General features: G+C 73.9%; 81 protein-coding genes, 1 tRNA gene and 1 rRNA gene. 24 read left to right on the top strand and 59 right to left on the bottom strand.

Annotation, left to right across the window (positions count from 1 at the left end; genetic code table 11):
• Positions 1-321: 321 nt before the first annotated feature.
• Positions 322-2565, bottom strand: coding sequence for an ABC transporter permease (locus O2V61_RS22265; RefSeq protein WP_269185467.1), 2244 nt, complete (start codon positions 2563-2565; stop codon positions 322-324).
• A 262-nt stretch (positions 2566-2827) separates the two neighbouring features.
• Here O2V61_RS22265 and O2V61_RS22260 point away from each other — a divergent pair, with 262 nt between their 5' ends.
• The 5 genes from O2V61_RS22260 (at position 2828) to O2V61_RS22240 (ending at position 7260) form a co-directional block, all read left to right on the top strand.
• The gene (locus O2V61_RS22260; RefSeq protein ID WP_269185466.1) at positions 2828-3634 is read left to right on the top strand and encodes a GTP pyrophosphokinase; all 807 of its coding nucleotides are present in this window, start codon (positions 2828-2830) and stop codon (positions 3632-3634) included.
• Between the two features lie 128 nt (positions 3635-3762).
• Positions 3763-4422: a TetR/AcrR family transcriptional regulator gene (locus tag O2V61_RS22255; protein WP_269185465.1), complete on the top strand. Its 660-nt coding sequence runs from the start codon at positions 3763-3765 to the stop codon at positions 4420-4422.
• A 62-nt stretch (positions 4423-4484) separates the two neighbouring features.
• Positions 4485-5702 carry a YihY/virulence factor BrkB family protein gene (locus O2V61_RS22250; RefSeq protein WP_269185464.1) on the top strand — a complete coding sequence of 406 codons (1218 nt, stop codon included), beginning with the start codon at positions 4485-4487 and terminating at the stop codon, positions 5700-5702.
• Between the two features lie 161 nt (positions 5703-5863).
• A complete protein-coding gene (locus tag O2V61_RS22245; protein ID WP_269185463.1) occupies positions 5864-6604 on the top strand; it encodes an SDR family NAD(P)-dependent oxidoreductase in 741 nt (246 codons plus the stop codon).
• Between the two features lie 68 nt (positions 6605-6672).
• The gene (locus O2V61_RS22240) at positions 6673-7260 is read left to right on the top strand and encodes a TetR/AcrR family transcriptional regulator (protein ID WP_269185468.1); all 588 of its coding nucleotides are present in this window, start codon (positions 6673-6675) and stop codon (positions 7258-7260) included.
• A gap of 151 nt (positions 7261-7411) precedes the next feature.
• On the opposite strand, the gene gndA is transcribed toward O2V61_RS22240, so the two are convergent.
• On the bottom strand, positions 7412-8893 hold the full coding sequence (gene gndA / locus O2V61_RS22235) for an NADP-dependent phosphogluconate dehydrogenase (RefSeq protein ID WP_269185462.1): 1482 nt from the start codon (positions 8891-8893) through the stop codon (positions 7412-7414).
• A 223-nt stretch (positions 8894-9116) separates the two neighbouring features.
• Between gndA and O2V61_RS22230 the strand changes: the two genes are divergently transcribed.
• On the top strand, positions 9117-10187 hold the full coding sequence (locus tag O2V61_RS22230) for a LacI family DNA-binding transcriptional regulator (RefSeq protein WP_269185461.1): 1071 nt from the start codon (positions 9117-9119) through the stop codon (positions 10185-10187).
• 82 nt (positions 10188-10269) lie between these two features.
• Here the strand turns inward: O2V61_RS22230 and O2V61_RS22225 are convergent, their stop codons facing one another.
• On the bottom strand, positions 10270-11562 hold the full coding sequence (locus O2V61_RS22225; protein ID WP_269185460.1) for a lactate racemase domain-containing protein: 1293 nt from the start codon (positions 11560-11562) through the stop codon (positions 10270-10272).
• A 130-nt stretch (positions 11563-11692) separates the two neighbouring features.
• Between O2V61_RS22225 and uxaC the strand changes: the two genes are divergently transcribed.
• The 3 genes from uxaC to O2V61_RS22210 are packed head-to-tail and all read left to right on the top strand — an operon-like array spanning position 11693 to position 16016.
• Complete coding sequence (gene uxaC, locus O2V61_RS22220) at positions 11693-13108, top strand: glucuronate isomerase (protein WP_269185459.1); 1416 nt, start codon at positions 11693-11695, stop codon at positions 13106-13108.
• Positions 13105-14472, top strand: a complete 1368-nt coding sequence (locus O2V61_RS22215) for a mannitol dehydrogenase family protein (RefSeq protein ID WP_269185458.1) — start codon at positions 13105-13107, stop codon at positions 14470-14472. Before uxaC ends, O2V61_RS22215 begins: the two co-directional genes overlap by 4 nt.
• Positions 14469-16016 (top strand): gluconokinase, encoded by a 1548-nt coding sequence (locus tag O2V61_RS22210; RefSeq protein WP_269185457.1) that lies wholly within the window; start codon positions 14469-14471, stop codon positions 16014-16016. The genes O2V61_RS22215 and O2V61_RS22210 overlap by 4 nt, the downstream gene beginning before the upstream one ends.
• Positions 16017-16029: 13 nt before the next feature.
• Here the strand turns inward: O2V61_RS22210 and O2V61_RS22205 are convergent, their stop codons facing one another.
• From O2V61_RS22205 to O2V61_RS22195, 3 genes are read right to left on the bottom strand one after another with little or no spacing between them, the layout of a single operon-like run.
• Entirely contained in the window at positions 16030-17364 is a 1335-nt protein-coding gene (locus O2V61_RS22205; protein WP_269185456.1) for an MFS transporter, read from the bottom strand.
• Complete coding sequence (gene uidA / locus O2V61_RS22200) at positions 17361-19154, bottom strand: beta-glucuronidase (protein WP_269185455.1); 1794 nt, start codon at positions 19152-19154, stop codon at positions 17361-17363. Before uidA ends, O2V61_RS22205 begins: the two co-directional genes overlap by 4 nt.
• A 47-nt stretch (positions 19155-19201) precedes the next feature.
• A complete protein-coding gene (locus O2V61_RS22195) occupies positions 19202-22234 on the bottom strand; it encodes a glycoside hydrolase family 2 TIM barrel-domain containing protein (RefSeq protein ID WP_269185454.1) in 3033 nt (1010 codons plus the stop codon).
• A 203-nt stretch (positions 22235-22437) separates the two neighbouring features.
• Between O2V61_RS22195 and O2V61_RS22190 the strand changes: the two genes are divergently transcribed.
• Complete coding sequence (locus tag O2V61_RS22190) at positions 22438-23058, top strand: TetR/AcrR family transcriptional regulator (RefSeq protein ID WP_269185453.1); 621 nt, start codon at positions 22438-22440, stop codon at positions 23056-23058.
• 85 nt (positions 23059-23143) lie between these two features.
• On the opposite strand, the gene O2V61_RS22185 is transcribed toward O2V61_RS22190, so the two are convergent.
• Positions 23144-24706, bottom strand: coding sequence for an ABC transporter substrate-binding protein (locus tag O2V61_RS22185; protein WP_269185452.1), 1563 nt, complete (start codon positions 24704-24706; stop codon positions 23144-23146).
• Positions 24707-25121: 415 nt separating this feature from the next.
• Between O2V61_RS22185 and O2V61_RS22180 the strand changes: the two genes are divergently transcribed.
• Positions 25122-27755, top strand: coding sequence for a hypothetical protein (locus O2V61_RS22180; protein ID WP_269185451.1), 2634 nt, complete (start codon positions 25122-25124; stop codon positions 27753-27755).
• A gap of 73 nt (positions 27756-27828) precedes the next feature.
• Here O2V61_RS22180 and O2V61_RS22175 read toward each other — a convergent pair whose 3' ends face one another.
• The 7 genes from O2V61_RS22175 to O2V61_RS22145 all read right to left on the bottom strand — a co-directional run bounded on the left by O2V61_RS22175 (position 27829) and on the right by O2V61_RS22145 (position 37800).
• On the bottom strand, positions 27829-28926 hold the full coding sequence (locus tag O2V61_RS22175; RefSeq protein ID WP_269185450.1) for a glycerate kinase: 1098 nt from the start codon (positions 28924-28926) through the stop codon (positions 27829-27831).
• A 35-nt stretch (positions 28927-28961) separates the two neighbouring features.
• Positions 28962-31040 (bottom strand): alpha-amylase family protein, encoded by a 2079-nt coding sequence (locus tag O2V61_RS22170; RefSeq protein WP_269185449.1) that lies wholly within the window; start codon positions 31038-31040, stop codon positions 28962-28964.
• Positions 31041-31160: 120 nt separating this feature from the next.
• The gene (locus O2V61_RS22165; RefSeq protein ID WP_269185448.1) at positions 31161-32111 is read right to left on the bottom strand and encodes an ATP-binding cassette domain-containing protein; all 951 of its coding nucleotides are present in this window, start codon (positions 32109-32111) and stop codon (positions 31161-31163) included.
• Positions 32108-33901, bottom strand: coding sequence for a dipeptide/oligopeptide/nickel ABC transporter permease/ATP-binding protein (locus O2V61_RS22160; protein WP_269185447.1), 1794 nt, complete (start codon positions 33899-33901; stop codon positions 32108-32110). The genes O2V61_RS22165 and O2V61_RS22160 overlap by 4 nt, the downstream gene beginning before the upstream one ends.
• Positions 33898-34839, bottom strand: coding sequence for an ABC transporter permease (locus tag O2V61_RS22155; RefSeq protein WP_269185446.1), 942 nt, complete (start codon positions 34837-34839; stop codon positions 33898-33900). Before O2V61_RS22155 ends, O2V61_RS22160 begins: the two co-directional genes overlap by 4 nt.
• Before the next feature lie 347 nt (positions 34840-35186).
• Positions 35187-36725, bottom strand: a complete 1539-nt coding sequence (locus O2V61_RS22150; protein ID WP_269185445.1) for an ABC transporter substrate-binding protein — start codon at positions 36723-36725, stop codon at positions 35187-35189.
• A gap of 67 nt (positions 36726-36792) precedes the next feature.
• Complete coding sequence (locus tag O2V61_RS22145; RefSeq protein WP_269185444.1) at positions 36793-37800, bottom strand: D-2-hydroxyacid dehydrogenase; 1008 nt, start codon at positions 37798-37800, stop codon at positions 36793-36795.
• Positions 37801-38087: 287 nt separating this feature from the next.
• On the opposite strand from O2V61_RS22145, the gene O2V61_RS22140 reads away from it, so the two are divergent.
• Positions 38088-39116 (top strand): LacI family DNA-binding transcriptional regulator, encoded by a 1029-nt coding sequence (locus O2V61_RS22140; RefSeq protein ID WP_269185443.1) that lies wholly within the window; start codon positions 38088-38090, stop codon positions 39114-39116.
• 12 nt (positions 39117-39128) lie between these two features.
• Here the strand turns inward: O2V61_RS22140 and O2V61_RS22135 are convergent, their stop codons facing one another.
• On the bottom strand, positions 39129-39911 hold the full coding sequence (locus O2V61_RS22135; RefSeq protein WP_269185442.1) for an alpha/beta fold hydrolase: 783 nt from the start codon (positions 39909-39911) through the stop codon (positions 39129-39131).
• 237 nt (positions 39912-40148) lie between these two features.
• Between O2V61_RS22135 and O2V61_RS22130 the strand changes: the two genes are divergently transcribed.
• Complete coding sequence (locus O2V61_RS22130) at positions 40149-41033, top strand: NAD(P)-dependent oxidoreductase (RefSeq protein ID WP_269185441.1); 885 nt, start codon at positions 40149-40151, stop codon at positions 41031-41033.
• 101 nt (positions 41034-41134) lie between these two features.
• Here O2V61_RS22130 and O2V61_RS22125 read toward each other — a convergent pair whose 3' ends face one another.
• From O2V61_RS22125 to O2V61_RS22110, 4 genes are all read right to left on the bottom strand, one after another.
• Positions 41135-43360: a malate synthase G gene (locus O2V61_RS22125; protein ID WP_269185440.1), complete on the bottom strand. Its 2226-nt coding sequence runs from the start codon at positions 43358-43360 to the stop codon at positions 41135-41137.
• A 103-nt stretch (positions 43361-43463) separates the two neighbouring features.
• Positions 43464-44888 carry a (Fe-S)-binding protein gene (locus O2V61_RS22120; RefSeq protein WP_269185439.1) on the bottom strand — a complete coding sequence of 475 codons (1425 nt, stop codon included), beginning with the start codon at positions 44886-44888 and terminating at the stop codon, positions 43464-43466.
• On the bottom strand, positions 44885-46096 hold the full coding sequence (locus O2V61_RS22115) for an FAD-binding oxidoreductase (RefSeq protein WP_269185438.1): 1212 nt from the start codon (positions 46094-46096) through the stop codon (positions 44885-44887). Before O2V61_RS22115 ends, O2V61_RS22120 begins: the two co-directional genes overlap by 4 nt.
• Positions 46097-46098: 2 nt before the next feature.
• Complete coding sequence (locus O2V61_RS22110; RefSeq protein ID WP_269185437.1) at positions 46099-47607, bottom strand: FAD-linked oxidase C-terminal domain-containing protein; 1509 nt, start codon at positions 47605-47607, stop codon at positions 46099-46101.
• A gap of 241 nt (positions 47608-47848) precedes the next feature.
• Between O2V61_RS22110 and O2V61_RS22105 the strand changes: the two genes are divergently transcribed.
• Positions 47849-48403: a TetR/AcrR family transcriptional regulator gene (locus tag O2V61_RS22105; protein ID WP_269185436.1), complete on the top strand. Its 555-nt coding sequence runs from the start codon at positions 47849-47851 to the stop codon at positions 48401-48403.
• A 7-nt stretch (positions 48404-48410) separates the two neighbouring features.
• On the opposite strand, the gene O2V61_RS22100 is transcribed toward O2V61_RS22105, so the two are convergent.
• From O2V61_RS22100 to xylA, 9 genes are all read right to left on the bottom strand, one after another.
• Positions 48411-49424: an SDR family NAD(P)-dependent oxidoreductase gene (locus O2V61_RS22100; protein ID WP_269185435.1), complete on the bottom strand. Its 1014-nt coding sequence runs from the start codon at positions 49422-49424 to the stop codon at positions 48411-48413.
• Positions 49425-49804: 380 nt separating this feature from the next.
• Positions 49805-49878 (bottom strand) — tRNA-Pro (locus O2V61_RS22095).
• Between the two features lie 75 nt (positions 49879-49953).
• The gene (gene der / locus O2V61_RS22090) at positions 49954-51336 is read right to left on the bottom strand and encodes a ribosome biogenesis GTPase Der (protein WP_269185434.1); all 1383 of its coding nucleotides are present in this window, start codon (positions 51334-51336) and stop codon (positions 49954-49956) included.
• Positions 51333-52016, bottom strand: a complete 684-nt coding sequence (gene cmk / locus O2V61_RS22085; protein ID WP_269185433.1) for a (d)CMP kinase — start codon at positions 52014-52016, stop codon at positions 51333-51335. Before cmk ends, der begins: the two co-directional genes overlap by 4 nt.
• Entirely contained in the window at positions 52013-52375 is a 363-nt protein-coding gene (gene aroH, locus O2V61_RS22080) for a chorismate mutase (RefSeq protein WP_269185432.1), read from the bottom strand. Before aroH ends, cmk begins: the two co-directional genes overlap by 4 nt.
• Positions 52376-52484: 109 nt before the next feature.
• The gene (locus tag O2V61_RS22075; RefSeq protein ID WP_269185431.1) at positions 52485-53402 is read right to left on the bottom strand and encodes an aldose 1-epimerase family protein; all 918 of its coding nucleotides are present in this window, start codon (positions 53400-53402) and stop codon (positions 52485-52487) included.
• Positions 53399-54466 (bottom strand): ABC transporter ATP-binding protein, encoded by a 1068-nt coding sequence (locus O2V61_RS22070; RefSeq protein ID WP_269185430.1) that lies wholly within the window; start codon positions 54464-54466, stop codon positions 53399-53401. The genes O2V61_RS22075 and O2V61_RS22070 overlap by 4 nt, the downstream gene beginning before the upstream one ends.
• Positions 54467-54570: 104 nt before the next feature.
• On the bottom strand, positions 54571-55992 hold the full coding sequence (gene xylB / locus O2V61_RS22065; protein WP_269185429.1) for a xylulokinase: 1422 nt from the start codon (positions 55990-55992) through the stop codon (positions 54571-54573).
• A gap of 37 nt (positions 55993-56029) precedes the next feature.
• Positions 56030-57220 carry a xylose isomerase gene (gene xylA, locus O2V61_RS22060; RefSeq protein WP_269185428.1) on the bottom strand — a complete coding sequence of 397 codons (1191 nt, stop codon included), beginning with the start codon at positions 57218-57220 and terminating at the stop codon, positions 56030-56032.
• 462 nt (positions 57221-57682) lie between these two features.
• Here xylA and O2V61_RS22055 point away from each other — a divergent pair, with 462 nt between their 5' ends.
• Complete coding sequence (locus O2V61_RS22055) at positions 57683-58669, top strand: LacI family DNA-binding transcriptional regulator (protein ID WP_269185427.1); 987 nt, start codon at positions 57683-57685, stop codon at positions 58667-58669.
• Between the two features lie 57 nt (positions 58670-58726).
• Here O2V61_RS22055 and arfA read toward each other — a convergent pair whose 3' ends face one another.
• From arfA to O2V61_RS22035, 4 genes are all read right to left on the bottom strand, one after another.
• Complete coding sequence (arfA, locus tag O2V61_RS22050) at positions 58727-60235, bottom strand: arabinosylfuranosidase ArfA (protein ID WP_269185426.1); 1509 nt, start codon at positions 60233-60235, stop codon at positions 58727-58729.
• Entirely contained in the window at positions 60235-61260 is a 1026-nt protein-coding gene (locus O2V61_RS22045) for an acetylxylan esterase (RefSeq protein ID WP_269185425.1), read from the bottom strand. The genes arfA and O2V61_RS22045 overlap by 1 nt, the downstream gene beginning before the upstream one ends.
• On the bottom strand, positions 61260-63602 hold the full coding sequence (locus O2V61_RS22040) for a glycoside hydrolase family 3 N-terminal domain-containing protein (protein ID WP_269185424.1): 2343 nt from the start codon (positions 63600-63602) through the stop codon (positions 61260-61262). Before O2V61_RS22040 ends, O2V61_RS22045 begins: the two co-directional genes overlap by 1 nt.
• A gap of 116 nt (positions 63603-63718) precedes the next feature.
• Positions 63719-64990, bottom strand: coding sequence for an endo-1,4-beta-xylanase (locus O2V61_RS22035; protein ID WP_269185423.1), 1272 nt, complete (start codon positions 64988-64990; stop codon positions 63719-63721).
• A gap of 105 nt (positions 64991-65095) precedes the next feature.
• Here O2V61_RS22035 and O2V61_RS22030 point away from each other — a divergent pair, with 105 nt between their 5' ends.
• The 4 genes from O2V61_RS22030 to O2V61_RS22015 are packed head-to-tail and all read left to right on the top strand — an operon-like array spanning position 65096 to position 69400.
• Positions 65096-66391 (top strand): ABC transporter substrate-binding protein, encoded by a 1296-nt coding sequence (locus tag O2V61_RS22030; protein WP_269185422.1) that lies wholly within the window; start codon positions 65096-65098, stop codon positions 66389-66391.
• A gap of 7 nt (positions 66392-66398) precedes the next feature.
• Positions 66399-67382: a carbohydrate ABC transporter permease gene (locus O2V61_RS22025; RefSeq protein WP_269185421.1), complete on the top strand. Its 984-nt coding sequence runs from the start codon at positions 66399-66401 to the stop codon at positions 67380-67382.
• A 37-nt stretch (positions 67383-67419) separates the two neighbouring features.
• The gene (locus O2V61_RS22020) at positions 67420-68256 is read left to right on the top strand and encodes a carbohydrate ABC transporter permease (protein WP_269185420.1); all 837 of its coding nucleotides are present in this window, start codon (positions 67420-67422) and stop codon (positions 68254-68256) included.
• A gap of 43 nt (positions 68257-68299) precedes the next feature.
• Complete coding sequence (locus tag O2V61_RS22015; RefSeq protein ID WP_269185419.1) at positions 68300-69400, top strand: LacI family DNA-binding transcriptional regulator; 1101 nt, start codon at positions 68300-68302, stop codon at positions 69398-69400.
• A 144-nt stretch (positions 69401-69544) separates the two neighbouring features.
• Here O2V61_RS22015 and O2V61_RS22010 read toward each other — a convergent pair whose 3' ends face one another.
• Complete coding sequence (locus tag O2V61_RS22010) at positions 69545-70387, bottom strand: pseudouridine synthase (protein WP_269185418.1); 843 nt, start codon at positions 70385-70387, stop codon at positions 69545-69547.
• A 176-nt stretch (positions 70388-70563) separates the two neighbouring features.
• On the opposite strand from O2V61_RS22010, the gene O2V61_RS22005 reads away from it, so the two are divergent.
• Entirely contained in the window at positions 70564-71742 is a 1179-nt protein-coding gene (locus O2V61_RS22005) for an LLM class flavin-dependent oxidoreductase (protein ID WP_269185417.1), read from the top strand.
• Positions 71743-71746: 4 nt separating this feature from the next.
• Here the strand turns inward: O2V61_RS22005 and scpB are convergent, their stop codons facing one another.
• From scpB to O2V61_RS21965, 8 genes are all read right to left on the bottom strand, one after another.
• Entirely contained in the window at positions 71747-72703 is a 957-nt protein-coding gene (gene scpB / locus O2V61_RS22000) for an SMC-Scp complex subunit ScpB (RefSeq protein ID WP_269185416.1), read from the bottom strand.
• A complete protein-coding gene (locus O2V61_RS21995) occupies positions 72700-73536 on the bottom strand; it encodes a segregation and condensation protein A (protein WP_269185415.1) in 837 nt (278 codons plus the stop codon). The genes scpB and O2V61_RS21995 overlap by 4 nt, the downstream gene beginning before the upstream one ends.
• Before the next feature lie 104 nt (positions 73537-73640).
• Entirely contained in the window at positions 73641-74168 is a 528-nt protein-coding gene (locus tag O2V61_RS21990) for a hypothetical protein (protein ID WP_269185414.1), read from the bottom strand.
• Positions 74165-75088: a ParA family protein gene (locus O2V61_RS21985; protein ID WP_269185413.1), complete on the bottom strand. Its 924-nt coding sequence runs from the start codon at positions 75086-75088 to the stop codon at positions 74165-74167. The genes O2V61_RS21990 and O2V61_RS21985 overlap by 4 nt, the downstream gene beginning before the upstream one ends.
• 245 nt (positions 75089-75333) lie before the next feature.
• Positions 75334-76317, bottom strand: a complete 984-nt coding sequence (gene xerD, locus O2V61_RS21980; RefSeq protein ID WP_269185412.1) for a site-specific tyrosine recombinase XerD — start codon at positions 76315-76317, stop codon at positions 75334-75336.
• Positions 76296-77411: an alanine dehydrogenase gene (ald, locus tag O2V61_RS21975; protein ID WP_269185411.1), complete on the bottom strand. Its 1116-nt coding sequence runs from the start codon at positions 77409-77411 to the stop codon at positions 76296-76298. The genes xerD and ald overlap by 22 nt, the downstream gene beginning before the upstream one ends.
• 191 nt (positions 77412-77602) lie before the next feature.
• Positions 77603-78187, bottom strand: a complete 585-nt coding sequence (locus O2V61_RS21970) for a dihydrofolate reductase family protein (protein ID WP_269185410.1) — start codon at positions 78185-78187, stop codon at positions 77603-77605.
• Positions 78184-79116 (bottom strand): helix-turn-helix domain-containing protein, encoded by a 933-nt coding sequence (locus O2V61_RS21965; protein WP_269185409.1) that lies wholly within the window; start codon positions 79114-79116, stop codon positions 78184-78186. Before O2V61_RS21965 ends, O2V61_RS21970 begins: the two co-directional genes overlap by 4 nt.
• A gap of 117 nt (positions 79117-79233) precedes the next feature.
• Between O2V61_RS21965 and O2V61_RS21960 the strand changes: the two genes are divergently transcribed.
• Positions 79234-79902 (top strand): hypothetical protein, encoded by a 669-nt coding sequence (locus O2V61_RS21960; protein WP_269185408.1) that lies wholly within the window; start codon positions 79234-79236, stop codon positions 79900-79902.
• On the opposite strand, the gene O2V61_RS21955 is transcribed toward O2V61_RS21960, so the two are convergent.
• Genes O2V61_RS21955 through steA form a run of 9 tightly spaced genes read right to left on the bottom strand, consistent with a single transcriptional unit; the run spans position 79887 to position 90850 of the window.
• Complete coding sequence (locus tag O2V61_RS21955) at positions 79887-80300, bottom strand: GlcG/HbpS family heme-binding protein (protein ID WP_269185407.1); 414 nt, start codon at positions 80298-80300, stop codon at positions 79887-79889. The two genes, O2V61_RS21960 and O2V61_RS21955, sit on opposite strands and share 16 nt — an antisense overlap.
• Before the next feature lie 50 nt (positions 80301-80350).
• Positions 80351-80935 carry an NUDIX domain-containing protein gene (locus O2V61_RS21950; protein WP_269185406.1) on the bottom strand — a complete coding sequence of 195 codons (585 nt, stop codon included), beginning with the start codon at positions 80933-80935 and terminating at the stop codon, positions 80351-80353.
• Entirely contained in the window at positions 80935-82656 is a 1722-nt protein-coding gene (locus O2V61_RS21945; RefSeq protein ID WP_269185405.1) for a CTP synthase, read from the bottom strand. The genes O2V61_RS21950 and O2V61_RS21945 overlap by 1 nt, the downstream gene beginning before the upstream one ends.
• Positions 82631-85051 (bottom strand): hypothetical protein, encoded by a 2421-nt coding sequence (locus O2V61_RS21940; RefSeq protein ID WP_269185404.1) that lies wholly within the window; start codon positions 85049-85051, stop codon positions 82631-82633. Before O2V61_RS21940 ends, O2V61_RS21945 begins: the two co-directional genes overlap by 26 nt.
• The gene (locus tag O2V61_RS21935) at positions 85051-86199 is read right to left on the bottom strand and encodes a glycosyltransferase family 4 protein (protein ID WP_269185403.1); all 1149 of its coding nucleotides are present in this window, start codon (positions 86197-86199) and stop codon (positions 85051-85053) included. The genes O2V61_RS21940 and O2V61_RS21935 overlap by 1 nt, the downstream gene beginning before the upstream one ends.
• Positions 86196-87830, bottom strand: coding sequence for a murein biosynthesis integral membrane protein MurJ (murJ, locus tag O2V61_RS21930; protein ID WP_269185402.1), 1635 nt, complete (start codon positions 87828-87830; stop codon positions 86196-86198). The genes O2V61_RS21935 and murJ overlap by 4 nt, the downstream gene beginning before the upstream one ends.
• 46 nt (positions 87831-87876) lie before the next feature.
• Positions 87877-88719 (bottom strand): hypothetical protein, encoded by an 843-nt coding sequence (locus O2V61_RS21925; protein ID WP_269185401.1) that lies wholly within the window; start codon positions 88717-88719, stop codon positions 87877-87879.
• Positions 88716-89669: a copper transporter gene (locus O2V61_RS21920; RefSeq protein ID WP_269185400.1), complete on the bottom strand. Its 954-nt coding sequence runs from the start codon at positions 89667-89669 to the stop codon at positions 88716-88718. Before O2V61_RS21920 ends, O2V61_RS21925 begins: the two co-directional genes overlap by 4 nt.
• The gene (gene steA, locus O2V61_RS21915) at positions 89666-90850 is read right to left on the bottom strand and encodes a putative cytokinetic ring protein SteA (RefSeq protein WP_269185399.1); all 1185 of its coding nucleotides are present in this window, start codon (positions 90848-90850) and stop codon (positions 89666-89668) included. Before steA ends, O2V61_RS21920 begins: the two co-directional genes overlap by 4 nt.
• Positions 90851-91015: 165 nt before the next feature.
• Between steA and O2V61_RS21910 the strand changes: the two genes are divergently transcribed.
• Positions 91016-92059 carry a TetR family transcriptional regulator gene (locus O2V61_RS21910; protein WP_269185398.1) on the top strand — a complete coding sequence of 348 codons (1044 nt, stop codon included), beginning with the start codon at positions 91016-91018 and terminating at the stop codon, positions 92057-92059.
• A gap of 64 nt (positions 92060-92123) precedes the next feature.
• On the opposite strand, the gene recN is transcribed toward O2V61_RS21910, so the two are convergent.
• Genes recN through O2V61_RS21890 form a run of 4 tightly spaced genes read right to left on the bottom strand, consistent with a single transcriptional unit; the run spans position 92124 to position 96037 of the window.
• Positions 92124-93920: a DNA repair protein RecN gene (recN, locus tag O2V61_RS21905; protein WP_269185397.1), complete on the bottom strand. Its 1797-nt coding sequence runs from the start codon at positions 93918-93920 to the stop codon at positions 92124-92126.
• Positions 93895-94965: an NAD kinase gene (locus O2V61_RS21900; protein WP_269185396.1), complete on the bottom strand. Its 1071-nt coding sequence runs from the start codon at positions 94963-94965 to the stop codon at positions 93895-93897. The genes recN and O2V61_RS21900 overlap by 26 nt, the downstream gene beginning before the upstream one ends.
• Positions 94962-95759, bottom strand: coding sequence for a TlyA family RNA methyltransferase (locus tag O2V61_RS21895; RefSeq protein WP_269185395.1), 798 nt, complete (start codon positions 95757-95759; stop codon positions 94962-94964). Before O2V61_RS21895 ends, O2V61_RS21900 begins: the two co-directional genes overlap by 4 nt.
• Positions 95759-96037, bottom strand: a complete 279-nt coding sequence (locus O2V61_RS21890; protein WP_269185394.1) for a hypothetical protein — start codon at positions 96035-96037, stop codon at positions 95759-95761. Before O2V61_RS21890 ends, O2V61_RS21895 begins: the two co-directional genes overlap by 1 nt.
• A gap of 263 nt (positions 96038-96300) precedes the next feature.
• Here O2V61_RS21890 and O2V61_RS21885 point away from each other — a divergent pair, with 263 nt between their 5' ends.
• The gene (locus O2V61_RS21885; RefSeq protein WP_269158619.1) at positions 96301-96639 is read left to right on the top strand and encodes an alkyl sulfatase C-terminal domain-containing protein; all 339 of its coding nucleotides are present in this window, start codon (positions 96301-96303) and stop codon (positions 96637-96639) included.
• Positions 96640-96662: 23 nt separating this feature from the next.
• On the opposite strand, the gene O2V61_RS21880 is transcribed toward O2V61_RS21885, so the two are convergent.
• Positions 96663-97772: an HAD-IIA family hydrolase gene (locus O2V61_RS21880; protein ID WP_269185393.1), complete on the bottom strand. Its 1110-nt coding sequence runs from the start codon at positions 97770-97772 to the stop codon at positions 96663-96665.
• A gap of 36 nt (positions 97773-97808) precedes the next feature.
• On the bottom strand, positions 97809-98210 hold the full coding sequence (locus tag O2V61_RS21875; protein ID WP_269185392.1) for a tetratricopeptide repeat protein: 402 nt from the start codon (positions 98208-98210) through the stop codon (positions 97809-97811).
• Between the two features lie 150 nt (positions 98211-98360).
• Here O2V61_RS21875 and O2V61_RS21870 point away from each other — a divergent pair, with 150 nt between their 5' ends.
• Positions 98361-99629: a DUF1015 domain-containing protein gene (locus O2V61_RS21870; RefSeq protein WP_269185391.1), complete on the top strand. Its 1269-nt coding sequence runs from the start codon at positions 98361-98363 to the stop codon at positions 99627-99629.
• Positions 99630-99664: 35 nt separating this feature from the next.
• Here the strand turns inward: O2V61_RS21870 and O2V61_RS21865 are convergent, their stop codons facing one another.
• The 3 genes from O2V61_RS21865 to rrf form a co-directional block, all read right to left on the bottom strand.
• Positions 99665-100024: a single-stranded DNA-binding protein gene (locus O2V61_RS21865; protein WP_269185390.1), complete on the bottom strand. Its 360-nt coding sequence runs from the start codon at positions 100022-100024 to the stop codon at positions 99665-99667.
• Positions 100025-100109: 85 nt separating this feature from the next.
• Positions 100110-101048 carry a tetratricopeptide repeat protein gene (locus O2V61_RS21860; protein WP_269185389.1) on the bottom strand — a complete coding sequence of 313 codons (939 nt, stop codon included), beginning with the start codon at positions 101046-101048 and terminating at the stop codon, positions 100110-100112.
• A 1363-nt stretch (positions 101049-102411) separates the two neighbouring features.
• Positions 102412-102482: ribosomal RNA gene (gene rrf / locus O2V61_RS22460) — 5S ribosomal RNA — on the bottom strand; the annotation flags it as partial.

The raw sequence follows: 102482 nt of genomic DNA, 5'->3' as shown, positions 1-102482 counted from the left end.
ACCCCACCGGAGAAGGCGACCAGCACCCCCGGCACCGCGGCCAGCTCGGCGTCCAGCAGGGCCAGCCGGTGCTCCAGCGCACGCTCGTCCCGGCGTGATCGGCCGGGCCCGAGGGAGTCGGTGTCGACGTCCGGCAGGTCAGCCACGATCACTCCTCACCCGGCGACGAGGCCGGGCCGGGCGGCTCGGACCGACGCGCCGACCATGGTGCACGGTCGCGGCCGGGCGAGCGCAGCGGATGCCAGGAGTTGCCTCCACCCGCCCGGCCCCGACCCGGACGTGGTCCGGGCTGGACGGCGCGTGGCCGTCCAGCCCGCCTCGTCAGCGAGCCCCGGCGCCTTCCAGCTGTCGGCGTCGTCCCGGTCGGAGTCGTGCCGATCGGTGCCGTCCCGGTCGATGCCGTCCCTGATCCGTGTCCTCGGCCGCCGTCCCGGAGGGCGAGGGTGGGCCGTCCGGCCCGGGGATGCCGACCCCGTCCTCCCGGCGCCGCAGCCACCGGTCCACGACGAGGTTGAGCAGGACGCCGACGACGCCCCAGATCGCGATGACCAGGAGGTCCCGGCCGACCCCGGCGTCGTCGAAGTAGACCAGCGACCTCGCCGCGTCCACCGCCGCGGGCAGGGGCAGCACGCCGGACAGGCCCCGGAAGACCTCGGGGACCATGTACAACGATAGGCCACCCCCCGAGGCCGGCACCCCGGCCAGCATCAGCACGACCATCACCGGGACGATCGCGGCCAGCCCCAGGGTCCGGGTGAAGACGCCGGTCACCGCGGCCATGGCGAAGATGGTCGCCGCCCCGAAGCCGATCATCTGCCAGGCGTTCCCGTTGACCGCACCGATGATCACGTCGAAGAGGAACCACAGCCAGAGGGCCATCCCGAGCGACCAGCCTGCGAGGTGCGGCAGGAACTGGCGCGACCTGGTCAGCTCGGGAGCACCCCCGCGGAACACGGCCATGATCAGGAAGCCGGCCATGATCCAGGCCATGCCGACGTACATGCTGTTGCTGCCCATGGTGTCGGAGTCGCGCAGCGGCGCCAGGTCGGTCTCCGTGAGCGGCACCTGCTGCCCGGCAGCGACCTGGCCGAACACCGCGCGCACCACGTTCTGCTGGCTGACGCCGGCGCCCGCAGAGGTGTAGAGGGTGGCGTCCTCGCCGGGGCCGTTCGGGAGCACGTAGGCGGCGACGACCTCCCCGTCGAGGACGGCGTCGGTGGCCTCGTCCACCGAGCCGGCCACCTGGACGTCGACCATCGACCCCAGGCTCGACTGGAGGCCGTCGGCGACCTGCGACGCCTGCTGCTCCGTCGACGCGACCACCGCGACCGGGAGTTCACGCACCGTCGGTTCGTGCATGGAGAAGCTCATCAGGCCGACCACCATGACCAGGATGGACAGCGGGAACGCCGCTGCGGTCACGTAGCGGAAGCGCAAGGACCGCAGCGGGCCGCCGGCCAGCGCGGGGAGCGGCGCGTCCGGGTCGGTGACCGGCGGGGCACCGGGGACCGCCAGGCCGCTCGCGCGCTCCTTGAGCAGCGACAGCCCCAGCGCGACCACCACCCAGAGGGTCAGCGTGAGCAGGTGCCTGCCGATCCCGTCGCCGTCGAAGTACACCAGCGCGCGCAGCGCCTCCCCCGCTGCCGGGAGCGGCAGCACGCCGTGCAGGAAGGAGAAGAAGCCCGGCATGACGTCGACCGACAGCGCCAGACCCGAGGCCGGCATGCCCAGCACGACGTAGAGCAGCATGCCGATGAGGACGGCGAGGGGGCCCATCAGCTTGGTGAACAGCAGCTGGGCCGCCCCCACGGCGCCGACGGCCAGCATGCCGACGCCGAAGAAGCCGAGGAAGTGCCCGTCCACGGCCCCGACGATCGGCCCCAGGATGAGCCAGATCAGCGCGCTGGTCCCGGCAGCCCAGCCGAGGAGGACCGGCACGAACCGCCGGACCGCCAGCAGGTGGGGCACGCCCAGCAGGACCACGCTGAGCGGCACGTACCCGGCCAGCATCATGCCCATCGCGGCGAAGAGCACCGCCGTGCCCGACGAGTCACCCGCAGGCAGCGGGGCGACGTCCTGCGGCTCGATGGTCCAGCCCTGCTGCACCGCGACCGGTGCGAGCAGCTGCTGGACCGTCTGGGCCTGCGAGGGGCCGGCCGCGCTCGCGGTGTAGACGGTCGCTGCATCGGTCCCCGGCCGCGGGACCTCCAGTGCGCCGACGACCTCCCGGCTCTCCAGCAGCGCGACCGCCTCGTCGGCCGACCGGACCAGACGCGGGTCCACGGCGTCGTCCGGGACGGCCGCGAGCGAGTCGACGACCCTCTCGGCCTCGGCTCCGACCCCGACCACGGCGACCGGCATGTCCCGCGGCTGCGGCGAGTGCATGGTCCCGACGTACGTCGCGTACATCATCGTGACCATGAGGAAGGGGATGAGGAACAGGAAGACGTAGCGCGCGATGCGGGTCTTCCGGTCCTCCGCCGGCGGGACGACCGCGGCGGGGCCACCGGTGGCGGGACCGGCTGCGGCGGGACCCGCTGCGGTCGAGGCGGCGAACGGCTCCATGCGAGTGCTCCAGGTGAGGGTCAGGCGGCGGTGCGGGGCGCGTACGCGGGATCCCGGGGCGAGGTGACTCACCACGTACGGGACGGGGCTACAGTAAGTCACATGACTTATGGACACCAAGAAGAGCGGCGGATGAGGCCCGTCACATCCGCCGCCCCGGACAGAGAGCTCGGTCGATGACCCGGTGCCACGCCGCACCCCGCACGCCCCACGAGCCTGGCGGGCAACGAACCACGACCGTGGCCCCGCGCGGAGACACCCGGTGAGTGCGCTCGCGCACGACGGTCACTGGGTCCCCAACGTCGGCTACTGGCCCCTCGCCGTGGTGACCGTGCCGGCCACCGGATCACCGGACCAGGAGCCGGCACCGAGGACCGCCACCGGCGTCCGCTCCGACGACCCCGCCCCGGACCTGAGCATCCTCGAACGCCTCGGGCCCGCCCGGGCGGAGGTGAACCGGTTCCTGCTGGAGTACCGGTCCGGCATCGAGGCGGTCCGGACGAAGATCACGATCCTGCAGCAGGAGTTCCTCACCCTGCACGACCACAACCCCATCGAGCACGTGGGCTCCCGGCTCAAGACCCCCGAGTCGATCATCGCCAAGGCAGCGCGCAAGGACCTGCCCCTGTCACTGCCGGCCATCCGTGCCGGCATCACCGACATCGCGGGCGTGCGGGTCACGTGCAGCTTCGTCTCCGACGTGCACGGCCTGGCCGAGACGCTGACGCAACAGCCCGATCTCACCGTGGTGCGGGTCAAGGACCACATCGCCGCCCCCAAGGCCAACGGCTACCGGAGCCTGCACCTCCAGGTCACGGTCCCGGTCTTCCTGTCCACCTCGGTGGTCCACGTGCCGGTGGAGATCCAGTTGCGGACCACGGCCATGGACTTCTGGGCCAGCCTCGAGCACAAGATCCACTACAAGTACGACGCCGCCGTGCCCGCAGACGTGCGGCAGCACCTGCGCGAGGCCGCCGAGACCGCCCACCACCTGGACTCCCTGATGGAGCACCTGCACCGACGGGTCCACACACCGCCGGACGACGTCTCCCCCACGGGATCCGCCTGACCCCCGACGGAGCACGCGTGCACCCGAGAACGAGGCGACCTGGACGTGAGTCACCCGACTCATGCACTCAGCGACCGGCTAGCTTGACCCGGGTCCTGCCGGATGCGGTCGACGGAGGAGGTACTCGGATGGCACGGTCCGATGCTGCGCGCACGGCTCTGCTGGACGCGGCCGAGCGCCTGTTCGCCGAGTCCGGCATCGCCCAGGTCTCCGACCGCAAGGTCGCCGAGGGCGCGGGCAACACCAACCACTCCGCCGTGCGGTACTACTTCGACGGCCGGGTGGGGCTGCTCCACGCGCTGATCACCCGCCACCTCACCCCCCTCGAGGGGCCGCGGCAGGCGATGTTCGCCCGTTCCGACTCCGTGCTGGGCGACGTCCGCAGCCTGGTGGTCCCGTTCACCGACGCGCTGGCCGCACTGCCGCAGCCCAGCAGCCGGGCCCGGTTCCTGGTCCAGGCGCTGCACGACCCGACGGCCGCGGGTCTGCTGCGCGAATCGGCCGAACTGGCTCCGTCCGCCTCGGCGATCACCCACTCCGTGGTCGCGCGTCTGCACCACCTGGACCGGGACGTCGCCATGGGGAGAGCCCGGCTGATGACCCGGATCGTCTCGACGACGTGCGCCGACGTCGAGGCCCTGTCCGAGCGGGACGGCGCGGCGCCCTCCTGGCAGGCGGTGGGCGACTTCCTCGCCGACGCGATCGCCGGGATGCTGTCGGCCCCGGTCACCCACCGGTCCGGCGTCCCGCTGGGGGTGACCGATCACCCGGCCGCCCTGCTGCTGTGACAGCCTGCGTGACCGCGTGCCCCTGGCGTGCACCGCCGGCCCGCGGGCCCGGGGCGGCGCCGGTGCCTGACGTCCTCGGGCGCGCCAAGGCGGCGTTCACGGAGCAGCGCTCCCGGCGTCGCTGGCTGGACCACCTGGTGGGCATGGTGGAGCACTACAACGGGATGCTGGGGAAGGACCTGGCCGGAGCGGTCTCCTACTTCGGTTTCCTCTCCCTCTTCCCGCTCATCGCCCTCTCCTACGCCGCCCTCGACTTCTTCCCCGCGGTGCGCCAGCTCTTCACGTCCTGGCTGGCGGGGAACCTGCCCGGGCTGACCGGCCCCGGCGGCCTGGACCTGGCGGCGGTCGCGGCCGGCGGGTCGGACCGCCTGGCGGCGAGCCTGGCCGGGGCCGCGGGCCTGGTCTACTCCGGGCTCGGTGTGCTGAGCGCGTTGCGCACCTCGTTGCGGCGGATGTGGGCGGTGGCCCCCCGGGACGCCAACATCGTCGTCAAGAAGACCTCCGACCTGCTCGGGCTCCTCCTGCTGGGCAGCACCCTGCTGCTGGCCACGGCCACCTCCAGCCTGACCACCGCCTTCACCGACCAGGTCCTGGAACTCCTCGGCGTGGCCACCAGCACCGCGGCCGCCGTCGGCGTGCAGCTCCTGGCGATCAGCCTGGCCGTGCTGGTCGACACCGCGGTGCTCCTGGTGGTCTTCGCCCGCCTGCCCGGGCACCGGATGCCCTGGCGCAACACCTGGACCGGCGCCCTCCTGGGCGCCGTCGGCATCGAGGTCCTCAAGCAGCTGGCCACCGTGTTCCTGTCCGGCACCAGCAACAACCCGGTCTACGGCGCCTTCACGGCGGTGGTCACCGTGCTGGTGTGGATCAACCTGGTCTGCCGCGTGGTCATGTACGCCGCCGCCTGGGTCGTCACCGGCCCGGTCCCCACCGTCGAAGCAGAGCTCGCCATGCAGGGAGAACGACTCGACGCGACGGCGGCCGACGCCATCACCCAGGCCCGCAAGGACGATGCCGGCCTGGTCGACGAGCCGGTGACCACGCAGCACCACACGACGGCCGGGTCCGTTGCGGTGAGCACCGCGGGCGTCGAGGACGATCCGGCCCCGCCGCACCCCTCCGTCAGCGCCACCGACAGACCAGCGGACGGCGCGGCGGGAGCCCGCAGGCGCAGCCGCCGCCGTCGTGTCGGTTCCGTGCTGGCCGGCGCGGTGGTCCTCCTGGCCGCCCGCGCCCGGGCCGCCGCGCGGACGCCGCGGAGGACGCGCCACTCGTCCTGACCCGGATCGCGGTCAGGGCGCCGGCGGCATCCGGGCGGGACCCCGTTCGGGTCGCTCCGAGCCGGGGCGACCCGCCTTGACAGCGTTTGTAAACGGCGTTTACTCAAGGTCGTGAAACGGGCGGGTCCTGACCTGCCCGACCGTCGAGCAGAGGAGCAGCCATGTCGTCGAACGGGAGAGTCGCAGTCGTCACCGGCGGGAGCCGGGGAATCGGTCGCGCGATCGCCACGGTCCTCGCGGCCCAGGGAGCTGCGGTCGCCGTGTGGGACCTCGACGCCGAGGGTGCCGAGGAGACGGTCGCGGCCATCCGGGCCGCCGGCGGGACGGCGATCGCCTGCGCGGGGGACGCATCCGATCGGGCGACGGTCGCCGCGTCCGCGGCCCGGACGCGAGCAGAGCTCGGTCAGGTCGCGATCCTGGTGAACAACGCGGGCATCAGCGGGTTCGTGCCGTTCCTCGACATCACCGAGGACTCTTGGGACCGCATGATGAGGATCAACCTCAAGGGCCCCTTCCTCTGCACCCAGGAGCTCGTGCCCGACATGCTGGCCGAGAAGTGGGGGCGCATCGTCAACATCTCGTCCTCGTCGGCGCAGACCGGTGCACCCGCGATGGGCCACTACGCCGCGTCCAAGGGCGGCGTCATCGGGTTCACCAAGGCGCTGGCGATGGAGTACGCCCCGGCGGGCATCACCGTCAACAACGTGCCCCCGGGGTTCGTGGACACCCCGATGCTGCGCGAGTCGCCGGTCGACGTCGACGACCACGCGGCGACCACTCCCATGCGCCGAGCGGGCAAGCCGGAGGACATCGCCTTCGCGGTCGCCTACCTGGCGTCGGACGAGGCCGGCTACGTCACCGGGCAGACGATCAGCGTGAACGGCGGCCGTTACCTGGTCTGAGCTGCTCCGGTGGACGGGCGCGTGCACCCCGGTACCGTGGCGCGCCACCGACGATCGGAGTCGTGCAGATGACTGCGCCGCCGACGGTCCCGCCGGAGCCGGGCCGGCCGGACCGTTCCGCCGCCGTGAAGGCCCGGATCCGCGGGTCGGCCCGGGAGCGGTTCAACCGGGACGGCTTCGAGGCGACCGGCATCCGCGACATCGCCGCGGATGCCGGCGTCAACCCCGCCCTGGTGATCCGTCACTTCCGGAGCAAGGAGCACCTCTTCATCGAGACGGTGGGCGCCGACGCGAGCTGGGGCGACGTGCTGGACGGCCCGCTCGACCAGATCGGCGCCCGCGCCGTGCGGGCCATCCTCGACGGGCACCGGCACGGCCATCGCGCCTTCGGTGCGATCGTGCGCGCCTCGGGTCGGCCCGACATACACACCACGCTCAAGAACTCGATCGCCAGGCAGCTGTCCGAGCCGCTGGAGGAAGCCCTGCCCGGACCCGACGCCGCGCTGCGCGCCCACCTCTTCTGCGCGCAGTTCATCGGACTGATGGTGGCGCTCTCGGTCTACGACGACGAGTACCTCCAGACGGCCCCGGCCGAGGACGTCATCGCGCGGTACGGCGATGCCCTGCAGCGCACTCTGGCACCCCAGGACCCCTAGACCCTCGTCCGCACGGTGCGCTCCTCGCGGGTCGCGCACGGCGCAGCGTGCCGCGGCGCCATCGGCAACGGGGACCGAGAACGAGATCTGCCGTGCCGACGTCCGGCGGGCCACCCCGCCAGGGAGCCGGGACGGCAGATCCCGTCCGGTGTCAGTGGCTGGACGGCTCCGTGGCGATCTCGCTGCGGTCGGCGGACCACAGCGTGTGGAAGACGCCCTCGGCGTCGATCCGCCGGTAGGTGTGCGCCCCGAAGAAGTCCCGCTGACCCTGGATGAGCGCGGCCGGCAGACGCTCGGAGCAGAGCGCGTCGTAGTAGGCCAGCGCGGACGAGAAGCCGGGCGCCGGCACACCGGACAGCGCCGCGATCGAGACGATGCGGCGCCACGCGTCCTCGCCGCGAGCGACGGCCTCGGCGAAGTAGTCGTCCGCGAGCAGGGTCTCCAGCTCGGGGTTGCGGGCGTAGGCCTCGACGATGCGGTTGAGGAAGCGGGCCCGGATGATGCACCCACCCCGCCAGATCGTGGCGACCGCGCCCAGGTCGATGTCCCAGCCGTACTGCCGTGCGCCGGCGACGATGGCGTCGAAGCCCTGCGCGTAGGCGACCACCTTGGAGGCGTGGAGAGCGGCGCGCACGTCGTCCTCGAAGCTCTCGGGTGCCTCCTGCACCGCAGGGCGGCTGTGCACGACCCGACGGACCGCCGCCCGCTGCTCGGACTTGCTCGACACCGCGCGGGCGAAGACGGCCTCGCCGATGCCCGAGACCGGGACGCCGAGCCCGACCGCGTTCTGCACCGTCCACACGCCGGTGCCCTTGGACCCGGCCTCGTCCACGATGACGTCCACGAGGGGACGGCCGGTGCGGTCGTCGGTCTGACGGAGCACCTCGGCGGTGATCTCGATGAGGTAGGACTCGAGGTCCCCCCGGTTCCAGGCGGCGAAGACGTCGGCGATGGCCTTCACGTCGTGCCCGCCCACCCGGCGCAGCAGGTCGAAGGACTCGGCGATGAGCTGCATGTCGGCGTACTCGATGCCGTTGTGGATCATCTTGACGAAGTGGCCGGCGCCGTCGGTGCCCACATGGGTGACGCAGGGCTCCCCCTCGGCGACCGCCGCGATCGAGGCCAGGATGGGCCCGAGCGTGCGGTAGGCCTCGGCCGACCCGCCCGGCATGATGGACGGCCCCCGCAGCGCCCCCTCCTCGCCGCCGGAGATCCCGGCACCGACGAAGTCCAGCCCGCGCTCCCGCAGCTCGCGCTCGCGGCGGATGGTGTCGACGAAGTTGGCGTTGCCGCCGTCGACGATGATGTCGCCCGGCTCGAACCGTGCGGCGAGCTGCGCGATGACCGCATCGGTCCCGGCCCCGGCCTGCACCATGATGATCGCGGTCCGTGGCCGCGCCAGGGACGCGACGAAGTCGTCGATCGACTCCGCCGCGACGAACCCCGCCTCCGGGTGCTCGGCCACCAGGAGCCGCGTCCGCTCCGGCGAGCGGTTCCACACCGCCACCGTGTTGCCCGCCCGGCTGGCGAGGTTGCGGGCCAGGTTCGAGCCCATGACGGCCAGGCCCACCACTCCGATGTTGGCCCGGCCGCCGGTCTCTCGTCCGCCGTCCGGCGCTGCTGCGTCGCTCATCGTCGTCCTGCCTGTCGCGGGTGGGACCGGCCGGGATGGGACCGGTGTGGGGAAGCTCCGGCCCGGGTCGGCACAACGCCGGTCCGACAGGTGTCGGGGAGCTCGGGGAGAGCCTCGGTCAGCCCGCGCGCGAGCGCGGTCCGCCGGGGCCGGGGGCTTAGCATAGCGGCGTGGCCATCGGTTGCCAGACCTTCGCACGACCGCACTCCCCCGGGGTCCGGCCATGACGGGCACTGTCGACGACGGCCGCCAGCCCGTCACCATCTACGACGTCGCACGGGCAGCGGGGGTGGCACCGTCGACCGTCTCCCGGGCCTTCTCCCGCCCCGGCCGGGTCAACTCCGAGACCGCGGCACGCATCCGCCGGGTCGCCGACGAGCTGGGCTACCGGACCGTGCCCCCGACTCGTGCGCGGGCGATCTCCCGGACACGGCTGCTGGCGCTGGTGGTGTCGGACGTGGCGAACCCCTTCTACGCGGAGATCATCCACGGCGCCCAGGCAGCGGCCACCGCCGACGGCTACGCCCTGCTGCTCATCGACGCGCACGAGTCGGAGCGGCTCGAGCGGTCGACGCTGGAACGCACGCTGCCGCTGGTCGACGGCGTCCTGCTCGCCGGTACGCGGTTGTCCGACTCGGCGATCCGCATGCTCTCCAAGCAGAAGCCGGTGATCGTGCTCAACCGGACCATCGTCGACGTGCCCTCGGTCGTCCCGGACAACGCCCGCGGCATCCGGCTCGCCGTGCAGCACCTCGCCGACCTGGGGCACCAGTCGATCACCTACCTCTCGGGCCCGGAGGCGTCCTGGGCCGACGGCTCCCGATGGCGCGCCGTGCTCGAGTCGACCGCTGCGTTGTCGTTGCGGGCCCGCCGAGTGGGACCGTTCGCCCCGGACCTGGCCGGCGGCACGCGGGCGGCGGAGGAGCTGTCCGCGCGGCTGCCCTCCGCGGTCATCGCGTTCAACGACCAACTCGCGATCGGCCTCGTCCGTGGCCTCACGGCGCACGGCGTCCGGGTCCCGCGGGACGTCAGCGTGGTCGGCTTCGACAACATCTCCGTCGCCGGCCTGGTCACGCCCGGCCTGACCACGGTCGCGGCGCCGCTGCACACGGAGGGCGCGACGGCGACCCGCCACCTGATGACGCTGGTGGCCAGCGGGCAGCGGGGCACGATCCTGTCCGCTGTGCTGCCCGTCCGCCTCATCGTGCGCGGCTCCACCGGGCGCCGCAGACGTCGCCGCAGCATCCCCGTGCACCCCGCTCCCCCGACCACCGACACCGACGTCCCGAGCTGACCGCTCAGGAGTCCTGCCCCGTTGTCCGGCCGGCAGAGAACGCGCAGGGACACCTGCCGCTTCCTGCCGTCGTGGCGTGGGGTCAGCGCAGCCGGAACAGCACCTCCCCGGCCTCGGGCACCAGCAGGGTCTCCGGGTCGTCCGCGGCGGCGCCGAGGTCGACCTCTGCTGGGTCCAGGTGGTCCAGGTCGGCCTTCCGGACGACGTCCTCGGGGATCCCGGTGGCGAGCGTGACCCGCACGCGTGGGCGCTCGACCCCGGTCGCGGCGTCGTAGGTGCCCGTCCCGCGCAGGTGGGTGGAGTGCGCCAGCACCCCCCAGTGCAGGTGGGCGAAGCGCTCCCACTGCTGCACGAAGTAGTCCCGGCAGTGGTAGCCGATCTCCTCGATCTCCGGGTGCATGGCGGAGATCGTGGTGATGTGCGGAGCGAGGATCACGACCTCGCCGCCGTCGGCGACGATCGGCTCGACCTTGTAGAAGCCCTTCGCCGCCGTCCACATGTCGTCGTACTTCTCCGGGATGACCGACACCACCCGGCGCACCGGGGCGTCGAGGTAGCGGACGTGCACCTGGGCGGAGACGTCCGCGGCAGCTGCCCAGGCGGCCTGCGGGTCACCGAAGGCCACCGAGTGCAGCGCGCCCGTACCGGACTGGGCCACCACGCAGACGGCCAGCCGCTGCGCGGGGACGAGAGCGGCGGCCTCGTCGATGAGGGCGCGCACCGGCGTGGTGCCGCGGGTGCCGATGATCTCCGCGCTGCTGATCAGCGCGCCGAGCCAGTGGGAGAGGTCGATGATCTCCTGGCCGGCGACCCCCGGGAAGAAGTACTTGTTGCCACCGGAGAACCCCACCACCTCGTGCGGGAACACCGGCCCGAGCACCAGCGCCACGTCGTGCTCGACGACGGCGCGGTTGAGCCGCACGTCCACGCTCTCGTGCAGCCGCCCCTCCGACAGCTCGGCGATCCGTTCGGCCGGGATGGTGCCCAGCGAGACGAACGTGTCCGGGTCGGACCACTCGTGGTTCAGCACGGTCATGCCCGGATAGCGGGCGGCCAGGTCACCGGCAGGGTGGCCGAGGTGCCGGGCCAGCTGGGCCTCGGTCATGGCCGCGTGGGTGCCGAGCGCGATGAGCACGGTCAGCCGGCTCACCCGCCCGACCAGCGCCCCGTGCACCGCCGACAGCAGCATCGGCAGCGGGCAGCTGCGGGTGGCGTCCGGGACGATCACGCACACACTGCGCCCGTCCAGGTCCTCGGCCGCCAGGCAGTCGGCGAGGAAGCCGGCCACCTCGTCGGACTCGAGCACCTGGTCCGCACCGCCCACGGTGGCGACGCGGCCGGCTGCCGGGGACTCGGGGTCGGACACCTGCGTCATGACGGCACCATGCGCCGGCTGCGGCGGCGGTGGCAAGCGGCCCGCGCGACCCACCGCAGCTGGGCGGGTCGCGGACGGCAACACGTGGCAACCGGTTCCCAGCGAGTGATCCGTTGCACACCATGAGCACATGTCCGCCCCCGCCCTCGACCGGCACCCGGACCGGCTCTTCCCCGCAGACCCCGGCACCCGGGCGATCGCCCGGACGTTGTACGAGGCGGTCCGTGACCTGCCGATCCTCTCGCCGCACGGCCACGTGGACCCCCGCGCACTGGCCGACGACGTCCCCTTCACGGACCCGGCCGCGCTCTTCGTCACCCCGGACCACTACGTCACCCGCCTGCTGCACGCCAGCGGCGTCCCGCTGTCCGCGCTCGGGATCGGCCACGGGACGCTCCCGGAGGCGGAGGCCAGGCAGGTGTGGCGAGAGCTCTGCGCGCACTGGCCGGTCCTGGCGGGCACCTCGACCCGCTACTGGCTGGAGTCGGAGCTCGCCGAGGTGTTCGACGTGACCGTCCACCCTTCCGTGGCGACGGCGGACTCGATCTACGACCAGGTGGCCGAGCGGCTGACCAAGGACGCCTACCGTCCGCGGGCGCTGTTCGAGCGCTTCGGCATCGAGGTGCTGGCGACGACCGACGACCCCTGCGACGACCTGTCCGCCCACGCCCAGCTGGCGGCCGACCCGGCCTTCGCCGGCCGGGTCGTCCCGACCTTCCGCCCCGACCGGTACCTGGAGGCGGCGGCCCCCGGCTGGGCCGACGCAGTGGCCCGGCTGGGCGCGGTCAGTGGCGTCGACACCGGGAACTACGCCGGCTGGGTCGAGGCCATGGAGCAGCGCCGGGCGCACTTCCGCGCACACGGCGCGACGTCGGCCGACCACAGCCACGAGGACGTCGGCACCGAGCCGCTGCCCGCAGCCGAGGCGGAGCGGGTCTACCGGGCGGCCCTGGCCGGGACGGCGTCACCCGGCGAAGGCGTCGCGCTGCGCCGGCACATGTTGTTCGAGATGGCCCGGATGTCCTGCGACGACGGCCTGGTGATGACCATCCACCCGGGCGTGCGCCGCAACCACCACGGCCCCACCCTCTCCGCCTTCGGCCCGGACACCGGCCACGACATCCCGCTGCGCATCGACTTCACCGACCCGCTGCGGCCGCTCCTGGAGCGCTTCGGCGTCCACCCGGGCTTCCACCTCGTCCTCTTCACGCTCGACGAGACGGCGTTCTCCCGCGAGCTGGGTCCGCTGGCCGGCTTCTACCCGTCGGTCTACGTCGGCGCTCCCTGGTGGTTCCTCGACGCGCCGGACGCCGTCCGCCGGTTCCGGGGCGCGGTGACCGAGTCCGCCGGCTTCCGGCGGACGTCGGGCTTCATCGACGACACCCGCGCCTTCTGCTCGATCCCGGCCCGGCACGACATGTCCCGGCGGCTGGACTGCGGCTACCTGGCCCGGCTCGTCGCCGAACACCGGCTGCCGGAGGACGAGGCGCGGGAGATCGCCGTCGACCTCGTCGACCGTCGCCCACGAGAGGTCTTCAAGCTGTGACGGCCTCCCCGCTGCGTCGCGGACCCGGCGCGCCGCCCCCGGTGCGCGCCGTCCACCTCGGACTGGGCAGCTTCTTCCGCGCCCATCAGGCCTGGTACACCGATCGCGCCGGCGAGCCGTGGGGCATCGCGGCCTTCACCGGTCGGCGGCCCGACCTGGCCACGGCGCTCACCACGCAGGACGGGCTCTACACGCTCGTCACCCGCGGCCCGGACGGCGACCGGTTCGAGGTCGTGCGGTCGGTGGTCCGCGCCCACGCCGCCGCGGACTCGGACGCGTGGCTGGCCCTGCTCGCCGACCCGGCGGTCCGGGTGCTCACCACCACGGTCACCGAGGCCGGCTACCACCGGCGGCCGGCCGGCGGCCTGGACACCGACCACCCGCAGGTCGCCGCCGACCTCGCCGCGCTGCGCCGGGACCCACGTGCCCCGGTGGGCTCGGTGCCCGCCCGGATCGTCGCCGGCCTGCTGGCCCGGCGGGCCGCCGACGCGGGGCCGCTGGCGCTCGTGCCCTGTGACAACCTCCCCGACAACGGGGCCGCCCTCACCGAGGTCGTGCTCGCCCTCGCCGCGGGCGTGGACCCGACCCTGCCCGACTGGGTCGCTGCCCAGGTGACGACGGCGACCACCATGGTCGACCGGATCACGCCCGAGCCCACCGCCGCCGACCGGGACACCGTCCGCGCGGCCACCGGCACCGAGGACCTCGCGCCGGTGGTCACCGAGCCCTTCAGCGAGTGGGTCGTCTCCGGCCGGTTCCCCGGCGGGCGGCCGGCCTGGGAGGACGCGGGGGCCGTGCTGACCGACGACGTCGCCCCCTTCGAGCAGCGCAAGCTGTGGCTGCTCAACGGCGGTCACTCGCTGCTCGCGTACGTCGGCTCCGTGCGCGGGCACGCCACGGTCGCCGAGGCAGCGGCCGACGAGTGGTGCCTCGCGCTGCTGCACGGCTGGTGGGACGTGTGCACGCCGCACCTGAGCGTGTCCCCCGAGGAGGTCGCGGCCTACTGCGCCGCGCTCGTCCAGCGTTTCGCCAACCCGCGGATCCGGCACTCGCTCGCGCAGATAGCCACCGACGGCTCGCAGAAGCTGCCGGTCCGGTTGCTGCCGGTCCTCCGGTGGGAGCGGACCGCCGGGCGCCTCCCGGAGTCTGCCGTGACGGTGCTGGCCGCGTGGCTGCTGCACCTGCGGGGCGCCGGGGCGCCGGTCAAGGACGTCCGCGCCGACGAGTTCCGCGCCCTGGCAGCCGGGGAGCTGGCGGAGGCCGCGCCTCGCGTGCTCTCCGCGCTGGACCCCGCACTGGCCGATGACCGGGAACTGCTCGGGGCCGTGCGGGACCGGGCAGCCGACCTGTCGGGCCGGCGGTGACGCCAGGCGTCCCCGGCGGCGCCAGCGGCCCTCCGGGTGACGTCGTCATCGGCCTGGACGTCGGGACGACGGCGGTCAAGGCCGTCGCCTTCTCCCCTGGCAGCGGATGGCAGGCCACGGCGCTGCGCGAGTACCCGCTCACCGAGCCGCGGGCCGGCTGGCAGGTGCAGGACCCCGACGCCGTCGTGGCCGGCGTGCTCGCGGCGCTGCGGGAGTGCATCGCCGCCACGGCGGGGGCTCCGGTGACCGCCGTGTCGGTCGGCACCGCGATGCACGGGCTGATCGCCCTGGACCGCCATCATCGCCCGCTCACGCCGCTGGTGACCTGGGCGGACGCGCGGGCGACCGCGCAGGCGCACGCGCTCCGGGCGTCCGGCCGCGCGACGGAGCTGCAGCGGGTCACCGGCACCCCGGTGCACCCGATGTCCCCGCTGACCAAGCTCATGTGGTTCGCCGAGCACGACCCGGGCACCTGCGCGGCCGCCCGCTGGTGGGTGGGGCTCAAGGAGTACGTGCTGCTGGCGCTGACCGACTGCCTGGTGACCGAGCTGTCCTCGGCCTCGGGCACGGGGCTGCTCGACCTGACCACCGGTGACTGGCACCCCGATGCCCTGGCGCTGGCGTCGGTGGGCGCGGAACAGCTGGCCGAGGTGCTGCCCACCACCGCCATCCTCAGTTCCTCCTCCGCTGCCGCCGACCGCACCGGCCTGCGCCCCGGGACCCCGGTCGTCGTCGGGGCCGCGGACGGGCCGCTGGGCAACCTCGGCACCGGCGCGATGCGGCCCGGCACCGCGGGTCTGAACCTCGGCACCAGCGGTGCCGTGCGCACCGTCGTCGACCGGCCGACGACCGACCCGGCGGGCCGGCTGTTCTGCTACGCCCTGACCGCCGACCACTGGGTGACCGGCGGCGCCCTCAGCAACGGCGCGCACGTGGTCCGGTGGGCGGGCTCGGCGCTGGCGCCGGACCTCACCGGCCCGGACGGGGACGACGAGGCCCTGCTCGAGCTCGCCGCGCAGGCACCGGCCGGCAGCGACGGGCTGGTCATGCTCCCCTACCTGGTGGCCGAGCGGGCGCCGCTGTGGGACCCGGACATCCCCGGCGCCTTCCTGGGGCTGCGCCGCGGGCACACCCGCGCCCACCTGGTCCGCGCCGCCGTGGAGGGCGTGGCCACCCAGCTGGCGGTGGTGCTGGACGTCCTGGACGCGGTCGCCCCGATCACCACGGTCCGGGTGACCGGCGGCGCCTTCCGGGCGCCGCTGTGGCGCAGCACGGTCGCCGCCGCCCTGGGGCGTCCGGTCCACGTCGGGTCCGATGCCGGCGGCGGTGCGCTCGGCGCGGCCGCGCTGGCGCTGTACGCCCTGGGCCAGAGTGCCCACCTCGAGGACGCGCCCGCCCTCCTCGCGCCCCCGGAGGACGAGCCGCCGCCGGTGGAGGCCACGGCCGACCACGTCGCCGTCCTCGCCGACCTGCGCGCACGCCTCCCCGCCCTGGTCGAGGGCCTCGGCCGGGTGACCGCGGCCTCGTCCGCTCTCCCGCGCTGAGAGACACCCGGGCTCAGCGGACGCCGCGCACCCGGAGCCCGATGACCAGGCCACCGATGAGAGCCAGCGCGCCGGCCAGCAGGTAGAGCAGGGTGTAGTTGGCCCCGCCGGCCGTGGCACCGATGGTGATGACCACCGGCGAGAGGAACGGCGCCAGGCTGCTCGGCACCCGCTGGCTGAAGGTGAAGATCGCCATGTACCGCCCGGCGGCGGTGTCCCGCTCGGGGAGCACGTCGAGCACGATCGCCTGGTTCACCGCGGCGAACACGGCGATGCCCGTGGAGGTGAGGGCGGTGCCGGTGAGCAGGGTGGCGAAGGAGGAGGCGAAGGCCAGCACGGTCGCCCCGGAGGCCAGGATCACGGTGGCGACGACGACGAAGGGCCGGCGGCGGCCCAGCCGATCGGACAGCCAGCCCGCGCCGAGGGACCCCACGAAGCTGCCCACGATGCCCACCGACGCGGTCACCGCGACGAACCCGGCCACCTCCGCGAGGCCCACGTCCAGCCGTGCGGCGTAGAAGTAGGTGCTGAACGTCGTGGTCAGCGAGACTCCCAGGAACACCGAGAAGCGGCCGAGCCAGTTCCAGGCGAAGTCCGGGTGCGCCCGGGGGCTGAACGTGAAGGAACGCAGCAGCCCGCCGAGGGTCAGGCGGCCGGGCAGTGGGAACCCCCGGGAGTCCTCCTCCCTCCGCAGCACCAGGAACGGCAGCACGAACACCGCGCCGGTCAGCCCGGGCAGCAGGAACAGCAGCGGGCCGTCGATCGCCACCGTGCCGGCGAGCAGGATGCCGACCACCGCGGCGAGCTGGGAGGTGAACCCGGTGTACCCGGCGAGCTTGCCGCGCTGGCGGGGCAGGAGGTGGTCGGCCTGCATGTTGGTCAGGGCGCCGTTCGCCGTGCTCCAGCCGAGGCTGGTCAGCACCCAGCCCGCGGTCAGCACGGCCAGGCCGTCCGCCGCGGCCATGGTCACCAAGCCGGCCAGTCCGACCGTGGTGCCGATCAGCAGCCAGGGCCGGCGCCGGCCCAACCGGCTGCGCGTGCGGTCGCTGAACGTCCCGATCAGCGGGGCAGCGAGCAGCGAGACGACCGAGCCACCGCCGAGGACGAACCCGAGCACCTCGGGCTGGCCGGGGGCCAGCTGCTGCACCCGGACGGCCAGGGAGTAGGCCATCGGCCCGAGCAGCGCCATCGAGGAGCCGAAGCCGGCCAGCACCAGCAGCACCAGGCGTGCTCGACCCAGGCCGGTCGGCTGCCGGGGCCCCGCCGGCGGGGTGGCCGGGACGGCGGTGAGCTGCGGGGAGCCCCCGACCACCGGCACGACCGGGTCCCCGCCGGCGGGGACGCTCACCGCTGCGTGCCCGGCTTGCGGTTCTGCAGCCCGAGCCACCGGCGCCGCAGCTCGTGCGCGGCGGTCTTGGGGCGCCGGTCGCGGGTGAACACGCCCTTCTTGTTGCCGTCGACCCGGTGGATCGCCCGGGTGGTCTGGAAGTCGGCGAAGTTCCAGATCTGCTCGCCGACGAACGCCTCCACCCGGTCGAACACCCGGTGGTGCATCTCGAGGAAGTCCCGCTGGTACTCCTCGGTCCACGGGATGTCCCACAGGGAGTGCAGCCCCTGCATCGTGTCCGCGCCGTACTCGGTCATCAGGATGGGCTTGTCGTACTTCGCCGCCCAGCCCCGCAGGTCCCGCTCCAGGTAGTCCTCGGCCGTGGCGAGGTCGCCGTTGGCGACGTACCAGCCGTAGTAGCGGTTCAGCGAGATCACGTCGAACAGGTCGGCGATGCGGTCGTTGCCGGGGTTGGCGAACATGACCACGGCGTAGGTGACCGGGCGGGTCGGGTCCAGCTCGCGGGTGAGCTGCACGAGGGGCTCGAAGTACTCCCGGGCGCCCTCCTCGTTGGACGAGGGCTCGTTGGTGATGCACCACATCACCACGCTGGGGTGGTTCTTGTCCCGCGCGATCAGCTCGCGGAGGTGCTGGGCGTGCGCCGCCTGCGTCTGGTCGTTGAAGGTCTCCGGGGAGAAGGTCGGCGTGGTGACCGCGCCGGCGAGCCCGCCGGTGACGGCGAGGTTGAGGCCGACGGCCGAGGTCTCGTCGATGACGACGATGCCGTGCCGGTCGGCGAACTCCAGCACCTCCTCCGCGTAGGGGTAGTGCGAGGTGCGGAAGGAGTTGGCGCCGATCCAGTCCATCAGCTGGAAGTCGTGCACCAGGTAGGCGTCGTCGTGGCCCTTGCCGCGGATGGGCGTGTCCTCGTGCTTGCCGAAACCGGTGAAGTAGAACGGCTCGCCGTTGATCAGGAACTGCGTGCCGCGGACCTCGACGGTGCGGACGCCGAAGGGCTCGGTGTAGCTGTCGACGACCGTCTCGCCGTCGACGACCTCGACCACGAGGTCGTAGAGGTGGGCCGCGCCGGGCTGCCACAGCGTGACGTCCTCGATCCGCAGGCTGCCCTCCGCGCCGGTGCCGGCGGCGACCTCGGCGCCCGTGGCGTCCAGTGCGCGCACCCGGACGTCGGCCGGCGCACTGGTGCGGACGGCGTAGTCGACGGTGCCCGCCGCGCCGTCCACACCGGTGACGACCGTGACGTCCTCGACGTGCGTGGCGGGGCGGCTGTAGAGCCACACCGACCGCGCGAGCCCCGCGTAGTTGAAGAAGTCGTGCAGGTAGGTCTGCTTGCGCCGGCCGGACTGCTCCACGGTGAGGGTGCCCGGCGGGAGCGTCACGTTGGTCAGCTCGTTGTTGACCCCCACGGTGAGCCGGAACTCCTCCCCCGCCCGGACGACGTCGGTGATGTCGGCCTCGAACGGGGTGTACCCGCCCACGTGCTCGGCGACGAGGTGCCCGTCGACGTACACCCGGCCCTCGTGGGTGGCCGAGTCCAACCGCAGCAGCACCCGCTCGCCGGCCCACCCCCGGGGCACCCGCACCGAGCGCTGGTACCAGGCCCACCCGACGTGGTCCCGGATCGCCCGGTCGGCGAACAGGTCGTTGTAGCTGGCCGGCACCGCCGCCTCCAGCGTGGTCTCCAGGCGGCCGGTCCACGGCTCGTCCTGCACGCGGTCGGCGATGCCGAAGCGCCACAGGCCGTCGAGGTTCACCAGTTCACGGGTCGGGGTGGCGCGGGGCTTGAGCATCGATCTCCTCCTGGTTCGGCGGCGCCGGGAACCCGGCGCCGGGTGCTTCAGCGGGGGCCGGAGAGCGTGAGCCGCCACTCCCAGGCGTGCTCACGAGCCGACAGCCGGTACGGCTTGCGGGTGTCCGGGCCGAGCAGCGCGGTGCCCACGCCGCGGTGGGCGACGTCGAGGTGGACCACCGTGGTCGCGCTCGCGGGCAGCTCCCACCAGTGCGCGGCGTCCTCGAGCTGGTCGACGGTGTACCGGCTGACGTTCATGTGCAGCGGGGTCGTCGAGGTGGCCCGGACCTCACCGGCCGGGCCGGACAGCCGCAGCTCGGTGACCCCGCCCCGGGTGCCGTTCTCCTGCGGGAGGACGTAGGGCACCGCGAGGTCGTCGATCGGGCTCGACCACGCGCCGAGCAGCGCGGAGGAGGCGCGGTCCGGGTAGTTCTCCCACGGCCCGAGGCCGACCCACTCGGCGTGGGAGAAGCCATCGCCGAGCTCGAACTCCATCCCGACCCGGAGACCGTCGGTGGTCCCCTCGGGCAGCGTCACCTGCTCGGAGAGGAGGACGTCGCCCTCCCCCAGCCCGCGGATCGTGCGGCGGTGGACGACCTCGTCCCCCCAGGCGGCGGCGTACCTGGTCAGCACCACCAGGCCGGCTGCGGCCTCCTCGGTGGTGACCTCCTGCGCGGTCAGCCGGAAGAAGCCGCTGCGGACGAAGCGCTGGTCCAGGCTGAACGACCCGTCGTTGTCGGTCAGTGCCCGCCACAGGGACAGCTGCGGGGCCCGGCGCAGCAGCGGGTGCCGCAGCGTCCCGGAGCCGTCGACCGGCAGCGCGGTGGTCCCGGTCGCCGGCCACGGCTCCGGGTGGCGGGGCAGGACCACCTGGTGCTCGGCCAGGACCGTCCCCGCCGGCGCCCAGCCGGCGTCCTCCCGCGTCGCGACGCTCAGCGTGAGGGCGAGCGGGGTCGCCGAGGTGAGCAGCTCCCGGATCGAGGTGGGCAGCGGCACGTCGACCTCGGCGCCGGCCGGGACCTCCAGGGAAGGCAGGGCGACCTCGCCCACGGGCCCGGTCCGGGTCTCGATCCGCAGCGTGAGGTCGTAGCCGCCCAGGTCGGCGAAGGTCTGCCGGTTGCGCAGCCGCAGCCGGCCGGCCACGACCTCCGCGGGGCCGGAGACGATCCGCACGGGGGCGAAGATCCCGCGCAGCTCGAGCAGGGCCGGCTTCGGCGTGAGGTCGGCGAACGCGATGCCGTACAGCAGGGTGGGCCCGTTGTTCGGCTCGTCGCCGAAGTCGCCGCCGTAGCGGTACCGGCCGTCGCCGTCCGGGTCCAGCGCCTGGTCCTTGAAGCCCCACAGGAAGCCGCCCTGGAGCCCCGGCAGGGTCTCGAACAGCTGCCAGTACTCCGCCAGGCCACCGGTCGAGTTGCCCTGCGAGTAGGCGTACTCGCAGGTGATCAGCGGCCGGTCGGCCCGGGAGTCGGCGGAGTACGCCGCCAGCGCGTCGAACGAGGGGTACATCGGGGCGACGACGTCGGTGGCGGCGTGGCCGCCGTACCAGTCGGTGGCCACCGCGGCCTCGTAGTGCACGACGCGGGTCGGGTCGAAGCGCCGGATCCACGCGGCGGCGGCGTCGTGCGCGGCCCCGTACCCGGTCTCGTTGCCCAGCGACCAGGCGATCACGCAGGCGTGGTTCCGGTCGCGGAGCACCATCCGCGTGATGCGCTCCACGATCGGGGTCAGGTACCGCGGGTCGTCGGGGATCGTCGAGGCGAACGCGTGCCCCTCCACGTCGGCCTCGTCGACCACGTAGAAGCCGATCTCGTCGCAGAGGTCGAGGAACACCGGGTCGTTCGGGTAGTGCGCGGTGCGGATCGCGTTCACGTTGCACCGCTTGAGCAGCGACAGCTCGGCCAGCATGTCCTCCCGGGTGATCACCCGGCCGGTGCGCGGGTGCACGTCGTGCCGGTTGACGCCCTGGACGAGGATGCGGCGGCCGTTGACGAGCAGGTCACGCTCGACGATCCCCACCCGCCGGAACCCGACCCGCAGCTGCGTCTCGTCGACGACCCGGCCGTCGGCGGCCAGCAGTCGGACGGCGACGTCGGTGAGCTGCGGCCGCTCGGCCGACCACGGCTCCACCTCGAGCTCGGCGAGGGAGAACACCGCCCGGCCAGCCGGCGCCGCGGTGAGCTTCATGCCCTGCCCCAGCATGCCGGGGATGGCCCGCAGCTCCGGCGGGATCGGCGCCTGCGCCGCGGTCAGGCTGACCATGTCCATGAAGTCGGCCGGCAGCCGGGGCGCGGGGCGGCTGGTGCGCTCCCGGCCGGCCTTGGGCAGGGTGGGCGCCGTCATCCGCGGGGAGACCGGCAGCGTCTCGGTGCGGCCGAACACGGTCAGCTCCACCGAGAAGTCGTTGTCGCGGAGGTGGGCCAGCCCGTCGGTCTCCACGGTGAGCTGCAGCGAGCCGCGACCGGTCGCCGCGTCGTAGTCGGCGACCGCGACGACGTCGGCCAGCCGGACCTCGGGGACGGTGTAGAGGAACACCGAGCGGGCCAGCCCGGACTGCCACCAGTGGTCCTGGTCCTCCAGGTAGCTGACCGCCGACCACTTCACCACGACCAGGTCGATCGTGTTGGTCCCGGCGACCACGGCGTCGGTGACGTCGAACTCCGCCGCCAGGTGCGAGTCGCTGCTGGACCCGATCGGCCGGCCGTTGACCGCCACGCGCAGCAGCCCCTCGGCGGCGCCGACGTGCAGCACCACCCGACGCCCCTCGAGCGGGGTGAGCTCCACGGTCCGCCGGTACACCCCCGTGGGGTTGGCCGCCGGGATCTGCGGCGGCACCTCGTCGAAGGGCATGGGGACGTTCGTGTAGTGCGGCCGGTCGGCGTCCTCGGACATGGTCCACAGGCTGGGTACGCGCACGGTCGTCCACTCGCTGCCGAGCGCGGCGGTGGGGGCGGGCAGCAGCTGGAACTGCCAGTCGCCGTCCAGCGGGACCTCCGCGGTCCGGCGCAGGGCGGTCATCGGCAACCGCCCCGGGGCGGAGAAGCCGGTCGGGTCCCACGGCAGGGTGGTCAGGTCGCTGGTCACGTCATTCCTCCGTCAGCTCGCCGCGGCACGTGCCGCCGGCCGGCCCCGCCAGGCCCGGCTCCGGCACGCCCGCAGGCCCGGAGCACCGGCGGTCGTGGGAGCGTCCTCGGGGTGCGGGGCGCTGCGCCTCGGGAACACCCGGCGTGGTGCCCGCACGCTACCATCAATGTTGGATTCCGATACGACTTTGGGGACGACATCTCGTGACGACGCCATCCACCCGCGGGCCCTACGCCAAGTCCGCCGACATCCGCCACCGGATCGTCGAGGCGTGCGTCGACGCCCTCGCGGAGACGGGCTTCCACGGCGTGACGATGAAGGACGTCGCCCGCCGGGCCGACCTGGGGTACACGACCCTGCTGCACCACTACAGCCGGAAGGAGGACCTGCTGGCCGCGGTCCTCCGGCTGCGCGCGGACGAGAGCACCGCGTACCTGCACTCCGCCCAGGCGCTCGACCCCGCCACCCACCCGATCGAGGCCCTGCGGGGCATGCTCGCGGTGCTCGTCGACAACGAGCAGCGTCCGGGGATCATCGAGCTCCACGTGGTGCTGTCGGCCGAGGCGACGTCACCCCGCCACCCCGCGCACCCCTACTACGCGGAGCGCTCGCGCGCGCTGCGCGACTTCTACCGCCAGGCCTTCGCCACCCTGGCCACGCAGGGGCGACTGCGCTCCCCCATCGACCCGGAGACCCTCGCCACCATGACCGTGTCCCTGGTCAGCGGCACGCAGACCCAGTGGCTGCTCGACCGCGAGACGGTCAGCATGCCCACCGTCATCCGGGCCTTCCTCAGCTCCCTCGTGCCCGAGCTGGAGGACTGAGCCCCGGGCTCGGCGCCGACACGGGCACGGGCCCCGAGCGGCGGACGCCACTCGGGACCCGTGTGCGAGCGGGGTACGGCTGGACCTACTCGGCGACGTCGAACGCCCGGATGGTGCTGAGCGGCCGGGCACCGGTGCCGACGAACTCGATCCCGTCCGTGGTGGCCCAGCGCGTCCCGATGACACCGATCGGCGCGTCGAGCGCCTGCTCCACCACGACCGTGCCGGCCTCCTCGTACAGCCCGGCGCGCGCGTCCACGTCGGCCGTGGTCGCGATCTCCTCGTACAGCGCCTGGATCTCCGGGGTGACGGTGTCGAACGGGTTGATCGAACCCGTCTCGCTGTAGTGGTCCTGCAGCACCCGCGACGGCACGTCGAGGCTCTCGATCCAGAACGCCGCCGGGTACGCCCCGGACTGGATGGCCGAACCGGTGTCCGTCGGGGGCAACGGTTCCCACGTGACGTCGATCCCGATCTCGCCCAGGGCCTGGGAGACCGTCGGCTGGAAGTTCGTCGAGACCACCGTGGCGGGCAGGGTCAGCTCGAACCCGTCGGGGTACCCGGCCTCGGCGAGCAGCGCGCGGGCGGCCTCGGGGTCGTAGTCGTACACGGACGGCTCGACGTACCCGGGCGTGCCCGGGGCGAAGAGGGTCTCGGTGGTCTGACCGTTGCCCTGCAGGATCCCCTCGACGATCCCCTCGCGGTCGAAGGCCATGTTGATCGCCTGGCGCACCCGGACGTCGGCGAGCGCCGGCACCTCGGTGCCCTCCCGGTCCAGGATCTTGAGGCTCGCGGTGGCGTTCGGCGACAGCTCGGAGATGGTGAAGTCAGCACCCTGGAGCTGCTGGGCCTGGGCCGGCTGCACCGAACCGGCGTTGATCTCCCCGGACTGCAGGGCGTTGAACGCCGCCGTCTGGTCCTGGATCACCCGCACCCGGAAGGTCTCGAAGGGGTAGTCCTCGACGTTCCAGTAGTCGTCCCGGCGGTTGAGCACGTAGGTGGCACCGGTCACCGTGGCCTCGGTGTCGAGCTCGTACGGCCCCGAGCCGACCGGGTCGAGCGCCGTGGACTCGTCGTCGAGCGTCTCCGCGTCCCCGATGACGCCGGCGGCCAGTGCGAGGTTGGACAGCAGGGTGGGGTCCGGCGCCGAGAGGTCGAGGACGACGGTGCGCTCGTCGGGCGCCTCGACCGACTCCACGCTGGCGAGCTTGGGCTGCTGCGGCCCGGGCGTGGTGCGCGTGCGTTCGAGGGTGGCCGCCACGTCCTCGGCGGTCACCGGGTCGCCGTTGCTGAACGTCATGCCCTCGCGCAGCGTGAGCGTGAGCGTCTGCAGGTCCTCGGAGTACTCGTAGCTCTCGGCTGCGTACGGCTGCGGTTCGCCGTTCTCGTCCAGGACGAACAACGAGTCGAAGAGCGCAGTCCAGACGAACGCCTGCTGGCCCTCCTGCAGCTGTGCCGGGTCCAGCGAGTTGGGCTGCGCCTGGATCGGCAGCGCGAGGGTCGCGTCACCGGCACCGGACGAGCCCCCTCCCTCGCCGGACGACTCCGACCCGCCCGAGCAGGCGGCCGTCGAGAGGAGGGCCGTGGCCCCGAGGGCCGCAACGAGACGCCGCGGCACGGGCCGCGGACGGGTGAACTGGGCGAGCATGGTCACTCCCTTGTGATGCGCACCTACCGGCGCGGACGTGCCGGACGCGGGAGGACCCGCGGTGCCACGGATCTGCATCCGCACACCGGAGCCCTCTGGCTGACCTCAACCAAGCAGTGGCGCAGCTCACGGAGAACCGATTGCCACTTGTTGTCACCACCTGTAGTCCAGATCACAGCGCGGTCACGTCCAGTGGCAGGGCGCAAAGGGCAGCCAGCGCGGTGCGCGGGCCCCGATCGACACACCCGAACCTTTGGCAACCGGATGCCAGAGAGGTTGACCTGCCTCGCGCACCGTGCATAGGTTCGCTGTCCACAGTGCCGGTGACCGGTGCCGATGCGACGAGCTCCACGCGCCGACGGCGTCGCCCCGTGCGGACCAGCTGTGACCCCCGAGCACGGAGAGGTGTCCCCCCATGCCCCACCCGACGTCCATCCTGGTGTCCGCCCCACCGGGGCTCGCCGAGCGACCGGCCATCGACTGGGCGCTGAGCAAGCTCCGCGAGGCCGCCGATGCCCGGTCGATCAGCCTGCAGGTCGGCACGGCGAACCCCGCGGACGAGGACGCCGCGAGCGATCTCGCGGTCACGCTGGGGAACCCGGACGACCTCCGGCGCACCGGCGGCCCGGCCTGCCCCGACGAGGCCGAGTCCTACGCGATGTCGGTGGAGGCGTCCGCCGGCGACGGTCGCCGGCTGTCCATCGCCGCGACCGACGACCGCGGGTTCGCCTACGCCCTCACCGAGGTCGCCGAGCGGCTGGCCGCGGGCGGCGTGGCCTCGTTCGAGGTCGGGGAGTCGGAGGTCCAGCGTCCGCACGTCCCGGTCCGCGGCATCGTGCGGGCGTTCTCCAGCGTGCACGAGGACTCCCCGTGGTTCCACGACCGGGCCTTCTGGACCGACTACCTGGACCACCTGGCGCAGCAGCGGTTCAACCGGTTCCACCTGGCCTTCGGGATGCAGTACAACTACGGCACCGGCTTCGAGAGCCGCACCGCCACCGACAACTACCTCTGCTTCCCCTACCCCTTCCTGCTCGACGTCCCGGGCCACACCGTGCGCGCGCAGGGGGTGACCGACGCGGAGCGGGACCGCAACTTCGACGCACTGGCGTACATCGCCCAGGAGACGAAGCGCCGCGGCATGACCTTCCAGCTCGGGCTGTGGAACCACGCCTACGACTACGGCTACGACTCCCCGCAGTGGTACCCGATCCTGGGGGTCGGGCCGGAGACGCACGCCCAGTACTCCGCGGCCGCGCTCGGCCTGCTGCTCGAGCGGATCCCGGAGATCGACGGGGTGACCTTCCGGGTCCACCACGAGGGCGGCATCCACGAGGAGGGACACGAGCTGTTCTGGGACGTCGTGTTCCAGGCCGTCTCCGACGTGGGTCGGCCGATCGAGGTGGACATGCACTCCAAGGGGGTCGACCAGGCGCTGCGGGACAGCATCGTCAAGCCGAACATCAAGCCGGTCATCTCCGCCAAGTACTGGGCCGAGCACCTGGGGCTGCCGTACCACCAGACGTCCATCCGGCCTCAGGAGCTCACGCCGTTCGCCTGGCCCGGCATGAACCGGAAGATGACCGGCGTCACCGACGTCGAGCGGCGCTTCACCCGCTACGGGTACGCCGACTTCCTCGCCGAGGACCGCCCCATCGACTTCATGTTCCGCATGTGGCCGGGCACGCAGAAGCTGCTGCTGTGGGGCGACCCCGCGATGGCGGCCGGCTTCGGGCGGCTGGCGACGATCGGCGGCTCGCGCGGCGTCGACTTCTGCGAGCCGCTCACCTTCAAGGGCAGACGAGGGACCGGCGAACCCGGCCGACGCGACCCCTACGTCCGCGACGACCTCCGGCTGGGCGTCCACGACTGGCGCAAGTACCGGTACAACTACCTGCTCTGGGGACGGCTGATGTACGACCCCAGCACCGACCCCGAGGTGTGGCGCCGCTTCCTCAGGGACGACTACGGCGCCGCGGCGGCCGACCTCGAGGAGGCCCTCGCCCAGCTCAGCCGGGCGCTGCCCCTGGTGACCGTCGTCCACGGCGTCAGCGTCGCGAACAACCACTACTGGCCGGAGATGTACACCGACCTCGCGGTGTCCTTCTGGCGGCAGATGACGCACTACGTGTACGACACCCCGGAGCCGCGGACCTGGGAAGGGGTCAGCCCGTTCGACCCCACGCTCTTCTACTCCGTCGCCCAGTACTGCGACGACGCGCTGCGTGGGTCGCTCGACGCGCGGTACACGCCGCTGGAGGTCGCGGCGTGGCTGGAGACGATGGCCGCGGAGGGGAGCGCCGCGACCGACCGCGCTGTCGAGGTCGCCGATCCCGCGGACCCGCAGACCCAGCGGACGCTGATCGACCTGCGGGTGCTCGTCCAGCTCGCACGCTTCTTCGCCAGCAAGTTCCGTGCCGCCGTGGCGTACGCCCTGTTCGCCCGGACGAGGGACGTGGCGCACCTGGAGGAGTCCGCGCGCCTGCTCGAGCAGTCGCACAAGGCCTACGGCGAGATCCCGGCCCTCGTGGCCGGGGTGTACCAGGACGACCTGGCCTTCGGGTCGGGCGCGATGGAGCGCGGCACGTGGAAGGACCGGCTCATGGCGATGCGGGAGGACGCCTACCTGCTCCGCATCGAGCTCCAGCGGGCCCGCGCGGTGGAGCCCGCCTCCGCCTCCCCCGCCCTCGTCCAGCGGGAGAGCCGCACGGTCGTCCCCGGCCGGTTCGAGACCGCGGAGCGGTACACCCACGGCGACGCGTTCGCCGTCCGGCTCGTCGTCGACGCGCCGGTGTCCGGCGCCGTCCTGCGCTACCGGCACCTGAACCAGGCCGAGGAGGTGCAGTCGGTCGAGATGAGCCGCGTCGGCGAGCACTTCGAGGCCGCCGTCCCCGCCGACTACACGACGGCGCCGTTCCCCCTGCTCTTCTTCGCCGAGGTGCAGACCGACGGTGAGCACCCGGTGCTGGTCCCGGGGCTCGGTGCGTCGCTGTCCGATCAGCCCTACGTCGTGGTGCACAGCACCGCGGCCGCCGCGACCGGCGACTGAGGTCCACCCCGGCTCCGCCCACGGCTCCCGGCCGAGGGCGGGGCCGGGGCCGGCCGCGGGCGACGAAGGCCGGTCAGCCGCGCGGAGCGGCCTGGCCTCCGGTGATCAGCGCGCCGGCCAGCTCGCGGGCCGCGGCGCGCACGTGGTGGGCGGGCCGACGCATGGCCTCCTCGTCCGAGCCGGCGATCGTGGCCAGCGCGACGGCCGGGACGCCGGGGTCGGCGTCCACCCGTCCGGCGATCACCCGGGCCGGCACGCCGGCGTCGGCAGCGGCCGCCAGGACCGCCGAGACGAGCTTGCCGAGGCCGGACTGGGAGTCGAAGCGCCCCTCCCCCGTGATCACCAGGTCGGCCTCCGCCAGCGCCGACGCCACGCCCGCCAGGTCCAGCATCGACGCGGCACCCGGTTGCACGGTGGCACCGAACCCCTGGGCCAGGCCGTAGCCGGTGCCGCCGGCGGCGCCGCACCCCGGCAGCGTCGGGTCTCCGCCGAGCAGCCCCGCGAGGTGCTGCAGCCCCTGGTCGAGCAGCGCGCACTGTTCCGGCGTGGCGCCCTTCTGCGGGCCGAAGACCCAGGCAGCGCCCTGGGGGCCGCAGAGCGGGCTCAGCACGTCGACGAGCAGGCGGACCGGTGGGAAGGCCCGGAGCGGACCGGTGTCGATGCCCCGGACCGAGCGGAGCGATCCCCCGCCCTCGTCCACACCACCGTCGCGGTGGACGATCGCGCCGGCGCCGGCGAGCGCCCCGAGGCCACCGTCCGTCGACGCCGAGCCCCCGAGGCCGACGACGATCTCCCGGGCTCCTGCTCGCGCCGCCTCCCGCATCACCTGCCCGAGGCCACGCGTCGTCGCGCCCAGGGGGTCGGGCGCGTCGAGCAGCGTGAGACCGCTGGTCGATGCCAGCTCCACGACCGCCGCGCCATCAGGCAGGCGCAGCCAGCGCCCCTCGACAGGACGGCCGTCGGGCCCGGCCACCAGCCCGGCGCTGCGGAGCACCGACCCGGGCGTGGCCGCGTGCACGGCGTCCAGGGTCCCCTCGCCGCCGTCGGCCAGCGGGAGGAGGACGAGGTCGTCGTCGGGTCGGACGTCGCCCCACCCCGCGGAGATCGCCTCGCACACCTCCGTGCTGGACAACGTCCCCTTGAAGGAGTCCGGACAGATGACGATCCGCATGGGACCTCCTGGCGCGGGTGGGGACGACGGCCGGGTCAGCTCGCCGCCGTGATCCGGACGACCTCGAAGAGATCGACGGTCGGCAGGTCCACGACCCGGTCCGCACCGTCGGCGCGGGTCTGCAGGGGGACGCCGGCCACGAGCGCGTCGACCCGGAGGTCGTCCGCGCCCCGCCCACGGAGGCGCAGCGAGCCACCCCCGACCGGGACGTGCGCGCCGTAGGACCGGCGACGCGCGCCGCTGTGGTTGAGCAGGTGGACGACCGTGCTGCCACCGCTCTCCCCCACGACCACCTCGACGCGGTCGTGCAGCTCCGCGGTGACCGCCGGGGCGACCAGGGACCGGACCACGCTCCCGAGGTGGTCCCGCACGTCGGTCTTGCCGTACTCCCGGTAGGTCCGCCCCACGGTCCAGGGCACCAGCACGACCTCCCCGCTGCCGAACCGGCGCAGCACTCGGTCCGGGTCGTCGCTCGCGGTGTGCCCGTAGGCGAGCTCCGGGGGCCCGTGCGGCGCGCGGGGCAGCACGAAGCCCACCGTGCTGACGTCCGGTCGCCACTCGAAGCGCTGGTAGCGGCCCATGACCGGGAGGATCGGCGCGTCGTAGTGGTACTCCGCCATCCGCGGCTGCTCTCGGTCGGTGACGTACGTCGACCAGAGGTCCGCGCCGGCCAGCGCGGGTGCCACCGGGCGCAGCGCCGGGCTGCACTCCAGCTCCACGGAGCCGTCGCGGCTCACCCCGGCCGCGCCGGTGATCAGCAGCTTCCCGCCCCGGGAGACGTAGTCGTCGACCCCGGCGGCACCGCGGCCGAGGGTCCCGACGTCGGGCAGCACCACGAGGGAGTACCGGTCCAGCGCGCCCACCGCCGCGACCGCCGCCAGGTCACCGACCGGCACGACGTCGAAGGGCACGTGCTGCTCGAGCAGCGCCTCGTAGACGCCGCGGAACTCGTCGATGACCTCCCAGTAGGTGCCGGTGGTCACCGAGCCGTGGTCAGGGCGGACCAGGGCGACCGGTGCCGCCGGCTCGAGCTGCCGGTAGAGGTCGGTGTGGTCCCGCCGGAACCGCATCACCTCGCGCCCGAGCGACAGCGCCCGCTGCATCGGCAGCCGCCCGGGGGCACCGAAGAAGAAGGCCGAGGGGTTGCCGCCGCGGGCGACCGTCTGCACGAGGTACTGGGCGAAGTGCTCCGGCTGCTCGGCGCCCATGCGGTAGGCGTGGTCGATGAAGGCGACGCAGTTGACCATGACGGCCGAGCCCGGCTGCGAGGACACGTGCGCGCTCACCGCTTCCGCGGTGGCGTGCGGCCAGAACTCCTTGCCGGGCATCGCGCGGTAGGCGTTGTTGCCCTCCAGGTACACGATGGGCGCCCCGCGTCGGAGCAGGACGCCGATGTCCCGGTCGCGCGCCGCGACGTGGTCGACGATCGTCGCCGTGAGGCGGGCGAGCGTCGCGCTGGTGTACTGCCGCCACAGGCCGAAGTCCTCACCGCCCAGCGTGGTCGGCAGTTCCTTGCCGCCGCTGAACTCCGCGAACCCCGCCCGGCACGCGGCGCAGTGGCACGGCGGATGGTTCACCTCGTCGTAGTCGCGCTCGTTGAAGTTGAACCAGTTGAAGAACAGGCCGTCGACGTCGTACCGGTCGAGGACCTCGTCGACGACATCGAGGGTGCGCTGCTGGTAGTACTCCGCCGAGGGGCAGGTGCTGTACAGCGTGTTGTAGAGCTGCGGTTCGCCCTCCGGGGAGCGGTACAGCCAGTCGGGGTGCTCCTCGGCGATGCCGGCCGAGACCTTGGACATGTCGAGCCTGGCGATGACCCGGACGCCCCGGCGCTTCGCGGCGGCGACCGCGTCACCGAACAGGTCCCCGGACGCGCGGCCGGCCAGGAGCGGGTTCCGGGTCTGGAAGGGCAGGTCGGTCGGGTAGAACGACGAGATCCCGCCGGCGTTCAGCAGCCAGGTGTCCGCGCCGTGGTCCTCGACCGCGTCGAGCGCGACCTCGACGTCGACGTCCGCGTCGACCTGCTGCAGGTTGGTCTGGAGGACGGTGAACGGCTCGCGCCAGCGACTCCCCGCGGGGAGGTCACGCTGGGTGGGGTCGGTGTGGTCGGGCATGTGCACCTCTCGAGACGGGCGGGGACGTCGTTCGTCCCGAACTGGGCGGGGCGAACGACGCTCCGGGGCGGACGGGACCGGCCTCCCGGGCCGGGGACCCGGCGGGCACGGTCGGGCGGCTCAGGCCTCCGGCCGGATGGCGGGGCCGGGCCACCCGGCGACCGCGCCCGACACCTGGTTCGGGTCGTCGTGCTCACCGGCCGGGTCGCCCTGCTGGCCGGCGGGTGTTCCTCCATCGGCCAGCAGGGCCATGCGGTGCCGCTCCTCCCGGCGCCGGCGCTGCTCGACCGGGTCGGCGACAGGCGAGGCGAGCAGCAGCCGCCGGGTGTACGGGTGGTCGGGTGTGGACGTCACCGTCGCGGCGCGCCCGGTCTCGACGATGTCGCCCTGGTAGATCACCGCCACCCGGTGGCTGACGTGGCGCACCACGCCGAGGTCGTGGGAGATGAACAGGTACGACACACCGGTCTCGCGCTGGATGTCCATCAGCAGCTCCAGCACGAGGGCCTGGGTGGAGAGGTCCAGCGCCGACACGGGCTCGTCGCAGATGATGAGCTTCGGTCCCGGCGCCAACGCGCGGGCGATGGCGACGCGCTGGCGTTGGCCGCCGCTGAACTCACGGGGCAGCCGCTGCCCCGCGTCCTTGGGCAGCTCCACCTTGTCCAGCAGGCCCAGCACCCGGGCCCGGGCATCACGTGCGGTGACGCCCTGGACGATCAGCGGTTCGCTGAGGATGTCCTCGATGGTCAGCGCCGGGTTCAGCGAGGAGTACGGGTCCTGGAAGACCACCTGGATGTCCCGCGCGAGCGCGCGACGCTGCGCCGTCCCGGCATGGGTGATGTCCTCGCCCTGGAACCGGATGGTGCCGCCGCTCGCTGCGACGAGACCGAGCGTCGCGCGCCCGATGGTGGTCTTGCCCGAGCCGGACTCCCCGACGAGCCCCAGGACCTCCCCCTCGCCGAGGGTGAGCGAGACGCCGTGCAGCACCTCGATCGGCCGGGCCCGGAAGCCGCGGCCGGGGAAGGCGACGCGGAGGTCGTCGATCTCCAGGAGCGGTGCGGTCGCGGTCATCGGGGTCCCTCCGCCCCCGGTGCGACCAGCACCGGGGAGTCCGTGCGGACGTGGCTCTCGTCGAGGATCGAGTCGAGCAGCATCCGGGTGTAGGGGTGCTGGGGGTCGCGGAACACGGCCTCGACCTCGCCGGTCTCCACGATCCGCCCCTGCTGCATCACGGCGATCCGGTCGCAGATGTCCGCGACGACACCGAAGTTGTGCGTGACCATCAGGATCGCCATGCCCATCTCCGCCTGCAGGTCGCGCAGGAGGTCGAGGATCTCGGCCTGGATCGTCACGTCGAGCGCCGTCGTGGGCTCGTCGGCGATCAGCAGGCGGGGGCGGCTGGCCACCGCCCCCGCGATCAGGACGCGCTGCGCCATGCCGCCGGAGATCTGGTGCGGGTAGGAGGAGAAGACCCGCTTCGGGTCCGGGATGCCGACGTGGTCGAGCAGCTCCAGCGCCCGCTTCCCGGCGGCGGCCCGGGGCAGCCCCGAGGTCGCCCGGATGCCTTCCACCAGCTGGGCACCGATCGTGAACGAGGGGTCGAGGTTGGACATCGGCTCCTGCGGCACGTAGGCGATCGCCCGGCCACGCACCTGGATCAGCTCCCGCTCGCGCAACCCGAGGAGCTCACGCCCCTCGAGCCGGATGGACCCGCTGGTGATGACGGCGTCGGGCGGCAGGAGACCCAGGACGGAGAACGCCGTCTGGCTCTTCCCCGAGCCGGACTCGCCGACGAGGCCCAGGGTCTCCCCGGGGCGGATCGCCAGCGAGACACCCGAGAGCACCTCCTTCACCCCACCCGACGGCGTCGGGTAGGAGAGGCTGAGGCCCTCGATCTGCACGAGCGCCTCGCCCGCCTCCCCCCTGGACGCCGGGGAGCCGGCCTGGACGCTGGGCGCCGCGATCTTCTGGGCCTTCGGCCGTGCCCCCGCCAGGGCGTCGCGCAGCGAGTTGCCGAAGAGGACCAGGGCCGAGGTCAGCACGCCCAGGAAGGCGGCCGGCCAGACGAACTGCAGCGGGTCGACGTAGTAGTTGCGGAAACCGTCGGCGATCATCGCGCCGAAGCTCGGGACCTCGGTCGACCCCAGACCGAGGAAGGCCAGCCCGGACTGGACCCCGATCGCCGAGCCGGTGAGGAACGCTGCGGAGATGATCACGGGCCCCCGCACGGTCGGCATCACCTGCCGACGCAGGATGCGCGGGCTCGACAGGCCCGACACCCGCGCTGCGTCGACGTAGAGCTCGTTCCGCGCGCCGACGGTCAGGTTGCGGACGATGCGGTAGACGCCCGGCGCCAGCAGCACGCCGAAGATGAGCATCGTCGCCCGGAAGTCGCCGCCGGTCACCGGCAGCAGCACGATCAGGAGCAGCAGACCGGGGAACGTCATGATCAGGTTGAACAGCCACTCGGTGGCGAACCGGGTCCGTCCTCCGAAGTAGCCACCGATCAGCCCGAAGGTCAGCCCGACGGCGACGGCGACGCTCGTGCCGATGAGCCCGGAGAGGACGCTCGTGTTGATCGAGTACAGCAGCCGGGCGAAGATGTCCCGCCCGCTCTGGTCGCCGCCGAGCAGGTAGCCCGGGGTCCCGGGGTCGGCGTTCACCGCGCTGAGCGCCGACTCGTTCGGGTCGTGCTGGGCGAGGAGCGGCGCCAGGAGACCGAGCAGGACGATGACGACGAGGATCGTCGCCGTGATGACCGCCTGCGGGTCCCGGATCAGCCGGCCGAACGCCGATCGACGCTGCGTGGTGTCCGCGGCCTCCGTCTCGGTCTCCGTCTCAGGGGCCTGTGCCTCGCTCAAAAGAGCCTCGCCTTCGGGTTGAGCCAGCCGTTGATGAGGTCGGTCAGCAGGTTGATGGAGACGACGAGCAGCACGCTGAAGAGCGTGATGCCCAAGATCACCGGGACGTCGCCCCGCAGCGCGGAGTTGAAGGCGAACGACCCGAAGCCCGGCAGCGCGAAGACGTTCTCGATGATCAGCGCGCCACCGAACATCGACAGGAACTCCAGCGACATGACCACCAGCGCCGGCGAGGCCGCGTTCCGCAGCGCGTGCCGGTAGACGATCGACCGGGTCGCCACCCCCCGCGACCGCAGCGTCCGGACGTAGTCCTTCTGCAGCTCACCGATCATGGTCCCGCGCACCTGGGCGGCCATGTTCGCGATGCCGTTGATGACGAGCACGATGACCGGGAGCGTGATCGCCAGCGCCCAGCGGCCCGGGTTCTCGGCCAGCGGCGTGTACCCGGTCGCCGGGAACCAGCCCAGGTTCACCGCGAAGACGACGACGAGCACGATCGCGATGAGCAGGTTCGGGAACAGGTGCCCGGTCAGCGAGACCGCCTGGGAGAGCCGGTCGACCGCTCCGGCGCGCGAGGCCGCCAGGACGCCCAGCGCGACGCTGATGACCACGCTGATCGCCAGCGCGACGAGCACCAGGGAGAGCGTGACGCCCAGCCGTGATCCCACGGCCTGCGCCACCGGCTCGCTGGTGAAGTAGGAGTTCCCGAAGTCGCCGGTGAGCACGCCACCGAGCCAGTCGAAGTACTGCACGACCACCGACCGGTCGAGTCCGAGCTGTACCTGGAGGGCTTCGATCGCCTCCGAGGTCGCGGCCGGCCCGAGGATGTTGGCTGCCACCCCGTCGAAGGACGAGCTCAGCAGCCAGAACGTGAAGAACGTGACCAGCAGCGCGAGGACCAGCGCGGTGGCGAGTCTGCGGAGGATGTACTGGAGCATGCGGGCCCTTGTCGGTGTCGAGGGGCGGTCAGGACGGCGGCTGGCCGGGGGCCCTCCCGCGCACGGTCGGGTCGGTGACGATCAGAGGCGGGCCGTACGAGCCGGCGCCGTCTCCCGCCTGGGCAGCTGTGGGTACCGAGCGCCCGTTGTTGTGAAGTGAAGCACCGGTGTGATCGAGGCGACAACCAGTTGCCAGCCAGTTGCCTCGAAGTGCACGGCCTCGTTCTCTGCCTGGGCCTGCCGTGCCGCGGACGGCCATGGCAACCCGTTGCGACGGGTGCTGGAGAGCCCCTCCCCGGGGCGCGGACCTGGCACGTCGGTCCGCGCCCCGGGGCGGCTCGCCGCTGCTACTCGGTGCCGAAGGAGCGGATGTCCTGCGGGGAGTTGGCCGTGCCCTCGAAGGTCATCCCGTCGGCGAGTGCCCAGCCCTGGCTCAGCGCGAAGATCGGTGCGAAGAGCGCGTTGTCGACCCCGAACTCGTTGATCTCCTGGTAGACCTCGGCCGCCTCCTCCGGGTCCACCGCGCTCGCTGCTTCCTGCAGCAGCGCGTCGAGCTCGGGGTCCTGGTAGCCGAACGGGTTCTGCGAGCCACCGGGCGCGTAGTAGAGCGCCGCGGTCCGGGCCGGCGGAGCCACGCTGCCGATGTTGAAGTACCCGGCCCAGTCCGTCGTCTGCACGTTGGTCTGCATGGTCACGGGCTGCCACTCGACCGTGATGCCGACGTCCTCGAGGGCCTGGCTGATGGAGGGCTGGAAGTTCTGCACGAGGAGGTTGGCCGGGAGATCCAACGTGAAACCGTCGGCGTGGCCCGCCTCGGCGAGGAGTTCCCGCGCCCGCTCCGGGTCGTGGGGGTACTCCTCGTCGAGCGCCTCCACGAACGCCTGCGACGCCGGGTTGAAGATCTGCGTGGTGGGCGTGCCGAGCCCCTGGAGGATCGCGTCCACGAATCCCTTCCGGTCGAGGGCCAGGTTGATCGCCTGCCGGACGCGCACGTCCGCGAGCTCGGGCGCCACCTGCCCACCCCGGTCCGCGAGGACGAGCGCGCCGACGCCCTGACCCTCGACCACCGTGACCCCCAGGCCGGCCGCCTCGGCCTGCTCGGCCTGGGCCGCATCGACGCCGCCGGCGTCGACCTCGCCCGCCAGGAGGGCGTTGACGGCCGCCGTGCGGTCGGCGATCACCCGGACGGTCACCGTCTCGAAGGGGTAGGCGTCGGCGTTCCAGTGGTCGTCCCGCCGCTGGAGCACGTAGCTCGAACCGGCGACCGTGGCGTCCTGGTCCAGCACGTAGGCGCCGGAACCGACGGGATCGAGCGCCGTCTCGGGCGAGTCGATCGTGTCGGGGTCGCCGATCACACCAGCGCCCTGGGCCAGCGAGCCGAGGAGGTTCGGGTCGGGGCTGCTGAGGTTCAGCACGACCGTGTCCTCGTCCGGGGTGTCGATCGACTCGACGGCGGCGAGGTTCCCCTGTTGCGGGCCGACGGTGGTGCGGGTCCGCTCCAGGGTGGCCTGCACCGCCTCGGCCGTGACCGGGTCGCCGTCACTGAAGGTCATGCCGTCGCGCAGGTCGAGGGTCAGCGTCCGGGCGTCCTCGGAGTACGCCCAGCTCTCGGCCGCGTTCGGCTGCAGGGTCCCCTCCTCGTCCGGGTAGAGCAGCGTGTCGTAGACGCTGCCCCAGATGTAGCGCTGCTGACCGTCGTTCAGCTGGGCGGGGTCCAGCGAGTTCGGCGCGGCCTGGACGGCGAGCCGGATGCCACCGGAACCCCCGGAGCCGGATCCCGAGGACTCCCCGGACGACGAGTCCCCGCCACTGCAGGCCGAGAGCGCGAGCAGCGCTGCCACGGCGGGGACCCCGAGCGAGAGCTTGCGGGGAGGGAGCACGGACATGAGGTCTCCTTTGACGCACACGAGCGGGTGTCGGGGCACGGCCGCGCCGCCGTTGCGGCGCGGCCGGCTAGCGGGGGGTGTAGACGTCGCGCGGGGTGAGCGCGTTCAGCAGCGGCTCGCCGCTGCGGTACCGCCGGATGTTCTCCACGATCACCTCGATCGACCGGGCGGTGCGGTCGGGCAGTCGGGGGGTCATGTGCGGGGTGAGCAGGACGTTGGGCGCGTCCCACAGCGAGGACTCCGGCGGCAGCGGCTCGGGGTCGGCGACGTCGAGGCCGGCGCCGGCGATGGCGCCGCTGTGCAGCGCCGCCACCAGCGCGTCCTGGTCGACGATGCCGCCGCGGGCCAGGTTGATGAGGTAGGCGCTGGACTTCATCCGCTCGAACTGCTCGGTGGAGAAGAGGTGGTGCGTCTCGTCGCTCAGGTGGGCGGCGAGCATGATCACGTCGGACTCCTCGAGCAGCGGGTCCAGGGTGTCCCCGGCATCCGTGGCGAGCAGCCGGTCCACGCCGGGAGCGTCCTCGTCGGCCCGGCGGCGGTAGGCGATCACCCGCATGCCGAAGGCCTTGCCCAGCAGCGCCATCGCCCGGCCGGTCTTGCCGAACCCGACGATCCCCAGGGTCTTGCCGTACAGCGCCAGCCGGTTCTCGTAGCCGACAGGACCCCGCCACTGACGGGTGGACTGCATCTCCAGGAGCCCGCGCGCGTCGAAGCTGAGCGCCAGGGCGAAGTAGAAGGCGTGCTGGGCCAGCGCCGGGGCGGAGCGACCGGCGGACCCGGTGACGACGAGGCCCTTCTCGAAGACCTCCGGCCGGGCCGACCGGGTGAGGCCGGCGTGGTCGCAGTGGACCCAGCGGAGCTCCGGCGCCGCCAGGTGACGTTCGTCGAGGTCACCCCAGAGCACCGCCACGTCGGCCTTCTCCAGCGCACGGGCGATGCCCTCGGTGTCGCCTGGGCTGAGGTGGAGGAACTCCGCCGGCGCGAAGGCGCGACGCAGTTGTTCCACCTCGTCGGGCTGGAAGAAGACCGTCGCGAGGACGGTCCGGATGTCGCGCGGGCCTGGACCAGCATCCACCGGGGACGACTCCTCTGACTCGGGTTCCCCACCGGCACGGAACGCCGGAACGGGATGTCCGAAGCCGAGTGTGGCAACTGTCACACGAGCCTGTCAACCGGTTGCCAATCTGTGACTGAACAGCCCGCGGCACCTGCCGTGCCGGGTGGAGTCCGCCATCTGGACATCCGCAACCGGATGCCAGATCGGTATGCTCGCCCCCGGCCCGACGATCGGGCCGACCTCCGAGTGCGCATGCCGCCGGGCGTCCCGTGTCGTGCGGGCCCGAGCGGCCGGGACGGACGGGTGTGACGGAGAGACAGAACGGCACCGGGACGTCGGCCGGCCGCGCGCGCGGACCCGTCACGATCTACGACGTCGCCCGCCTGAGCGGGGTCAGTCCCTCGACCGTCTCCCGCGCGTTGAACAACCCCGGGCGACTGAGCGCCGACACCGAGAAGCGGATCCGCGAGGTCGCCGACGCGGTCGGTTACCGCCTCAACCCGATGGCGCGAGCGCTGCCGACCGGCCGGACGCACACGGTCGGCCTGATCCTGTCCGACATCACCAACCCGGTGTACTTCGACCTGGTGCGCGGGGTCGAACGGGTGGCAGCCGGTCGCGGCTACATCCTCATCCTCGCCGAGTCCCAGGAGTCGGCCGACCTCGAGAACGAGACGGCACAGCGCCTCCTGGCCTCCGTCGACGGCCTCGTCCTCGTCGCCACCCGGCTGGACAACGCCGACATCCGAGCCCTGGCCGAGCGCAAGCCGCTGTTCGTGGTGAACCGCAAGGTCCGTGGCATCCCGGGCGTGGTCCCGGACGTCGTCCCGGGCATCCGCGCCGCGCTCGACCACCTCGCCGAGCAGGGACACCGGTCGATCGCCTACCTGGCCGGCCCCTCGGGTTCGTGGATGAGCCGACTGCGCGGCCGCACGCTCGCCGCGGCTGCCGGTGAGCGAGGCATGACGATCGTGGAGATCGGGCCGGGCGAGCCCACGCTGCAGGGCGGACAAGCCGCACTGCAGAGCATCCGCGACTCCGGCGCGACGGCCGTGCTCGCCTACAACGACCTCATGGCCACCGGGCTGCTCAAGGCCTGCCGGGACGGCGGCGTCCGGGTGCCCGAGGAGCTCAGCGTGATCGGCTTCGACGACATCTTCGGCTCCGACTTCACCTCTCCCCCGCTCACCACGATCCGCACCCCGCTCGGCCTGGTCGGCGACGAGGCCGCCCGCCGGCTCATCGCGGCCGTGGAGAAGGGCGAGGAGGGACGCCGCACACCGCTGGCGACCGAGTTCGTGCTCCGCGGCTCCACCGCGCCCCCGCGCGGCTGACCCCCGCCCCCGTCAGGCGGGGTGCGCGGTCGCGTGACCGGCGATCAGCCGCGCGACCTCGGCGGGCTCGGCCACCGGCGCCAGGTGCGCCGCCCCCCGGACGACCGCCAGCCGCGCCCCGGGCACGGCACGGGCGATCAGCTCCTGGTCGGTGACCGGGTTGGCGGTGTCCGCCTCGCCGCCGACCACCAGGGTGGGCACCGTGATGCGGGGCAGGTCGTCCCGCACGTCGGCATCGGCCAGGACGTCGCCGGCGTGGGCGTACCCCGCGGCGTCCGTGGTCGCGAGCATCTCCCGGTAGCGGGCGAGCACGTCCGGCCGCCGCTCCTGGAAGTCCTGGGTGAACCAGCGGTCCATGACCATCGGCACGATCGGGGCGATGCCCTCGTCCCGCACGAGCCGGCACCGGTCGACCCAGACCTCCCGGGAGAACCGGGCGGCGCAGCACATCGCGGTGACGGACAGCAGCCGCTCGGGTCGCCGGGCGGCGGTGCGCAGGGCGACGAGCCCACCGAGGGAGATGCCGGCGAGGTGCACCCGCTCCGTCCCGACCTCGTCGAGCACGCCGACGACGTCGTCCACGAGGTCGTCGAGGGAGAACGGCTCCCGGGCCGCCGGACCACCCCGGTCCCGCTGGTCGAACCGGACGACGTCGAAACGCTCGGCGAGCGCCGGGACGACGTCGTCCCACATCGCCGTGGTCGTGGCCAGCGAGTTGACCAGGACCACGGTGCCGGCCGCGCCGGAGGGGTCGCTCGTCCGGGTCACCAGGACCCCGGTGTAGCCGATGCTCATCGCACTGCCTCCTCCGGCGCCCGCCACGAGGCACCTGCCGTCGCTGCTCTCCCGGGGTGCTCCGGATCCGGCCGCCGACGCCACGAGACGTTCGCCGCCCGCGACCCTGGCGGGTTCCGGTGCTCCCGGCTAGCGTAGCTGACAACCGGTTGCCAACCACGGGTCGCCCTCCTGGCAGCCCGTCCCACCACCACCCCGCGCCCCGCAGGGCAACCAGCGCGGGAGAGGAGCCTGACGTTGAGCTCGATCACCTTCATCGGCCTGGGCATCATGGGTCTCCCCATGGCCCGCAACCTGGCCCGGGCCGGGCACGACGTGACCGGGGTGGTGCGCTCCGACCGTGGTCGGGCCCGCGCCGCGGAGGCAGGTCTGGCGGCCACCGATGACGCCGTCGAGGCGGCGAAGGCCGCCGACGTCGTCATCACGATGCTGCCGGACTCACCCGACGTCCGTTCGGTCGTCAGCACGATCGGTCCGCACCTCCGCGAAGGGGCGCTGCTCGTCGACATGAGCACGATCGACCCCGTCGCCACCCGCGACATCCGCGCCGAGGCGCTGCCCGGCACCGTGGCGATGCTCGATGCCCCGGTGAGCGGTGGCGAGGCGGGCGCGATCGACGGCGTCCTGTCGATCATGGTCGGCGGGGACGCGGCCGACGTCGAGCGGGCCCGCCCCCTGTTCGAGGTGATGGGGACGACCGTCGTGCACGTGGGCCCGCTGGGCTCCGGGCAGGTGGTGAAGGCGGCGAACCAGCTGATCGTCGCGGGCAACATCCAGATGGTCGCGGAGGCCGTCGTCTTCCTGCGCGCCCAGGGGGCCGACCTGACGTCCGCGTTGCAGGTGATCGGCGGTGGCCTGGCCGGGAGCACCGTCCTGGAGCGCAAGCGCCAGGCGTTCCTCGACGGCTCGTTCACGCCGGGCTTCCGCCTCGCCCTGCACGCCAAGGACCTGGGGATCGTGCAGAACAGCGCGGCCGCCGAGGGGCTCGCACTCCCGCTGACCGCGGCCGTCACCCAGCTCGTGCGTGCGCTCGTCGCGCGGGGCGACGGCGAGCTGGACCACTCGGCGCTGCTCAAGCTCGCGCAGGAGCTGAACGGGCAGGACGGCAGCACCACCAGCTGACGGACGGGGCCGGGCACGGACTGGTGTCCGTGCCCGGCCCCGTCGTCGGTCCGGCTGGGTGCGGAGCCCGCCGGTCCCCGTGGGGACCGGCGGGCCGCAGGTCAGGGCGCCGGGCTCGGCGCCTCGTCGTCGAGCACCGCGCTGCGGGTCGTCGACTCCTGGCCGGGGTCGGCCTGCTTGGCCCGCTGCCGCCAGACCGTCAGCGCGCGCTCGGTGTAGCCGTTGGGCTCCCGGCGCCCGGAGAAGACGAGGTCCAGGGCCGCCTGGAACGACGGGCTGGCGTCCAGGTCGGCGCTCATCGGCTGGTAGCCCGGCTCACCGGCGTTCTGCTCGTCCACCAGGCCGGCCATCCGGGCGAAGGTCGCCCGGACCTGCGCCTCGTCGACGATCCCGTGGTGCAGCCAGTTGGCGATCTGCTGGCTGGAGATCCGCAGGGTGGCGCGGTCCTCCATCAGACCGGCGCCCTCCAGGTCGGGCACGGTGGAGCAACCGATCCCCAGGCCGACCCAACGGACCACGTAGCCGAGGATGGACTGCGCGTTGGTCTCCAGCTCGTGGTCCCGCTGGTCCGCCGAGAGGTCGGCGCGGTCGGCCAGCACCGGCGGCACCAGCAGGTCGCGACGGTCGGCGAGCGGGCGCCCGCTCAGCTCCTGCTGCACCGCGCGGACGTCGGTCTCCAGGTAGTGCAGCGCGTGCAGGGTCGCCGCGGTCGGCGAGGGCACCCAGGCGGTGTTCGCACCGGCCCGCGGGTGCCCGCCCTTGGTGTCGAGCATCTCCCGCATGGCGGCGGGCTTGGCCCACATCCCCTTGCCGATCTGCGCCTGCCCGGCGAACCCGGCCCGCAGCGCCACGTCGACGTTGCGGTCCTCGTACGTGGTCAGCCAGGTGGAGGTCTTCTGGTCGCCCTTGGGCACCACCGGCCCGGCCTCGAAGTCGGTGTGGATCTCATCGCCGGTGCGGTCCAGGAAGCCGGTGTTGACGAAGATGACCCGGTCGGCGGCGCGGGCGATGCAGGCCTCGAGGTTGACCGAGGTCCGCTTCTCCTCGTCCATGATCCCGATCTTGAGGGTCCGCGGCTCCATGCCCAGCGCCTCCTCCACCGCGGCGAACAGCTCCACCGAGAGCGAGACCTCGTCGGGGCCGTGCATCTTCGGCTTGACGATGTAGACGCTGCCGGCCCGCGTGTGGGTGTAGCGCGCCAGGCCGCGCAGGTCGTGCAGCGCGGCGACGGCGGAGACCAGGACGTCCAGGACCTCCTCCAGCACCGGCTCGCCGTCGGGGGTCCGGACGGCGTCCAGGCGCATGTGGTGTCCGACGTTGCGGACCAGGAGCAGCGACCGGCCGGGGAGGACCAGCTCCTCGCCGTCCGCGCCGACGTAGCTGCGGTCGCCGTGGAGGCTGCGCGTCACCTCGCGCCCCTCCTTGCCGAAGGTCGCCGTCAGCTCGCCGGTGCGCAGCCCGAGCCAGGTCCGGTAGGCGCCGACCTTGTCCGGGCCGTCGACCGTGGCGACCGAGTCCTCCAGGTCCACGATGGTGCTGACCGCGGACTCCAGCACGGCATCGGAGACGCCGGCGTGGTGCTGACCGCCGACCTTCGTCGACGGGTCGACGGTGAGCTCGAGGTGCAGCCCGTTGCGGCGCAGCAGGACCGCCGCGGCCCGGTCGCCCTCCCCCGGCCGGTGGCCGGCGAACTGGGCGGGGTCGGCCAGCCCGGTCGTGCCTGCGTCGGTGTCGACGACGAGCTCCCCCGGCGCGGTCACCCGGTAGGCGACGGCGGCGGCGTGACTGCCCTCGGCGAGCGGGAAGTGGCGGTCGAGCAGCCGGTCGGCCTCGGCGATGACCTGCGCACCTCGCCGTTCGTCGTAGCCGCGGGCGAGCTCGTGGTCCAGCGGCAGCGCGTCGGTCCCGTAGAGGGCGTCGAACAGCGACCCCCAGCGCGCGTTCGCGGCGTTGAGGGCGTACCGCGGCACGGTCGCCGGCACGACGAGCTGCGGCCCGGCGACCTCGGCGATCTCCCGGTCGACGCGCTCGACCCGGACGGTCGGCTCCTCCTGCGGCAGCAGGTACCCGATCTCGGTGAGGAAGGCCTCCAGCGCCGCCACGTCACCGGCACCGTGCTCGCGGTGCCAGGCGTCGATCTGCTCCTGGAGGTCGTCCCGGCGGCTCAGCAGCTCCGCGACCCGCCCGCCGAACCGCTGCTGGAGGTCCGCGACCGTCCCCCAGAACCACGCCGGCTCCAGGTCCAGGCCGACGAGCAGCTCCTCGGCCACGAAGTCCCGCAACACCGGGTCGACCTGCAGGCCACCGGTTCCCTGTGCATCGCTCACGCTTCCCACTTCCATCTCTCCGTCATCCCGGGACCGTGGTCCCGCTGGTCGATCTGCTGGTGCAGGGCGCGCTGTCGAGCGGGGCCCTGCGGACGAGCATGGCTCAGAAGGTGCCTGGCTCGCTGGTCCGGGCGTCGAGGGCGGGCCGGCCCCGGCTCCCGGCGGCCGCGACCGGGTCGACCCCCCGGATGGAGGCGTCCAGCAGCTCGACCGGGTGGAACATGGGCAGTTCCCCCGGCCAGTAGCGGCGGATCTGCAGCAGGCAGCCGGGGTTGGCCGTGGCCAGCGCGTCCGGCTGGACCGACAGCACGTGCTCGACCTTGCGCCGGCCGAGCTCCTCCGCGGGCTCCGGGTTGACCAGGTTGTAGATGCCGGCCGAGCCGCAGCAGATCTCCGCCTCGGGGATGTCGGTGACCTGCAGGCCCGGGATGCTCCGCAGCACCTCCCGCGGCTGGCTGCGCACCCCCTGGGCGTGACCCAGGTGGCAGGCGTCGTGGTAGGCGACCCGGGCCTCGATCGGGTGCCGTGGTGCGACCGGCTCCAGCTCGGCCAGCAGCTCGGAGACGTCGCGCACCTTGGCGGAGAAGGCGGCGGCCCGCTCGGCGTACTCCGGGTCGTCCCGCAGCAGCCGGCCGTACTCCTTGAGGCTGGAGCCGCACCCGGCCACGTTCGAGACGATCGTGTCGACCTCGGCGTCGGCGAACGCGTCGATCAGCTCGCGTGCCCGCTGCAGCGCCTCGGGCTCCCGGCCGGCGTGCTCGCTCAGGGCGCCACAGCACCGCTGGGACGCCGGCGCGACCACCTCGCACCCCTCCGCGGTGAGCACGCGGACGGTGGCCTGGTTGACGTCGGCGAAGAAGACCCGCTGCACGCAGCCGGTGAGGAAGCCGACCCGGCGCCGCGTCGTCCCCACCGCCGGCGTGACCGCCGGGGTGCGGGTCGCGAGGTGCCGCAGCTGTGCAGGCGGCATCAGCGCCTCGACCGCCTGCAGCCGCGCGGGCAGCAGCCTGATCGCTCCCGTGCGGTGCACCAGGCTGCGCACGCCCAGCCGCCGGTACAGCTCCCCGAGGACGGCGGCCACCCGCAGGCGGCTCGGGTACGGGAAGAGGATGAAGATCATCCCGCGGAAGAGCCGGTCCGGCAGCGAGCGCCGGTGGTTGCGCTCGAGCTGCGGCCGGACCGCCTCGATGAGCTTGTCGTACTGCACCCCGGAGGGGCAGGCGGTGACGCAGGCCATGCAGCCCAGGCAGGCGTCGAAGTGCTGCGCGTAGGTGTCGTCGAGCTCGACCGCGCCCTCCTTGCCCATCTTCATCAGGTGGATGCGGCCGCGCGGGGAGTCCATCTCCTCGCCCCAGAGGGCGTAGGTCGGGCAGGTGGGCAGGCAGAAGCCGCAGTGCACGCAGTCGGAGATGAGCTCGTCGGCGGGCGGGTGGTGCTCGTCGAAGATGCCGGAGCCCTGTCCGGCGGCGGCGAGCGCGTCGACCTCCGGGTGCAGATCGGCCTGGGAGGTGGGATCGGGGGAGGTCATGTCGCGGAGTCCTCTCCGGCAGTCGGGGACGGCAGCCACGAGCCGAGGCGGCCCGGGGCGCACCGCCCCTGGGGGTCGAGCCGTCGGTGCAGGTCGCGCAGCAGGCTGACCGAGGACGGGGGTGGGCCGAGCGCATCGAGTCCGCCGTCGACGGCCGCCGGGCGATCGCGCAGCAGCACCGTCCCGCCCTGCGCCTGCACCCGCTCCCGCCAGTCGGTCACCGCGGAGCCGACCGCCGCGGGGGCCCCGTCGAAGCGGGCGGTGTGCAGCCCCAGGGCCGGCTGCGAGGCGAAGCGGGTGCGCACGCCGGACGCCTCGCCCGCCTGCACGAGCGCCCGGGCGACGTCCGCGGTGGCGCTGGGGCGTGAGCCGGCGCCGACGACCGTCGTGCCGTCCTCCGCACGGCGTTCCCCCACCAGCCGCAGCCAGACGTCGTCCTCGGCCGACCCGGTGTGCCAGCCGGCACCCGCACCGAGCAGGTCCAGCACCGCCGGGCGCCGGGCGGCCACGCCGTCCTCGGTGCCCTCGAACCGGACGGCGAGCAGACCGCCGTCGACGTCCGCCCAGTCCACGGCGGCCGGCTCCAGCGCCGAGGCGCGCAGCCGCAGGGCCAGGTCGACGGCGGGTCCGATCGGCACGGGCGCGGTCACCGTCGCACTGGCGCTGGGCAACGGGTGGAGCCGGAGCACGACCTCGGCGACCAGGCCCAGCGTCCCCAGGGAGCCGTACAGGAGCTTGGGCAGGTCGTAGCCGGCGACGTTCTTGATCACCGTCCCGCCACCCCGGGCCACGAGGCCGTCCGACAGCACGAGGGTCACCCCGATGACGAGGTCGCGCAGGGCTCCGTAGCGCAGCCGGCGCGGCCCCGAGTCACCCGTGGCGAGCAGACCGCCCACGGTCGCCCCGGCGGCCTCGGTGTCGGGATCGAGGGCGAGCCACTGTCCCGCCCCACCGAGGAGCGTCTGCAGGTCGCGCAACGGCAGGCCGGCGCCGACGGCGACCGTCATGTCGGAGGGGTTGTGGGCGAGCACCTGCGCCAGGCCACCGGTCTCGACGACCAGGGCCGCCTGGTCGGGGCGTCCCGCCCAGGCCTGCTTGGTCCCGGCACCCCGGAACACCACGGGGCCGGTGGAACCGCGGAGGAGCTCCGCGGCCTCGGCCACCGATCCCGGCCGTTCGACGACGCCGGTGCCGTGGGTCTGCGTCACGCTCACATCCGCTCGATCAGGCCCGCTGCCTCCAGCGGGTGGGGTCGGTAGGGCCCGGGGCGCTCCCCGCAGAGCCGCGGCGTCGGCAGCACCTTGCCGGGGTTGCAGATGCCCTGCGGGTCGAACGCGGCACGGACCCGGGCCATGACCGTGAGGTCCTCGGGCCCGAACATCGCCGTCATCGAGCAGGCCTTGTCGCTGCCGACGCCGTGCTCGCCGGTGATCGACCCGCCCTGCTCCACGCACAGCTCGACGATGGCGGTGGCCAGGTGCTCGGCTCGCTCGGCCTCGCCGGCCACCGCGCCGTTGTAGAGGACCAGGGGGTGCAGGTTCCCGTCGCCGGCGTGGAACACGTTGGCCACGCGCAGGCCGGCCGCGTCCGACATCTCCCGGATCCGGGTCAGGGTGCTCCCGAGCTTGGTCCGCGGGATCACGCCGTCCTGCACGAAGTAGTCCGGGCTGATCCGGCCCATCGCCGCGAAGGCGGCCTTGCGGCCCTTCCAGATGCGGGCGCGCTCCCCCGCGTCGTCGGCGATCCGGATGTTGGTGCTGGCGTTGGCGCGGCAGATCTCCTGGACCCGCTGGAACTCCTCGTCCACCTCGGCGCCCACGCCGTCCAGCTCCACCACCAGCGCAGCCGGGCAGCCGAGCGTGTAGCCGGCCTGGACGGCCTTCTCGCAGGCCTCGATGGCGAGCTCGTCGAGCATCTCCACGGCCGCGGGGATGATCCCGGCGGCGATGATGTCGCTCACCGCGTCGCCTGCGGACCCGGGGTCGGGGAAGTCGGCCACCAGGGTCCGCACGGCCTCGGGACGGCGGAGCAGCCGCACGGTGACCTCCGTGACGATGCCGAGGGTGCCCTCGGAGCCGAGGACGACGGCGCGCAGGTCCGGTCCGACCTGGTCCGGGGCGTCGCCGCCCAGGGTCACCACCTCCCCGTCCGGGCTGACGAAGGTCAGCGCCAGCACGTGGTTGGTGGTGAAGCCGTACTTCAGGCAGTGCGCGCCGCCGGAGTTCTCGGCCACGTTGCCGCCGATGGTGCAGACCACCTGGCTGGAGGGGTCCGGCGCGAAGTAGAGGTCGTGCTGGGCCACCGCGGCCGAGATCTCGGCGTTGGTCACCCCGGGCAGCACGACGGCGCGCTGGTCGGCGACGTCCACCGACCTGATCGCGCGCATCCGGGCCAGCCCGATCACGATGCCGTCGGCCACGGGCAGGGCCCCGCCGGACAGACCCGTGCCCGCACCGCGGGCCACGAACGGGACTCGGTGACGTGCGCACGCCCGGACGACGGCGGCCACCTCCTCCGTGGTCACCGGCAGCACGACCAGGGCGGGGACGACGCGGTACCCGGTCAGCCCGTCGCACTCGTACGTGCGCAGCTGGGCCGGCTCCGAGATGAGCCCTCCGGGGCCGACGGCCGCGGCGACCTCCCGGCGGAAGGCCTCGGTCACCTGACCACCGCCGGTCTGCGCCACCAGGGCCCGGTACTCCTCGGTGTACGTGGTCATCGCACCGTGCCCGTCGGTCGCGGGTCCGGGTCACCCCGGAGGAACGACGGCCCAGCCGACACGGCGGGATCGAGGGGCTGCATGACGAGCATGGTGGCAACCACCCCGGGGCGAGGACACCGATTGCCACCAGTTGCCACACAGGGCGTGACGCCCCTGCGGCACCGTCCCCGGCAGGGCCCTGGTCGCAGCGGAGCGGCCTTCGGACGATGCCGCTCGCAGCTGGCCCTAGGATCACCGGGTGGCAGCAAGGCGCTCGGGGACGCTGGTCCGCACGGCCATCCGCACCGCCGCCGGGGAGCTGTTCCGGGAGCGCGGCTACGCGAGGACGTCGGTGCGGGACATCGCCGCCCAGGCCCACGTCGACCCGGCGGTGGTGATCCGCCAGTTCGGCACGAAGGAGCTGCTGTTCCTGGAGACCGTGCACCTGTCGATCGACGACGAGCCGCTGCTCGACGTGCCGGTCGAGCAGCTCGGCCAACGCTTCATCGACCTCCTCCTGGAGGCCGACCGACCCACCCGTGGGGTCTTCCTGGCGCTGGTGCGCGGCAGCACCGAACCGGAGATCGCCGCCCGGCTGGCCGCCTCGCACGAGGCCGCCTTCGTCGCACCGCTGCGCGCCCGACTGTCCGGACCGGACGCCGACCTGCGGGCACGGCTGGCCGCGTCCCTGGTCGGCGGGCTGCTCTACGCCCTGTGGGTGGTCGGCGACGACCGGCTGGCCGCCGCCGACCGGCAGGACGTGGTGCACCGCTACGGCGCGCTGCTCCAGGAGCTGCTCACGCCGCAGCGGTGACCCGCGACTACTGGACCGACCAGCCGCCGTCGGAGGGCAGGATCGCGCCGTTGAGGTTGACCCCGTCGTCGCTGAGCAGGAACGTGATCGACGCCGCCAGCTGCTCCGCGGTCGCCACCGGCGGGATCAGCGCCATCAGCGGCGCGATGCGCCCCTGACCGAACTCCGACGCGGAGGTCGGCCGCATCCCCGTGGCCACACCACCGGGGGCGACGGCGTTCACGCGGATGCCCTGCGGCCCGTACATGAACGCAGCGCTCCGGGTCAGGCCGACCACGGCGTGCTTCGACGCGGTGTAGGCCGCCCCCGCCGCCGAGCCCCGCAGCGCCGCCTCCGAGGCGACGTTGACGATCGAGCCGCGGCCGGCGGCCAGCATCGCCGGCAGCACCGCACGCATCAGCCGGAACGAGCCGTCGACGTTGACCCGGAAGCACCGCTCCCAGACCGCGTCGGACACCTCGTGGACCGGCGTGAAGTCGTCGGCCACGCCGGCGACGTTGGCCAGCCCGTGCACCTGTCCGTTCGCGGCAGCGACGATCCGCTCGACGTCCTCGACCCGGGTGATGTCGCCGACCACCGGCGTCACACGCTCCCCCAGCTCGTCGGCGAGCGCCTGCAGTGGTTCGGCCGCCAGGTCGACCGCCACCACGGTCCCGCCCTCCCGGGCGATGCGCGAGGCGGTGGCGCGGCCGATGCCCGATGCGGCACCGGTGACGACCACCGTGCGGCCGTCGAAGCGGCCCGGCACGATCCGCTCGCGCCAGCCGGCGACCTCACCGGTGTCCTCGGGGGCGACCCCGCCGTTCGCGCGCAGCACCAGGTCGTCGACGACGTCCTGGGTGACGGCACCCTGGCTCAGCTCCACCAGCTGCTGCAGCGCGAAGCCCCGGACCGGGGTCAGCCGATCGGCGTCCATCCCGCTCTGCGCGAGCAGCCCGCGCAGCAGCTGCCCACCCTCGGGGTGGTCCAGCCAGTCGCCGACCGTGCTGTTCGCCGTGAGTGCTGCCGCTGTGCCTGCCATGGGACTCCATCCGTCGGTGCGCCCGACGGATGCGCGGGCGCGCTTCCCGGGTCAACTTAGTTGACCAAAAGTCGAGCCACCAGCCTGGGTGAGAGCCCGACCAGCTCGAGGACCGGGCCCCCGGGCCTGGCCAGGAGCCGCCGGACGCAGGCGATCGAGGACCTGCTCGCCCCCGTCGGCGCTGACCGTCGCAGTCCGCCACGGACTGCCCCGCCTGGTGCCGCTGCTGCAGTCGAGCGGCCGGGCGAGCCTCGACATGCGCCACGTGACCGTCGCTCCGGCGCTCGGCCGATGACGGGTGCAGTCCGCAAGCCCGGTTCCGTGAGCACGCAAGAGGCGGGCCGACCTGTTGGTCGACCCGCCTCTGACCTGCTCCACTGTCGGGCTGACAGGATTTGAACCTGCGACCCCTTGACCCCCAGTCAAGTGCGCTACCAAGCTGCGCTACAGCCCGAGCACCAGGTGCCTCGCGGCCCCGGATGCTGCCCGAGAAGGTTACCGCACCCGGTCCGCCGCCCCGTGGGCCGGGTCAGCCCTTGCGGTCGCGCGCCTTGCTCTCGCGGACCTTGATCGAGACGTCGATCGGCGTCCCGTGGAAGCCGAACTGCTCGCGCAGCTTCCGCTCCAGGAACCGCCGGTACCCGGCCTCCAGGAAGCCGGTGGAGAACACCACGAACCGCGGCGGCCGGATGTCCGCCTGCGTCACGTACTTGATCTTCGGGGCACGGCCACCGCGGGCCGGCGGCGGGGTCTCCTGCACCAGCGCGCGGATGAAGGTGTTGAGCTCCGCGGTGGGCACCCGGGTCTCCCAGCCGGCCAGCGCCGTCTTCAGGTGACCGGCCAGCTTGTTCACCCCGCGACCGGTGGTCGCCGAGATGTTGACCCGGGTGGCCCACTTGATCCGGGCCAGGTCGCGGTCGATCTCCTTCTCCAGCTGGGCGTGCCGGTCCTCGTCGACGTTGTCCCACTTGTTGAAGGCGATGACCAGCGCCCGCCCGGCCTCGATCACCTGGGTGATCACCCGCTGGTCCTGCTCGCTGATCACCTCGTCGGCGGCCAGCAGCACCACGGCGACCTCGGCGGCCTCGATGGCGGCCTCGGTGCGCAGGCTGGCGTAGTACTCGGTGCCGCTGGCGGTGTTGACCTTGCGGCGCAGCCCGGCGGTGTCGACGAACCGCCACTGCTCAGCGCCCAGGGTGACCAGGGAGTCGACCGGGTCGACCGTGGTGCCGGCCACCGAGTCCACGACCGAGCGCTCCTCCTTGGACAGCCGGTTGATCAGGCTGGACTTGCCGACGTTCGGACGGCCGACGAGGGCCACCCGGCGGGGGCCGCCCAGGCCCTCCTGCTCGCGGGGCGCGTCCGGCATCGCGTCCAGCACGAGGTCGAGCAGGTCACCGCTCCCCCGGCCGTGCAGTGCGCTGACCGAGAAAGGCTCACCCAGGCCCAGCGACCAGAGCTCAGCGGCGTTCGCCTCGCCCCGCTCGTCGTCCACCTTGTTGGCGACGAGGATCACCGGCGTGGTGCTGCGGCGCAGCACCCTCGCGGCGGCCAGGTCGGTCTCGGTCACGCCGACCGCGGCGTCCACGACCAGCACGATGACGTCGGCGGTCTTCATCGCGTACTCGGCCTGCCGGGCGATGGCGGCGGCCATGCCGGTCGCCTTCGGCTCCCAGCCGCCGGTGTCGACGACCGTGAAGTTCTTGCCGTTCCACAGCGCCTGGTACGGGATGCGGTCCCGGGTGACGCCCGGGATGTCCTGGACGACGGCGGCGCGACGGCCCAGGAACCGGTTGACCAGCGTCGACTTGCCGACGTTCGGGCGCCCCACGACGGCCACCACCGGGAGCGGGCCGGTGGGCTCGCCGTCGTCAGGCGTCAGGCCGCCGGGGATGTCGGTGTCCATGCTCATGCTGCTCCTACTGCAGTGCGCGCCAGGTCGAGCACACGCTCGACCACGGCATCACGGTCCAGCCCGGTGCTGTCGACGACCACGGCGTCGACAGCTGGGCGCAGCGGGCTGTCTGCCCGGCTGCTGTCGTACTCGTCGCGGCGCCGCAGGTCGGCGGCGATCTCGGCGATCTTGGTGGGGTCGGTGACCCCGAGCTGACCGGCCCGCCGCTGGGCGCGGGCCTCGGGCGCGGCGGTCAGGTAGACCTTCACGGTGGCGTCCGGCAGGACGACGGTGCCGATGTCCCGGCCCTCGACGACGACCGCATCGGCCTCGGCGACCAGCGCGCGCTGCCGGTCCACCAGCATCCGGCGCACCGCGGGGACGGCGGAGACCGGCGACACCGTACGGGTCACCTCGGCACCCCGGATCCGCGTGGCGACGTCGACGCCGTCGACCAGCACCAGCTCCGCACCGGACGCCGTCCCCACCTGGATGTCGGCGGAGGCGACGGCGCGGGTCACGGCGTCCGGATCGGTCAGGTCGACCCCGGCGTCGAGCACTGCTACGGTCGCCGCCCGGTACATGGCGCCGGTGTCCAGGTAGGCCGCACCCAGCCGGGAGGCGACGTCCCGGGCGACGCTGGACTTCCCCGTGCCCGACGGCCCGTCCAGGGTCACCTGGCCGCGGAACCCGCTCACTGTGCGATGTCCCGGCGCAGGGCGACCGCTCCGCGCAGGTACACGTGCTGCACCTCGGCGCGGCTCCGTTCCGTCTCCACGTGCGCCATCAGCCGCAGCACCCGCGGCAGCGCGTGCGGCACGGCGATCTCGGTGGCGCACATCAGCGGGACGTCGCCGAGCCCCAGCTCCCGCGCAGCCAGCGCCGGGAACTCCGACACCAGGTCGGGAGTGGCGGTGAACAGGATGCTGATCAGGTCGGCGGGGTCCAGCTCGTTGCGCGCCAGGACGGTGCTCACCAGCTCCCGGGTGGCGTCCAGGACCTCGTCCCGGTCGTCGGCTCCCACCTGGGTCGCACCGCGGATGGCTCGGACGGCCACAACACTCTCCTCGATCGATGCGGTGCACGGGTCGCCGCACACCTCGATCGAGTCTACGGAGCCCGTGCCACCTCTCCCGCTCCGGCGGCGGGAGAGGTGGTCGATCGGCTCAGCCCAGGGGCGTGAGGCCCCAGGTGGCCGTGGTGGACTCCCCCGGCTCCAGGCGGATCACCGACTCCCCGGTGGCGAAGGCGTTCGGCGGGCAGGTCATCGGCTCGACCGCCAGACCCTGCCGGCGGCGCGGCTCGGGCACCACGTCGCCGGTGAACAGCTGCAGGTGGCTGTAGGCCGCGTCCAGCCAGAGCGCAGCGCCACGCCCGTCCGGGCCGGTGAACCGCACCCAGGCCAGCCCGTCGGCGTCCCGCTCGAGGTCGGTGAAGGCGTGGTCGATGACCAGGTCCCCGACCGCCCGGCCGCCGCGCAGGTCATAGGGGGTACCGGCCACCGGCACCGAACCGGTGGGGATCCCCCGCCGGTCGGTCTCCAGCCGGGTCCGCCCCGGCGCGTCCAGCACGCAGTCGTCCACGAGCAGCCCTGGCCCGGCGGCCAGGTAGGGGTGGTGCCCCTCGCCGTAGGGCAGTGCGACCGCCCCCTCGTTGACGGCGGTCGTGGTGACCCGCAGCCCCTCGGTCGACAGCTCGTAGGCCACCTGGAGGCGCAGCGCGAACGGGTAGCCGGGCTGGGGGTGCAGCAGGTGCTCCAGCGTGATGGCGTCGCTGCTCCGGTCGACCACCTGCCAGGCCGAGAAGCGCACCAGGCCGTGGATCGCGTTGGCCTGCTCCGGCTCGGTCAGCGGCGTCCGGTGCTCCTGGCCGTCCCAGGTGTAGCAGCCGTCGGCCAGCCGGTTCGGCCAGGGCACGAGCACGTGCCCCCGGACGACGTCGGCCATCTCGTGCTCCGCGTAGCCGTCCACGAGGGCCCGGCCGGCGGCCTGGTAGGAGCGCAGCCCGCCGCCGACCTCGACCACGGTCGCCTCAGCGCCGGCGCAGCGGAGGGTGAACTGCTCTCCGGTGGGGAGGACCGTCATCCCAGACGCGCCCCGGAGTCGAGGGAGAACACGTGCACGTGGTCCGGGCGGGCCGTCAGGTGGACGACGTCACCTGCGCGCGGGGGACGACGGCCGTCGACCCGGGCGATGATCGGCTGTTCCACGTCCTCGAACAGGGCCCGGCCGTACAGGTACGCGTCTGCGCCGAGCTCCTCGACCACGTCGATCTCCACCGGCAGACCCTCGGCGGAGAGGTCGAGGTCCTCGGGACGCACCCCGAGCGTGACCCTGGGCTCGGCACCCAGCACGTCGCGCGCCACCGGCTGCACCGCCGAGCCGAACCGGACACCGCCGTCGACGACCGGCACCTCGAGCAGGTTCATCGCCGGGGAGCCGATGAAGCCGGCCACGAAGGCGTTCGCCGGTCGGTCGTAGAGCTCGCGGGGCGCACCGACCTGCATTAGCAGGCCGTCCTTCAGCACCGCGACCCGGTCGCCCATCGTCATCGCCTCGACCTGGTCGTGGGTGACGTAGACGGTGGTGATGCCCAGCCGGCGCTGCAACGACGCGATCTGGGTGCGCGTCTGCACCCGCAGCTTCGCGTCCAGGTTCGACAGCGGCTCGTCCATCAGGAACACCTGCGGCTTGCGCACGATCGCCCGACCCATCGCCACCCGCTGCCGCTGACCACCGGACAGCGCCTTCGGCTTGCGGTCCAGGTAGGGCTCCAGGTCCAGCAGCTTCGCCGCCTCGACGACCCGCTCCCGGCGCTCCTCCTTGCCCATCCCGGCGATCTTCAGCGCGAAGCCCATGTTGTCCGCGACGCTCATGTGCGGGTACAGCGCGTAGTTCTGGAAGACCATCGCGATGTCCCGGTCCTTCGGCGCCACGTCGGTCACGTCCTGGTCCCCGATGAGGATGCGACCCCCGTCGACCTCCTCCAGGCCGGCGAGCATCCGCAGCGAGGTCGACTTCCCGCAGCCCGACGGACCGACCAGCACGAGGAACTCACCGTCCTCGACCTTCAGGTCCAGCGAGTCGACCGCAGGTCGCTCGCCCCCCTGGTAGATCCGCGTCGCAGAGTCGAAGGTGACGGTGGCCATGGTGTCCTCCTACCGGCAGGAACGTGCCGGACGATCCGAGTGGGTGGTGCCGTGGACGTGGTGGTGCCGTGCATGTTCCACCGCCTCGCGGCGGCGTCGGGAGCTCACCCGCGGTCGGCGGTCATCTCCCGGACCTCGGCGTACCGCTCGCGCACGAACGGGACCGGGTCCGCCTGGTAGGTCTGCGTGCTGGTGGCGGGCCAGGTCGGCGGGGCGTCCCCACCGGCGAGCACCCACGCCGCCTGGCGGGCGGCACCGTCGGCGACGTACTCCCCCGGCGGCGGCACCAGCACCGGCACGCCGAGCACCGCAGGGGCCAGCCGGCGCACTGCCTCGGAGCGCGCGCCGCCACCGACCAGGAGCACCCGGCGCACCGGGTTGCCCTGGGCGGCGATCGCCTCGAGCCCGTCGGCCAGGCCGCACAGCAGCCCCTCCACCGCGGCGCGCGCCAGGTGCGCGGGATCGGCCGTCGACAGGGTCAGCCCGTGCAGCGCACCGGTGGCGTGCGGCTTGTCCGGCGTCCGCTCCCCCTCCAGGAAGGGGACCAGGACCAGGCCGCCGGAGCCGGCGGGCGCGGTCAGCGCCAGCCGGGACAGCTCGTCGTGGTCCACCCCGAGGAGGCGGGCCGTCGCGTCCAGCACCCGGGCGGCGTTGAGCGTGACGACCAGGGGCAGGAAGTTGCCGGTGGCGTCGGCGAACCCGGCGACGGTGCCGCTCGGGTCGGCCGACGGGGTGGTGGAGACGGTGGAGACGACACCGGAGGTGCCGATGGAGAGGACGACGTCGCCGGGCTCGGCGTTGATGCCGAGCGCCGCGGCGGCGTTGTCGCCGGTCCCCGGACCGAGGACGGCGCCGCCGTCGGCGGCGAGCGCACCCGCCGCCACGACGCCGGCCCGGTCGGCCGGGCCGAGGACACGGGGCAGCACCGGGGTGCGGCCGCCGAACGCCCGCTCCAGCAGGTCGGTCCGGTACTCCCCGGTGAACGGGGACCAGTAGCCGGTGCCGCTGGCGTCGCCCCGGTCGGTGACCAGGGCGTCCAGTCCGGACGAGCCGGCCAGCCGCCAGGTGAGCCAGTCGTGCGGGAGGCAGACCGCCGCCGTCCGGGCCGCGTTCTCCGGCTCGTGCTCGGCCAGCCAGCGCAGCTTGGTGACGGTGAACGACGCCACCGGCACCAGGCCGACGGCGTCGGCCCACGCCTGCCCGCCGCCGAGCTCGGCGGTGAGGTCGGTGGCGGCCTGGGCGGAGCGGGTGTCGTTCCACAGCAGCGCCGGACGGACGACCTCGCCGTCGGAGTCCAGGCACACCATCCCGTGCTGCTGCCCGCCGACGGCGACCGCGGCGACGTCGGCGAGGCCACCGGCCTCGTCGATCGCCGTCCGCAGCGCCGCCTCCCAGGCGGCGGGGTCGACCTCGGTGCCCTCCGGGTGGCTCGCCCTGCCCTCCCGGACCAGACGACCCGTCTCGGCGTCCCGGACGACGACCTTGCACGACTGGGTCGACGAGTCGACCCCCGCCACCAGTGTCATGACCTGCTCCTGCTGCTCTCTGCGGTCGCCGGTCAGCTCAGCGGGCGCCGAGCAGGTGCTCGATCATCAGCTGGTCGACCCGGACGACGCCCGCACCGCGCTTGGCCACGGCCTCGGCGTCGAAGTCCTCGAACGCGGAGCGGTCGGCCAGCAGGTCCTCGAAGGTCTCGCCGGCGGCGAGGGTGGGCTGGCGCAGCTCGGGCACCCGCGCAGCGGCCAGCGCCTCCTGCACCTCCGGGTCGGCCCGGAACGCCGCGGCGCGCTCCTTGAGCAGCAGGTAGGTGCGGATGTTGGCCGCGGCCGAGCGCCACACGCCGTCCATGTCCTCGGTGCGCAGCGGCTTGTAGTCGAAGTGCCGCGGGCCGTCGTAGGCCGGGGCGCCGTCGACGCCGCCGTTCTCCAGCAGGTCGACGGTGGAGAAGGCCTGCAGCAGGTCGCCGTGACCGAAGACCAGGTCCTGGTCGAACTTCGGGCCGTGCTGGCCGTTGAGGTCGATGTGGAACAGCTTGCCGGCCCACAGCGCCTCGGCGATGCCGTGGGTGAAGTTCAGGTTCGCCATCTGCTCGTGCCCGGTCTCCGGGTTCAGGCCCACCAGGTGCGAGTGCTCGAGCTTGGCGATGAAGCCCAGGGCGTGCCCGATCGTGGGCAGGAAGATGTCGCCGCGGGGCTCGTTCGGCTTGGGCTCCAGGGCGAACTTCAGGCCGTAGCCGCGGGCCTCCGAGTAGGCGGCCAGGGTGTCGATGGACTCGGCGTAGCGGTCCAGCGCGGCGATCAGGTCCTTGGCCATGTCGACCTCGGCGCCCTCACGGCCGCCCCACAGCACGTAGGTCTGCGCGCCCAGCTCGGCCGCCAGGTCCATGTTCCGCATGACCTTGCGCATCGCATAGCGACGCACTTCGCGGTCGTTGGCGGTCAGGCCACCCTCCTTGAACACCGGGTGGGTGAACAGGTTGGTGGTCACCATCGGGACGACCAGGCCGGTCTCGTCGATCGCGGCGCGGAAGCGCTTGATGTGCGCGTCCCGGGCAGCGGTGTCGCTGCCGAAGGGGATCACGTCGTCGTCGTGGAAGGTGACGCCGTAGGCACCGATCTCGGCGAGGCGGTGCACCGACTCGACGACGTCCACCGGCTCACGGGTGGCGGTGCCGAACGGGTCCGCGGCCGGCCAGCCGACGGTCCACAGGCCGAAGGTGAACTTGTCCTCGCGGGTGGGCGTGAGATCGGGCATCGGGCGGTTCCTCTCAAGGACTCTGGAGCAGGAGACGACGTCCCCGCCGGACGGCGTGGGACCGAGCCGGCGGGTGCTGCGACGGGCGATCAGTTCCTCGCCGGCGAGGACGACACCGACAGTGTCACCCCGCCGGCCGGCCGGGAGTCAGCGACCCCGATCGACCTACCGTTCCAGCAGTGCGGCCCGAAAGTTGCGGGCGGTTTTCGACAACGTAAGACGCGGTGAGTTCCGTGTCAACGGCGCCACTCGAACCCGTCAATGCGCGGACGCCACCGAGGCAGACCCCCACTCCGCCCGCCGTTCGATCGCCTCCGTCGCGGCCGAGAGGCACGCCGAGGACCCCTGCGGGTGCACAGGCTCCGAAACTCTTTCGAGAAAAGCGGGTCGAAGTTACGATCACCCGGGCCGGCACCCGGCGTCCAGCCGGGCCAGGCATCGCGGCACGACCCAGGAGGCCCCGTGACACAGCAGCCGAACCGACCCACCCTGGCGGTGATCGCCGCCGCAGCGGGGGTGTCCTTGCCGACGGTGTCCAAGGTGCTCAACGGCAAGCAGGACGTCGCGGCCGCCACCCGGGCACACGTCCAGCAGGTCCTCGAGCAGTACGAGTACGTCCCCCTGTCGCCCAGGCCGCCGGCCCGCCCACTCGTCGACGTGGTCTTCACCGCGCTGGACAGCCCGTGGGCGATGGAGATCCTGCGGGGCGTGACCGAGGCCGACCTCGAGGTCGTGGTCACGACCCGGTCCTCCGCCGGGGACTGGGTCCAGGAGCTGATCACCGGGGGTCGCCAGGGCGCCATCGTGGTCACCTCCCGCCTGACCGCGGCCGACCAGCGGCGGCTGGGCGGCGGCAAGCTGCCGGTCGTCGTCATCGACCCGGTCGACACGCCCGGTCAGGAGGTGCCCAGCGTCGGTGCCACCAACTGGTCCGGCGGCCTCGCCGCGACCGACCACCTGATCGAGCTCGGGCACCGCCGGATCGCCGTGATCGGCGGGCCGGAGGACTACCTCTGCAGCCGGGCACGCATCGACGGCTACCGGGCGGCCCTCGATCGGGCCGGCATCCCCTTCGACCCGGCGCTGGTCCGGCACGGCAACTTCCACCACGCGGGCGGGTACGAGCAGGCGCAGGTGGTGCTGGGGCTGACCGATCGCCCCACCGCCGTCTTCGCCGGCAGCGACGAGCAGGCCTTCGGCGTGCTGGAGGCCGCACGCAAGGCCGGCCTGTCCGTACCGGGCGACGTGAGCGTGATCGGCTTCGACGACCTGCCGATGGCCCGGTGGTCCTCACCGCCGCTGACCACCGTGCGGCAACCCCTGGCCGACATGGGGCGCATGGCCGGCCGCATGCTCCACGACCTCATCACCGGCGCCCGGCTGGAGACCCAGCGGGTCGAGCTGGCCACGCACCTGGTGCTCCGGGCGTCCACCGCCCGCCCCAGCTGAGCCCCCGGGAGGCCGGGCGCCGGGACTGCCCGCCCTCGCAGGTCCCGGCGGCCGTGCTCAGCGCAGGGACACCGCCGTCCACGAGACGGGCGGCAGCGTGATGCGCAGGGTGCCGTCCGCCACCGTCACCCGCAGGTTCGGCCGCAACCCGACCCGCGCCGGCTGCGCGCTGGTGTTGGCGGCGTGCGGGTCCGGGTCGGACAGCGTCAGCGCCTCCTCGACGGTGCCCACGCCGAGCGCCGACACGTCCACGGAGACCTCTGCGTCCTCGGTCTGCGACCGGTTCACCAGGAACAGCGCCGCCACGCCCGCGTCGACGTCGGCGGTGGCCGCAGCGTCGACCAGGGGCACCTCACCGTGCTCGGCGGTGACGTGGCCCGGGCCGTCGACCTCCACCTGGAGGGCGGTGCCACGCGCCAGCCGGGCGGTGGTGGCGAAGGGGAAGAACGTCGACTTGCGCCACGCCGGCCCCTGCGGCTCGGCGGCGATCGGCGCGATCACGTTGACCAGCTGGGCCATCGAGGCGCTGGTCACGCGGTCCGCGTGGCGGATCAGCGACATCAGGACGTTCCCGACGACGACTCCGTCCGCCACGGTGTAGGGCTCCTCGCTGATGGCCGGCGCGACCGGCCAGTCGTCGATCCGCTTCGGCAGGCCCGCCTGGACCCTCGAGGCGTACCAGACGTTCCACTCGTCGAAGGAGATCTCCATCCGCTTCGAGCTCCTGCGCACCGACCCCACGTGGTCGGCCGTGGCGACGACCGTCTCGATGAAGTGGTCGGTGGCGGTCGCGGAGGCCAGGAACGAGTCCAGGTCGCCGTCCTTCTCCTCGTAGTAGGCGTGGCAGGAGATGAAGTCCACGTCGTCGTAGGCGTGGGTGAGCACGACCCGCTCCCACTCCCCGAAGGTGGGCATGCCCGCGCCCGAGGAGCCGCAGGCGACGAGCTCCAGGTCGGGGTCGACCTGGCGCATGGCCTTGGCGGTCTGGGCGGCGAGCTTGCCGTAGTCCTCGGCGGACCGCTGGCCGAGCTGCCAGGGACCGTCCATCTCGTTGCCCAGGCACCACATCCGCACGTCGAACGGCTGCGCGCGCCCGTTGCGGATCCGCTGCTCCGCGAGCGCCGTGCCGGCGGGCACGTTGGTGTACTCCAGCAGGTCGAGCGCCTCGAGGGTGCCTCGGGTGCCGAGGTTAACCGCGAGCATCAGCTCGGCGTCGACCTTCTCCAGCCACGAGGCGAACTCGTGCAGGCCGACCTCGTTGGTCTCCGTGCTGTGCCAGGCCAGGTTGAGCCGCACGGGGCGCTGGCTGCGCGGCCCGACGCTGTCCTCCCACCGGAAACCGGAGACGAAGTTGCCCCCGGGGTACCGGACCGTCGTCACCCCCAGCTCCCTGACCAGCTCGATCACGTCCCGGCGGAACCCGTCCTCGTCCGCCGTCGGGTGCTCCGGCGAGTGGATGCCGCCGTACACCCCACGGCCCATGTGCTCGACGAAGGCGCCGAAGAGCCGCCGGGACACCGGGCCCACCGAGCGCGCCGGGTCCAGCGTGAGACGTGCGCGGAGCATCAGTTCCCCTTCGAGTGTGTGGTGGCCGGCTCGGCCACCACCGGGCCGGGCACCCGGAGCAGGTCGCGCAGCCAGGTGAGCTGCTCCCGCTGCTGGTGGACCTCGCCGCCCTCGTGGTCGTTGTACGGGTAGACCCGGATCTCCTTGGGGCCGCCGTACGCGTGGTAGGCCGCGAACACCGTGGACGGCGGGCAGATCTGGTCCATGAGCGCCACGGAGAACAGGGCCGGAGCCGAGGCCCGGCGGGCGAGCACCGCAGCGTCGAAGTAGCTCAACGTCGCGAAGACGCGGTCCCCGTGGTCGCGGTGGGCCTTGAGGTACCGGACGATCTCCCCGTACGGATCGCCCGGGGCGATGCGCGTGGCACGTGGGAAGTCGCAGAGGAACGGCACGTCGGGCATGACCGCCCGCACCCCCGGCGCGAACGCCGAGACGGCCAGCGCGATCCCACCGCCCTGGCTGGTGCCGGTCACCGCGACCCGGTCGCCGTCGACCTCCGGATGGCCGCGCAGCACGTCCAGGGCCCGGACGGCGTCGGTGTACACCCGCCGGTAGTAGTACTCGTGCGGCGACAGCACCCCCCGGGTCAGGAACCCCGGCTGCGCGGCGGCCGAGCCCACCGGGTCACCGGTGTCCCCCACCGTCCAGCCGCTGCCCTGACCACGGGTGTCGACCACCAGGTGGGCGAACCCCGCCGAGGCCCAGAAGACGTGCTCGTGCGGCAGCCCGCGGCCGCCGTTGTAGCCCTGGAACTGGACCACCCCGGGCAACCGCCCGTCCCCGCGCAGCGCACGGGCCGGCAGGTGCAGCCAGGCGCGCACCGGCGAGCCACCCGCACCGGCGAACGACACGTCGAAGGTCTCGACGGTCACCAGCCCGGAGTCGACCGGTGTCCAGGACGCGTCCAGTGGCCACTGTCCGGCCTCCGTCAGGGTGGCGTCCCAGAAGTCCTGGAGGTCCTCCGGCGCGGGCAGGTGCGGGGTGTAGCGCCGGAGTTCCTCCAGGGGGAGGTCGGTGTGCGGCATCAGCCGCCGTGCCGCTGCTCGACCACCGTCTCGGGGTGCAGCTGCCGCTCGAACCCGACGGTGCGGCGGCTGCCGGTGAGGGTGCACCGGAGGACCTGCCGCACGTCGGTGCTCGACGCGCCCACCCGGAGCTCCACCTCGCCCGGCTCGACGATGCGTGCGCCGTCGCGGCCCGTGAAGGAGGTGAGGTCGGCGTGCAGCCGGAAGCGCACGGTCGCCGCACCGCCCGCCGCGAGGTCGACCCGCTGGGCGGCCACCAGTGCCTGCACGGGCCGGACCACGTCGGCGGCCACGTCGTGCAGGTACACCTGCACCACCTCGGTGACCTCCCGGTCGGTGTCGTTGCGCAGCTCGACCGTCACCTCGCTGGTCCCGGCGGTGTCCCACTCCGCGCCGGTGCCCAGCCGGACGTCGCCCCAGGTCGCTGCGCCGTACCCCAGACCGTGCCCGAACGGGAACAGCGGCGTCGGGTCGACACTGCTCACGTCGGTGAGCCGGCCGAGGGCCGCGGCGAGGTAGGTCCCGGGCTGGCTGCTGCCGGTGCGGGGGAAGCTGACCGGCAGCCGACCCGACGGGGAGACCCGTCCGCTGAGGACGTCGGCGAGGGCGGGGCCCCCCTCCTCGCCGGGGAAGAAGCCGCACACGACCGCGGCGAGCCGGTCGATCTGACGGGACAGCTCGTAGGGACGGCCGACCAGCAGGACGAGGACCACCGGGGTGCCGGTCGCCAGCAGCGCCTCCAGCAGCTCCTCCTGGCGGCCCGGGAGCCGGAGGTCGACGGCGTCGCAGCCCTCACCGGAGGTGCCGTTGCCGAACAGGCCCGCCTGGTCGCCGAGGACGGCGACGCACACGTCGGCCTCGGCCGCAGCGCGCGCAGCGGCCGCGATCGAGTCGTCGTCCCCGCCCACCACCGGGCAGCCCTGCGCCACGACGACGTCGTAGGCCTCCGGCGCGGCCTTCAGCGCCTCGGCGAGCGTCGGGATGTCGACGCCCACCGCCACGTCCGGGTGGTGCACGCCCACGTGCATCGGGAAGGAGTAGCAGCCGAGCATCGCCTGGGCGGTGTCGGCGCGGGGACCCACCACCGCCAGCTTCGCCGCGGGTCGCAGGGGCAGCGTCCCGTCGTTGGCCAACAGCACGGTCGAGCGGCGGGCGAGCTCGCCGGCCACTGCCCGCGACTCGGCGGAGTCGAGCGCGACGGCCCCGTCCAGGACCGCCGGCGCGTCCGGCGACCAGTCGGCGTCGAGCAGGCCGAGCTCGCACTTCTGCAGCAGCACGCGGCGCAGCGCCCGGTCGACCAGTGCCTCGTCCACCGCACCGCTGCGGACCGCGTCGACCAGGGGCTGGCCGAAGCAGCTCACCGTGGGCAGCTCCACGTCGATCCCGGCCTCGAGGGCGAGCCCGGCGGCCTCCCCCGGCGAGCCGGCGACACCGTGCAGGGCCTGGAGGAAGGCGATCGAGAAGTAGTCGGCGACGACGGTCCCGGTGAACCCGTAGGCCTCGCGGAGCAGCGACGTCAGCAGTGCCGGGTCCCCTGCCGAGGGCACCCCGTCGATGTCGGTGTAGGAGTTCATGACCGACCGCGCCCCGGCCTTGAGGGCCATCTCGAACGGCGGGAGGAACACGTCGGCGATCTCCCGCGGCCCGGCGGAGACCGGCGCGAGGTTGCGGCCGGCCCGTGAGGCGGAGTAGCCGACGAAGTGCTTGAGCGTCGCGACGATGCCGCTGGACTCCAGGCCGCGGACGTAGGCGCTGCCGATCGTGCCCACCAGGTGCGGGTCCTCGCCCATGGTCTCCTCGACCCGGCCCCAGCGCAGGTCGCGGGCGACGTCGAGCACCGGGGCCAGCCCCTGGTGGACGCCGAGCCGGCGCATGTTGTCCCCGATGAGGGCGCCCATGCGCTGCACGAGCTCCGGGTCGAAGCTGGCCGCCCAGCACAGCGGAGAGGGGAAGACGGTCGCCGTCCACGCGGCCAGCCCGGTGAGGCACTCCTCGTGCACCAGCGCGGGGATGCCGAAGCGGCCGGCGGCCATGATCTGCCGCTGGCTCTCCGCCAGCCCCTTGGCCCCCACCAGCGGGTCCACCGGTGCCGTGCCGAACGGCCTGGTCAGCTGGCCGAGTCCGCTGCGGATCAGCTCGTCCCAGTCCACCGGCGCCGCGGCCATCTCGTGCTGGTGCGGGGCGACCTCACCCCCGGTCGCGTCGATGCCCACCCACACGCCGTAGAGCTGGGCGATCTTCTCCTCCAGCGTCATCCGGCGGAGGAGGTCCGCCACCCTGTCCTCGGCCCGGATGTCCGGGTCGCGCCAGAGCGCAGGGCCGTTGTCGGCGTTCGTGACCATGCTTGCGAGAGTCCGTCCTGTGTCGTGTGTGCTGGTGCGGCGATCCGAGGAGCCGCCTGTGCCGGGGACGGCTGCGGCAGGTGCTCCATCCTGCCCCGGCCCCGAGGTCTGTGCGGTCAGGGGAGGGTGACCACGGGCGTCGGCGCGTCAGGCCGCAGCTGCCAGGAGGCCGTGCCGCCCGCCGCCGAGACCGAGTACTCGCCGGCCCAGCCGCGCACGGCCACCCGGCCCTCGCCGTCGGTCCGCAGCCGGGTCGGGGCGAGCCACCAGTCCTGCTTGACCAGACTGCGGAGGGCGTCGTAGGCCGGCTTCGGTGTGCCGTCGGCGCGCACCAGGCCCGCCGGCGCGCCCAGCCAGGCGCCCCGATCGGTGATCCCCCAGTAGGTCACGGCCTGCACCGCCGGGTGCGCCAGCAGCGTCCGGTAGTGGCGGACGACGTCGTCGGCCTGCCGCTCCTCGCCGGCCGGCGTGGAGGGCCATGCGTCGACCTGGTGGTCGTTGAGGTCGACGATCTCGGGCGGCATGAGGTCGCCGGAGACCAGGGTGGTCTCGGTCCAGTGCAGCGGCAGCCCGTAACGGGCGAACCGGTCGCAGACCTCCTGCGTCCGCTCCTCGCCCCAGTAGCCCTGGTGCATGTGGCTCTGCAGGCCGATCGCGTCCACCCGCACCCCGGCTTCCAGGACCCCCTCGACCAGGCACTCGTAGGCCGTGCCCAGGTTGAAGTCGTTGAGGACCAGCGTCGTGGCGGGGTCCGCCCCGTGCGCCTCCTCGAACGCGAGCCGGATGGTGGGGATCCGTCCGATCCGGCGGCACAGCCGCGTGATCGCGTTCTGCTGCTCCTCGTTGGCGAACACCGGCATGATCACGACCTCGTTGATCGCGTCCCAGGTGTCGACCAGGCCGGCGAAGGAGCTGACCTCCCGCCGTACCCGTGCGCGCACGATCTCCTCGACCTCGGCGTCGGTGTGCTCCCGCAGCCAGTCCGGGGCCAGCGTGTGCCAGACCAGCGGGTGGCCCTTGACCGCCACGCCCCGGTCGCGGAACCACCGGGCCGCAGCCTGCAGCCGCGCGGTGTCCGGCCGGCCCTCCGCGGGTTCGAAGCCGGCCCAGTAGAAGGGCAGCGTCGCGGTGTTGAAGACGTCGAGGAACAGCTCCTCGAGCCGTCCGGCGGCGGCTGGATCGGCGCCGCCGAACACGTTCTCCCGGCCCACCCCCTGCTCCTGGTTGGCCAGGCCGACGAAGTCGAACCCGATGTTGCCGAACGCGAACTCGTGCCGGACCTGCTCGACCAGCACCTCGGTGTCGGCACAGGGCGAACCGTCCGCCCGCCGGACCGTGAGGGTGGCGTCCATCGAGCGGACCGCGGTGACGGCAGTGTCGGAGGTCATGTGCGAAATCGTTATCGACATCGATTGACAACGCAAGTGTTCGCTGCGACCTTCGGAAACGTGTTGCACGCCACGACGGCGTGCGAAGTGACGAAGGAGTCAGACATGCGGCGTTCGGGGCGAACAGCTCTCTCGGTCCTGTGCGGCAGCGCGGTGCTGCTGACGGCCACTGCCTGTGGTGGCGGCGAGGAATCCAGTGCAGCCGGGGGTGACGACAACACGATCACCTGGTGGCACAACTCCAACAACGAGCCCGGCCGGGGCTTCTACGAGCAGGTGGCCGCGGACTTCGAGGCGGCCAACCCGGGGGTCGAGGTCGAGGTCGAGGCCATGGCCCACGAGGACATGGTCGACCGACTGGCGGCCGCCTTCCAGAGCGGTGATCTGCCGGACGTGTACATGGAGCGCGGCGGCGGCGAGCTCGCCGACCACGTGGAGGCCGGACTGGTCACCGACCTCTCCGACGAGGTCCCCGACACCATCGAGAAGCTCGGCGGCAACGTGTCCGGGTGGCAGGCCGACGGCCAGACCTACGCGCTGCCGTTCTCCGTCGGCGTCGTCGGCTTCTGGTACAACACCGAGCTCTTCGAGCAGGCCGGCATCACCGAGGCCCCGGAGACGATGGAGGACCTCTACGCCGCCATCGAGCAGCTGAAGGCCGCGGGCATCACGCCCCTCTCGGTCGGCGCGGGCGACAAGTGGCCCGCCGCCCACTACTGGTACTACACGGCGCTGCGCGCCTGTGGCCAGGAGGTCCTCGAGGACGCGGTCACCAGCCTCGACTTCACCGACGAGTGCTTCGTGGAGGCCGGCGAGGTGCTGCAGGAGCTGCTGGCCACCGAGCCGTTCAACCCCGGCTTCCTCACGACCCCGGCGCAGGAGGGGGCCACCTCGGCCTCCGGTCTGCTCGCCACCGACCAGGTCGCGATGGAGCTGGCCGGCCACTGGGAGCCCGGCGTGATGCAGGGCCTGACCGAGGACGGCGAGGGCCTCGGCGAGAACACCGGGTGGTTCGCCTTCCCGGCCATCGAGGGCGGCGCGGGCGACCCCACGGCACAGCTCGGCGGTGGTGACGCATGGGCCGTCTCGACCGGCGCTGCTGAGGGGTCGGTCGACCTCGTCGAGTACCTCCTCTCCGACGAGGTCCAGATCGGGTTCGCGGAGAACGACATGGGTCTCCCGACCAACCCGGCGGCCACGGACGCCGTCTCCGACCCGGCGCTCGCCCAGCTGCTCGAGGTCCGCGACGCGTCCCCGTACATCCAGCTCTACTTCGACACCGCCTTCGGGGCGTCGATCGGTGGCGCGATGAACGACTCGATCGCCCTCATGTTCGCCGACCAGGCGACGCCGGAGGACATCGTGGACGCGACCATGCAGGCCGCCGAACTGGAGAAGTGATCCACCGATGACCGAAGTGACCGCTGCGCCGCCGGCGACGTCCCCCGGCGCAGCGGTCACCCGGGGCGGCGCAGACGCCCCCCGGGTGACCGGCCGTCGCCGGAGCGGGCTCCGTCGGCAGCGCCTCGAGATCCTCCTGTTCGTGACGCCGGCCCTGGCGTTGATGGCCGTCTTCGTCCTCTACCCGGTCTTCTCCGCGGCCCGGATGTCGCTCTACAGCTGGCAGGGCTTCGGCCCGATGGACGACTTCGTCGGCCTGGCGAACTACCTGCGCGTGCTGCGCGACGACGTGTTCACCGACGCGGTCATGCACAACTTCATCATCGTCTTCGCGTCGATCGCGGTGCAGCTGCCGCTGGGCCTGGCGCTCGCGCTGCTGCTCAACCGCCGCATCAAGGGGCGAGGGCTGCTGCGGACGATCGTCTTCGTCCCCTACGTGTTGGCCGAGGTCATCGCCGGCGTCGTGTGGTTCCAGCTGCTGCAGCCCCGCTCCGGGATCCTCGAGCAGGCGCTGTCGTCGGTCGGCATCCCGGTCCCCGAGCAGGGGTTCCTGGGCACCCCCGACCTCGCGCTGGCCACCGTCTTCGTCGTCCTGACGTGGAAGTACCTCGGCCTGGCCGTGCTGCTCTTCCTCGCCGGTCTGCAGGGCGTCCCCGACGAACTGCACGAGGCCGCGCAACTGGACGGTGCCTCGTGGTGGCAGGTCCAGCGCCGGATCGCCGTCCCGCTCCTCGCGCCGACCATCCGCACCTGGGTCTTCCTGTCGATGATCGGCTCGCTGCAGCTGTTCGACATGGTCTGGATCCTCACCGGCGGTGGCCCGGCGAACGCCACGACCACGATGGTCACCTACCTGATCAGCATGGGCACCCAGCGCAGCAACTACGGGATCGCGGGTGCGGCATCCGTCGTGCTCTTCCTGATCGGCTTCGTCATGGCGCTGGCCTACCAGTTCCTGGTGCTGCGCCGCGACACGAAGGCCGACGCGTGACCCGGGTGCAGCAGGGACCAAGAGGAGGACAGCACTGATGGCACGGCGAGCGACCGCGTACGGGCGAGGCGGCCCGTTGGTCTACCTGGTGGCACTGCTGGTCGTGGCGGTCACGCTGGGGCCGGTGGTCTACGGCGCCCTCGGCGGCTTCCGCTCCAACGCCCAGCTGGCAAGCGACCCCGCCGGACTCCCCGACCCGTGGGTGTTCAGCAACTACACCAACGTCCTGAGCAACCCGGCCTTCTGGCAGTACACGCTCAACTCGACCGCGATCGCCCTCATCACCACGGTGGTGGCGGTGCTCGCCGGCGTGATGGCCGCCTATCCCCTGGCGCGCTACCAGTTCAAGCTCCGGGAGCCGCTGTTCCTGGTCTTCGTGCTGGGCCTGCTCTTCCCGGCCGCGGTGGCGATCATCCCGCTGTTCATCCTCGTGACGCAGGACCTCGGGCTCGGCAACACCTGGTGGGGCGTCGCGCTGCCGCAGGCGGCGTTCGCGCTGCCGGTCACGGTCGTGATCCTGCGGCCGTTCCTGGCAGCGCTCCCCAAGGAGCTCGAGGAGGCGGCCATGCTCGACGGCGCCACCCGCGTGGGCGTCTTCTGGCGGATCGCGGTCCCGCTGTCGATGCCGGCACTGGTGACGGTCGGGGTGCTGGCCTTCGTCACGTCCTGGAACGCCTACCTCCTCCCGCTGCTCCTGCTGCGGGGCGAGACGCGCACCCTTCCGCTGGGCGTGGCCGACTTCTCGACCCAGTACTCTGCCGACACCGCAGGGGTGCTGGCGTTCACCACCATCGCCATGATCCCGGCGCTCATCCTGTTCCTCGCGATGCAGGGGCGCATCGTGAGCGGGCTCCAGGGCGCGGTCAAGGGATGAGCCGGGCACCCGGTGTCGACCCCGGACCAGGAGAGGGTGGTCGGTGAAGCTCGACTCGACACCGGACGAGGTCGTCCCGGGCCTGCTCGTGGGCGGGCACACGAGCTCGAGCACGCGCCTCCCCACGCCTCCGTTGCGCGGCAGGGTGACGATGCAGCAGGTCGCCGCGGAGGCCGGCGTCTCGATCTCCACGGTGTCCAAGGTGATCAACGGGCGGTACGGCGTCTCGGCGGAGACCGTCGACCACGTCACCCGGGTGATCGACCGGCTCGGCTACGAGGCGAGCCTCGTCGCGCGCAGCCTGCGCAACCGTCGCACCAACGTCATCGGCGTGCTCGTCATGGACTTCGAGCCCTTCAGCACCGAGGTGCTCAAGGGCGTGGCCGACGCCATCCACGGCACCGGTTACGAGTTGATCGCCTACTCCGCCGGTGGTCACGTGGAAGCCCGTGAGGGCTGGGAGAGGCGGTCGCTCACCCGGTTGATGGCGACCCTGGTCGACGGTGCCGTGCTGGTCACGCCCACGGTCACCGACGTGCAGGCCGACGGTCCGGTGGTGGCGGTCGACCCGCAGGCCGGGCCGTCGGCGCTGCCCGCCGTGGCCGCGCACAACCTCCAGGGCGCGCGGCTCGGGGTCGAGCACCTGATCGAGCTCGGGCACACCCGGATCGGCATGATCACCGGTCGCTCGGACCTGATGTCCGCGCAGCAGCGCGAGCAGGGGTACCGCGAGGCGATGGCCGCCGCGGGGCTCCGCGTCGACCAGGCGCTCATGCGGTCCGGCGGGTTCGAGCCGGACCTCTCGCGCGTGGCGGCTCGCGAGCTGCTGTCCGGCACTGATCGACCGACCGCGGTGTTCGCCGCCAACGACCTCTCTGCGCTGGCGATGCTGGAGGTCGCGCAGGAACTCGGCATCGACGTGCCTGGTCAGCTGTCGGTCGTCGGCTTCGACAACATCCCGGAGTCCGTGCTCGCCGAACCCTCGTTGACCACGGTGCAGCAGCCGATCCGCCGGATGGGCCAGGAGGCCACCGAGATGCTCCTCGCCCTGATCGCCGGCGAGGACGTCCACGACCTCGACCGGACACTGGACACCTCGCTGGTGCTGCGCTCGTCCACCGCACCGCCCGGACAGGCTCCCTGAGCCTGCCCGCATCCACCCCGGTGGAGGTCACCGTTGCCCGGATGTCCGGCCGGTGACGACTGCGGCCGCCGACCCGAGTGGGTCGGCGGCCGCAGTCGCGTGTGGTCGGCCCTCCTGCAGGGATCTGTGGGCAGGGGCCCTTCCTCAGAGGCCGACGAGCTCGTGCAGGGCGCCGACCTCGGTGCGGGTGAGCTTGCGGATCGTGCCGCTGCGCATCCGGGCCAGCTCGATCGGCCCGATGGCGGTGCGGGTGAGCCGGTTGACCGGCAGCCCGACCTCGTCGAGCAGCCGGCGCACGACGTGCTTGCGCCCCTCGTGCAGCACGACCTCGACCACCGACTGGCCGGCGTGGGTGTCCACGACCTGGAAGGAGTCGACGACGACGGGGCCGTCCTCCAGCTCCACCCCCTTGCGCAGCCGGCGGGTCACGTCCCGCGACACCGAGCCGCTGACCTGCGCCAGGTAGGTCTTCTTCACCTCGTAGGAGGGGTGCGCCAGCCGGTGGGCCAGCTCGCCGTCGGTGGTGAGCAGCAGCAGGCCCTCGGTGTCCTGGTCCAGCCGGCCGACGTGCACCAGCCCGGTGGCCAGGTCGCCCATCATGTCGCCGACGGTGGGCCGCCCGCGGTCGTCGCTCATCGACGTGATGACGCCGAAGGGCTTGTTCATCGCGTAGGTGACCTTGTCGTTGCGGATGTCGATCCGCCGGCCGTCGACGGCGATGACGACGGTGTCCGGGTCGACCCGCTTGCCCTGGACCCGGACGACCTGGCCGTCCACCGAGATCCGGCCCTGGTCGATCATGTCCTCGCACACCCGGCGGGAGCCGACCCCGGCCCGGGCGAGGACCTTCTGCAGTCGTTCGCCGGGGGCGTCGTCGTCGGGCTCGGTGGCCTCGGCGTCCCGCGGGTGCGCCGGGGCGAGCTCCATGTCCTCGGACCAGCCCTCGCCGCCGGAGGTGGTGGGCGTGTCGTCTGCAGTCGTGTCCATCCCCACCAGTCTCCCATCTCCGGGCGGCCCCGATCGCCAGGTGTGGTCGGGCGAGACGCCGGGGGGTCCGAGCCGGCCGGCTGTGACCACCCGGGCCCTCGACACCGTCCCCGGCGGGCAGCAGACTGCCGGTCAATGTGAGCCAGCTCACGCCAGCGCCCGTCGAGGAGGATCCCATGGACCGCATGCGGTTCGGCACGTTCCTGGCCCCGTTCCACCCGGCTGGGGAGAACCCGACGCTGGCCCTCCAGCGCGACCTGGAGCTGATCGAGCACCTGGACCGGTGCGGCTACGACGAGGCGTGGATCGGGGAGCACCACTCCGCGGGCACCGAGATCATCGCCTCGCCGGAGATCTTCATCGCCGCGGCGGCCGAGCGCACCCGGCGCATCAAGCTCGGCACCGGCGTGACCTCGATCGCTTATCACAACCCGCTGTGGGTGGCCGAGCGGATGGTGCTGCTCGACCACCTCACCCGGGGCCGCGCGATGCTCGGCTGCGGGCCGGGCTCGCTGCCCACCGACTCGATGATGCTGGGGCTGAACCCCACCGACACCCGTGAGCTGATGGAGGTCGACCTCGACATCATCATGCGGCTGCTGCGCGGGGAGACCGTCACGGCGACGACCCGGACCCACGAGCTGGTCGACGCCCGGCTGCACCTGCGCCCCTACACCCAGCCGTGCTTCGACATCGCCGTCGCCGCGGTCGCCTCCCCCACCGGGCCGCGGATGGCCGGCCGGCACGGCATCGGGCTGCTCTCCATCGGCGCCACCCTGTCCAAGGACGGGTTCGACGCCCTCGCCCACCACTGGAGCGTCGTGGAGGAGCGGGCCGCGGCGCACGGGCAGACGGCGTCCCGGCAGGACTGGCGGCTCGTCGGGCTGATGCACATCGCCGAGACCCGTGAGCAGGCCTACCGCGACGTCCAGTTCGGCATCGAGACGTGGTTCCGCTACTTCCAGAAGACCGCCGCCTTCCCGCAGATGGCCGTCGAGGGCGGGGACGCCAAGGAGATGATCGACTTCATCAACGAGGCCGGCATCGGGGCCATCGGCACCGTCGAGGACGCCCGGGCCCAGGTGCAGCGGCTGTGGGACCAGTCCGGCGGCTTCGGCTGCATGCTGCTGCTCGGCCACGAGTGGGCCGACCCGGAGGCGACCAAGCGCTCGTGGGAGCTCATCGCCCAGCACGTCATGCCGCACTTCCAGGGCGGCACGATCTCCCACGCCCAGCAGACGCTCGACGCGAAGGCCCGCGCCACCGGCAAGCGCGAGGACTACGCGGCGGCCCAGCTGCAGGCGGTCGCCACCATGACCGAGCGGTACGAGCAGGAGAAGGCCGGCACGAGCTGACCGTTCAGGAGTCGGGGTGCTCGTCCAGCACCGAGCGGGTGTCGGGCAGCAGCGGAGCCAGCTCGGGCAGCTCGTCCAGCCCGGTCAGCCCCAGCCGCTCGAGGAACAGCGGCGTCGTCACGTAGAGGCCTCCCCCGGTGTCCGGGTCGGCGCCGGCCTCACGGATCAGGCCGCGGGAGACCAGCGTGCGGACGACGGCGTCCACCCCGACCCCGCGGATCGCCGACACCCGGGCGCGGGTCACCGGCTGCCGGTAGGCGATGACGGCGAGGGTCTCCAGCGCGGCCTGGGTGAGCCGGCTGCGCTGCCCCTCCAGGAGGTGCCGCTCCACGACCGGGGCGTGCTCCTCCCGGGTGTAGAGCCGCCAGCCCTCCCCCACCCGGCGCAGGGTGATGCCGGCCCGCCGGTCGTCGTACTCGGCGGCCAGCGCGGTCAGCTCCGCCCGCACGCGGGCGACCGGGCAGCGCAGCGCCGCGGCCAGCGAGGCCTCGTCGATCGGGGAGTCTATGACGAACAGCAGCGCCTCCAGCCCGCCCCGCACCGCCGCCGGCTCCAGCTCCTCGGCCATCGGCTCGTCGGTGACCGGGCCGGCGGTCACCGACTCCTCGACCGGGGTCTCCCGCTCGGGGACCTCCTCCAGCTGCACCGGGGGCGCCGCCGGTGCCCGGCCCAACGGGGCCGGGTCGGGGTCCCGGCCGGGGACGTCGCCGGGCGGTGGCGCGGCCGGGGCACCGAGGTCGGCGGCCAGCTGGGCGGCCACCTGCTCCCAGCCGGCGACCACGGCCTCCTCGTCGTGCTCCTCGAGGGTCGCGGCGAGCTCGGCGGCGACGGCGTCCCAGGAGAACGCCGGCGGGACCGCCGGCTCCGCCACCTCTCCAGCAACCGCCGGCTCGCCACCGTCGGGGTCGACGCCGTCCGGCCGGTCGCCGTCCGGCCGTCCGTCGTCCGGCTGGTCGCTCATCCGTACTCCTCCAGGTGCTCGGCGGTGTCCGCGTCGATGGTGTCCGCGTCGATCTCCTCGGGCAGCCGGCCGCCCACCAGCGCCGGCCCGGTCCAGCGGACGTGCAGCTCCCCCAGCGGCGCGACCTGGTCGAAGGTGACCAGCTGCTGGCGGTACAGCTCCAGCAGCGCCAGGAACCGGGCGACGACCTCCAGGGTGTGCGCGCAGTCGCTGCTCAGCGCCCGGAACGTCGCCGTCCCGGCGGTGGCGATCCGGCCGCGGACCAGCAGCAGCTGCTCGGTGACGCTGACCGCAGGGGCGTGCAGGTGGGAGACGCTCACCGTCGGGGGCGGCTTGGGCACCAGCGCCCGGTGCGCGATCGCCGCGAGCTGCTCGGGCGTCACGCCCAGCAGGACCTCGGGCAGCAGGTCGGCGAAGCGCTGCTCCAGGTCCGCGTTGCGGGGGAAGCGGCGGGCCGCCTCGGCCTCGCGGCCGCGGAGGAACTCCGCCGCCCGCTTGTAGGCCCGGTACTGCAGCAGCCGGGCGAACAGCAGGTCCCGGGCCTCCAGGACGGCGAGGTCGTCCTCGTCCTCCACGTCGGCGGCGGGCAGCAGCCGGGCGGCCTTCAGGTCCAGCAGCGTGGCGGCGACGACGAGGAACTCACTCGCCTGGTCCAGGTCCAGCTCGTCCCCGAGTGCCCGCAGGTGGGCGATGAACTCGTCGGTGACCGTGGAGAGGGCGATCTCGGTGACGTCGAGCTTGTGCTTGCCGATCAGCTGCAGCAGCAGGTCGAACGGGCCCTCGAAGTTGGCCAGCCGGACGGTGAACCGCCCGTCGCCGGCCTCCCCCGTCATCACCGGGCCAGCCTACGGCCGCGTCCGGGCGTTGATCATCGGCGATCGGCTGCCCGACACGTCGGGCGGAGCGGCCACGCGCCGATGATCGACGGCGCCGTCCCTCAGTGCTTGCGGAGGCGGCGGACGAGGACGGAGTTCTCCCCGTGCACCTCGAGGTCGTCCAGCAGGACGGCGATCGCCTCGCGCACGATCCGGCCACGGTCGGTGGCCACGCCGTGCTGCCCGCGCAGCGTCAGCCGGGCGGTCTCCAGGGCGAGCAGCTCGTCGGCCGAGCAGTAGACGGTGATCTTCTCCTCGTGCCGGGTGCGCCCCTTCTCGGTGCGCGCCCGGGTCTGCTGCGGCCGCAGGGGCGCGGGCGCCGGCATCGCGGCGCGGTGCGAGGCCAGCTCGTCGACGACGATGCGCGGTGCGCCACCGGCCACGTCGGGCACCAGCGCCAGCGGCGGGACCTCCGCCGGGCCCACCGCCGTGGCCGGGGAGTCGCCGTCGGCCCGGCCGTTGGAGCGCAGCGCGGGCGAGGACTGGGCGGCGGCGAGGGTCGACAGCTCGGTGACCGGCGCCGGCTGCGGCGCCGTGTCGGTCATCCGGAACAGCTCGGAGGCACCCGGGAGCACGGGACGGCGCGTCACAGGGCGAGCACCTCCTTGGCCAGGTCGCGGTACGCCGCAGCACCCGAGGACGTGGGGGCCCACTGGGTGATCGGCTGCCCGGCGACGGTGGTCTCCGGGAAGCGGACCGTGCGGGAGATGACGGTCTGGAAGACGGTGTCGCCGAAGGCCTCGACGACCCGGCTGAACACCTCGCGGCAGTGCACGGTCCGGGTGTCGTACATGGTGGCGAGGATCCCGGAGATCTCCAGGGAGGGGTTGAGCCGCTCCTTGACCTTGTCGATCGTGTCGACGAGCAGCGCGACCCCGCGGAGCGAGAAGAACTCGCACTCCAGCGGGATGATCACGCCCTGCGCGGCGGTGAGCGCGTTGACCGTCAGCAGCCCGAGGGAGGGCTGGCAGTCGATGAGCACGTAGTCGTAGTCGGCGCGCACCGCGGCGAGCACCCGCATCAGGGTCTGCTCGCGGGCGACCTCGCTCACCAGCTGCACCTCGGCGGCGGACAGGTCGATGTTGCTGGGCACCAGGTCCAGCCCGGGGATGCCGGTGGCCACCCGGACGTCGGCCAGCGTGGTCGCCGGCTCCATCAGCGCGTTGTAGATGGTGCGGTCCAGCCCCTGCGCCGGGACACCGAGCCCCACCGACAGCGCACCCTGCGGGTCCAGGTCGACCAGCAGCACGCGGCGGCCCTGCTCGACCAGTGCGGCACCGAGGTTGATGGTCGACGTCGTCTTGCCGACCCCGCCCTTCTGGTTGCACATCGCAATGATCTGCGCCGGCCCGTGGGAGGTGATCGGCTTGGGGTCGGGCAGCTTCCGCTGCCGGGCCTTGGCGGGGTCGACGCGGCTCGTCGGGACGCCCATCTCGGCGTCGCCCGCCGGGGCCCCTCCGCGCGGGAGCGCGACGGCGGAGGCCGCCGCCTCGGCTCGTCTCGACGACATCGCTTCTGCCTCTTCCCTGGGCTGTCCGGACCGCGGCTCCCGGTCGGGGCGCGGCGGGGAACGCGCACTGCCGGCAGGGGGGAAGCCGCCGGTCCGTTCTCCCAACCCCCTTCTCGGCAGCCCCGTCGCCGGCCGTGACCACCCCGGGGCAACATGTCGACATCGCCGGCGCCGGGACCGGGGTGGGGGCTGCCTCCGCGGTGCCGAGGCAGCCCTCAGCCCGCTCTCGAGCCCGCGGGCGGGGCTCAGCGCAGGGCGCGGGGGTGGCTGGTGGCGTAGACCTCGCGCAGCCGTTCCACGGTGACCAGCGTGTAGACCTGCGTCGTCGTCACCGAGGCGTGCCCGAGCAGCTCCTGCACGACGCGGACGTCGGCCCCGCCGTCGAGCAGGTGGGTGGCGAAGGAGTGCCGCAGCGTGTGCGGGGAGAGCTCGGCGGAGATGCCGGCCCGCTCGGCGGCGTCCCGCAGGATCGACCAGGCGCTCTGCCGGGACAGCGGCCCGCCGCGGGCGTTGAGGAAGAGCGCTCCCCCGCGGACCCCGGACCGGGCCTTCTCGGCCAGCGCCGGGCGGGCCCGGACCAGGTAGTCCTGCACCGCCGTGACCGCGTAGCTGCCGACCGGGACGACGCGCTCCTTGCCGCCCTTGCCGGCCAGCCGCACCGCCGCCCGGCTGGGGTCGCCGGACAGGTCGAGGTCGTCGACGGCCAGCCCGACCGCCTCGGAGATCCGGGCGCCGGTGCCGTACAGCAGCTCCAGCAGCGCCCGGTCGCGCAGCCCTCGCGGCCCCTCCACCGACGCCGCCGCGTTCAGCAGCGCCTCGACGTCGGAGACCGGGATCGCCTTGGGCAGCCGCCGGGCCGGGGCCGGTGGCCGGACCTCCGCCGCGACGTCGTCGCTGATCAGCCCGTCGAGCAGGGCGAACCGGTGCAGCCCGCGGACGGCGACCACCGCGCGGGCCGCCGAGGTCGCCGACAGCGGCGGGTGGTCGTCGTCCCCGGAGCGCAGGGCGACCAGGAACGCCGCGACGTCGGACTCCCCCACCTCGCCCAGCCCACGCACACCGCCGGCGGCGAGGAACTCCGCGTACCGCCGCAGGTCGCGGCGGTACGAGGTGATCGTGTTGGCGGCCAGCCCGCGCTCGACGGTCAGGTGGTCGAGGTAGCCGGTGATCGTGCGCTCGACGGCGGGGCCGGCACTGGTGAGGACCGTCAGGACAGCACCTCCTGCCACGGCACGCTGGGCAGCGCGTGCGCATCGGCGACGCCGGCGTGCACCAGCTGCCCGCCGGCGACGTTCGCCCCGCGGGCCAGCACCGGGTCGGCGGCCAGCGCGGCGGCCGTGCCCTGACCGGCCAGCGCCAGCACGTAGGGCAGCGTGACGTTGGTCAGCGCGTAGGTGGAGGTGTGCGGCACCGCGCCGGGCATGTTGGCGACGCAGTAGAAGACCGAGTCGTGCACGCCGAACGTCGGGTCGTCGTGCGTGGTCGGCCGGGAGTCCTCGAAGCAGCCCCCCTGGTCGACGGCGATGTCCACCAGCACCGAGCCGGGCTTCATCCGGGAGACCAGCTCGTTGCTGACCAGGGTCGGCGCCTTGGCGCCGGGCACCAGGACGGCGCCGATCACCAGGTCGGCCTCCAGCACCGCCCGTTCGACCTCCAGGGCGTTGGAGGAGACGGTCTGCAGGTGCCCGCGGTAGACCCGGTCGGCGGCGCGCAGCTTCTCCAGGTCCCGGTCCAGGACGGTGACCTGGGCCTGCATGCCGAGGGCGATGGTGGCCGCGTTCATCCCCGACACCCCGGCGCCCAGGACGACGACCTTGGCCGCGTGCACGCCGGAGACGCCACCCAGCAGCATCCCGCGGCCACCGGAGGCCCGCTCGAGGGTGTGTGCGCCCACCTGCGGGGCCATCCGGCCGGCGACCTCCGACATCGGGGCGAGCAGCGGCAGCGCGCCGCCCTCGGTCTGCACCGTCTCGTAGGCGATCGCGGTGGTGCCCGCGGTCAGCAGCGCGTCGGTGCACTCCCGGGACGCGGCCAGGTGCAGGTAGGTGAAGAGGGTCTGGCCGGCGCGCATCCGGCCGAACTCCTCGGCGATCGGCTCCTTGACCTTCAGCAGCAGGTCCGCGGCCGCCCACACGTCGTCGGCGGTGGGCAGGATCTTCGCGCCGGCGGCGGTGAAGTCGGCGTCGGGGATCGACGAGCCGACCCCGGCGTCGGCCTCGACGAGCACCTCGTGCCCGGCGGCGACCAGCTCGGTCACCCCCGAGGGGGTGAGCGCGACCCGGTACTCGTGGTTCTTGACCTCTCGGACGACTCCGACCCGCATCTGCTCTGACTCCCGGTCTCGGCAGCCGACCACCGGGGTGTCGGTGGTGCCACCGCGTCTGGGCGGCCCGGTCCGGGCGCGCCTCGCGCGGAGTGTAGGCACGGACGGCGTCCCAGGTGTGGCAACGGACACGTCCGGCCGGTCGCCGGGTCAGCCGACGCGGGCGTCGTGCTCCGCCCGCTGGGCGGGGATCAGGCCGGGGACGGCGCCCGGACGTCGGCCGGCCCCGCGTCGGCCGGCTCCGCATCGGCCGGCCGGACGACGTCGTAGCGCACGCAGACGAACTCGCCGTTGCGGGCGCTGTCCCGGACCACCAGCTCGACCCGGCGCGGCAGCAACGGCGCTCCGCCGCCCAGGGTCACCGGGGCGATGGCGACCACCACCTCGTCCACCAGGCCGCGGTCGGCGAACTGGCCGGCCAGGTCCCCGCCGCCGACGACCCAGAGGTCCTTCCCGGCTGCGGCCTCGACCATCGCCGCGTGCACCCGGGCCGGGTCCTCGGCGGTGAACCGCAGGTCGGCCCCCGGCGGTGCCGTGAGGTCGCGGTGGGTGAACACCCAGGCGGGCTTCTCCGGCAGCCAGTCGGGGTCGTGCTCGCGGACCCACAGGTAGGTCGTCGCGCCCATGGCCAGCGCACCGATCCCGGTGATGAAGCCGTCGTAGCCCATCGGCCCGCCGGCGTCGTTCTCCCGGCTGAGCAGCCAGTCCAGCGAGTGGTCGACGGTGGCGATGAAGCCGTCCAGCGAGGTGGCGGTGTAGTACACGGTGCGGGTCACGGGGTCCTCCGGGTCAGCCAGTCGATCGGGTCGCCGGCGTCCACTGCGACGCCGGCCGCGCGGAACCAGTGCCGGGCCAGCTGCCGCCGGTGTGCGCCGAAGGTCAGCACGTGGGCGACCACGCTGCCCAGGACGAAGGTCTCCGGCGGGTCGCAGAGCGCGTCGACGAGCCGGTCGCCCCAGGCGCCCCGCCGGGAGACGTCGCGCACGAAGGCCAGCCACCGGGGGGCGGCCTCGTCGTGCCGGGCCAGCAGGGCGACCGGGTCGTCCGCGGCGCGGTCGGGGTGGTCGGCGCCCTCCACCGAGGCCAGCCACACGTCCGTCGTCCAGACCAGGTGGTCGAGCACCGCGGCCAGCGACTCCTCCGGGCCGTCCCAGGGCAGCACCTCCAGGCCCGGAACCCGGGGCCGCCGGTACTCCTCCTCGGGCACGCCCGTCGCCAGGTCGAGCAGCGCGCGGGTGTCCTCCAGGGCGTGGTGCACCAGCAGGGCGGTCACCTCGTCACCCCCGCGGGGCCCACGCTCGCCGGTCACCCACAGCGAGGTGGGCGGGTGGAAGTGGACGCCGTTGGGGGCAGGCAGCCAGTGACCGTCGCGGGTCTGCGGAGCGAACGGCTGCCCCGGTGTCCGGCCGTAGGCCCGCCGGAAGGCCCGGCCGAACCCCTCCACCGACTCGTACCCCGCGGCGAACGCCACCTCGGTCACGCTCGCCCCGCCGGTCAGCTGCCAGGCCGCGCGCTCCAGCTGCACCCGGCGGCGCAGCGCCACCGGCGACTCCCCCGCGCCGCGGGTCACCTGCCGGGTGAAGTGCCAGGGCGAGGCGAACGCGTCCCCGGCCATCTCCGTCAGCGTGCGGTTGTCCTCGTCGAGCACGGCGTCCAGCAGCTCGCGCAGCCGGTCGCGCCCGGCGGGCACCTGGTCCGACGTCATGGGAGGAGTCTGTCCGTCAGCGGGGCGACGGCGCCCGACCGTTCTTGCTCGGATCGCCGTCCCGCCCGCGGTGACGCACCATCCCGGGGACCCCCGCGAACACCCCGGAGCTGCCCGATGCGCCTGTACGCCGACCACCTCGACCACCGCACCCGGCAGCTGGCCGCCGACCTGGGGCTGGTGGCGTGGGCAGTGCTGTGGGTGCTGGTCGCCCGGTCGGTGCACGGGGCGGTGCTGGTGCTGGCCGAACCGGGTCTGGCGGTGGCCGACCTCGGCCGGTCGATCTCGGACTCGATGGGGACGGCGGCCGGCGCGGCCGACGGGATGCCCGTGGTCGGTGACGAGCTCGCGGCCCCGTTCGCTGCGCTGAGCGACGCCGGTCAGTCGGTGACCGGCGCCGGGCAGGACGCCTCGGACGCCGTGCACACCCTGGCCGCCGTGCTCGCCGTCGTGCTGGTGCTGCTGCCGGTGGGCTGGCTGCTGCTGCGCTGGCTGCCCTGGCGGCTGGGCTGGCTGCGCTGGCTGCCCTGGCGGTTGGGCTGGCTGCGCGAGGCCCGGGCGACCGACCGGCTGCTCGGCGGGGTCCCGGACCTCGAACTGCTGGCCGCCCGGGCGATGGCCACCGCCCCGCTCCCGCTGCTGGCCCGCCTGCCGGCCGGCACCGGGGCCGGCTGGCGGGCGGGCGACCCGGCCGCGCTGCACGCGCTGGCCGGGCTGGAGCTCGAGCGTCTCGGTCTCCGGTCGCCCGCCCGCGCCTCAGCCGGCGGAGGTCAGCTGAGGGAGTAGCCGCAGGCCGCGACGGCGGCGGCGCAGACGTCCTCGTCCTGCTGGCCGGTGCCCCCACTGCCGCCCAGCGCGCCGAGCAGCGTGCCGTCGGAGTACACCGGCACGGCGCCGGTCTGCGGGGTGAACTTGCCGCCGGTCATCGTGGTGATCGCCGAGGCGAAGTTCGGCATCGGCTCCATCTTCGCCTTCTGCGCGGCGCTCGGGGCGCCGTAGGCGGCCGCCGTCCACGCCTTGCCCTGCGCGACGTCGGCGGAGATCCACGGCGCGCCGTCCATCCGGATGAGCGCGACGAGGTGGCCGCTGGGGTCCATCACGGCGAAGGACATCGGGACGCCGAGCTTCGTCGACTCCTCCCGCGCAGCCTGGAGCAGGGACAGGGCCTGGTCATGTGTCAGCACGGGGCCACCTTCGCCCGCGGGTGGGTCCGGGGGCAAGCCGGACCCACCCGTCACACCGCGTCGAGCGGGCGGAGCCGGGGCGTGGTGGCCCGCACCTGCGCGGCGGCCAGCACCCCGATGACGGCGAGGGAGTTGCGGATCTTCCCGTCGAACACCCACTGGACGGCCTCGGCCAGCGGCACCCGCTCCACCGTCATGTCCAGCTCCTCGTGCTCGACGGTGAACCCGTCGGGGCGGGCGACGTCGCTGAGACCCTCGGCCAGGTAGAGCACCACGAGCTCGTCGCAGAAGCCGGGCGACGGGTGCTGGGTGGTCAGCAGCGACCAGCGGTCCGCCGACAACCGCACCTCCTCGGCCAGCTCCCGGCGGGCGGTCTCCACCGGGGGCTCCCCGTCGACGTCGCGCAGCCCGGCCGGCACCTCCCACAGGTGCTCCCCGACCGGGTGCCGGTACTGGCGCAGCATGACCACCCGGTCCTGGTCGTCCAGCGCCACGATGCCGACCGCGCCCGGGTGGTGCACCACCTCGCGCGCGCTGTCCCCGCCGCCGGGCATCGCCACGGTGTCCTTGCGCAGCGAGATGATCCGGCCGGCGTAGAGCTCCTCGGAAGCCAGGACCTCGTAGGAGTGCGCCATCAGATCCCGACCTGCTCGCCCTCGGGCACCGGCAGCCGGGCGGCGTCCTGGTAGCCGGCGGCGGCCTGCACGAAGGCGGCGAACAGCGGGTGCGGCCGGGTGGGCCGGCTCTTCAGCTCCGGGTGGGCCTGGGTGCCGACGAAGAACGGGTGGACGTCGGCGGGCAGCTCGGCGAACTCCACCAGCGTGCCGTCGGGCGAGGTGCCGGAGAAGACCAGCCCGGCCTCGGTCAGCCGGTCGCGGTAGGCGTTGGCCACCTCGTAGCGGTGCCGGTGCCGCTCGGTGATCTCGGTGGCGCCGTAGGCGGCCGCGACGACCGAGCCCTTCTGCAGCGCGGCCGGGTAGCTGCCCAGCCGCATCGTGCCGCCCATGTCGCCCCGGCCGGCCACCACGTCGAGCTGGGTGGCCATGGTGGAGATGACCGCGTCGGGGGTCTCCGGGTCGAACTCGGTGGAGTTGGCGCCGGTGATCCCGGCCAGGTCCCGGGCCACCTCGATGACCATGCACTGCAGGCCCAGGCACAGGCCCAGGGTCGGGATGCCGTTGACCCGGGTGTGCCGGATCGCGCCCAGCTTGCCCTCGATGCCGCGCACCCCGAACCCGCCGGGGATGCAGACGCCGTCCACGCCGGCCAGCGCGGCCGCCGCGCCCTCGGGGGTCTCGCAGTCGTCGGAGGGCACCCAGCGGATCTGCACCCGCGAGCGGTGCGCGAAGCCGCCGGCCCGCAGCGCCTCGGTGACCGAGAGGTAGGCGTCGGGCAGGTCGATGTACTTGCCGACCAGCGCGACGGTGACGGTCTGCTTCGGGTCGTGGACCCGGTCCAGCAGGTCGCCCCACACCGTCCAGTCGACGTCCCGGAACGGCAGCCCGAGCCGCCGGACGACGAAGGCGTCCAGGCCCTCGCGGTGCAGCACCTTGGGGATGTCGTAGATCGACGGGGCGTCGGGGCAGGAGATGACCCCCTCGGCCTCCGTGTCGCACATCAGGCTGATCTTGCGCTTGAGGCCCTCGGAGATCTCCCGGTCCGAACGGCAGACCAGGGCGTCGGGCTGGATGCCGATGCTGCGCAGCGCGGCGACCGAGTGCTGGGTCGGCTTGGTCTTCAGCTCACCGGAGGGCGCGATGAAGGGGATCAGCGAGATGTGCAGGAAGAAGCAGTTGTCCCGGCCGATCTCGTGCCGCACCTGCCGGGCGGCCTCCAGGAACGGCAGCGACTCGATGTCGCCCACCGTGCCGCCGACCTCGGTGATCACCACGTCGACCCGCTCGGGGCCGTCGGCGCCGGCCAGGATGCGCGCCTTGATCTCGTTGGTGATGTGCGGGATCACCTGCACCGTGTCGCCCAGGTACTCCCCGCGCCGCTCCTTGGCGATCACGTCGGAGTACACCTGGCCGGTGGTCACGTTGGCCCGGCCGGTGAGGTCGGTGTCCAGGAAGCGCTCGTAGTGCCCGATGTCCAGGTCGGTCTCGGCGCCGTCCTCGGTGACGAACACCTCGCCGTGCTGGAAGGGGTTCATCGTCCCCGGGTCCACGTTGAGGTACGGGTCCAGCTTCTGCATCGTGACCCGCAGGCCACGGCTGGAGAGCAACGCCCCCAGAGAACTTGCTGTCAGTCCCTTGCCCAGTGACGACACGACGCCGCCGGTGACGAAGACGAACTTCGTCGGCTGGGAGTTGGGGAGAAGAGGTCCGCGGTCACGAGGTTCTGCCAGTCGACCCACGGACGCCCACGTTAACACGGGCCGCGGGGGCCTCCGGCGCCGAGTCCGAGGCCTCACCCGGCGACGGTCGCTCGACCTCCTCGCCGCCCGGTGCACCGGCGACCAGCCAGACCAGCAGAGGCACCAGGACGGTGGCCGCGGTCGCCGGGAGGGCGACGCCGCTGTCGTTCACCAGGGCGCCCAGGGTCAGGCTCAGCGCGACCGCGGTGAGCCCGGCCCGCAGCACCCGCAGGTCGTCGGCGGGCAGCCCGGCGGCCGGCCGTCCGGGACGGCTGCGCAGCAGCCCCCCGGGGCGCAGCAGCCAGAGCCCGGCGACCAGGGCGACCAGGAGCATCCAGGCCAGCGGGCTGCCCAGCAGGATGTTGAGGTTGGCCTGGGCCTTGCGGCTCACCACCGTCCAGGCCTGGCCGTCCAGCACCTGCCCGACGAAGCGGCCCAGGTGGCTCCGCTCCTCGACCGGGCCGGACCAGTCGAACACCGCGACGGTGCCCACGGCCAGCACGGCGACGGCGAGGACCCCCACGAGCCGGACGACGGTGACCCGGATCCGGCCCAGCAGCATGCCCAGCACCAGGAACCCGGGGACGGCGGCCAGCACTCCCCCGAAGTCCCGGCCCAGCGACGGCGCGCCGATCACCACCACGGTGCCCACCCCGGCCACCAGCACCGGCAGCAGCCAGTGCCGGCGACCGGGCGCCCGCACCCGGCGGGCCACCAGCGCCGCCGCCGCAGCGGTGAGCAGCAGGGAGCTGACCGCGAGCAGCCCGAAGCTGAGGTTGCCGTACCCGGTGAAGCGGCCCGCCACGATGGCGTCGTAGCCCAGCAGGCCGTCGAGCTCGAGGTGGGAGCCGGTGAGCACGTCCGCCACCAGGGTGCCCAGGGTGATGGCCAGGACGGCGATCGCCGGGCCCAGCCGGGTCCGCCGCCACGGTCCCAGCGCGGCGACGGCGGTCACCACGAGGGTGCAGGCGAGCACCGAACCGGCCAGCGCGGGCCGGGGGGCCGAGCTCAGCTCCCAGGGCACCAGGTTGGCCAGGTAGGTCGAGATCGGGACGGCGGCGACGGCGAGCGCGGCGACCCGCAGCACCGCCGTCCGCCGCCGTCCCGGGGTGCGGCGCTGCAGCCAGCCACGCACCCGCCCCCGGCCGGGCAGCCAGCCGGTCGCCCAGCCGCCGAGGCCGAGCACGCCCAGCACCACCAGCGCGCCGTTGAGCAGCACCAGCGTCCAGAAGGTCGTGCTGGTGCTGCGGTAGTGCACGACGGCGCGGGTGTTGATCTGCTCCAGCTCCGCGATCGCGGTCGAGAGGTCCGGTCGGTCGCCGGCCACCCGGAAGGGCTGCCCGTTCATCGAGGCGACCCGCTCCAGGTCCAGCGCCCGCAGGATCGTGGGCGCGACGTCGATCAGCTGCACGAAGGGCGCCCGGCCGGTGCTCGCGCTGGTCAGCCAGCCCGTCGGCACCCCGGGCCCCTGGGCGAGGCCCACGTGCAGCTGCGGCCGGCCGCCGTTGACCTCCGAGATCCCCTGCAGCAGGAACAGCGTGTCCCCGGGCAGCTCGGCCACGGCGTCTCGCAGCCGGCCGATCGTCTGGTCGACGACCGCCAGTGCTGCCGCGCGGCGGGAGGGCTGGGTGCCGGTGTCGGTCTCCTCGAGGACCGGCGCGCCGGCATCGGTGAGGTGGTCCAGGGAGACGACGGTGAGCGGGCACTCCGCCAGCAGCGCGGCGACCTCGGCCGGCTCGGCCGGCAGCCCGTCCCGGACGTCGAACCGGGCCTCCTCCCCCGCCACGGCCAGCGAGCCGGCGCGGCCGACGACCGTGCTGCACCCCACCGCCTCACCGAGCGCGCCGGGCTCGGCGCCGAACCGGGCGGTGGCCTCGTCGGCGGCCACCCGCGCGACGGTCTGCCGCGGCTCGGCGAGGCCGACGTCGGCGACCTGCTCCTCCAGGCCGCACCAGGACAGCCGGGTGTCCGGCTGCACCGCAGCCGGGCCCTCCTCGACTCCGGCGCCGTCCGGGACCGCGACGTCCTCGTCGGGGATCGGGACGCTGGGCAGGGACACCGGCGGGACCGGCTCGACCGGGCCCGGGTAGCGGGCCCGGTTGCCCGCCCCCAGCGTGGCCCAGCCGTCCAGCAGGCAGGTGGTGGGCCGGGCGGCCCGCACGGACAACGCGCCGATCGCCGACTCCTCGGCCAGTGCCCAGAGCTCGGGCGTGCGCTCGGGGTCCAGGTCCGACCACGTCAGCCCGGCCACGCCGACGTCCACCACCCGGGTGGCCGACCACGGCTCCGCGGTGGCGGCCGCCGCCGGGCCGGCGGTGCCCACCAGCAGCCCGCCGAACACGGCGAGCACGACCAGCGACGCCGCGAGGCGCAGCAGGGCGCCCAGTCGGTCCATCACCCCTCCCCGGGGGGTCCGAGCAGCTCCCGGTAGAGGTCGACCAGGGCGGCCGCGGTCGCCGCCTCGTCGGGCCAGCTGGCCGCCTGACGCGGGCCGGCCTCCCCCAGCCGGGCGATCTCGGCCGGGTCGGTGAGCACCCGGGCGACGGTCTCGGCCAGCGCCGTCGCATCCCCGGCGGGCACCAGTTCCGCCGCGTCCCCGACCAGTTCCGGGATCCCGCCCACGGCGGTGGCGACCAGCGGCGTCCCGGCCCGCAGGGCCTCCTGGGCGGTCAGCGAGCGCGCCTCCCAGACCGAGGGCAGCACGCACGCGTCCGCGGCGCCCAGCAGGTCGGCGACGTCGGTGCGCCGACCGAGCAGGGTCACCGGCAGCCCCTCGGCGGCGATCCGCCGGGAGAGCTCGTCGACCAGCGGACCGTCCCCGGCGATGGCCACCAGCGGCTCCGGGTGCAGTCGCGGGTCCGCCGACCACCGGGCGACGGCGTCCAGCAGCACGTCGTACCCCTTCTGCGGGTGCAGCCGCCCGATCGCCACGACCAGCGGCCGGCGGTCGTCGTCCAGCCCGAGCCCACGGCGCACCTCCCGGCGGTCCCGCCGGGCGGGCCCCAGCGGCGGCGCGGACACCGGGGCGACCCGCACGTCCCGGGCGCCGAGCCGGCGGGCGTTGTCGGCCAGGTCGCCGGAGGCGGCCAGGACCACGTCGGCGCCGCGGATCGTGGCCCGCTCGGCGGCCTGCAGCACCCGGCGGCGGAGCCCGCCGCCCTCGGGCAGCGCGTTGTGCAGGGTCAGCACCAGCGGCCGACGACGTTGCCCGGCCGCGGCGCTGGCCACCGCGGCGACCAACCCGGCCCGCAGCCCGTGGGCGTGGACCAGGTCCGCTCCCGTGGTGGCCCGGCGCAGGGCGAGGACGGCGCGCAGGTCGGCGACCGGGTCGAGGCCCGCGGAGATGCCCACCGGGCGGAAGTCGGCACCGGTGGCGGTGAAGCCGAACAGCTCCTCGGTGGCCCGGGGTCCGCAGACCCGCACGGCCGCACCGGAGCCGGCCAGGGCGGACAGCACCGAGCGCAGGTGGGTGCCGACGCCGCCGGTGCTGGTGGCCAGCACCTCGGCGATCCGCCGGCCGGTCAGGAGAGGCTGCTCGCTCATCGGTCCCCTCCTGACGCCCCGGCCCCCCGCAGGCCCTGGACGGCCGCGGTCAACGGCCGCCGGGAGGTCCCCATCATGACCGCTGCCGCGACCAGGAGCACGACCCCACCGGCCGCCAGCCCGATGCCGACGGCGGCCAGGACGCCGTCCCCGGGCACCGGGTCGGCGCCCAGACCCCGGGCGGTGAGCAGGCCGGCCGCGCCGGCCAGTCCGCCGGCCAGCAGCGCCGGACCACCGGTGCGGGCGGCCCCGGCCAGTGCCCCGGCACCGGCCTCCCGGGCCACCACGACCAGCAGCGCAGCCCCGGCCACGGTGACCCCGATGCTGTGTCCGGCGGCCAGCGCGAGCGCACGGTCGGCCGGTGGCAGCACCGCGGCCAGCACGAGGTCCGCGGCGACGGCGACCAGCCAGCCGCCCACCACGCAGACCGTCGGCGACCGCCACGTCCCCCGGGCGTACAGGGCCCGGGAGAGCAGCGCGACCAGCCCGTAGCCCACCAGGCCGGGAGCGAAGGCGGCGATCGTCGCCTGGAGCGCGTCCGCCGCCCCGGCGTTCTCCGGGGCGGCCAGGAAGACCCGGGCCATCGGACCGGAGACCGCCACCAGCCCGGCGGCCGCCACCGCGCTGGCCACCACCGTGAGGACGACGGCCGGCGCCAGCGCCCGGCGGTACCCCTCCTCGTCCCCGACGGCGGCCCGCTCGGTGAGGCCCGGGTAGACCGAGGTGGCCAGCGGCACGGCGAGGGCGGCCCACGGCAGCAGGAAGACGGTCATCCCGGCGAAGTAGGCGACCTGGGTGCCGTCGGGCCCCCCGGCGGCGAGCCGGATCGCGACCAGGGCGACCAGCTGCTGGCCGGCGAGGGTGAGCACCCCGGCCAGCGCCAGCCGGCGCACCCGGGGCGCCGCCCCGACCGGGAAGCGGAGCGAGGGCCGCAGCCCCAGCCGCAGCCCGCGCAGCGGAACCAGCAGGGACGCCGCGAGCGCCACCACGCCGAGCGTCGTCCCCACCCCGAGCACCAGCTCGGCCGGGGTGGCGAGCCCATCGACCTCACGGCTGCCGTCGAGGCCGGCGAAGAGCAGGTAGGCCGACGCCACCACCAGGGTGGACAGCAGCGGCGCCAGCGCGGGCCCGGCGAAGCGGCGGTGCGCCTGCAGCACGCCGGTCAGCACGACCGCGATGCCGTAGAGCACCACCTGCGGGGCGAAGACGAGCAGGAAGCGGGCGGCCAGCTCGACCTCCGCCGCATCGCCATCGCCACCCAGCAGCGCTTCGGCGATCGGCCGGGCGAACAGCGCCAGCAGCCCCGCCAGCGGCACCAGCACCAGCAGGGACCAGCCCAGCAGGGCGTTGGCGGTGCGACGCACCTGCTCCCGGTCCCCGGCCGCGATCCCACCGGCGAGCATCGGGACGACCAGGCTGGCCAGCGCGCCGCCGGCGACCACCTCGAAGACGATGTTCGGCACGTTGTTGGCCGCGACGTAGGTGTCCGCGGTGCTGCCGGCGCCGACGGCGTTCGTGAAGACGACGGTGCGTCCGAACCCGGCCAGCCGGGCCAGCAGGGTGAGCACCGAGATCAGCAGTGCCGCCCCGGCCACGCCCCGCACGACCCGGCGGCGGGTGGTGCTGGTCATCGCCGGGCTCGCCCGGGTGGGCGCCCCCAGGGGTGCCGCACGGCGGTCACGCGCGGCGGCGGCCGAGCCGGTCGAGCTCCCGCAGGCCGGGGGTCGACTCGATGACCCGGGTGAAGCTGACCTTCTCGCTGGCCAGGGTGAGCGCGGTGACCACCCCGAGCAGGCCGGCGCGGGTGCCCCGGCCCGGCAGCGCGGCCAGCCGCAGGCCGAGCAGCGCGCCGACGGCGTTGGCCCCGCTGTCGCCGAGCATGACCCGCTCGCCGAGGTCTGCGGGCAGCACGGCCAGCCCGGCGCCCAGCGGGCCGGCGACCAGCCCGCCGGCGGGGCCGCCCACGGTGGCCGCGGACAGCAGCACGGCGACCTTCGCGGCCCGACCGGGACGCAGGTCCAGCAGGTTGACCAGGTTCGCCGTCCCGGCGACCAGGCCGGTGGCCAGCACCCCGTCCACGACGGCGGCGGCCCCGGTCCCCCGGCGGGTCAGCACGGCGGCGACCGCAGCAGCGGCACCGATCCCGGCGACCTTGACCGCCCCCGCCGACACCCGCCCCGCACGGAGCGCGGCCAGGTGACCGGCCAGACCCTTGTCCCGGGCCTGCTCCGGCCGGGCGCCCGCCAGGTCGTCGTAGCCCCCGACCACCCCGGCGACGGCACCGACGACGGCGGCCGCAACCCGCTGGCCCGCGGGGGCACCGAGCACCGCCGACCCGGTCGCGGCGGCGGCCAGCACCGGGCCGCCCAGCAGGGTCACCGGTCGCCCGGCGTAGTTGGTGCGGCGCCACGGCGCCCCCGCCGGCCGGGCCGTCAGGGCGTCCGCAGCCACCAGCCCGGCCCGCGCGGCGGCTGCGGCTGCGGCGGCCACCGCGGTGCGCCGGCCGGCAGCGCTGCTCACGAGACGGGCGTGGGCACCGGCTGGGCGCCCTCCCCGATGCCGTACTCACCGGAGACGTCCGTCGACTCGGCGACCAACGCCAGCACCGCGCTGATCCGGCCGGCCGCGGTGTCCACGTTGTCGATGGTCGACAGGCCGTCGGAGACCGGCCGGTCGGCGCGGACCGCCCCCACCAGACCGCCGTCCTCGACCGCGGCGAGGTCGCCGGCGATGACGGCGCCGGAGCCCTGGGCGTCCAGTGCGGTGGCCAGCTGGACCAGGGCGGTGGTGCGGTCGCCGGCGTCGTCACCGGAGGCGGTGCCCGCGGTCAGCAGGACGGCGAAGTCCGCCGGGCCGACAGAGGAGGTGTCCCGGCTGAGCACCTCCAGCTCCTCCAGCCCGGCCAGCACCGAGGCGGTGGCGGCGGGGTCGGGGACCACCCCGGTGTCCTGCGCGTCCACACCGGGCACCATCAGCACGTCGGCCAGCACGTCGGCGAGCAGCTCATCGGTGTCCTCGGTCTCCACCGGGGTGACGCCCGGCGGCAGGCCGGGGCCGGTCAGGTAGCTGCGCAGGCTCGACTCGTTGGCCGCGGCGCCGTAGCCGGCGGGGAGCCGGAGCACGCCGGAGACGGTGCCCCCGGCGCTGCCGACGAGTGCGGTGACCCCCTCGACCACCTCGGTCGGGACGTCGTCGCTGCCGATGACCAGGAGCACGCTGCGGTCGATCAGGGTGCCGGCGACCAGGCTGGGCCCGACGGCCTCCTCGAACTCCCCGACCTGGTCGAGGGCGGCCTGCAGCACCTGGGTCTCGTCCTCCAGCGCCCGGTTGTCCTCCTGGAGGGCGGCCACTTGGTTCTGCAGGTTCGTCAGCACCGGCCCGTTCAGCTGGGTGGTGCCGATGACGATCCCCAGCGCGACGGCCAGGAAGACCGCGATCAGGGAGACCAGGTGGTAGCGGAAGTCGATCACGAGAAGAGGTTCTCCAACCAGAACACGAAGCTGTCCCATTGGCCGATGAGCAGGTCGAGGTACACCCGACCGGCGGTGGACACGGCGAGCGCGGCGGTGATCGACAGCAGGGCAGCGAGCACGAGCAGCACGAGCGCCAGGGTGGAGATCCGGCTGCGGTACAGCCGGCTCACCCCCTTGGCGTCCACGAGCTTCCCACCCAGCCGCAGCCGGGTGAGGAAGGTCGAGGCCATGCCGCCGCGGCCCTTGTCCAGGAACTCGACGAGCGTGGCGTGGGTGCCCACCGCGACGATCAGGGTGGCCCCCTTCTCGTCGGCCAGCAGCATCGCGATGTCCTCGCTGGTGGCCGCCGCCGGGAAGGTGATGGCCTCGACACCGAGGTCGGTGACCCGCTGCAGACCCGGCGCCCGGCCGTCGGGGTAGGCGTGCACGACCACCTCGGCGCCGCACCGGAGCACGGAGTCGCTGACCGAGTCCATGTCGCCGATGATCATGTCCGGCTGGTAGCCGGCCTCCTTGAGCGCATCGGCGCCGCCGTCCACGCCGATGAGCACCGGGCGGTAGTCCCGGATGTAGGGACGCAGCGCCTGGAGGTCCTCCTTGTAGTCGTACCCCCGGACGACGACCAGCACGTGCCGGCCCTCGATCTGGGTCGTGACGTCGGGGACGCCCACCCCGTCGAGCAGCAGCGCGCGTTCGCGCTTCATGTACTCCATGGTGTTGGCGGCGAAGGCCTCCAACTGCGCCGAGAGGCCGGCCCGTGCCTCCGCCATCGCCGTGGCGATCGTCTCCGCGGTCTGCTCCACGCCCTCGGCGACGACCGTCTCACCGGCGTAGAGGCGATTGCCCTCCAACCGGACCTCGGTGCCCTCCTTGAGCTGGGCGAGGACCTCCCTGCCCACCCCGTCGACCAGCGGGATGCCCGCCTCGACGAGGATCCCGGGGCCCAGGTTGGGGTATCGGCCGGAGATGCTCGGCGAGGCGTTGACGACCGCCGCGACCTTGCCCGCCACGAGGGAGTCGGCGCTCACCCGGTCGATGTCCAGGTGGTCGATCACGGCGATCTCGCCGGGCCGCAGCCGCTTGGTCAGGTTCTTGGTCCGCCGGTCGACGCGGACTGTTCCGGTGACGCCGGGAGCCGTGTCCGACGACCGTCCGCGCCGCAGGGTGCCGATGCGCATGGCGTCCATCGTCCCACGGGCCAACCGATGCCCCACCCCCCGACGCGCGAGCGCGGTCGGCCAGTCACGTTGAGTGAGCGACACCAGGTTCGAGGCGGCTCGCCGTGCTGATGCCCGCGCGTCGCTGCCCCGGGACGGGACCGGCTCGTCACTAGCGTGACTGCTGTGACTGCAGGGGCCTCCGCGCGCCGGAGTACAGCGACCGACCTGCTCGCCGACGACGCCGCCGCGCCGGACGTCGAGCCCACGAACTCCGTGGCCCGCGACGCGGCGGGCGCGCCCACGCGCGCCGCCGAGCCACCGTCCGCCCGGGTGGTGCCGCTGCCGTCCCGACCGCCGGTGCCCGCCGCCGTCCTGCCCGCCCCCGTCACGGCGCCTCCTGTCACCGCACCTCCTGTCACCGCACCCGACGCCGCGGCGTCCACCTCAGCGGTGGTGCCGAACACGACGGAACGTCTGCCGGCCGAGCCCGCAGCCGAGGTGCCGGCCGACCGGGCACCAGAGGCAGCCGGTCCGCAGGCGGCCGACGCCGCGGATGCGTCCGGCCCCGGCCGGCGGGTCCGTCGCCGGGAACGGCGGGGCCCCGACCTGCGGGAGCAGCGGCGCCTGCGCACCCGCGAGGCCATCGTCGACGCGGCGGCCGAGCTGTTCGCCGCCCGCGGCTTCGACCACGTCAGCGTGCTGGAGATCGCCCAGCGCGCCGGCGTCGTGGAGAAGACCGTCTTCAACCACTTCCCGGTCAAGGAGGGGCTGGTCTTCGAGGCCGACCCGCCGATGCGCGCCGCGCTGCTGGACGCCGTCCGCCGACGCCCCGCCGGGGAGTCCGCCGCAGCCGCGGCCGGCAGCTTCGTCGTCGCCGCGGTGAGCCAGCTGGGCTCCCCCGCGGCAGCCGAGGGCGTCGCGGAGATGGCCCGCATCATCCGCGCCAGCCGGACGCTGCAGGCCCGGGAACGGGAGATCCTCGGTGCGCTGACCGACACGCTGGCCGAGCAGATCGCCCTGGAGACCCGCGCCTCCGCCGGGGAGCTGGAGCCGTGGCTGGCCGCGAACGCCGTCCTGGGGCTGTACTCGGCCCTCCTGGACCTGGCCCGGGACCGGGTGCTGGCCGGCGCGTCGGGCCCGGAGCTCGTGACCGAGCTGCGCACCCGCGGCCGGCGCGGGCTCGCGCTCCTGCAGTTCGGCCTCGCCGGGTACGCCAAGCGCCCTTGACGACGGGCCCCCTCGCCCCCACCCCTCGCAACCTCGCGGCGGGGCCCGGCGAGGAGGCCGGAGGTCAGCGGCCTCGCTCGGCTGCCACGGCGAGGAGCTCACGGGCGTGTGCCTGGCCGGTGTCGCTGTCGGCCAGGCCGGACAGCATCCGGGCCAGCTCCCGCACCCGGTCCTCGTCCCGCACCGCCCGGATGTCGGTGGCCGTGACGCCCAGCGCGGTGTCCGGTGACTTGTCCACCACCAGGTGGGTGTCGGCGAACGCGGCGACCTGCGCCAGGTGGGTGACGACGACGACCTGGTGCTCCCGGGCCAGCCGGGCCAGCCGCCGGCCGATCTCGCCGGCCGCCTGACCACCCACCCCCGCGTCCACCTCGTCGAAGACCATCACCGGCACCGGGTCGGCGCCGGCGAACACCACCTCGATGGCCAGCATGACCCGGGACAGCTCACCGCCCGAGGCGCCCTTGTGCACCGGTCGCGCCGGGGCACCCGGGTGCGGTGACAGCAGCAGGACGACCTCGTCGGCGCCCTCGGGACCGGGCTGGTCCGGGTCGGTCTCGATCCGGAAGGAGACCTGCGCGTTCTTCATCGCCAGCCCGGCCAGCTCCTCCCCCACCTCGGCGGCGAAGCCCTCCGCAGCGGCCTGGCGGCCGGCGGTGACCCGGACGGACAGGGCGGCCAGCTCCGCGCGGGCGGCGTCCCGCTCGGCCTCCAGCGTCGCCAGGGCCTCGTCGGAGACGTCCAGCTGGGACAACCGGTCCGCGGCGTCGGCGGACCAGGCCAGCACCCCGGCCAGCCCCTCCCCCGCGTCGGCGTACTTGCGGACCAGCGCGGTGATCGCCGCGCGGCGGTCCAGCACCTCGGCCAGCCGCGCCGGGTCGGCGTCCAGGTCGGCGACGTAGCTGGCCAGCTGCACGCCGACGTCGGAGACCACGGCCACCGCATCGGCGAGGTCCTGGGCGAGCAGCACCAGGGTCGGGTCGTCGGAGGAGGCCAGCGCCCGCTCCGCGGTGGCCAGCGCGCTGGTGGCGTCCTGCGGGAGGTCGCCGTCCCCGCCCAGGTCGCCGGTGACGTCGCCGACCAGGGCCAGCCGGGCGGTGTCGGCGACCTCCCGCAACGCGTCGGCGTCCCCGAGCCGCTTGGCCAGGGTGTCGAGGTCGACGTCCTCACCCGGCTCGGGCGCGACGGCGGCGATCTCCTCCAGGCCGTGCCGCAGCACGTCGGCGGCCTGGGCGAGCTCCCGCGCCTGGCCGCGGCGGCGGTCCAGGTCGTCGGCCAGCTGCCGCCAGGTGGCGTGGGCCGTGCGGTGTTCCTCGACCAGGGCCAGGTGCGCCGCGCCGGCGTACCGGTCCAGCGCCCGCCGCTGCTCGGCCGGGCGGGTGAGCCGCAGCTGATCGGTCTGCCCGTGCACCGCGAGCACGTCCTCGGCGAGCTCGGAGACCACGCCGACCGGCACGCTGCGGCCACCGAGGTGCGCCCGGGAGCGCCCCTCGGCGCTGAACGTGCGGGCCAGGATCAGGCTGCCGTCCTCGTCGGGCTCGGCGCCGGCGTCAGCGGCGCGGGCCCACACCGGCGACTCCGGCGGCAGCACCAGCCGACCCTCGACGCCGGCCCGGACCCCGGCGCGGATCCGCCCCTGGTCCGCCCGCCCGCCGAAGAGCAGGCTCAGGCCGGTCACCACCATCGTCTTGCCGGCGCCGGTCTCCCCGGTGACCACGGTCAGTCCGGGGCCGAGCTCCAGGGTGACGTCGTCGATGGAGCCCAGCCCGTGGATGTGCAGTTCCGACAGCGCGCCGTGCTGCGGCCGTGCCGGTCCCGGCTGCGGAGCCGACCGCTCACGCTTGGCCGTCCGGGTGGCCACCGCCCACCTCCTCCGGGGTCCGCAGGGCGCCGTCGCTGGTGTTGACGTCGCCGGTGAGCACGTTGGTGCGCCCGATGGGCGCCTCGTGACCGGGACCGTGGGACCGGGCGTCCCGGAAGCCGCGCACCGGCAGTCCGAACTTGGCGACCAGCCGGTCCCCGAAGGCGGTCGGGTTCATCCGGGCGATCCGCACCGGCCGCTCGGAGCGCCGGACCTCGACCCGGCCGCCGTCGGGCACGTCGACGATCCGCCGGCCGTCGGCGGACACGCGGGCCCGGGTGCCGTCCGGCGGGACGGCGATGGTCAGCACCGACGTGGGTGAGGTGACCAGCGGCCGGGCGAAGAGGGCGTGGGCGTTGGTCGGCACGAGCAGCAGCGCCTCGACGTCGGGCCAGACGACCGGGCCACCGGCGGAGAAGGCGTACGCGGTCGACCCCGTCGGTGTCGCGCAGAGGATGCCGTCGCAGCCGAAGCTGGTCAGCGGGTGCCCGTCGACCTCCAGCACGACGTCGAGCACCCGGGCCCGTTCGACCTTCTCCACCGAGACCTCGTTGAGCGCCCAGGTGCCCTCGCCGGTGGGCCGGCCCTCGGCGTCCAGCACGGTCGCCTCCAGGGTGAGCCGCTCCTCCACGTCGTACTCGCAGCGCTGCACCGCGGCGATCATCTCCTCGACCGCCTCGGGCTCGGTCTCGGCCAGGAAGCCGACCCGGCCGAGGTTCACCCCGGTGATCGCCGCATCGGTGCTGCGCGCCAGCTCGGCGGCGCGCAGGAAGGTGCCGTCACCGCCGAAGACGAGCACGATCTCCACGCCCTCGGCCGCCTCGGGCCCGAAGGGGCAGACCTCCGCGCCGGGGACGGCCATCGCCTCGGCCTCGTCGTCGAGCAGCCGGACCACGATGCCCGCCTCGGCGAGCCGGGCAGCGGCGGACCGGGCGAGACCGACGATGTCGGCGCGTCCGGTGTGCACGGCCAGCAGCACCCGCCGGGGAGCCGGGCAGGCCTCGTCGGGGGTGCCCGCCGGTGCGCCTGGCTGGGGCTCGGTCACTGTGGTCCTTCCTGAACTGCTCGGGTGATGTCTGCCTGGTCCGGTGGGGGTGCGTCCCGGCGGAGCCAGAGGAAGAACTCCACGTTGCCGGCCGGGCCGGGCAACGGGCTGGCCACCACCCCCGCGGTGCCCCAGCCGAGCTCGGCGGCGACCGCCGCCACGGTGGCCACCGCGTCGGCGCGGTGCTCCGGGTCGCGGACGACGCCGCCGGAGCCGAGCCGGTGCCGACCGACCTCGAACTGCGGCTTGACCATCGGCAGCAGGTCGGCGTCGGGCGCGGCACAGCCGGTCAGCGCCGGGAGCACCAGGCGCAGGGAGATGAAGGACAGGTCGGCCACGACCAGGTCGGTGACCCCGCCGACCGCCTCGGGGGTCAGCTCGCGGACGTTGGTGCGCTCGTGGACGGCGACCCGTTCGTCGGTGCGCAGGGACCAGGCGAGCTCGCCGTACCCGACGTCGACCGCGACGACCTCCCGGGCCCCGCGGCTCAGCAGCACCTCGGTGAAGCCCCCGGTGGAGGCGCCGGCGTCCAGGGCGCGCCGGCCCGCCACGGGGACATCGAACGCGTCGAGGGCGCCGATCAGCTTGTGCGCGCCGCGGGAGACCCACCGGGGTTCGTCGGGATCGGTGCGGACGACGACGGGCGTGCCCGCCTCCACGCCGGTGGCCGGCTTGGTGGCGGCCTGACCTCCGACGGTGACCCGCCCCTCGGCGATCAGGGCGACGGCGTCCTCGCGGGAACGAGCCAGCCCGCGGCGCACGAGCTCGGCGTCGAGCCGGCTTCGGCGCGCCATCAGAGCTGGTCGATGGTGGACAGTTCGCGCTGCAGCCGCTCGTGCTCGGCCTCGAACACCGCGACGTGCTCCGTCACCGGCCGCCCGGCCAGGTCGGCGAAGGGCGCTGCCCCGGCGCCGCTGGGCGCCGTCGACTGTGCTGTCGCCGTCGACTGTGCTGTCGCCGTCGACTGTGCTGTCGTCGCCGGGACCGGGTCGGGGCCGGCCGGTCGTACCGGACCGGGGCGCGCGCCGCCAGGGGGGCTCGGGACCGGGCGTGGCTGGCCGGGCACGGTCACGGGCTCCTCCTCCACCGACGGTTCTCACCGGAGCCGGCACGTGCCGGTTCCCGGGGCACCGAGGACTCGGCGACCACCTGGCAGGCTACCGGCCGCCACCGACCGGCGACGGCGCACCGGAGGCGGCGGTGGACCCGACCTCGCCCCACGGCAGCGGCTGCGTCCGCGGACCGCCCGGCCGGCGCGACGTCCCCGCCGGTAGCGTCCCGCTCCGACCGACCGGCCGGGACGAGCCCGGTCATCGGCTGGAGGAGGCACCACACGTGGCGACGCTCGACGAGTGCATGATCGCCCTGGACGACTTCGTCGGGAAACTGGCCGCCAAGGAGGGCGCGCGGGACCTGGACCGCAGCGTCTCCTGCCGGCTGACCGACCTCGACCACGTGGTCGCCGGCCGGCTCGCCCGCGGCTCGGTGCACGACATGGCCGCCGTGCCGGACGGGCCGTCGGTGCCCAAGGCCGACATCCGGCTGACGATGACCAGCGACGACCTGCTGGCCCTGACCTCGGGGCAGCTGTCCTTCGGGCCGGCCTGGGCGTCGGGCCGGATCAAGCTCGAAGCAGGCCTCCGCGACATGCTGCGGCTGCGTTCGCTGCTCTGACCTGCCGGTCCGCCACCCGGTCCTCACCCGCCGGTCAGGCCCCAGCCGGCGAGCACCTCGGCGGCGGCGTCGTCACCGGCGCGCAGCACCGCCGTCCGCCCGTCTCCGGCGTGCTGCGCCCAGTGGGCCACGGCGAGCGCACGGAGCCCGTCCAGCCCATCGGCCTCCGGTCGTTCCGGCCCGACGGCGCGCAGCGTGAGCTGTTCCCCGTCGGTGGCGGCCTCCCAGCCGCCGCACCGCCAGGCGCCCGGGGCCTCGACCGGGGTCACGGCCGGGTGCGCGACGAGCAGCCCGGCGGCGTCGGCGGAGATGAGGTCCGGCCGGTGCACCGGGCCGGCGGCGAGCAGGTCGGCCGGAGTGGCCACCCCGGAGAACACGAGCAGGCTGGCCGCGTCGGCCCGCCGCGCGCCCTCGATGTCGGTGTCCAGCCGGTCGCCGACCACCAGCGGCCGGCGGGCACCGGTCCGGCGGACGCACTCGGCGTGCATGGCCGGGTCGGGCTTGCCGGTGACCAGCGGCTGCTGCCCGGTGACCGTGCTGACGACGCCGACCAGCGCTCCGTTGCCGGGCAGCACGCCCCGGGGCGAGGGGATCGTCGCGTCGGTGTTCGTGGCGACGTGCCGGGCCCCCTGCCGCACCGCCACCACCGCCTCGGCCAGCTGCGCCCAGCCGACCTGTGGTCCGTAGCCCTGGACGACGGCGGCCGGCTCGTCCTCCGCCCGCTCGACCACCGTCAGGCCGGCTGCGGACAGGGCGGCCGCGACGCCCGGACCGCCGACCGGCAGCACCCGGGCGCCCGGCCCGACCAGCCCGGCCACCACCGAGGCGGCCGCCTGCGAGCTGGTGATGACGTCGGCGGGCGCGGCCGGTATGCCGAGTTCGGTGAGGTGGGTGGCCACCTGCTCCGGCGTCCGCGCCGCGTTGTTGGTGACGAAGCCCAGCTGCATGCCCTGGTCCCGGGCGGTCTCCAGGGCCGCGGGCACCCCGGGCACGGCGACGGGGCCGACGTAGACGACACCGTCGAGGTCGAGGAGGGCCACGTCGTAGGCCCGGGTGGGTGGGGAGTCGGTGCCTGCGGCCAGCAGCGGGCGGGCGTCGGTGGCGTGCGGACTGGACCCAGCGTCAGAGCTCACGCCGTCATCCTGTCGCAGCGGCCGGGGAGCCTGTTCTCAGGGCGGCTCCGGAGCCATCCCCCGCCGGACCCGGACGCCGCGCAGGGCCCGGGCATAGTGACCCTGGTCGGGACGCATCGCCACGGCCAGCGCGAGGTGCTCGGCGGCGAGCTCCAGGTCGCCGGCTCGGCTGGCGGCCAGCCCGAGACCGAACTGGGCGTAGTCGTCGGCCGGGTCGGCCGCGATCAGCGCGCCGAAGTTCTCGATCGCCTCGCGGTACCGGCCGGCGTCGTACTGGGCCCGGGCGAGCGCCTCCCGGACGCTCCGCGAACCAGGTTCGGCGGCCAGTGCGCGGACGAACAGGATCGCAGCCGCATCGGGGTTGCCGTCGCCCAGCAGGTGGAGTCCCCGCTGGTACCAGTCGTAGACGCCGCCGTCCGGCTGTCCCGGGTCCACCATCGCAGCTCCTCCCCCGCGCCTCCCCGGCGCTGCACGCCCTGCCGTGTCGGCAGGCACCCCTCCGGTCCCCGGTGAGGGCGCTCCTACGATCGACTCCGTGCCCTCGACGACTCCCTGCCCACGACGTCGGCGGACGCCCCGCCTCCCGACGTGACGGGCCTCGACGTCCGGCCGTTCCGCGCCCTCACCTACCGAGAGCACGACGCCGACCACCTGGCGCGGGTGAGCTCACCGGCCTACGACCTGGTGAACCCGGCGGGGCGGGACCGTCTGGCCGCCGCCGATCCGCACAACATCGTCCGCCTGATCCTGCCCGACGTCGAGCCGTTGCCGGGCCCAGACGTGCCCCGCGCCGAGCGCGACCGTCGGTCCGCGGCCGTGGCCGGGGAGACGCTGCAGGCCTGGCTGGCCGCAGACGTGCTGGTCCGCGACCAGGTCCCCGCGCTGTGGCGGTACGAGATGGCCACGCCGGGGGCCGACCCCACGGTCGGTTGGCTGGGCGCGGTCACCCTGCCGACTCCCGGGTCGGTGGCCGTGCTCCCGCACGAGGACACCTTCCCCCCGGCGGTGGCCGGTCGGGCTGCGCTGCTGGCAGCGACCGACACCGACCTGGAGCCGATCGTCCTCGCGCACGATCCCGACCCGGAGGTGGCGGCGCTGACCCGGCAGACCGGGGAGCCCCCGCCGACGCTCGAGGTCGCCGACCCTGACGGGGTGGTCCACCGGCTGTGGCGGGTCACCGACCGAGCGCTCCTGGACCGGCTGACCCGCGCACTGGCCGGGACCGCAGCGGTGATCGCCGACGGACACCACCGCTTCGCCGCTGCCCGCGACCATCAGCGCGGTCAGGCCGGGCACGGCAGCGTGCTGGCGCTGGTCACCCCGATGGGGGCCGGCGGGCTCCGCGTCCGGGCCATCCACCGGGTGGTGCCGGACCTCTCGATGTCGATCGCGCTGGCGTCGGCGGCTGCCGGGTTCACGATCCGCGACGTCCCGCCGTCCGGCGGCGTCCGGGCAGTGGTCGCGGACTGGCTGGACACCGGCGCAGACGGCACGTTCCTGCTCACCGACGGGCACCGGGTCGCCGAACTGTCCGAACCGTCGCCGGCGATGCGGGCGGCCGTGCCGGCCGAGGCGCCCACGGCCTGGCGCCGGCTGGACGTCGTCCTCGCCCACGCCGCGCTGCTGACCGGGCTCTGGGGGCGCCCGGACGACCCGTCGTCGGTGCTGGTCGCCCATGACGTCGAGGAGGCGCTGCGGCTGGCCGAGGAGCGGGGCGGAGTGGCTCTGCTGCTGCGTTCCCCCTCGCCGGCCGATGTCGCGGCGGTCGCGCGGGCCGGGGCGCGGATGCCCCGCAAGTCCACGCTCTTCGTGCCCAAGCCCCGCACCGGCCTGGTGCTTCGCCCGCACGGGGACTGACCGGCGGCCGACCCGGACCGGCGAGTGAAGGCAGCTCACCCCGACTGGGCGGGTGGCCGTTGCGCTGCCCGGGCGACCTTGCGACCGCGCCGACAGGTGACCTCGTAGGCGACTGCGGTGCCGGTCGGGGTCCGCCAGAACCGACGCTGCAGCGCCCCCTCCACCTCGACCACGTCGTCGGTCGTCCAGGCGGCCGCGTAGCGCTGGAGGGCCGGCAGCAGGCTGACGCAGGTGATCACGTCGGACTTCGGCCCCCGAGGCCGCGGGCTGTCCCGGCGGACGACGAGCTTGAACACCAGCAGGGTGTCGCCGCTGGGCAGCGGGCGCAGCTCGGGTGCGGCGGACAGCCGACCGCGCAGGACGACGTCGTTCCGGTCGATGACAGCGAGGCTCATGCGGGGAGCCTCGCGGCCCGGAACGCACACCGGCCAGGTGCGCCCACGCTCTGTGGACGTACCTGGCCGGTGTGGACGACGGTGCTCAGTCCGTCGGTGGCTCCTGCTCCGGGGCGTCCTGCCCGGGCGCCTCCTGGAACAGGCGCGTGTGGTCCCGCTCCACGGGGGGCGGGGTCTCGCCGAGGAGCTCGGCCACCTCGGCCTCGATGTCATCGGCCGAGACGTCCCCGAAGTCGACGTCCGCGAACTCCACGCCGCCGATCTCGGCGGTGGGGAGCTGCGCAGCGTCGTCCGCACCCGGCTGGTCGCCGTCGGCTGGGGCCGCCGGAGCGTCCTCCTGCGCGACGGCCTCCTCCTGCGCGATCTGCTCCTCGACGACCCCCTCATCAACGGTCGAATCGTCGACATCCGGACCGTCGGTGGCCTCGCTCTCGTCGGCCTCCTCGTCCTCGTCCGCGAAGAGGGCTGCGACTCCGGTGAGGTCGTCGGGGTCGGCTGCGGCGATGGCGGCGAACCAGTCGCCGGCCAGTTCCTCCTCGCCGCGGGCGTCGAGCAGCTCGGCGTACGCGGTGGCGAGTCGGAGCTGACCGAGGTCCGGGTGGCCGAACCCAGCCGGGGTCGGCCGTCCGCCGAGGGCAGCCTCGAGCACGAGTGCAGCGGCTGCCGTCTCACCGAGGTCCTGCCGCGCCCCGGCCTCGACGAGGTGCAGCTCCACGAGCTCCTCCTCGCCGGGCTCGGTGGTCAGCGCCTCCTGGACCAGCCGCAGGGCGTTCTCCGGCCGGCCGAGCGCGCGCTCGCAGTCGGCCAGCACCGCGCGGTAGCTGTCGTCCCCGCTCATCCGGGCGTACGCCCTGAGCTCACGAGCGGCCTCGGCGTAGTCGCCTGCGTGGTAGGCGGCAACACCGACGGCCTCGCGGACGGCGGCGATCCGGGACGCCCGGTCCCGAGCCGCGCGGGCGTGTTCGAGGGCCAGCTCGGGCTCGTCGTCGAGCAGTCCGCCCGCGGCGACGAGGTGCCGCGCCACGGTGTCGGCGTTGCGGGAGTCGAGCCCACGCAGCGCCGACCGGACCGACTGGTCGAGGTCACGGGGGTCGACCCACTCCGGCAGAGCCGGCCCGGCGGGTCGACGTACGTCGGTCTCCGCGTCGGGACGCCGCTCCCGGTCCGCGGGGCGCCCGCCCTGCGGACGGTCCCCACTGGGACGACGGTCCTGCCACGCCGGACGATCACCCTGCGGACGACCCTGCCCCTGGGGCCGGTCCCCGCTGGGGCGACGGTCCTGCCACGCCGGGCGGTCACCCTGCGGACGACCCTGCGCCTGCGGCCGGTCCCCGCTGGGGCGACGGTCCTGCCACGCCGGACGATCACCCTGCGGACGACCCTGCCCCTGAGGCCGGTCCCCACTCGGGCGACGGTCCTGCCACGCCGGACGGTCACCCTGCGGACGACCCTGCCCCTGAGGACGCCCACCAGCCTGCGGACGGTCCCCACTGGGCCGACGGTCCTGCCACGCCGGACGGTCACCCTGCGGACGACCCTGCCCCCGAGGCCGGTCCCCACTCGGGCGACGGTCCTGCCACGCCGGACGGTCACCCTGCGGACGACCCTGCCCCTGCCCCTGCGGACGATCACCCTGCGGACGCCCACCAGTCTGCGGACGGTCCCCACTGGGCCGCCGGTCCTGCCAGGAAGGCCGGTCACCCTGCGGACGCCCGGCACCCTGCGGACGGTCCCCACCCGGGCGACGGTCCTGCCAGGAAGGCCGGTCACCCTGCGGACGACCACCACCCTGCGGACGACCACCCTGCGGACGGTCACCGCCCGGACGACGGTCCTGCCAGGAAGGCCGGTCGCCCTGCGGACGGTCACCCTGCGGACGACCGGCACCCTGCGGGCGACCCGAGCCCTGAGGACGACCGCCGCCGGAACGGCCACCGGAAGACCGCTCGCCGGCGGGACGCCGATCGCGCCACTCGCCTCCCGGACCACCGGGTGCGCTCGGGCGATCGTCACGTGACGATCCGCGGCCGTTGGCGGCACCACGGCTGCCGTCGGCAGGCCGGGCTCCCCGATTGCCCTCGGTCGGACGGGACCCGCGGTGTCCGGCGGGGCGCTGCGGACGGCCGGCGCCACCCTGACGGGCTGGGCCGCCACTGCCGCCGGCGCTACGGCCTCGATCTGACCCTGACGGCCCTCGTCGCGGAGAAGTCATGGTGTTCTACGTACCTCACTGGTGAACGGCGCACGCCCGGTGGGGGCACCTGAACGGCATCGCGTCCACCCGGCTCACCGCCGTAGCGGCTGGATCCGGTCGGTCGACGAAAGCGGACAAACGCACAAAACGGGGGCCGGAGCGCAATGCTCCGACCCCCGTTTCGTGAAGTTATGTCCGGCGGCGTCCTACTCTCCCACCCGGTCCCCCGGGCAGTACCATCGGCGCTGAAAGGCTTAGCTTCCG

The organism is Modestobacter sp. VKM Ac-2985, assembly GCF_026967925.1.
Lineage (GTDB): Bacteria > Actinomycetota > Actinomycetes > Mycobacteriales > Geodermatophilaceae > Modestobacter.
This window is presented reverse-complemented; position numbering and strand designations above follow the sequence as displayed.

Coding starts and splice junctions, on each gene's coding strand:
- scpB (WP_269185416.1), bottom strand. CDS start 72,703: ATGAGCGACCAGCCGGACGACGGACGGCCGGACGGCGACCGGCCGGAC.
- O2V61_RS22155 (WP_269185446.1), bottom strand. CDS start 34,839: ATGCTCCAGTACATCCTCCGCAGACTCGCCACCGCGCTGGTCCTCGCG.
- xylB (WP_269185429.1), bottom strand. CDS start 55,992: ATGACACTGGTGGCGGGGGTCGACTCGTCGACCCAGTCGTGCAAGGTC.
- der (WP_269185434.1), bottom strand. CDS start 51,336: ATGAGCATGGACACCGACATCCCCGGCGGCCTGACGCCTGACGACGGC.
- O2V61_RS22100 (WP_269185435.1), bottom strand. CDS start 49,424: ATGGCAGGCACAGCGGCAGCACTCACGGCGAACAGCACGGTCGGCGAC.
- O2V61_RS22045 (WP_269185425.1), bottom strand. CDS start 61,260: ATGCCGCACACCGACCTCCCCCTGGAGGAACTCCGGCGCTACACCCCG.
- O2V61_RS22005 (WP_269185417.1), top strand. CDS start 70,564: ATGGACCGCATGCGGTTCGGCACGTTCCTGGCCCCGTTCCACCCGGCT.
- O2V61_RS22255 (WP_269185465.1), top strand. CDS start 3,763: ATGGCACGGTCCGATGCTGCGCGCACGGCTCTGCTGGACGCGGCCGAG.
- O2V61_RS21865 (WP_269185390.1), bottom strand. CDS start 100,024: ATGAGCCTCGCTGTCATCGACCGGAACGACGTCGTCCTGCGCGGTCGG.
- O2V61_RS21965 (WP_269185409.1), bottom strand. CDS start 79,116: ATGACGTCGGACCAGGTGCCCGCCGGGCGCGACCGGCTGCGCGAGCTG.
- murJ (WP_269185402.1), bottom strand. CDS start 87,830: ATGACCAGCACCACCCGCCGCCGGGTCGTGCGGGGCGTGGCCGGGGCG.
- O2V61_RS22025 (WP_269185421.1), top strand. CDS start 66,399: ATGACCGAAGTGACCGCTGCGCCGCCGGCGACGTCCCCCGGCGCAGCG.
- O2V61_RS21960 (WP_269185408.1), top strand. CDS start 79,234: ATGCGCCTGTACGCCGACCACCTCGACCACCGCACCCGGCAGCTGGCC.
- O2V61_RS22020 (WP_269185420.1), top strand. CDS start 67,420: ATGGCACGGCGAGCGACCGCGTACGGGCGAGGCGGCCCGTTGGTCTAC.
- steA (WP_269185399.1), bottom strand. CDS start 90,850: ATGCGCATCGGCACCCTGCGGCGCGGACGGTCGTCGGACACGGCTCCC.
- O2V61_RS22070 (WP_269185430.1), bottom strand. CDS start 54,466: ATGGCCACCGTCACCTTCGACTCTGCGACGCGGATCTACCAGGGGGGC.
- O2V61_RS22110 (WP_269185437.1), bottom strand. CDS start 47,607: ATGACCACGTACACCGAGGAGTACCGGGCCCTGGTGGCGCAGACCGGC.
- O2V61_RS22180 (WP_269185451.1), top strand. CDS start 25,122: ATGCCCCACCCGACGTCCATCCTGGTGTCCGCCCCACCGGGGCTCGCC.
- O2V61_RS21995 (WP_269185415.1), bottom strand. CDS start 73,536: ATGACGGGGGAGGCCGGCGACGGGCGGTTCACCGTCCGGCTGGCCAAC.
- O2V61_RS22010 (WP_269185418.1), bottom strand. CDS start 70,387: ATGGACACGACTGCAGACGACACGCCCACCACCTCCGGCGGCGAGGGC.
- O2V61_RS22135 (WP_269185442.1), bottom strand. CDS start 39,911: ATGAGCATCGGCTACACCGGGGTCCTGGTGACCCGGACGAGCGACCCC.
- uidA (WP_269185455.1), bottom strand. CDS start 19,154: ATGCTCAAGCCCCGCGCCACCCCGACCCGTGAACTGGTGAACCTCGAC.
- O2V61_RS22170 (WP_269185449.1), bottom strand. CDS start 31,040: ATGCCCGACCACACCGACCCCACCCAGCGTGACCTCCCCGCGGGGAGT.
- O2V61_RS21940 (WP_269185404.1), bottom strand. CDS start 85,051: ATGGACCGACTGGGCGCCCTGCTGCGCCTCGCGGCGTCGCTGGTCGTG.
- gndA (WP_269185462.1), bottom strand. CDS start 8,893: ATGAGCGACGCAGCAGCGCCGGACGGCGGACGAGAGACCGGCGGCCGG.
- O2V61_RS22120 (WP_269185439.1), bottom strand. CDS start 44,888: ATGACCTCCCCCGATCCCACCTCCCAGGCCGATCTGCACCCGGAGGTC.
- O2V61_RS22175 (WP_269185450.1), bottom strand. CDS start 28,926: ATGCGGATCGTCATCTGTCCGGACTCCTTCAAGGGGACGTTGTCCAGC.
- O2V61_RS22040 (WP_269185424.1), bottom strand. CDS start 63,602: ATGGTCACGAACGCCGACAACGGCCCTGCGCTCTGGCGCGACCCGGAC.
- O2V61_RS22240 (WP_269185468.1), top strand. CDS start 6,673: ATGACTGCGCCGCCGACGGTCCCGCCGGAGCCGGGCCGGCCGGACCGT.
- O2V61_RS22035 (WP_269185423.1), bottom strand. CDS start 64,990: ATGACCTCCGACACTGCCGTCACCGCGGTCCGCTCGATGGACGCCACC.
- O2V61_RS21950 (WP_269185406.1), bottom strand. CDS start 80,935: ATGGCGCACTCCTACGAGGTCCTGGCTTCCGAGGAGCTCTACGCCGGC.
- O2V61_RS21895 (WP_269185395.1), bottom strand. CDS start 95,759: ATGGCGCGCCGAAGCCGGCTCGACGCCGAGCTCGTGCGCCGCGGGCTG.
- O2V61_RS21935 (WP_269185403.1), bottom strand. CDS start 86,199: ATGAGCGAGCAGCCTCTCCTGACCGGCCGGCGGATCGCCGAGGTGCTG.
- O2V61_RS22030 (WP_269185422.1), top strand. CDS start 65,096: ATGCGGCGTTCGGGGCGAACAGCTCTCTCGGTCCTGTGCGGCAGCGCG.
- O2V61_RS22165 (WP_269185448.1), bottom strand. CDS start 32,111: ATGACCGCGACCGCACCGCTCCTGGAGATCGACGACCTCCGCGTCGCC.
- O2V61_RS21875 (WP_269185392.1), bottom strand. CDS start 98,210: ATGGTGGACCCGGGACAGCCGGACGGCGGCGTCTACGACTGGTACCAG.
- O2V61_RS21985 (WP_269185413.1), bottom strand. CDS start 75,088: ATGTCGTCGAGACGAGCCGAGGCGGCGGCCTCCGCCGTCGCGCTCCCG.
- O2V61_RS22150 (WP_269185445.1), bottom strand. CDS start 36,725: ATGTCCGTGCTCCCTCCCCGCAAGCTCTCGCTCGGGGTCCCCGCCGTG.
- O2V61_RS22265 (WP_269185467.1), bottom strand. CDS start 2,565: ATGGAGCCGTTCGCCGCCTCGACCGCAGCGGGTCCCGCCGCAGCCGGT.
- xylA (WP_269185428.1), bottom strand. CDS start 57,220: ATGCCCGATCTCACGCCCACCCGCGAGGACAAGTTCACCTTCGGCCTG.
- O2V61_RS22225 (WP_269185460.1), bottom strand. CDS start 11,562: ATGACGCAGGTGTCCGACCCCGAGTCCCCGGCAGCCGGCCGCGTCGCC.
- uxaC (WP_269185459.1), top strand. CDS start 11,693: ATGTCCGCCCCCGCCCTCGACCGGCACCCGGACCGGCTCTTCCCCGCA.
- arfA (WP_269185426.1), bottom strand. CDS start 60,235: ATGCTCCGCGCACGTCTCACGCTGGACCCGGCGCGCTCGGTGGGCCCG.
- O2V61_RS22075 (WP_269185431.1), bottom strand. CDS start 53,402: ATGACGGTCCTCCCCACCGGAGAGCAGTTCACCCTCCGCTGCGCCGGC.
- O2V61_RS22245 (WP_269185463.1), top strand. CDS start 5,864: ATGTCGTCGAACGGGAGAGTCGCAGTCGTCACCGGCGGGAGCCGGGGA.
- O2V61_RS22185 (WP_269185452.1), bottom strand. CDS start 24,706: ATGCTCGCCCAGTTCACCCGTCCGCGGCCCGTGCCGCGGCGTCTCGTT.
- O2V61_RS22230 (WP_269185461.1), top strand. CDS start 9,117: ATGACGGGCACTGTCGACGACGGCCGCCAGCCCGTCACCATCTACGAC.
- ald (WP_269185411.1), bottom strand. CDS start 77,411: ATGCGGGTCGGAGTCGTCCGAGAGGTCAAGAACCACGAGTACCGGGTC.